Raw genomic sequence first — 114,827 nt, 5'->3', positions numbered from 1 at the left:
ATCGCCTTCCTTGAATTTGAGCGTGTCGGCCGCAGCGAGGTCGCGATGGCCGCTCATCGCCCGAATCCAGCCACGTTCGGACAGGATGACGGTGATCGGCTCGCGCTCGATCATCGCCTCCAGCGGGATCTCACGGGCCGGAGCGGCCTCCTCCACCAAGGTCCGGCGGCGGCCCAGATCGGTTTCTGGGCCATAGCGTTTGCGCAGGGCCGCCAGGTCCTTCTTGAGGCGGGTGCGCTGGCGGGTCGGGCTTTCGACCAGCTTTTCCAGCTCGTCCTTTTCCTTGACCAGATCGGCATGTTCGCGCCGCAATTCCATTTCCTCCAGCTTGCGCAAGGAGCGGAGGCGCATGTTCAGAATGGCTTCGGCCTGACGATCGTTCAGGCTGAATTCGGCCATCATCACCTCTTTCGGCTCATCCTCCGTACGGATGATGGCGATCACCCGGTCGAGGTTGAGATAGGCGATGATATAGCCTTCGAGCAGGTCGAGGCGCGCGGCGATCTTTTCCAGCCGGTGCTGCGCCCGGCGGACCAGCACGTCGATCTGATGCTTGAGCCACTCGATCAGCAGCGGCTTCAAGCCGAGCACGCGCGGGGTGCGGCTGGCGTCGAGCACGTTGAGATTGAGCGGGAAGCGGTTTTCCAGATCGGTCAGACGGAACAGGCTGTCCATCAACATCTGCGGATCGACGGTACGCGCGCGCGGTTCGATGACGATGCGGATTTCGGTATCGGATTCGTCGCGCACATCGGCCAGGATCGGCAGCTTGCGATCGTTGATGAGCGCGGCGATCTGCTCGATCAGCTTCGATTTCTGCACCTGATAGGGAATATGGGTGACGACCGCGATCCAGGTTCCGCGCCCGCCCTCTTCCTTGTGCCATCGCGCACGGGTACGGAAAGCGCCGCGCCCGGTAGCATAGGCTTCGGATATGATCGCGGCATTATCGACCAGCACGCCACCGGTCGGGAAGTCCGGCCCGCGCACGATCTGCATCAGCGCGGCATGATCCGCATCGGGATCGTCGATCAGCAGGCCGGCGGCATCGATCAACTCGGTGACATTATGCGGCGGGATGCTGGTCGCCATGCCGACCGCGATCCCGCTGGCGCCATTGGCGAGCAGGTTGGGGAAGAGGCCGGGGAAAACCTCCGGCTCCTCATCCTCACCATTGTAGGTGGGACGGAAATCGACCGTGCCTTCGTCCAGGCCGGACATGAGGTCGGCGGCGGCCTGCGTCAGGCGCGCTTCGGTATAGCGCATCGCCGCAGCATTATCGCCGTCGATATTGCCGAAATTGCCCTGCCCGTCGACCAATGGGGTGCGCAGCGAAAAATCCTGCGCCAGCCGCACCATGGCGTCATAGACCGATGCGTCGCCATGGGGGTGATATTTACCGATGACGTCGCCGACGACGCGGGCGCACTTCTTGTAACCGGTGGTGTTGCGCGCAGGGTTGGCGACCAGCACATCCGGGCTCGCGCCGCCCGGCTCCATCCTGAGCAGCCGCATCGCCCAGAGCAGGCGCCGATGCACCGGCTTCAGCCCGTCGCGCAGATCCGGCAGCGACCGCGCCGTGATGGTCGATAGCGCATAGACGAGATAGCGCTGCTGGAGCGCATCGTCGAACGGGTGATCCTTGATGGCGTCGAACGGGTCGCGATAGTCGGTCATTGCGGACGGCTTAGCAGGACGGAAGGTGAACGGAAACGGATTTGGTCAATAGCCCGACATGAGCATGTCGAGAGCGTTGGAAATGTCATAATCCCGATCCCGCAGCGATAAAACGACATTACCCAACGATCGCGCAGCCACCGCACCGGAAAATTGCGTCATCATGACCAGTCGTTGCCCGTCCACATCAAATATCGGATTGAGCTTCGTCATCGGCGTGCCGACATGCTCGAGCGGAATCAGCGGCGCCACGAAACGCGATGTCAAATGATTCAGCAGGTCGGACTGGCAATCCAGAACATGGCCACCGTCAGGCAGGCGATGCACGCAAAAGCGTGCCATCAGAACATCCGATATTTTTCGAGCGGCAATCCATATTTTTCGACATAGGCGTTGGATGCCGCGATACCGGCGGCATTATCCTCTTGCCAGCGCCGACCCCGCTCCGCTGCGATTTCCTTGCGCAGCGCCTCTTCGCAGGCACGCGACAGGTTGATGCCCAACGCCTTGGCATCGGCCACAAGATCGACGTCAAGCGACAGGTTCGTCGCCTTGCGCGTGGCAATATGTTCGTGCCTGGTCATCATCGAATCCCGCACCGGATATGCGCATGAATATACGCATGACACATCATCGCGGCAAGTAGCGTCCGTCCGGATCGGCGGCAATCTCGGCCGCGAATTCCGCGCAGATCCAGTCGCGAAACGCCTTCACCTTGGGCGTGTTGCGGGCGTGGGGCGGATAGACGATCCAGTAGCTCGCCTTGTCGCGCACATAGGATGGCACCGCCTCGACCAGCAGACCCGCCTCCACCTCGGCGCGCCAGAAGAGATGGGTCAGGATGGCGATGCCCTGCCCCGCGATGGCCGCCCGCCCCTCCATCACCTGACTGTCGAGCGCGATGGCGGGCGGCCCGTGCCGATCGCTCGCCTCCACGCCCATCGCCGTCAGCCAGTCATGCCACCAGCTATCCTCGGGCGAGAGGCGCGGCAATGCCAGTAAGGCGGCGGCGTCCGCGATCGGGCTATGGCTTGCGAGCCAGCCGGGACTGCACATGGGCACGAGGCGGCTGTGCGTCAGCAGCTTTGCCTCCAGACCCGGCCATTCCCCCTTGCCACCCCGAATGGCCAGGTCCACGCCGTCGCGGGCCAGATCGACCAGAGCGTCATTCGCCTGGATGCGCACGGCCAGATTTGGATGCCGCATCTGGAACGCGCCGATCCGGGGCGCCAGCCACAAATGGGCGAAGCTGTTGGTGCAGCTTATCGTCAGCACCGCCGAGTGATCCTGCGTCAGGGCAGCAAAGCCGGCGCGCATCTGGTCGAAGGCGCGGGTCAGGATCGGCGCGATCTCCCGCCCCTTTTCGGTCAGCGCCACTTGCGCCCAACGCGCTGGAACAGGCTGAGGCCCAGCCGTTCTTCCAATAGCTTCACCTGATAGCTGACCGCCGCCTGGGTCATGCCCAGTTCCTGCGCCGCGACGGTGAAATTCTCCAGCCGCGCGGCGGCTTCGAACACGCGGATGGCGGACAGGGGCGGCAGGTTTGACATAGGCTCATTCAATAAGCTGAGCTTATCTACAGCGTCCAGCCTTTTGTTGGCGAGCCCGGACCCGATCCGGCAAAAGCCAGAGGGCGGACACGATGTTCAACGTCTGCCCTGCTTCGGAAAGGATGGCATCATGCGTGACGAATATGACGACCGGCTATGGAATGACGGCCGCGAACATGCCAACCGCGGCATCGATCAACTGATCGCCGCTATCATGCAGGCGTTCCGGGCGCTGCACCGCGTACGATGGACCTCCCCCTGGAATGAGAGCAGCCCCAGCAACCGTACTTGCCGGTCCTAGCGATTTGCTGCGATTGCGAGAAGAGGGGTTGCGGTTTCGTCCGGACACGCCACTCTTAAAGGCGTGACCGATACGCTTCTTTCCACCACCGCCCTTCCCGCGCCTTCAACCGCGCTGCTGCACGGCGCAGCATTGTTCCTCGATTTCGACGGAACATTGGTGCCGTTGGCCGATACGCCCGACGCCGTCCATGTCGACGATGACCTGCTGGTCATGCTGACGCGATTGCGCGACCGGCTGGACGGCAGGCTGGCGATCGTAAGCGGGCGGTCGATCGCCACGCTGCGCGACCTGGGCTTTGGCGATTTCCTGATGTCGGGTACCCATGGACTGGAATTTGCGCATCCCGGCGAGCATGTGAAAGCCCCGCCCCGCCTGCCCGCGATCGACGCGGTGGAGGCCGCCTTCAACGCCTTCGTTGCCGACAAGCCGGGTCTGCTGGTCGAACGCAAGTCGATCAGCGTGGGCCTGCATTTTCGAGGCGCGCCGATATGGGGCGAGGCAGCGGGGGCGCTGGCCGACCTGCTGGCGCGCGATCATGGGCTGGCGCTGCAACATGGCAAGATGCTCTACGAATTGCGTCCCGGCGGCGCGGACAAGGGCAGCGCGCTGACCGCCTTGATGCGGGAAACACCGATGGCAGGCGGCATACCGGTCTTCATCGGCGATGATGTCACGGATGAGGAAGGCTTTGCCGCAGCGGCGCATTTGGGCGGCGCGGGCATATTGGTCGGAACGCCGCGCCCCACATTGGCGTCATTCTCTTTGGAACAGGTTGCCGCCGTCAGGCATTATCTGTCCGAGGGGGCCGCCGGATAGATTTCCGGAGCCCCATCGTCGTGACCAACAAATTGGGGGCAGACCGATCCAAGCAGCAACAGAATCCATCCTGGCCGGATCGGAGCGTACGCTCGACCTCTGGCCCATCGGCAATTGCCAGGCATCCGCGCTGATCGACCGCATGGGCCGCATGGTCTGGGCCTGCGTCCCGCGCGTGGACGGCGACCCGGTCTTTTCCGCCCTGCTGGACGACAAGCCATGGGACGATGCGCAATCGCGCGGTTTTTGGGCCATAGAGCTGGAAAATTGCGTCGCGGTCGAACAACATTATATCCGAAACACGCCCATATTGGTCACGCGCCAGAGCGATGCGCAGGGCAATGCGATCGAGATTCTGGATTTCTGCCCTCGCCACCGGCACAAGGGCCGCATGTACCGGCCGGTCGCCTTCATCCGCATCGTGCGGCCGGTGGCAGGCTCCCCGCGTATCCGCGTGAAATTCCGCCCGACCACCAGCTGGAATGGCGAGACGGTGCCGATCAGCTATGGCTCCAATCATATCCGCGTCGTGCTGTCCTATATGGCGATGCGCGTATCCACCAACGCACCGATTGGCCTGATCAGCCAGGAAAGCTGGTTCCGGCTGGAGCAGGACGCCCATTTCTTCATGGGGCCGGACGAAGGCTTTTCCGACGCGCTGCGCCCCGCGATCGAGCGGATGCTGGACGACACGATTCATGAGTGGCAGCTATGGGTCCGGAGCCTGGCAATTCCCGCCGAATGGCAGGAAGCCGTCATCCGATCCGCCATCACGCTGAAACTATGCCAGCATGAGGAAACCGGCGCGATCGTCGCCGCGCTCACCACTTCCATCCCCGAACATGCCGACAGCGGGCGGAACTGGGACTATCGCTACTGCTGGGTGCGCGACGCCTATTATACGGTGGAGGCGCTCAATCGGTTGGGCGCGCTGGATGTGCTGGAATCCTATCTCGTCTATCTGCGCAACATCGTCGATGGTGCCAAGGGCGGGCATATCCAGCCGCTCTACGACGTGCGCGGCAATGCGACGCTGACCGAATGGGAGGCGCAAAGCCTGCCCGGCTATCGCGGCATGGGTCCGGTGCGCGTGGGCAATGCAGCCTATGAACAGATACAGCATGACGCCTATGGCCAGATCGTGCTGTCGTCCGTGCAGGGCTTCATCGACCAGCGGTTGCTGCGCATGGCCGGCCATGCCGATTTCGAGGCGCTGGAGGCGGTCGGCGAACGCGCATGGGCGGTCTATGACCAACCGGACGCAGGCCTGTGGGAACTGCGCACCCGTGCCCATGTCCACAGCTATAGCGCGGTGATGTGCTGGGCGGCGTGCGATCGCCTGGCCCATGCCGCCGTTGCGCTCGACCTGCCGCTGCGCGCCGCCCATTGGGAAAATCGCGCCGAGACGATGAAGACGCGCATCCTGGAGGCATCATGGCGGGAGGACAGCCAGGCCATCTCCGCCAATTTCGAGGATGACGCGCGCGACGCATCGCTGCTTCAATTGCTCGACCTGCGCTTCCTGACCGCCGACGATCCGAAGTTCATCGGCACCTTGGCTGCGCTGGAGACCGATCTGCGCCGGGGCAACGACATGCTCCGCTACAGCGCGCCGGACGATTTCGGCGAGCCGGTGACGGCGTTCAACGTCTGTACCTTCTGGCTGATCGAGGCGCTGCATCGCAGCGGCCGGCGCGAGGAAGCGCGCGACCTGTTCGAGGAAATGCTGTCCCGCCGCACCGCGGCCGGGCTGCTTTCCGAAGATATCGACCCTGTCAGCGGGGAATTATGGGGGAACTATCCCCAGACCTACTCATTGGTCGGCATCATCAACTGCGCCGTCTTGCTGAGCAAACCGTGGAGCGCAATGCGTTGAGCCGTCTGATCGTCATATCCAACCGGGTCAGTAGGCCCAGCAAGACCGGCAACCAGGGCGGCCTGGCCGTCGCCTTGTCCCAGGCCCTGCGCGAAAGCCGGGGCATCTGGGTCGGCTGGTCGGGCGAAGTGACCGACAATTTCACCGGCCATATCGGCTTTGCCGAGGATGAAGGCGTCAAGACCGCGACGATCGACCTGGAAGAGCAGGATGTCGACGAATATTACAACGGCTATGCCAACAAGACGCTGTGGCCGCTCTTCCATTTCCGCATCGACCTGGCCGAATATGCCCGCGATTTCGAGGGGGGCTATAATCGCGTCAACAAGCGCTTTGCAGAGACGGCCAGCCCGCTGATCGAGCCGGAAGACGTCATCTGGGTCCATGACTACCACATGATCCCGCTGGGCCAGATGTTGCGGGACAAGGGGTTGAAGAACCGCATGGGCTTCTTCCTTCACATCCCCTGGCCGCCCACCCGCCTGCTCGTGTCGCTGCCCCATCACAGCAAGCTGGTGAGCACCCTCTTCGCCTATGACGTCATCGGCTTCCATACCGAAGAATGGCTGGAATCCTTCCGCCATTATGTGGAGCGGGAAATGGGCGGCACGGTGAATGGCGATTTCGTCACCGTGGGCGATCGCACCATTCAGGCGGTTGCCTGCCCGATCGGCATCAATGCGCAGGAATTTGCGGAGGCCGCCACCAGCGACGCGGCAAACGAGATGAGCCGGCTGGTCCGCGCCTCGCTTCAGGACCGCACCATGATCGTGGGAGTCGATCGCCTGGATTATAGCAAGGGACTGGAAGAGCGGTTTGGCGGCTATTCCCGTTTCCTGAAGGACCATCCCGAACATCATCGCGATGTGGTGCTAACCCAGATCGCACCGCCTTCGCGCGGCGAAGTGGAAAGCTATCAGCAGATCCGCGCAACGCTGGATTCGCTCGCCGGGCGCATCAATGGCGAATATAGCGATGTGGACTGGACGCCGATCCGTTACGTCAATCAGGGCTATCCGCGCGACAAGCTGGCGGGCATCTATCGCGGCGCGAAGATCGGGCTGGTGACGCCGCTACGCGACGGCATGAACCTGGTCGCGAAGGAATATGTTGCGGCGCAGGACCCCGAAGATCCTGGCGTTCTGATCCTGTCGCGCTTCGCTGGCGCGGCGATGCAGCTCAAGGACGCGCTGCTCATCAATCCCTACAGCCCGGAGGAAATGTCCGACGCGATATTGCGCGCCTTGGCCATGCCGCTGGACGAGCGAAAGCGGCGTTGGCGGGCGATGATGGATAGCGTGGAGCAGCAGGATATCAGCTGGTGGCGGCAATGCTTCACCGGCCGGCTGATGGCGGTCGGGCGTGAGGACGAACCAGCGGAGGTCGAAGAAACCGCCGGTTGAGTGTTGCCACCGCTCCGTATAGGCAACCGCAATGCACAGAGATGATGAAGACGAACCGCGCGGACTGTGGCCCGCCATCCGCGCCCGGTCCGGGATCATATTGGGCGTGGTCGGCCTGATCGGCTGGTGCGCGATGATCTGGTTCATGTTCGGGGACGTACTGTAGGGCCGCGCACAATTGCACCCCCGCTTACTTTGCTCTATGGGCCGGCCAAGCAGCCCCGGCACCCGCTGATCCTTTCCGATTCGCGTTTGCCGGGGCGTAATGTTTTCTAAGATAAGACAGGAACGCGCATGGCCCGTCGCCGCCAGATCTACGAAGGCAAGGCAAAGATCCTTTATGAAGGCCCTGAGCCCGGCACGATCATCCAATATTTCAAGGATGACGCCACCGCCTTCAACGCCCAGAAAAAGGGTACGATTTCCGGCAAGGGCGTGCTGAACAACCGGATTTCCGAGCATATCTTCACCCTGCTCGGTCAGATCGGCGTGCCGACCCACTTCATCCGCCGCCTCAACATGCGCGAACAGCTGGTTCGTCAGGTCGAGATCGTGCCGATCGAGGTCGTGGTGCGCAACGTAGCCGCCGGATCGCTCAGCAAGAAGCTGGGCATCGAGGAAGGTACGCAGCTGCCCCGCACGCTGATCGAATATTGCTACAAGGACGATGCGCTGGGCGACCCGCTGATCTCCGAAGAGCATATCGCCTGCTTCGGTTGGGCCACGCAGGAAGAGATGCACGACATTGCCGACATGGCGATCCGCATCAACGACTTCATGTGCGGCCTGTTCGCCGGCATCGGCATCCGCCTGGTCGATTTCAAGCTGGAATTCGGCCGCCTCTATGACGGCGATTACAGCCGCGTCATCCTGGCCGACGAAATCAGCCCCGATGGTTGCCGCCTGTGGGACATGGCGACCAACGAGAAGCTCGACAAGGACCGCTTCCGCCGCGATCTGGGCGGCGAAGTCGAGGCTTATCAGGAAGTTGCACGCCGCCTGGGCCTGCTCCCCGAAGGGCTGGACACCACCGTCCTCGACCTCGACACGCATCGCAAGAAACGCGAGAAGGACTAAGGGAAAAGGGCCGGCCGCAAGCGCCGGCCTTTTTTTATATCTCGCAACCTCCGTTCATTTCGAGCGTGTCGAGAAACGCGGGCATAGCGCTATCCCCTTCTCGACTAAGCTCGAAGCGAACGGACGTGGGTTGACTATGACCTACGCCATCAGCGCGTCGACGATCAGCTTGAGCCCCAGCAGCACCATCAGCACATAGATAAGCGTGTAGAAGCGCGCCGCGTCCACCCGGCGGACCAGCGCCACGCCGGCAAAGGTCGCGCCGATCGCCACGGGCGCCAGCATCGCCGTCGCCATCAGGTTGCGCGTGGTGAACTGCCCCAGCGCGGCATAAGCCGGCACCTTCATCCAGTTCATGGCCGCGAAGGCGACCGCCGTGGTCCCGACCAGCATGTCGCGCGGCAACCGCTTGGGCAGCACCCACATCTGGAAGGGCGGCGACCCGGCATGGGCGATCTGGCTGGTAAAGCCGCTGCCGATGCCGAAGAGGAAGCCGGCCCAGTCCGGCGAGCTGGACGGCAATATGATCGCCCCGCCCCGTTCGACCCAGAGCCTTTGCAATCCGAACAGCATGGATATCGCGCCGAGCGCGCCCAGCACGCTGCTTTCGGACACCTGCGCGGCAAAGACATAGCCAAGGCCTACGCCCGCCGCCATGCCGGGCAGCATGACCGCCAATATATGGCCGTCCCAGCTTTTGCGAAACGCCCAGACGCTGACCACATCCTGAAGGATCAGGATCGGCAGCAGGATCGCTGCGCCGCGCACCGGATCGACACCCAGCGCCATGATCGGCATCGCCAGCGCGCCCGCCCCGGCAAAGCCCCCCTTGGCGAGGCCGGATATGACGACGGCGACGATCGCGCACATATAATAGAGCAGGTCCGGGTTCATCCGGCCCGTCTAGGGGATAGGCAGGCGCGTGGGAATGGCGGCGGCATGGGCGCGGCGATGAGCATGATGATGGGCGGCGGCGACAAGCCGATGTACGAACTTGTCCTGTGCCTCGGCTCCACCCGCGCGCCCGCCGGCGGCGCCCCGGCGGCCGATCATTTCATGCCCGCCGGCGCAGCCCTTGGCGCCTCCATCCCGCTCGTGATCCCGCGAATCCCACAGAACGAAGATCAGGCCATGTCAGGCGAGCGCCCCAAGGGCCGGCTGCTCATCTATTGGGGCTGCGGCGCCTCCATCCCGCATGAATGGCAGGTCCGCGTCACCAACAGCAAGACCTATGGCGACTGGCCCAATGCGTAGACGCGCAAGACCGTCTCCGCCAATTGCATGCCCGCCATCACCGGCTTCGCGCGAAAGATCGCAGGCGGCGCCACGATCCTCAGTTGGAACGGCCTGCCCCAAGCGACCGGCTATTATGCCTGGACCTTCGGCGCGCAGGGCAATGGCGACATGGTCTGGTGGGCCTCCTCCGCCACACAGGCGTTCGGCGGCCCGGTCTGGGACTGGATGTCGCCCGCCGCCGTGCAAAAGATGAATTTCAGAAAATCGTCCTGCCGCCAAGCCAGACCAGTTGCACCATCCCCGCCGCCGTCACCCAGGCGGGCGGAGAGATGCTGATGGGCAACCTCTATGCCTATGGCCCGGAAGCGAACTTCGCCTATCCACCCCGCCCCGCCGGTCCGAAAATCGCTTAGAAAACCGAATGGATCGCCCGCGTCCGCTATCGCGCCAATACCATGTGGATGCTGAACGGCCCGGACATGGCCAATGGCAGGGACGGCATGATGAACGACGCGGATGTCGATCGTGATGACGATCCGGCCCAGCAGCAGCAGCAGAAAAAGAAGAAAGGCGGCGGCGGCCTTGGCAGCATGTTGGGCAGCGCCATGGGCGTCGGCTGCTAGAAAGCCTCTCCCGTTCGTCCTGAGCGGCCGCCGAGCGACGTCGAAGCGGCGATCGATGGGGGCGGGCGATTGCACGCAGTTCCTTTGCAGGACGAACCAAGAACGCATATCCCGATCCAGAAACAGGCTGGCGCATGCCCTTCGCATGCGCCACCTTCCCCGCCTCTATTCAGGAGAGAGAAGCCATGCCCTCTGACCTCATTTTCTACACCAACCCCATGTCGCGCGGGCAAATCGCCCGGTGGATGCTGGAAGAAGTCGGCGCTCCCTATGAGACGGTGATCCTCGCCTATGGCGACGACGGCATGAAGGGCGCCGACTATCGCGCGATCAACCCGATGGGCAAGGTGCCGGCCATCGTCCATAACGGCCGCATCGTCACCGAATGTGCCGCCATCTGCGCCTATCTGGCCGATGCCTTCCCTGACGCCAGCCTCGCCCCGCCGCCAGCCGAGCGCCATGCCTATTATCGCTGGCTCTTCTTTGCTGCCGGGCCGGTCGAAGCCGCCGTCACCAATCGGGCGATGGGCTTTGTCGTCCCGGACGGCAAGGAGCGCAGCGCCGGCTATGGCACGTTCGAAGACACCGTCGCCGCCCTGGAAACCGCCGTCGCGGGCGACGCCTGGATCTGCGGCGACGCATTCACCGCTGCCGACGTCTATGTCGGGTCGCAGATCGACTGGGGTTTGAGCTTCAAATCCATCCCCGCCAGTCCAGTGCTGGAAGCCTATGCCGCCCGACTGCGGGCGCGCCCCGCCTACCAGCGGCAAAAGGACATCGATGGCGCCCTGATCGCGCAAATGCAGAAGCAGGGTTGAACCGGCTTCCCCCCTCCCTCCCAGGGAGGCAACAGGGGGGCAGGTAGCGAGCGGAGCGGGCCTCCAACGAAAAAGGCCCGGCGGATCGCTCCACCGGGCCTTTCCCATATCATATCAGCGATGCGATCAGCGGCGATCGCCGAACAGGCGCAGCAGGAACAGGAACATGTTGATGAAGTCGAGATAGAGGTTCAGCGCCCCCATCACCACCGACTTGCCCATCATGTCCGTGCCTGCGACATGAGCATAGATGCTTTTGATCTTCTGCGTGTCATAAGCGGTCAGACCCGCGAACAGCAGCACGCCGACGCCGCTGATGACCAGGCTCATCGCGTTCGACTTCATGAAGATGTTGATCAGGCTTGCCACGAGCAGGCCGACCACGCCCATGATCAGGAAAGTGCCGAAACCCGACAGATCCTTCTTGGTGGTGTAACCCCACAGGCTCAGCCCCGCAAAAGCGGCGGCCGTCGCAAAGAAGGTCTGCGCGATCGACGTGCCGGTATAGGCCAGGAAGATGTAGGAGAGCGACACGCCCATCACCGCCGCATAGGCCCAGTAAAGCGCCTGCGCCGCGCCGGTCGAGAGGCGATTGATGCCGAAACTCAGCACCATGACGAACGCCAGCGGAGCGAACATCACGACATATTTCAGGATGCCGGGGCCGACGAACACGCTGTAGGCCATGCCGCTATTGGCGAACAGCAACGCCACGATGCCGGTCAGCAGCACGCCGCTCGCCATATAATTATAGACCGAAAGCATATATTTGCGCAGCCCGGCGTCATACGCCGCACCCCGCGCCGCCGTCGCGCCGCCAAAGCCCGCCATGCCGGCAGGGCTGTCGGAACGGGGATCGGACCAGTTGGCCATGAAAATAGTCTCCTTTGCCGGCATCGTGCCGGTACACACCTATTATCGGCCCATCTGCCCCCGACTTCAAGCCAAACCCGCACGAATGACGCCATCGTCATCTTACCGACAGCAAATGTCACGGGCCGGGGTGCGGCAGGCCGGCAAGGATTGTCGGAACGGGTAGAAAGGGAATGTCCGATCTCAGCTTTGACGCTCAAAATACCGTCATCCCGGCGAAGGCGATGATGTAGATTTGCTTTGGAAGTGCAACATCTCGGCGCGTTCGGCTGCGCCTTGTACAACGCGGTGCAACAAAGCCATCCATATGGTGACATCACGCCACCCCGCCTGCCTTCGCGCCGCCACTGACGAAGCAGATCCAGCAGATGCGGTGAGAGCATGGCGTTGCGATCCCTGCGTCCCTTGCTTTGCTCGGCCGGGATAAGCATCCAGGTGCTGTCGATGTCATCGACCATGAGGTCGCGCAGGTGCGCCCGTGTGGCATGGGCGGCGCGGTTCGTCTTGTTTTAGGCAGTTTTCTGTCACCCGTGACGGTGTGAACTTTGCCACGCCTTGCGATTGTGCCCCTGACCTTGAAGCGGCGGCTCAGCCATATATGCAGATCGGCCGGCTGCCTCACCGCTGCGCGCGATAGCCGATCAACAACCCGAAGGCGAAGGAGGCGAGCAGGGCCAGCCGCACCTTCCCATCGGGGTCTTCATAGCCCACCGCCTGCTCTCCCCATGCGAACAGCCCGACAAACATCGCCAGCGCCAGCCCGGACATCCTGCCAGTTTCCTTTTTCGAACCTGTCCGTCATCATATCGAGATGGTGGCTAAGAAAGTCATAATGGCTTGCCTCCCGGCGGCCACGCGCCTAGGGGGTGCGGCAAAGTTTGGCCGTGCGCAATCGCGCGGTACCAGTCGATTCCAAGGAGTCCGCGTCTCATGAAAGCCCGCATCTTCGTCACCCTCAAGGGCGGTGTGCTCGATCCGCAGGGTCGTGCGATCCAGCATGCGCTGAGCGGCCTGGGCTTTGACGGCGTCAACGACGTGCGCGCCGGCAAGCTCATTGAACTGGACCTGGCCGATGGCACCAGCGACGAGGATATCGACGCCATGTGCCGCAAGCTGCTCGCCAACACGGTGATTGAAAACTACCGCATCGAAAAGGTCGCCTGAGCCATGAAGAGCGCCGTCATCGTCTTTCCGGGCAGCAATTGCGACCGCGACCTGGCGGTGGCGTTCGAGGCTGCGACCGGAAGCAAGCCGGAGATGATCTGGCATCGTGACACCGACCTGCCCGACGACATCGACCTGATCGGCGTGCCTGGCGGTTTTTCCTATGGCGACTATCTGCGTTCCGGCGCGATGGCCGCGCGATCGCCGGTGATGCAGGCCGTGGCCAAAGCCGCCGATCGTGGCGCCTTCGTCCTGGGCATCTGCAACGGTTTTCAGGTGCTGACCGAAAGCGGCCTGCTCCCCGGCGCGCTGCTGCGCAATGCCGGAGGGCATTTCGTCTGCCGCGACGTGGCCCTGACGGTCGAGAACGCCCAGAGCGCCTTCACCAGCCTCTATGATGCGGGCGAAGCGATCACCTATCCGGTGGCGCATCATGACGGCAATTATTTCGCCGACGACGCGACGCTCGACCGGCTGGAAGGCGAAGGCCGCGTGGCGCTGCGCTATGCGGAAAGCGTCAACGGATCGGCCCGCAACATTGCCGGCATCCTGAACGACGCGGGCAATGTGTTGGGCATGATGCCCCACCCCGAACGTGTGATCGAAGCGGCCCATGGCAAGACCGACGGCCAGCGCCTGTTCAAGGGAATCGTCGAAGGGCTGCTGGCACGCGCCTGATCCGACCGTACTGATCGAAAAAAAGAGCGCCTCCTTCGGGATGGCGCTCTTTTTTTACGTCCTGCGATCGCCGTTGGCAGCCTGTCAGCCGCCACGATGATAATCATAGTCGACCGCACGGCCCTGCTGCTTGGTCAGGATCGCGCCGATGATCGCGCCTCCGCTGCGCCGCAGGCGCTCCACGGCGGCGCGCAAACCGCCATGATGGTTGCGGCCCCACTCGACCACCAGCAGGCTGCTCTGCGCCTTGGCCGCCAGCAACAAGGCTTCGCCGGTGCCAAGCAGCGGCGGCGCATCGATCAGCACCGTGTCATAGCCGTCGCGGACCGAGGCCAGCAGATCGTCAAGCGCCGGGGTGGCCAGAAGCTCGGAAGGATTGGGTGGCAATGTGCCGCAAGGCAGCAGCGCCACGCCCGTAACGCCGGTCGGCACGATCACATCCCGCGCGATGGCCTGCCCCGTGAGCACTTCGCTGATCCCGCGCGCTGACGACAGGCGGAACAGGCGATGCTGCGCCGGACGCCGCATGTCGCCATCGACCACCAGCACGGACTTGCCCAGCCCCGCCAGTGCCAGTGCCAGCGCATGCAGGGTCAACGACTTGCCTTCCCCTTCCTGCGCGCTGGTGAGGAGGATCGAGCGCGGCAGACCATCGGCCGACGCCAGCAACAGCGACGATGCGATAGGGGTGAAGATGTCCGGCGGTTGCGGGTTATCGCCGGTGACCGGCACCGCACCCAGCAGAGGCAGGCCGACCCGCTCGGCCAGCGTGTCGGCGGACGTCACGGCATCGTCGAACATATGGCGTGCCGCGACCAGCAACAGGCCCAGCGCCATGCCGCCCAGCGAGGCGAGCAGCAGGATGCGACCGATGCGCGGGGAGAAAGGCTTGGTCGGCACGGCCGCGCGATCGAGCGGCTGGATACGACCGGCCTGGAAACCCGCCTGCGACGCCATGTCGCGATAACGCTGCAACAGGCTGTCATGCAGCATGCGATAGGTGTCCACCGATCGTTCCATGATGCCCATCTGAACATCGCGGCCCTGCTCCACCTGCGCTTGCTGTTCGAGTTGCGCGATTTCCCTGCCGATCTGATCCTCGCCGCGCCGGGCGACGTCATATTGCTCGCGCAATGACGCACGGATGCTGTTGGCCATGCTATCGGCCTGTTCGTCGAGCGCCACCAGCCTGGCGCGGGCCTCGCGCATTTCGGGGTGCGCATCCTTGCGAAACTGCCGTTCCTCGGCAATTACGGCGCGGGCTTGCGCCCGTTCGGCGATGATCTGCTGCATGGCGCCATTGCCCAAAACTTCGGGCAATGTGTCTGCGCTGGACTGGCGCGCGCTTTCCCAGCGCTTTTGCGCAGCGATCCGATCGGCCACGGCCTGCGCGCGGTATCCATTTAGCTGCGCCAGGCGTGTCGCAACCGATCCGTCGGGCATCGGCGTTGCGGATGCCCTGGTGTCTTCGTCGTCATCCCCCCCCTTTTTATCCAAGGGCAGTGGCGCGCCATTGCGGGCGACATAGACGGCAAGATCGCGCTCAGCCCGCGACAGGTCGTTGCGGGCGCCATCCAGCTCGCCAAGCAGGAAGCGACGCGCCTGAACCCCGGATTCGAAGCCGCGCTTCAAATCCGCGCGGATCAGGCTGTCGGCATAGCTGTTGGCGATCCGGGCGGACAGGACCGGATCGGAGCTCACGAAGCTGATGCGCAAAACCCGCGACTTGCCGGGCAGTTGCACCTCCAGATTGTCGCGCAGCAGGCGCACGACCATGTCCTGCTCCACCTGCCGTTGCGACAGGGTGCCCACGCCCTGGGTCGGGCGGTCGCGGTCCATCCCCCTGAAGAAGGTCGGCGTGCCGACCAGCGCAAGCGATCGCGAAACCTCTTCGGCCAGGGCACGGCTGCGCAGCACCTCCAATTCGGTCTGCATAAGGCTTTCGGTGTCGTTGGCCGCGCCGGCGCGCTGTGCTGCCGGGGACCCTGCGGCACCGGCAGGCACATCTTCCACCTCGACGGACGCGGTCGCGCGATAATCGGGAGTGGACGTCAGAATGACGATGGCGCCAGCCAGCAGGCTGAGCGCCATGGTGACGAACAGGATGACGCGGTGTCGCCGCAACACCAGCCAGCCGTAACGGATCGCGGCGGACAGGCGGGCGCTCAGGCCGGCAGCACCGTCGGCAGGCAAGGTAAGCGGCGCCATCATCGTCCTCCGTCCAACGCGATGAATCCGGTGGCGAGCGCCGGCACGGCCAGCAGCGCGCCGCCCAATATCGCCTTGGCACGCGACAGACCGACGATGACCCGGTCGCCCGGCAGGATTTCGGGATCGGGCGCCCTGCCCCTGCGAATGGCGGCAAGGTCGAACAGGGCCGCCTGCCGCTGGCCATCCAGTTGACGTACGACGACGACCTGGCTGAGGCCCGCGAGGCGGGTCGGTCCCTTGGCCAGCGCGACGGCCTGCAACAGGGTCAGCCGCCCTTCCACAGGATAGAGGCCGGGTTCGCGCACTTCGCCGTCCAGCGTGACGCGGCGGCCTACGGCCTTCTTCACAAACAGCGTGACCTGGGGCGATACGAGATAGCGCTGGCCGAGCCGCCCGGCAACCACGTCCGCCGCCTCACCCGATGTCAGGCCGGCAACCGATATGTCGCCCACCAGCGGCATGCGCACCATGCCCGTGGCGGTCACCTGCGCATCCTCCAGCGACAGGCCCGGCTCATGATAGACCTGGATACGCAGCACATCATCGGGGGCGATACGGTAATCCATGCCGACGGCCGGTGCAGGTGGGATGGCGGCATAGGCGGCGTCGCCCCGCGGCGCATCCTCGACGGTCGAGCAGGCGCCCAGCAGCCCAAGGACGGCAAGCGCGCTGATCGATCGATTGATGCTGTTTTTGCGCTTCATCCCGGCTTTTGCCCCGTCAAGACCCAGTTGAGGCCGGGGGTTAACGAGGCAGCGCGGGGATGGCAACCGCAGACGGGACGATCCGATCGCTCCGGCTCTGCGTCTGGCCACGCTTCAGAGCGCGAGGCGACCCGGCGTCGGCTGTGCCACGCGACGTGGCTGGTCGGGCCAGATACCCCTGGTGTCATAGACAGCCTTGCCGGCGCGTTCATCGACGGGGACAGATTTGAACATGTCATGATCCACAAGAATGACGAACACGCCACATTGTTCCAGAGCCGTATCGAGATCGATCAGTTCGGCGCCGGTTCCTGCAAATTCCATCGGCAGGTCGCGCGCATAGGGTTCGACCAGCTTGATCCGGCGACCATAGCGGCGGGCCAGACGCGCAGCGACCTTCACCGCCGGGCTTTCGCGAAAATCGTCGATATTCGCCTTGAAGGCGAGGCCGAGGCACGCAATGTCCTGATCGCCAAATTCGTCGATCAGGTCGGATGCCTTGGCCACGACATAATCGGTCTTGCCGTCATTCACTTCGCGCGCGGTGCGGATGATGCGGGCATTTTCCGGATCGCCGTGGACGATGAACCAGGGATCGACGGCGATGCAATGCCCGCCGACACCGGGGCCGGGCGACAGGATGTTGACGCGCGGATGCCGATTGGCGAGGCGGATCACCTCCCACACGTCGATGTCCATATTTTCGGCGATCACCGACAATTCGTTGGCGAAGGCGATGTTGACGTCGCGGAAGCTGTTTTCGACCAGCTTGACCATCTCGGCCGCGCGGGCGGTGGTGGTGATGCACGCCCCGCGCACGAACTGGCGATAGAAGCCCAAAGCCTTGCGCGCGCAGCGGGGCGTGATGCCGCCGATGCAGCGATCATTGTCGATCAGTTCGACCAGGATGCGGCCGGGCAAAACGCGCTCCGGGCAATAGGCGATGGCGATATCGCCAGCGACGCCGGTGCCGGGCATTTTGAGGTCCGGGCGGATCGTGCCGATCACATCGCGCATCGCTTCGGTCGTGCCGACGGGTGAGGTGGATTCCAGGATGACGGTATTGCCGGCCTTGAGCACCGGAGCGATAGTGCGCGCCGCCTTCAACACATAGCTGATGTCGGGTGCGCGATCCTCCGCCACGGGGGTCGGAACGGCGATGATGAAGACATCGCTTTCCTCGACCTCAAGGGATGCGCGCAGATTGCCACGCGCAACCACGCCCTGAACGAGGCCGTCCAGATCGACCTCTTCGATATGGACGCGGCCCGAATTGACCGTCTCCACCACATGGGCGCTGACGTCCACGCCCACCACCTGCGCGCCGCCACGGGCGATCAGGGCTGCGGTCGGCAGACCAATATAGCCCAGGCCAATGACGGAAACCTTCTGCTTGGCATCAACGGGCATAAGGCGGGCAATCCTTGTATCGGTGAATTTGCCCGCTTTTTTGCCCGATAATGCTGAAGATTTCGGTAACGCTTGGCGAAACCGGGCGATTATATCAACAAGCAATGATGGGACCCTATGGCTCAGCGTTCCCCGGCGGAGGCCGGGGTCCAGTTCAGAGCGCGGGACCGGACCCCGGCCTCCGCCGGGGAACGCTCTTTATGGGTCAGTCTCGGGGCTTCTTAATAATATGCGTCCTTAGCGATAACGCGGCGCAGGATGGCGGGCCATGTGCATGGGCGAGCGGACCACGGGCGTCGTGATGATCTTGGTCTTCATGAGGGTGCGGATGCGTTCCGCGCCATCGGGATTGAGCAGGACGACCCGCGTACCGCCCGACGTCAGGGGCTCGATGGTGGAAATCGCTACCGCATGCTTCTTGCACAGCGCGGTAACGTCATCCAGCGCCGCATTGAGGTTGATGGCGCGGCTCATGCGCAGAGGCCGATTGAACGCAGGGTGATCGAAATGGTCATGAGACAAGCTCCTTGCTTGGCAAGCGGGAGCGCGAATATGTCTCTCGGTCGGAGCGAATGCTTGCGGGCAGATTTCGCGGCGATGCCACCCCGTAGCAGATGGTCGCCGGACCGTCGCGGCTTTTATTCCGTCTGGCGCCCCGCCTCGATGATCGCCGCTATTCGCGCAGCGGCTTTCCCATCCCCGAACGGGTTATGCGCTCGCGCCATCGCCTGATAGGCGTCCTCATCGTCCAGCAAGGCCAGAACTTCGCGCACGATGAGCGCGCGATCGGTGCCGACCAGCTTGGCGGTTCCAGCCTCCACCCCTTCGGGCCGCTCCGTCGTCTCGCGCATCACCAGCACCGGCTTGCCGAGCGAGGGCGCCTCCTCCTGCACGCCACCGCTGTCGGTCAGCACCAGATGGCACAGGTCGAGCAGGCGCACGAAATGGGGATAATCGAGCGGTTCGATCATCGCGACATTGGGCAGGCCGCCCAGCACGGCGTCCATCACCGGGCGGACGTTGGGATTGGGATGGACCGGGAAGATCACCGCCACGTGCGGGCGTGCGGCGATGTCGGCGATGGATCGGGCGATCGCTTCCATCCCCCCGCCGAAATTCTCACGCCTGTGGCTGGTCACAGCCACGATCCGCTTGCCCGCGAAGCGCGCCGCCAGATCGTCCAGACCGCTGGCGAGCGTGGGTTCGGCCAGCACCCGGTCGCGGGTGGCGAGCAGCGCGTCGATGACCGTATTGCCGGTGATATGGATGCTCGCTGCGTCGCGGCTTTCCCTGAGCAGCGCATCGGCGGCCGCCTGCGTCGGGGCGAAATTCATGTCGGCGATGCAGGCGACGACGCGGCGATTGACTTCTTCGGGCCAGGGATGGTGAATGTCGCCGCTGCGCAGGCCGGCTTCGACATGGGCGACGGGAATCTTGCGATAATAAGCGGCGAGGCTGGCGACCATGGTGGTCAGCGTGTCGCCATGGACGACGATGCGATCGGGCTTTTCCGCGTCGAACGCCTTGCCCAGTTCCAAGATCAGCTTCGCCGTGAGCCCGTCCAGCGTCTGGTTGGGGACCATCACGTCCAGATCGATGTCCGGCACGATACCGGCAATCGCCAGCACCTGATCCAGCAGGCCGCGATGCTGCGCCGTCACGATGACGCGGGTGTCGATGCTGGGTTGCGCTCGCAGCGCATGCACCACGGGGAACATCTTGATCGCTTCGGGCCGTGTCCCGAATACCAGCGCTACCTTCACATGCGTTCCTTTGCCTGAACCCTCTATCCCGCCTGTGGCAGAAATTGGTGACCAGCCCCTAAACGATGTGGCAGGATAATGGGACGATGCACCGACGACCGGAAGGATGTATGAACCACGATATCGGCAAAGCCCGCCCTCGCCTGCATCACTGGCTGGTCGCGACGGCGATATTGTTCCTGATGGAGATCATCGTGCCGTTGTTCGCCGCCTTCCTTTGACCAGCAGGGATCAGGCCTTGATCTTCCACCCGCGCCGCAAGAGCGTGTAGCAAAGGCTACCCAGCACCAGGTTGAGCCCCAGCAGAACGCTGCTGCCCACCAGTACATTCACGTCAGCCGCCGCGACGAAGCCATAGCGGAAGCCGGAGATGATGTAGAAAAAGGGGTTGGCGTGGCTGATCGCCTGAAACAGCGGCGGCAGGCGGTCGATCGAATAGAATGTCCCGGACAGCAGGGCGAGCGGGCCGATCACGAAATTGGTGATTGCGGCACCATGATCGAATTTTTCCGCCCAGATGGAGGTCAGCACACCGAGAAAGGCGATGAAACTGGTGCCGAGCAGACCGAACCACAGCACCGCCCAAAGATGGGCCGGCGTCACATGCACGCCCGGCCACAACGCCATGGCGCCCCAGAGCGCAAAGCCCACGAACACAGCGCGCGTCACGGATGAGGCGACCAGCGCGAACAGAAGTTCGCCCACCGCAATAGGCGGCATCAGATAATCGACCAGCGTGCCTTGCACCTTGCCCACCATCAACGCGAAGCTGGCATTGGCGAAACAGGCGTTGATCATGCCCATGATGATGAGGCCAGGCGCGATGAAGTCGGCGAAGGGCACCGCTTCCCCACGCAGCGTCACCGTCCGCCCGCTGCCGCCCAGCGCGACGATGAAGATGATGAGGAACATCAGCGTCGTGATGGCAGGCGCCCAGACCGTCTGAAGCTGTACCTTCATGAAGCGGCGCACTTCCTTGGCATAGAGCGCCCAAGTGCCGGCCCAGTTGATATTGCGTATCTGCGGCACGCCAGGCTCGGCAAAGGGAGGCGGAACCGCGGGTGCGGCATGAATTTTGGGCTGGTCGTTCATGGTCGGATCGACTATCGGCTGGTCCGTTGTGCTGCAAGGGGAAAGGTCCAAGGATTTGAACCTGCGGCGCGTGCTTCCCATATAGGAAGCCAGACGAGATTTGTGAGGAGTTTTTCATTGTCCTGGACCGACGAGCGTATCGACCAGCTCAAGGGGATGTGGGAGCGCGGCCTGACCGCCAGCCAGATCGCCGACGAACTGGGCGGGGTCAGCCGTAACGCGGTGATCGGCAAGGCGCACCGCCTGGGCCTGCAATCCCGCCCTTCGCCTGTTAAGGCAAACGAGACGCCCAAGAAGACGGCCGCCCCTGCCGCGCGCAAGCCTGCGCCGGCACCGGAAGTCGAAGCGCCCCGTGCCGCCGCACCGGCCGCTGCACCAGCGCCGGCGGCTCCCGTTCGCGCGCCCGTTGCTGCGCCGGCTGCACCCGCCGCGCCGGCACCCGCACCGGTTGCGGCATCCGGCGACGAGGTGCCGACACCTGCGCCGCAGCCGCGTATCATTTCGGTCGGTCCCGGCGGCTTCCTGCGCCAGGGTCCGGGCGATCAGCAGGCGCCGATCCCGCCCGCGCCGCCGCGCCGCCTGGTGCCGGCCAAGCCGAGCGCCGAGATCGCCGACAAGACCAGCCTGCTCGATCTGACCGAGCGGATCTGCAAATGGCCTATGGGCCATCCGGGCGAGGCCGATTTCCATTTCTGCGGCGAAGCGGTGAACCCCGGTTTTCCCTATTGCGTGGAACATTGCGGCCGCGCCTATCAGGCGCAGCTGCCGCGCGGTACGCGCCGCCCGCCCCCGCCGCTGCCCTTTGGCGGTCCGCGGGTACGCTGATCGCTTCGAACAGATGGTAAAAAGGCCCGGCTTCCTGATGGAAACCGGGCCTTTATTTTTCATCGTGAAGATCAGAAGCGGAAACTGGTGGTGACCATCACGCTTTGCGTATCGAACTTGTCGCCGCGATTGATGCTGGCGCCGCCCGACGGGGTCAGGCGGAAAGGATTGGTCGCGGGCGCGCTGCCGGCCCCCACATCGACGCGATAGTCGCCCACATTGTAGCGGGTCCACAGATAGCGCGCGCCGATCGAGAAATTGTTCGAAACCTTGGCCTCTATACCGCCGCCCATGGTGTAGCCCCAGCCATCTTCCTTCCGGTCGACCTCGGTAAAGCTGTTGGCGCCGTTGCTGGTGCTGAAATTATTCTTCACCTTCGCATAGGCCAGACCGCCGGTGATATATGGCATGATGCCGCTATCGGTGGTGTAGCCGAGCCGCGCACGCAGGTTGGCATTGTAATCGATGCTACGGCGCATGGTGTAGAAGGCCGGGGTCGTCGAATATTCGGTGACCTTGTCGTCGATATAGGCCTGGCCCGCTTCGGCCACGACGCCCGCGACGATATTGCCGAACTGGCGATCATAGCCGACATGGCCCATCCACCCGATCGCATTCTTGTCGCCCTTACAGCCGCTGGCGGGGGTCGGTCCCCGCGCCGCGCCGCCGCACGTGCCCGGCGAGAACGCATTGGCGCCGGTCGAGGTCCGGATGACATCGTCATAATCGCCATCGGCGTCAGCGTCGAAACGCATATGTTCGCCGCCATCCTTCTTCTGCCAGTTGTAGCCGAAAGAGCCGCCGATATAGGGACCGGTCCAGTCGGCAGGTGCGTTGTCCTGCGCAACGGCCGGCATCGCGAGGGCGAGTGCGAGGGTGGCGCCAAGTGGCGCGATCAGGGTCAATTTCAAGAGTATATCTCCTCACCTGATGTGGAGAGATACGCTCCACATTCCCGGCGACAACGACCCATGTCTCCACTTTGTTGCAGCGCACTTTGTAACATATGATTGCGCCTGTGGCCCTTGTGCAACGCTTGCACCCGCCGCCGGTCCGCTTATAGCTTGAGGCATGTCCGAAGACCTGTTCGCTGCCAACACCCCCGCCCCGACGCAATATGACGCCTCGACCATCGAGGTGCTGGAAGGACTGGAGCCTGTCCGGCGCCGCCCCGGCATGTATATTGGCGGCACCGACGAGCGCGCGCTGCACCATCTGGCCAGCGAAGTGCTGGACAACAGCATGGACGAAGCGGTGGCGGGTCACGCCACGCGGATCGAGGTGACGCTGGAGGTCGGCAACAAGCTGACCATCACAGACAATGGCCGGGGCATTCCGGTCGATCCCCATCCCAAATTTCCCGGAAAATCGGCGCTGGAGGTGATCCTGACCACGCTCCATTCGGGCGGTAAGTTCGAAGGCAAGGCCTACGCCACATCAGGCGGCCTGCATGGCGTCGGCATTTCGGTGGTCAATGCGCTGTCCACAGACACGGTGGTCGAGGTGGCGCGGAACAAGGAATTGTTTCGCCAGAAATTCTCGCAAGGACTGCCGGTCACGGCGCTGGAGAAGGTCGGCGCGGCCCCCAACCGACGTGGCACTTTGGTCAGTTTCGTACCCGACACCGAGATTTTCGGAGAGCAGAAGTTCAAGCCTTCGCGCCTGCATCGCCTCGCCCGGTCTAAGGCCTATCTGTTCGCGGGCGTCGAGATACGCTGGAAATGCGCACCGGAACTGATCAGCGACGATACCCCGACGGAGGCCGTCTTCCAGTTTCCCGGCGGATTGGCCGATCATCTGAAGGAGCAGGTCGGCGATCGCGATTGCGCGACCAGCGTTTTCTTTTCAGGCAATCAGGATTTTCCAAGCGAAGCCGGGCGCGTAGAATGGGCGGTCGCATGGCCGCTCTGGTCGGACGGCAGCTATAGCTGGTATTGCAACACCATCCCGACGCCCGACGGCGGCACCCATGAAGCGGGCCTGCGCGCGGCGCTGGTGAAGGGCATCCGCGCCTTTGCCGATCTGGTAGGACAGAAAAAGGGCAAGGACATCACCGCCGACGACATCATGACGTCGTCGGAGATCATGCTGTCGGTCTTCATCCGCGATCCCCAGTTCCAGAGCCAGACCAAGGATCGGCTGACCAGCCCGGACGCTGCGCGGCTGGTGGAAAATGCGGTGCGCGACCATTTCGATCATTATCTGACCGACCATATGGATCGGGGCAAGGCACTGCTCGCCTATGTGCTGGATCGCATGGACGAGCGGCTGAAGCGCAAGCAGGAGAAGGAGGTCAAGCGCAAGACCGCGACCAACAGCCGCAAGCTGCGCCTGCCCGGCAAGCTGACAGATTGTTCGAACGATGACCCGGAAGGTGCTGAAATCTTTCTGGTGGAAGGGGATTCGGCCGGTGGTTCGGCCAAGCAGGCGCGCGATCGCAAAACGCAGGCGATCCTGCCCTTGCGCGGCAAGATCCTGAACGTGGCCTCAGCAAACACCGCCAAGATACTGGCCAATCAGGAAATTGCCGACATGATCCTGGCGCTGGGCTGCGGCACGCGCAAGGATTGCAACCCGGACCATCTGCGTTACGAACGCATCGTCATCATGACCGACGCCGACGTCGATGGCGCGCATATCGCCACGCTGCTGATGACCTTTTTCTTCCAGGAAATGCCGGAGCTGGTGCGGCGCGGGCATCTCTACCTCGCCCAGCCGCCGCTCTATCGGCTGGTCGCCGGCGGCAAAAGTTTGTACGCCAAGGACGACGGGCATCGCGAGGAACTGCTGCGCAAGGAGTTCAAGGGCAAGAAGGTCGACATAAGCCGCTTCAAGGGGCTGGGGGAAATGAACCCGATGCAATTGCGCGAAACGACCATGGACCCGAAGACGCGCATGCTGATCCGCATCACCCTGCCCGACGATGTCGAGGACCGGCAGCAGGTCCGCGATCTGGTCGATCGGCTGATGGGCACCAACCCGGCGCACCGTTTTGCCTTCATCCAGGAAAATGCCGCGGCGGTGGACGAGGAAGCGATCGACGCATGACGATCATAGGCGAACGGATGTAAATGTGCGCCTCTGGCCGATCCTGCTCAGCCTGATCCTGACGGCGTTTTCCAATCAGGCGTCCGCCGGCACCGCCCCATCCTATCAAAGCCGTGCCGACCAGTTGCTGCATATCCTTGCGGCGCCTGGAGGAGAGACGGATTTCTTCTCCACCCTGTTTCTGGACGCAGTGCCGGTGGATCGCTGGCGCGCCATTGCGGCGGACTTGCGCGCCGAGCATGGTGCGCCACTGAGCCTGGGCGCCGTGCGGACCGACAGCCCGACCACGGGGCAGGTGGAGATACGCTATGAGCGTGCCACAGTGGGCTTCACCATGGTGGTTGCGCCGCAAGCCCCCAATCTGGTCGTCGGCCTGCATATCGTCGGCGCACGCACCGCCGACGACAGTTTCGACAAGGTGATGGCGGAGATCTCGGCCCTGCCCGGAACCACGGCCTTTGCCGTTGCGCGCCTGGGTAACGGAGCGCCCAAATTATTGCACGCCCATCGGGCCGACTCGCAAATGGCGACCGGGTCCAGCTTCAAACTCTACATTCTTGCCGAGATCATGCGCGCGACGACGGCACGGGAACGGCGCTGGAGCGATGTCGTGCCGCTTGGCCCGAAAAGCTTTTCCGGGCGACTGATGGGATGGCCGGATCGGGCGCCGATGACGTTGCACAGCCTGGCCACGGCGATGATCGCCGAAAGCGATAATAGTGCCAGTGATACGCTACTCCTAGCGATGGGTCGGGCGAAGGTGGATGCGATGCTGGCGGCGGCTGGCCATACCGATGCGGATAAGGCGCTGCCGATCCTGACTACCGCCGAAGCCTTTGCATTGAAGATGCCGGCCAATACCGACCTGCGGCGGCGCTATGAAGAGGCGGATCCAGCCATGCGCCGGACACTGCTGCGCACGTCTGCGGCGCGGCTGACTGCCGACAAGGTCGATGTGGGCAGCGTCGCTGAAATGCCCACCGCGATCGACAGCATCGAATGGTTTGCCTCGCCACGGGACATGATCGACCTGCTCGACTGGTTGCGTCGCCATGGCGGCGATGCCTTGCCGATCCTGGCGGTCAATCCCGGCATCGCCCCGGCGGACGCCAAACGCTGGCGCTATCTGGGTTACAAGGGCGGGAGCGAGCCGGGCGTCATGGCGATGAACATGCTGGCGCAAGGCCGGAACGGCAGTTGGTATGCGGTCAGCGGCAGTTGGAACAACGGCGCCGCGCGGGTCGAGGAAAGCAGGTTCCTGGCATTGATGACGCGGGCGCTCAACCTGCTGGCGGAGGAACCGGCGCCTGCGGCAGGCTCAGCCACTCCAACGCCTCATCCATCCCCATAATCATGCGCACTCTGGGATGAACCAGCGTCCAAAGTCGACCTTGGAACATCAGATTTTCGAGAGGCAAATCTGTGAGAAGGCCATTGAACCGTCTGGTTGCCAAAGCGCCAGCCGTCTGTGTCGCCCTATGCCGTCAGCGCCTCTACCAACGCCTTGACCTTCTTCTGCCGCCATTGCGGCAGCGGCGCGATTAGCCAATAGGCAAGCAAGGTCGGAACCATATCCCCCACCTGTCGCACGCGGCCCGACGTCAGATCGGCCTGCGCCAGCAACAGCGGCACATGTGCGCGGCCAAAGCCATTCGCCGCCGCCTCGATCGCCAGACCGCCATCGGCGACGCGGATGATGGCGGGTTTGTCGCCCGACGGGCAGCCGGGCCAGTCGATGCGATGGTCCGGACCGCCAGCCGCAGCCTCGACCGTGACATAGGCCGCCTCACCGATCTTGATGCCTTCATGCTCGCCAGCGCCGTCACTCAAACGCAGGGCGATATCCAGATTGGCTTCGGTGAAATCCAGGGCTTCATCCGCCGCTATAAGCTGGAATGTCAGGTCCGACTGGCTGGCGGCATAGGCAGCCAGACGCGGCTGAAGCCATTTGGCGGTGATGTCGCGCGGCGCCGCGATGGTCAGCGCATTGCTGGACTGACCAGCCTGCATGGCGCGGACGGCTTCTTCGAATTCCAGGAAACCCGCGCGCAGGGCGTCCAGACCCGCTTCGGTTTCCGGCGTCAGTTCCAGCCCCTTGGGCGTGCGGCGGAACAGGACGACGCCCAGCATATCTTCCAGCGCGCGAATTTGCTGGCCCACGGCGGCCGGTGTCACCGCCAGTTCGTCCGCCGCGCGCGTGAAGGACAGGTGCCGGGCCGCAGCATCCAGCACACGTAGCCCGTTCAAGGGCAAATGGGTCCGTTTCATTCGGCCACCGCCGGCGGGGCGATGAGGGCGAAATGGGGAATGGTAACGTCGAACGTTTCGCCGCCTACGCCGATCATGCGATAACTGCCCTTCATCGAGCCGGTCGGCGTATTGAGGGGACAACCCGATACGTAGTCATAGCTTTTCCCCGGCTGCACCACCGGCTGTTCGCCAACCACGCCATCGCCATCCACCATATGCTGAGCGCCGCGCCCGTCGGTGATGATCCAGTGGCGGGTCAGGAGCTGAACCGGCTGGTCGCCCTGATTTTCGATGCGGATATGATAGGCCCAGAACCAGCGGCCCCGGTCCGGCTCCGACTGTTCGGGCAGGAAAGTTACCGCGACATGGACGGTAACGTCCCGCGTGGTCGCGTGAAAGGGAAAGAGCGCAAATACCGTCATGTCTCAGAAATGCGCCCTAACCGCCTCTTTCGTCAACGCCCTATCGTGCGCAGGGCCTGATCGAGGTCGGCGATAACGTCGTCCGCATCCTCCAGCCCCACATTGAGGCGCAACATATCCTCGGTAATGCCGACTTCCAGCCGTGCCTCTTCCGACATGCCAAAATGCGTGGTCGAGGCTGGATGGGTCATGAGCGAACGCGAATCGCCAATGTTATTGCTGATATCGACCAGCGCCAAGCCATTGAGCAGGCCATGCGCCTCTGCCCGGCCACCGCCGACATAGAGGGAGAAGATCGGTCCGGCCGCCTCCATCTGCTGCATCGCCAGCGCATGCTGGGGATGGCTCTCCAGGCCGGGATAATTGACCTTGGCCACGCGCCCTTCCAGGAATTGCGCGACCTTGAGCGCATTTTCGCTCTGGCGGCGGATGCGCAGGTCCAGCGTTTCCAGCCCCTTGAGCACGACCCAGGCGTTGAAGGCGCTGAGCGTCGGGCCGGTGTTGCGGTGGAAGGGCAGCAGGATATTGTCGATCCAGTCGCGCGTGCCGCAGATGGCGCCGGCGAGCACACGCCCCTGCCCGTCCATCATTTTGGTGGCGCTGTAGGCCACGACATCCGCACCGAACTCCATCGGGCGTTGCAGCGCGGGCGAGGCGAAGGCGTTATCGACGACGGTCGTGATGCCGCGCGCCTTTGCGATGGCACAGACCGCCGCCAGATCGACGATATCCATGGTCGGATTGGCCGGCGTTTCGAAGAAGAAAATCTTCGTATTCGGACGGACAGCCGCTTCCCAGGCAGCGGTATCGCGGCCGTCGATGGTCGTCGTTTCGATGCCGAAGCGCGGCAGCAGCGTGTCGGTCAGCCAGCGGCACGAGCCGAAAGCGGCCTTGGCACCGACGACATGGTCGCCGGCCGACAACTGGCACAGCAGGGCAGCGGTCATCGCGGCCATGCCGGTGGCAGTGGCGCGGCAGGCCTCCGCCCCTTCCAGCAGGGCGATGCGCTGTTCCAGCATTTCCACTGTCGGATTCTGGAGCCGCGAATAGGTCATGCCGACCTGATCGCCCGCGAAGCGCGCGGCGGCATCCTCCGCCCGATCATAGCTGTACCCGCTGGTCAGGAAGAGCGCTTCGGACGTTTCGCCATATTCGCTGCGGGCCGTACCGCCGCGAATGGCCAGCGTCGCCGGCTTCCAGTTCTTCGTGATTTCCGGGTTCTGACCGCTCTTACGCTTCATATCGCCTTCCGCAATTCTACGCGCGGCGTAGCGCCGCTCAATATCTCGGCCATCTGGCTCATATCGCCATTACCGCCCGACAGGATTACCGCAACCTTCTTGCCCTGCATTTGCGCCTTTTCCTGCATGCAGGCAGCCAATGCCACGGCGCCGGCCCCTTCGGCCAGATTATGCGTGTCCTGCCAGTAAATGCGGATCGCCTCCGCCACTTCATCGTCCGTCACGGCGACGAAGCGGTCGGCGCGCGGCCCGAAATAGTCGAGCGCGGCCTGAACCGGAGTGCAGACCGCCACACCGTCGGCAAAAGTATGGGCCGTGGGTGACGCGATGAGGCGCCCCGCTTCGAAGCTGCGCTTGGCCGCATCGACATGGGCCGAGACGACGCCGACTATCTTCGTCTTCAGGCCTAGCGCGTCGCGCGCCGCGATCGTGCCGCACAGGCCCGATCCGCAGCCGACCGGGACATAGACTGTATCGAGGTCCGGCACCGCGTCGAACAGTTCCAGGCCATAGCTGGCGACGCCGCGCACCAGTTCGTCATGATAGGCAGGGACCATGAACAGCCCCTGCTCCTGCGCCATGCGCATCGCTTCCGCCTTCGCGCCGTCGAAATCATGGCCATGTTCGATGAGGGTCGCGCCGAACGCGCGCATCGCGGCGTTCTTTTCCAGCGCATTGCCATGGGGGACGATGATGGTGGCGGAGAGGCCGGCAGCGGTGGCGGCGCGGACCTGCGCCTGGCCATGATTGCCGCGCGTGGCAGTGATGATGCCGGTGACGTCCGGATGGGTCCGGCGCAGCCAGTCGATATAGACGATGGCGCCGCGCACCTTGAAGGCGCCGGTGGGCGTGTGGTTCTCATGCTTCACCCACAGGTCGCAGCCGCTGCGCCGACCAAGCAGCGGCCAGGCATATTGCGGGGTCGGTGGCACCTGGGCATGGACCATGGCGGCGGCGGTGCGAAGCGAGGCGAGCGAGAAATCGGTCATGCTCTGCCCTTATCCGTCGGGCAGGCAGCAGGACAGGACCGATACCGGCAAATTGGACCGTTCAGGCGGCTCGCAGGCTGGGGCCCTCGAAGAGCGGATGAAGATATTTCTCCTCCCACTCCATCCGGTCGTAGAGGCCGTTCTGAAGGATCAGCACGGCGTCACGATAGCCCGGCCAGTCCCGACCGATCTGTGCCGGGGTCCAAAATTTGATATGGTCGCTATAGCGCAAGAACAGGGCGACCATGGCCCGGCTATGGTCGCGCAGGACCTTGTCCGCCTCAGCCGACATGGGACCGCGGCGCAGCGCCGTCACCATGGCGTCCTCCTGTCCCATATGTTCGCGGAACAATTGGGAGAAACGGGTACGACGACGCGCCACTTCCGGCATGTCATCGACCTTGGCCGACATCATCAGATGCGCGAAATCCCGCATCAACCGGCGCAAGTCGTCATGCCCCTGCGTCAATTCCATGTTCATTTTTGCGTCCCCATTTTCTTATTAGATCGGATTGGGGACGCAAAACTTAAATCTTTCCGTCGCTTATTCGACGAAGTGAGCCATCAGAGTAGCGCCAGAACGGCGTCGCCCATCTCCACCGTATTCATCGTACCGCCGAGGTCCGGCGAGCGCGCGCCGTTGGCCAGAGCCTTCGCCACGGCCGTTTCGATCCGGTCTGCCTGTTCGGGAAGGTTCAGCGAGTAGCGCAGCATCATCGCGGCGGACAGGATGGTCGCCAGCGGATTGGCCTTGCCGGTGCCGGCAATGTCGGGAGCAGACCCGTGGATCGGCTCGTAAAGACCCTGCCCGCTGCCATTCAGCGTGGCCGAGGCCAGCATACCGATGGAGCCGACGCACATGCTCGCCTGATCCGAGAGAATGTCTCCGAACAGGTTGCCGGTGACGATGACGTCGAATTGGCCGGGGTTGCGGACCAGCTGCATCGCGGCATTGTCGACATACATGTGGGTCAGGGCGACGTCAGGATAGTCGGCCGACACTTCGATCACCACGTCGCGCCACAACTGGCTGGTTTCCAGTACGTTGGCCTTGTCCACCGAGCAGAGCTTTCCGCGACGCGCTTGGGCGGCCTGAAAACCGGCATGGGCGATGCGGCGCACTTCGGCTTCGTTGTACGACATGATGTCATAGCCTTCGCGCAGACCCTCGGCGGTGGTGCGGAAGCCCTTTTCGCCGAAATAGACGTCGCCATTGGTTTCGCGCACGATCAGCAGGTCGATGGAGCCGGCAACTTCGGGCTTGAGGGCGCTTTCATGCGCCAGTTCCGGGAATACCTTGGCCGGGCGGAGGTTGGAGAAAAGCCCCAGTTCCTTGCGCAGACCCAGGATCGCCTGTTCCGGGCGCAGATGGCGTTCCAGCGAGTCGCAGTCGGGATCGCCGACCGCGCCGAACAGGATGGCGTCGGCGCGCTTTGCCGTGTCGAGCGTTTCGGGCGGCAGCGGATGGCCGACCGCCTTATAGGCTGCACCGCCGACCAAGCCGTCTTCATAGGTAAGGCCGGGTATCGCCAGCATATCCAGCACGCGCTTGGCCTGGGCGACGATTTCCGGGCCGATGCCGTCTCCGGGGAACAGGGCGATCAACATGGCGAGACTCCTTATATTGCGTGGCTGCCCCTTATGGAGACAGGAGGTTTCACGCAACCGCCCTTTTGAGACGATCGACCAGTCTTTCGCGGGCGGCGAGCATGTCGGCGCGCCGGTCGGTCAGAACGGACCGTTCCAGGAAAAAGCCGGTGAGGCGCAGACCGTCCAATATCTGCGTCCAGTCGCCCATTCCTCCCTTCAGCAGGAAGGGCGGTAAAGGGAGCAGGCGATTTTCATAGCCGGAAGCCCCGGCGCGGCTGACGGCGGCGGCGCTGCGGGGGCTGACATAAGCAAGGTCGGTCGCGTCACCCATCGCCGCACAACGGGTGAGGTCGAGGCCGAAGCCGAGTTCGGCGAGCAGCAGCAGTTCGTAGCGGACGAGGGCCACGGCCCAGCCCCGTGCCGCCGGGGCGGCCTCCACTGCGTCCAGCACTGCCTCCAGCGCCTGATGCAGCGCCGGATAGGGCGTGCCTTCGGGCAGAGCCGCAGCCGTCAGGGCGCAGCTCCAGTCGATCGCCACGGCGGGAAGGGGTTCGGCGAGCAGCGGCGCACGGCTGTGGGCCAGTTCGACGGTCAGGCCCGCCAGTTGATCCTCGGTTCGGGCGCGGAAATCGGCCTTCACGATGTTGCCGGGGAGCAGGATCGGCCGCATCGTTCGGGAACGCCCGCCGCGGACATAGCCCGGCAGCAGGCCATGATCCGGCGTCAACAGCCGCGCGATCGCGCCATGTTCGCCATGATGGCGGACGGCGCAGACGATCGCGGTGGTGGTGAGGCCGGGCATGGGCCATGTCTTTAGACGGATTTACGATAGATCACCCCGGTAAAATGACGAAGGGAGGTTTCATGCCCGATAGACGCTCTTCAAATTCATGAATTCGTGGAGGCCATAGGGACCAAGTTCGCGGCCGTGGCCGGAGCGCTTCACCCCGCCAAAGGGCGCTTCCGGCGCGGAGGAAAGCATCTGGTTCACAGCGGTCATGCCGGCCTGAACGTCGCGGATGAAGCGGGCTTCTTCGGCGGCGTCCTGCGTCCAGACCGAAGAGCCAAGGCCAAAGGGGATGGCGTTGGCTATCGCGATGGCGTCGTCGATATCGGCCGCCTTGAACAGCATGGCAATGGGTCCGAAAATCTCCTCCCCCATCAGCGCCGGGTCGGTCGGCACGTCGGTCAATATGCCGGCGTTGATATAGGCGCCTGCCCCCGGCAGCGTTTCGCCGCCGATCAGGGTCGCGCCGGCAGCCTTCATCTTCCAGATCTGTTCCTGCACGGTGCGGCGCTGCTCTTCGCTGGAAAGCGGCCCCATGTCGGTGGCGGGATCGAAGGGATCGCCGGTCTTCACCGCTGCCATCGCGGTCGCATAGCGATCGAGGAAGGCGTCGTAGATATCGGCATGGACGATCATCCGCTTGCCGCAGATGCAGGACTGGCCGGAATTCTGGATACGGGCAGTCACGGCCTGCTTGACCGCCGCGTCGAGATCGGCCGAGGGCATGACGATGAAGGGATCGGCCCCGCCCAGTTCCAGCACGACTTTCTTGAGCGCCCTGCCCGCCTGCTTCGCCACGGCGCGACCGGCATCCTCGCTGCCGGTCAGCGTGACCGCCGCGACGCGATCGTCGGCGATGATCGCGGCCACCGCGCCGGAGCGGATGGGGAGGTTCTGGAACAGGCCATCGGGTGCGCCGACCCGTTCCATCATCTCCTGCATCAATGCGCCGACGCCCTGCACATTGCTGGCATGTTTGAGCAGGCCGACATTGCCGGCGAGGATGCAGGGGGCGAGGAAGCGGGCGACCTGCCAATAGGGGAAATTCCACGGCATCACCGCCAGGACAGGACCGATGGGGAGCCAGACCAGATCGGCCTTCCCACCCGATGCCAGCGGGATGCTGCCGCCCTCCAGCATCGCCGGGCCTTGCGTGGCATAATGGCGGAAGGCGGCGGCGCATTTATCGACTTCAGCCAGGGCCGATTTCAGCGTCTTGCCCATTTCCAGCACCGCCATGCGGGCAAGCCGGTCGCGATGGTCATGATAGGCGTCGGCCAGGTCGGACAGGAGCGTGGTCCGATCCGATATGTCTGTTTCGCGCCATGTTGCGAAGGTCGCGGTCGCCCGGTCGAGCGCGGCGTCGATCTGCGCTTCGGTCATTTCGGTATGGGTTGCGATCTCTTCTCCGGTGGCGGGGTTGATGCTTTTCATGGTCGGCTCCGGATGAGGTGATTCGGGATATGAAGGCATATGGGGATGCCTTTCGAAGGTCACAACGAAGCGACAGACCCGAAGTTCACACCGTCAATCGCCGTGCAGACGGACGAATTTCCAGGCAATCGCATCACCCACGCGCCAGTTACGCGCCAGCAGCGCGCCACTGGCGCGACAATGACGCGACAACGAGAATACAGGGATGCGCCCGTCTGGCGTCGACGGATTTCGAGACGGGGTTGGTCGGCGCGCGATGGGACATGGGTCATCACGCACGATAGATCAGGGATTATCCTACATTGACAGGAAAAGCCGCGAAGGCCTCCGCACGCTCCCGCCGCAAGGCGGATCAGCCCGGCTTTTTCCTGCCCGCGATATGGCGCGACAGTTCCAGCCCAAATTCCTCAGCCAGTTTTTCACGGACGCCGCCGCCACGGATCAACATGCCGCCCCAACCGCCGTGCGTATTCTTCACTTCCACGCGAAAGCTGCCAAGGCTGGCGCCCGATGTGGCGTCTATAACATCCACCGTGCCTTCCAGCATGTCGGAACTCCAGGCGATCAGGATCGCCATGGCGGCGTCGGCGGTCTTGAGCAGATCCAGCGTGATGCGCAGCTTGACCGGCGTGCCGTCATTCAGTTTCCATTCCCGCGCGACATCGCGGATCACCAGTGGAAACATCTGCTTGAAAGGCATGGTGGCGTAGGCCGCGCCGTCTTGCGGGCCGGTGGGATAGCTGTTCGGATCGAGCGGCGGCAGGCCGGCCTCGGCCCGCTTGCGCGCAGCCTTGGCATCGCTTTCGGCCAGCGCCTCCAAAATGCCGGGCGCGAAATCCAGATCCATGCCGGTAATCTTTACCGGCTGACCGGCGGCCAGCATGAGCGGCTGGGTTTCCTTGACCTGCCGCGCCTGTGCCGTTGGCGTCAGCAGCAAAAGCGACACCATAAACGCGAGCGGACGACGCATGATGATTCCCCTTCAAGACCCCGCCGGGACGCTGACGGAAAGACTTGAAGTTCTGATTAACGCGGGTCCGCGATGGGCCTTGTCGAAATGAAGCATTTGGCAGGGAGGCGCTTGGCTCCCAGCGAAAGTGCAGTCCCATGCGCTGAGCTGGACCCCGGCCTGCGCCGGGGAACAGAGAGCTTGGGTTCACGTCACCGCCTATCAGAATAAGGCGAGCGTTCTTCAGCCATGGAAATAATCATAGACCTGTTGCGCCACCGCCTTCGATACGCCGGGCGCTTTTGCCAAGTCGTCCAGCGCGGCGTCGCGCACCGCCCGCGCCGTGCCGAAGTGCATCAGCAGCGCCTTCTTGCGCGCGGGGCCGATGCCGGGCACTTCGTCCAGCGACGATACGGTGATCGCCTTGCTGCGCTTGGCGCGGTGGGCGCCGATCGCGAAGCGGTGGGCTTCGTCGCGAAGCCGTTGCAAATAGAAGAGGACCGGATGGTTGATCGGGAAACTGATTTCGCGTCCATCGAGCATGTGGAAGACTTCCCGCCCGTCGCGGCCATGATGCGGCCCCTTGGCGACGCCGATCATGGTCACATCCTCTATGCCCATCTCCTCCAAAATCGTGCGTGCGGCCGATAGCTGGCCCTTGCCACCGTCGATCAGCACCAGGTCGGGCCATTCGCCGCTGTCGCGATCCGGATCTTCCTTTTGCGCGCGCCCGAAGCGACGCTCGAACATTTCGCGCATCATCGCGAAATCGTCATTGCTGATCGCCGGGTCTTTCATGTTGAATTTGCGATAGGCGTTCTTGCGGAAACCCTCCGGCCCCGCGACGACCATCGCGCCCAGCGCATGCGCGCCCTGAATATGGCTGTTGTCGTAGATTTCGATGCGGTCGGGCACGCCCTCCAGCCCGAACGCCTCCACCATATCGTCCATGATCCGGCCCTGGCTGGTGGTTTCGGCGAGGCGGCGGTCGAGCGCTTCCACTGCGTTGCGCTGCGCCTGTTTGATGAGGCGGGTACGATCACCGCGCTGAGGGACTTCGATGCGGACCTTGCCCCCGGCCCGCTCGGCCAGCGCCAGCGCCATCAGCTCACATTCGGCCGGTTCGCGATCGGTGAGGATGAGGCGGGGCGGCGGCACCTCCTCGTAAAATTGCACCATGAAGCTTTCCAGCACCTCCTCCGTCGCGACGTCGGCGGTATGGACGGGGAAGAAGCTGCGATGGCCCCAATTCTGGCCGCCGCGGATGAAGAAGGCCTGGATGCACATCGCCCCGCCCTTTTCTGCCAGCGCGAAAATGTCCGCGTCGCCCAAGCCTTCGGCATTGATCGCCTGGCTGCCCTGAATGAAGGTCAGCGCCTTCAACCGGTCGCGGATGACGGCAGCCTGCTCGAAATCCATCGCGTCCGACGCCGCCTGCATGGACGCGCCCAGCTTCTTCTGCACGGCGGTCGATTTGCCGCCGAGGAAATCCTGCGCGTCCTTCACCAGTTCGGCATAGCCGTCCGTGTCGATGCGATCGACGCAGGGGGCCGAGCAGCGCTTGATTTGATAGAGCAGGCAGGGGCGCGAGCGGTTGGCAAAGAAGCTGTCGGTGCAGGAGCGCAGCAGGAACAGCTTTTGCAGCGCGTTGATGGTGCGCGTGACCGATCCGGCGCTGGCGAAGGGGCCATAATAGCGCCCCTGATATTTGCGCGCGCCGCGATGCTTCTGCACGCGGGGGAAAGCATGATCGTCGCGCAGCAGGATGAAGGGGAAGCTTTTGTCGTCGCGTAGCAGGACGTTATAAGGCGGGCGGTAGCGCTTGATCAATTGCGCTTCCAGCAGCAGCGCTTCGGCTTCGCTGTTGGTGGTGACGATGGTCATGCTGCGGGTCTGGGCGACCATGCGCTGGAGCCGGCGCGGCAGGCGATCGACCTGGGTATAGTTGGCAACGCGGTTTTTCAGCGCCCGCGCCTTGCCCACATAGAGCACATCGCCGCGTGCATCATGCATGCGATAGACGCCGGGACGGATGGGAAGCGTCTTGAGCGTGGTGCGGATCGCCTCCACGCCCATGTCGATATCCGGCTGGCTGCCGGTGATGGTGAAGCTTGCCTTGTCTTCGTTGAAACGATCGGGAGATTGCGGGCCGGACATGGGGGCAGAGATAGCGTGTGCGCCATCTTTCGCAATGGCCGGGGTTGATGGAAACGGGTTGCCACCTATCTATGTCGCACCGCACAAAAATTGCGGCCTTTCTATAATTCATGACCCACCAGCATCAGAGGGATCACCCAATGAGCGTAAAAGCCTATGGCGCTTATGCGGCCGACAAGCCGTTGGAAGCCATTGATATCGAACGCCGCGCCGTCGGCGCGCATGACGTACAGATCGCCATCGCCTATTGCGGCGTCTGCCATTCCGACCTGCATCAGGTCCGTTCCGAATGGGACGGCACGCAATATCCCTGCGTGCCCGGCCATGAGATCGTCGGCCATGTGACCGCCGTCGGCAACCATGTGAGCAAGTTCAAGGTTGGCGACACGGTCGGCGTGGGCTGCATGGTCGATAGCTGCCAGAGCTGCGCCTCCTGCGACGAAGGGTTGGAGCAATATTGCGAGACCGGCTTTGTCGGCACCTATAATGGCAAGACCGACGATGCGCCCGGCCATACGCTGGGCGGCTATTCGCAGAGCATCGTGGTGAAGGACGACTTCGTGCTGAAGGTCAGCCATGCGCCGGAACAGCTGGCGGCAGTCGCGCCCTTGCTGTGCGCGGGCATCACCACCTGGTCGCCGCTGCGCCACTGGCAGGCCGGCCCCGGCAAGAAGGTCGGCATCGTCGGCATCGGCGGCCTGGGCCATATGGGCGTGAAGCTGGCCCATGCGCTGGGCGCGCATGTGGTCGCGTTCACGACATCGGAGAGCAAGCGGCAGGATGCGCTGGCGCTGGGCGCGGACGAGGTGATCGTGTCGCGCAATGCGGACGAGATGGCGGCCCATGCCGGCAGCTTCGACTTCATCCTGAACACGGTGGCGGCAAGCCACGACCTGGACGCCTTTACCGCCCTGCTGAAGCGGGACGGGACGATGACGCTGGTGGGCGTGCCGGAACATGCGCACCCGGCGCCCAATGTCGCGGCCCTGATCTTCCAGCGGCGGTCGATCGCTGGGTCGCTGATCGGCGGCATCGCGGAAACGCAGGAGATGCTGGATTTCTGTGCCGAAAAGGGCATCGTCGCGGAGATCGAGATGATCGCGGCGCAGGAGATCGAAGACGCCTATGCGCGGATGCAGAAGAGCGACGTCAAATATCGCTTCGTGATCGACAACGCCACGCTGGCGGGTTGAGGTAATGAGCAGGCGGCTTGAACGGGCCGCCCGCTTTCTCAGTAGCTCAGATAAATTGGCAACCTGTTCCCCGGCCTTCGCCGGAGAACGACATTGAAGCCGTATGCCAAAACCGAAAAGGGCCGGTGCGAAGATCCGCACCGGCCCTTTTTCCGTTCAGGTCGAACCGATCAGTTGATCGTGCCGAGCCTTCCGATGGCGCTATCGACCAGCGCCTTGTCGGCCCTGGCGTCATGGCCCTGCGCGATCAGCGTGGCGGCCGCAGCGGTGGCCGCGTTCACGGCCTTGGCGCGGATGCCGGCGATAGCCGTGCGTTCGGCAGCACCGATCTTGTCTTCCGCCATCTTTTCGCGACGGGCGACCAGTGCTTCGGCGTTTACCTTGGCGTCGGCGATCAGCCCTTCGGCTTCATGCTCGGCCGCCTTGCGCATGGCGTCTGCTTCACCGGCCGCAGCAGCCAGCTTGGCTTCATATTCGCCCTTGAGCGCTTCGGCTTCGGCGCGCAGGCGAGAGGCTTCGGCAAGTTGTTCCTTGATCTGGGCGATCCGGCCGTCCAGCGCGCCGCCAATCAAGGCAGGCACTTTCTTGACCAGCAGAATGACGATGAACGCGGCCATCGCCAGGCTGACCCAGGCCGTGGCGTCCATGCCGACAGCCTTGGGATCGGTGTGGGGCGCGACGCCCTCGTGAGCGACGGTGCCCACCGGCTCCATGCCTTCACTGTGAATAGCCTGGTTCAAGTGGGGAACCTCCGCTGCACTATGGGATGCTGCCTCAGCCATGGGCCAATGCCGCCTTTACTGCGTTGCGGGCCGCGTCGTCCGACGCATCCACGCCGGAAATGCGAGCCACCATGTCACGGGCCGCATCGGCCGCGACAGTTTCGATTTCTGCCAGAGCGGCGTCGCTCGCACCCTTGATACGGGCTTCGGCGGCGGCGATCCGGTCTGCGACGACCGCGTCGGCAGCGGCGAGACGGACTTCGGAAGCCTTGGCGGCTTCGCTCTTGGCCTTGGCCAGCGTCGCCTGGGCGGCGGCGCGGTTGGCGGCGTCGCGGGTGCGATAATCCGCTTCCGCTTCGTCGGCGCGGGCGAAGGCGGCCTTGGCCGCGTCCAGATCACCGCTGATCTTCGCGTCGCGCGCATCCGCCGTGCCCTGCACCTTGGGCACCATGCCAAGGCCGATGACGAAGAAGACGAGGCCGAAAGTCAGCAGCAACCAGAAGATCTGGCTGGAGTAGGTATCGGCGATTTGCGCGATTTGAGGCATTTTACGGTCCGTCCGGTCAGAGGGCGGTCAATGAGGGAAGCGGGCAGGATATGGCACAAGGCCGCCCTGCCCGCTCCTAATTTCGTGTGTTAGGCCACGAACACCAGGATCATGGCGATGACGAACGCCAGAAGACCCAGAAGTTCCGCCGCGGCGAAACCGATGAACAGGCGACCCTGCTGGCCATCAGCGGCGCCCGGATTGCGCAGCGCGCCTTCGAGGAATGCGCTGAACACGTTGCCCACACCGAGGGCGGCGATGCCCGCACCGATGGCGGCCAGGCCAGCACCGAGCAGCTTTGCGGCTTCTGCGTCCATGTCGTAAACTCCCTTGTCAGATCAGATAAAAGTTGAGGAAAATCTCAGGTGAAAACTCAGTGCAGGTTCTCGGCATCGTTCAGATAGACCGAGGTCAGCAGCGCGAACACATAGGCTTGGATGACCGCGACCAGCATTTCCAGCGCGCTGATGCCGATCATCAGGATGAAGCTGGCAGTGCCGACGGTCAGACCCAGCGCCGGCGAGGCGTTGGCGCTGTTGATAACGAAACCCGCCAGCACCTTCAGCAGCACGTGGCCAGCGGTCATCGCAACGAACAGTCGCAGGCCAAGGCTGAACGGACGTACCATGAAGGAGACGAGTTCGATGAAGAAGAGCGGCACCACCATCGCAATCGGCGTGCCATGCGGCACGAACAACGAGAAGAAGTGGAAGCCATGCTTGTAGAAGCCGACGATCAGGACGATCGAGAAGCTCATGATCGCCAGCACGCCGGTGGCGGTGAAGTGGCTGGTGAAGGTGAAGGGGTGAAGCCCGACCAGACCCAGCGGCAGCAGACCCAGAAGGTTCGCGAGCAGGATGAACATGAAGAGCGAGAAGACGTAAGGAATATATTTCTTGCCGCCTTCACCCACGTTGGAAATCAGCAGGTTCTTGATGAAGCCGGTCATATATTCGACCGCCATCTGCCAGCGACCGGGGACCAGTTCGCGCTTCATGCCGCCGATCACGAAGACCCACAGCACCACAGCGGCAAGCACCATATAGAGCGCGCTGTTGGTGAAGGCGATATTGAAGCCGCCCAGCGACCAGTGATCCGTACCGAACAGGGGTTCGATAGCAAACTGGTGCATCGGATCGATCTTGCCGGATTCTGCCACGTTGACCCCTGTAACGTCTATGTAACGCTTAATGTCTTCGGACTAGGAGCAAAGCGCCTTATTGTTCGGGCGGCTTCGTCGTCGTCAATCTGATGATGTTCCTGAAGGCCGCCACGATCCCAAGACCGAGGAAAACCAGCAGAAGCCAGGGCGTCGTGTCGAACAGCCGGTCAAGAACCCAACCGATCAACGCACCACCGACAAGACCGCCGATCAGTTCCGCCAGCACCCGGTTGCCCAGCCGCGACCCATCGTCCGCAGCCTGTTCCGTGGCGCCTTGCCTGACCTTCTCGACATGCTCGGCCTTCGCGATCCGCTCCTCCAGAGAAGCGATCCGCGAGTCCTCGCCCGCCTGGTCCTGTCCGGGTGTATCCGCTGCCATACATCGTCTCCATCAGGCTTTACAGCCCGTGGCGTTCGGCATGGCGCTTGCGGCTGCACCCGTCAAGGCGACGCCCCTCTAGGAAGGCACGGATCAAGTGTCAACCCCGACAAAAGCGGCTAAAATCGGCCTTTCGGACAATAGGGGGTCGCGATGCGTCTGGGGAGTTGCGTTAAGCGATTTTCCTATTTAGCTAAATAGGAATGGATAAGATCTTCAAGGCGCTGGCATCCGAACCGCGCCGCCGCATCCTGGAATATCTGGCGGTCGAACCGATGACCGTGGGCGAGATCGCCGACAATTTCGAGATGGCGATGCCGTCCATTTCCAAGCATCTGGCGGTGCTGAAAGAGGCCGGGGTCGTGCGCGAACAGAAGCGCGGGCAATATGTGATTTACGCGCTGGTGGCGGAGGCGCTGACAGGGCAGTTATACGCCTATATGGCGCCTTATTGCGGGGAAGCGCAGCGAATTTTGGACGCGCGGCCGAAGCGGCGGGGGCGAGATTGAAGGGATGAGCCATTTGCTGTCTTCGTCATGCCGGGCCTTTCCACGGGGTCGGGACAGGCTTTACCCGGCATCCTGCTGTTTAGAAAAATAAGCGGGATCCCGGCGCAAGGCCGGGAAGAGGTTGGGGTGGATGGTCGCGTTGGGTGGATTTGGAACAGCGGGCTTTTGAGCCGACATTTTGAAAAACCGTCATGCCAGCGAAGGCTGGCATCTCAGGCAGGCGAACGCTGCGTAAACGGATAGCGCCAGAAGGCTTGCGATGTTCTTCCGCCGCTTGAGATCCCAGCCTTCGCTGGGATGACGTTGTCGGGCAGGTCAAATCGGCTATCCGCGTCCATAAATGGTCGTTCGCAGCGATTATTACTCCCATTTGAAAAGAGAGCGTCTGTTGCACCAAAAAAGGCGCGATAGCCGAGCCATCGCGCCTTTTCTTTATTCCCTGCAACCCGCGTCGTTCAGCCGGCGGTCGCGCAATATCCCGGCAGGGCGATCGCACCTGCGCCCTTGGTTTCCCAGGCGCCGGCACCGATGCGGTACACCTGCCCCTGCTTCACCCGGCTGCTGAGCGTCTGGCAGCCGGTGGCGGCGGCGACATCCTGCACCGTCACGCCGCGCTGGCCGGCCAGTTGCGTATAGGCGGCGCGGCGCTTGATGTTGATCGCTTCCACTTCCGACCGCACATCGGCGCCGACCGTACCGGCGATGCCGAGATAGCCGTCGGCCTGTTCGCCGACCGTGCCGGCCGACATGGCAGCGGCAACGCCGCCGGCCTGGGCGCGTGCGGGCGCGGCCATGATGAAACCGCCGGCCAGCGCAACTGCGGCGCCGGCGGCGAGCCAACTCAGCCTTGGCATGAGCAATTTGCGTGTCATTGCGGGAACAACTCCGGATTATTCTGGATAAGATCCTGCGCGTCGCGTTGCAGCTTCACAACCACTTCCTGCTGGACCTTGACGTTCAGGTTGATTTCGATGGGCTTGTCAGGAGCCTTCACCTGGATGCAGCCGTTGAGGGCCAGCCCGGCGAAACCCGCCATCATGATCGTTCGCTTGTTCATTTCGGCTCCCCGTTTGGCACCTTGTCGCTTTCCAAAGGCTGAACCGCAAGCCCCTGAACCGGCTTCGATCGCATCTTTTCCTGCGCTTCCTCACCAATCTTGTCACGGATTGTCTGGGTAGGGTCGATGAAGGACTGGGCCGTGCCCAGCAGACCGCGGAAAGGCGCCTGCACGCGCACGTTGAAAATGAAGGGGAGGCCGATGAAACTGCGGCTGATGCCCGACGGCGCGTCACCCAATTTGCCCCGGTTCACGCCGTTGAAGACGACGTTGGTGACCATTTCACCGTCCAGCGCGCCGTCCATCAGGATCGTGAGGCATTTATATTGCAGATCCTTGAGCGCATCGAAGGCCATTTTGCCCATGACGCCAACCTGTTCGTTGGAGACGGGGCCGACATAGGACAGCACGCCCGACTGGCGCGTGGGATCGCAGGGGATGGCCGGCAGTACGCCTTCGGGCATGATGAGCGGGGCCATGCCCTGTTGCCGCGCGACCAGGACGCCGCCCGCGACGCGCCCGCCCTTGGCATTGAAGATCAGCGGCATGATACCGTCGAACGTGCCGGTGGCGGAGACGTTATCCAGCGCCATCGCCTGGATGAAGGCCCCCGCGTCCAGCCCGATCACGCGGAAGGTCAGGTAACGATCGACATCCTCGCCGAAATTCATCGTCGTGGGAAGCAGGTCCAGCTTGCCGCCGGAGAAAGGCCAGCCCCCCCCTTCGATGCGGACTTTCTGCCCGGCCTCCAGATGATAGCGGACCACGCCGTCATTCACCTCGACACCCGGATTGACCTTTGCGATGCGGACTTCCTGCCCAGGTGCGGTAATGAGGCCGATGAGGTCGGTGAAATGGATTTCGCCCGACAGCCCCTCGACCGGGCCGAAGGCGGCGGCGAGATTGGCATTGTCGGTGCGGAAGGTGCCGGTGCTGGTGACGGTGGAGCCGGTCCAGTCGATCCGGCCCTGCCCCGTCACCTTCGCGTTCACATTGGCGACGACGCCCAGCGCGATCGGGGTGATGTCTTCGGGCTGGAGGGTGGGGCCGAAATTAAGGTCCGGGACGGTCAGGTCGGCATGCCCCTTCGCGCTCGACAGGTCGTGGACGATGGCGGTGCGCGCGACCAGCGCGCCGCCGCGCGGGGCGGTGAGCGATCCGCTGGCGGTGATGCGACCATCCTTCATCGCCAGCGCGAAGTCGGGCGAGAGTAAGGGCACGAAACGGGCCGGCGATTGCGAATCGCGGACGGTGACGGCCGCGCGGAAGGCGAGCGCGCCTTTGGCGAAGTTCCAGTCGCCCGCACCCTGCTCCAGGATGAGCGGGACGGCGCCGATCTGGCCCCCTGCCCCATTCACCTTGCCGACGAAACCGTCCTTCGTCGCCATACCGTCCAGTTTGGCGGCAGCGAGGCGGACCGCAGGCGCGTCCTGCGGCCCGATAGTCAGCGCGGGATTGGCAAGCGCGAAGCCGGTGCGGCCAAGGACCATGCGCGCATGATCGGCGGTGAGGCGCATGGGGTTGTCGCCATTACGCCCAGTGAGGGCCAGATCGCGGATTTCCGCGCCGCCGCTGGTGCCGGCCGGACCGGTGGCGAACATCGCGTCACCAACCGGGCATAATGTCTGGCGGGTCTGGCCGAGTGCGAAGGCGCCATAGCGGGCCTCCACCAGCGAGACGGGGACGCAGGACGGATTGATAGATAGCGCGCCATTGGCGGCCATGCGACCTGCAACCGGCAAGCTGAGGCCACGCAGGCGCCCGTCGGGCAGCGGGCCGTCCAGCCGCAACGCAGTGGAGAAGCGCGTAGCGCCGTTCGAGTCGGCGGTGAAACGGACCCGGTCGAGCGCCAGTCGCGCGTCGCCGGCGGCATAGGGATCGACGAACAATTCGCCGCCGAAGCCGCCGCTGGAGCGCCGCGCCAGCCGCAAGGCCGCGTTGGGCAGGCCGCCGCCTCCGGTCCTGAGCGCACCGTCGAGCGACCAGTCCAGACCTCCTTTCCTGCCCGGCCAGGCGAGCGTGACGAGGCTGTCCTGCGCGAGGCCTACGCGGGCGCCGCTGCGCGCGTCGAGCGCGGCGTCGGTCACAACCACGCTGCCGCCGGATGGTTTCTGGACCAGCGCGAAACGGGTGCGCAGCCGGTTGGCCCTGCCCGCCCTCTTGACGGCGTCGGCCAATTGCGTAGCGAGCGGTCCGACCGGCGTGCCTGCCGCCGCCGCGCGCAGGCCGGCGAGCGGATCGCGGTTGCCCATGTGAAGATCATCGCCCGACAATGCGCCCTTGAGGCTGTTGCCCTGCGCGTTCAGCGCGAAGTCGCCCGACAGGCTGGCGTTTCGCAGCAACGCGCCCTGCGCCGTCAGGGCCTTTGCGACCATGCGCAAATTGCCGTCAGTGCGATCGGCCGTGCCATCGAATGCGATGCGACCCGACGGCGCGGCCAGGACGAACCCATTGCCCTTGAGCGCATCGCCCGACAGGTCGACATGCCCCTTCCAGCGATCGAGCGTCTGACTGAGATTGAGGTCGATGATGGCGGCGGGCCGGGCAATGGCCGCGCCGGCATCGCGGCAGGCGAGCGCGTCGGCGCGGACCGGGCCGGAAAAATAGGGCTGCCCCTGCCGCATGGCGATATCCACCGTCGCGATAGGGCGTGTCAGCCCGCAGCCGGCCAGCGACGCGCGTGGCATGGCTGCGGCCAGGCGACCGTGGAAGCCCGATTGCAGGTTGCCGGCGCCATCCAGTTGCATGCCGATCCGGCCCGCATCGGTATCGAGCGTCAATCGGGCGTCGGCGATGGACACAAGAATGTCGGGCAGGCTGAAGGGTGCGGTGGAATCGGGATCGCGGAACTTGTCGAGTTCGCCCAGGCGCAATATGCCGTCCTGCATGGACCCGCGCATGCGTACGCCGCCTGCGCGAACCGCCGCGACCTGCGGCGTCAGGCCCGCAAAGGCGATATCGACCTCTACCCAGCGCGCCGTCAGATCGGGCCGGGCCGGGTTGCCGAGCACGATATTTTCGATCCGCTGGGTGCGGAACCCGATATCGACCAGGTCGTAATTGGCCTGCACCCCGCGCCGGTTAAGTTCGCGGCTGACGAAGTTTTCCGCAATGGGCGTGCGTTGCGTCCAGAGCGCGACCAGCACCAGCGCGAGCGACCCGGAGCCGACGCCCAACCAACGCAACCATGCCCGGCGAACCGTTTCTTCGCCGTTCTGTTCTTCCATGCTGATGGCCAACCCCGGCTTATTTCGATGCAGACGTCCGTAACGGACGCATAACGTCCTAGCGTCCTTAAATATCCTTGCCCGACATTTCCGCAACGCATAGCGTCGTCAGGGCTGATGAAGGGGGCGATATTTGGCCGATCAGGATGACAGGAGCGCCCATGACGGTGCCGGCCATCGCGCGCGGTTGCGGCAGAAGCTGGCTGACAGCGGCGGCGAGGCACTGCACGATCATGAACTGATCGAATATCTGCTCGCGCTGGCCATTCCCCGACGCGACACCAAGCCGCTGGCCAAGGCGTTATTGCGCGAATTTGGCGGGATCGGCGGGCTGATGACGGCCGACTGGAGAGCGATCGCGCGGGTACCCGGCATGGGCGATACCAGCGTCGCAGCGATCAAGATCGTACAGGCTACGGCATTGCGGATGCTGCGCACCGATGTGGCGGCGCGGCCGGTGCTGGCCAGTTGGCAGGCGCTGCTGGACTATCTGCGCGCGGACATGGCTTATCTTAGCGTAGAGCGGGTGCGCGTGTTGCACCTGAACAGCCGAAACATGCTGATCCGTGACGATCATATGGGCGACGGGTCGATCGATCAGGCGGCGATCTATGTGCGGGAGGTGATCAAGCGTGCGATGGAACTGGGATCGGCGGCGCTGATATTGGTCCACAACCACCCGTCGGGCGATCCATCCCCCAGCCGGCAGGATATCGACATCACCCGACAAATCGTGGAGGCCGGCAAGCGGTTGGGCATCGCCGTCCATGACCATATCATCATGGCCGCGAGCGGGCATACGAGCCTGCGGGCGCAGGGGTTGCTGTAGGATTATCAGCGCTTAACTTCACGCATTTCCCGCCGATCACGACATTTTATTACGGAAGGGCGATCCTATCAGAAAGCCTTTGGCGAGTGCGTGCAGCGAGAAGCGCAGCATGACAGAAAATGGGCGGATAGGACATATATCCCGATCCGCCCATTTTGATCATGTCAGTTATTGAAGCCGAAGTTCAAAAATTCCGGCATCGGACCATTCCAGCCATCGTCCGGACCATCATCGACCGGATCGTGGCGGCGGCGCGGCGGCGGCGCAGTTGCGGCACGGTCGGGACGCGAATCGCGTGGCTGGCTATCGCGGGGGCGATCGTCACGCGCGCGGTTGTCGCGCGGTCGCTCTTCACGGGGCCGGTCGTCACGGGGGCGTTCTTCCCGTGCGCGCTCTTCGCGTGGACGCTCTTCACGGGGCCTGGCTTCGCGCGGCTTGCGCTCCGGCCGGGCCGCCCTGCCCTCTTCGCGCTTTTCTTCACGCGCCGGTTCGGCACGATCCTCGCGCGCGGGTGCGCTGATATATTCGATCTTCGTGCCGATCAGCTTCTGGATATTGTCGATCGCCTCGGCATCTTCGGCCGTGACGAACGTATAGGCCGTGCCGGTCGCGCCAGCGCGGCCGGTGCGACCGATGCGGTGGACATAATCGTCCGGATGCCAGGGCGCGTCGAAGTTGAAGACGTGGGACACGCCCTTGATATCCAGCCCGCGAGCCGCGACGTCCGACGCGACAAGGATGTTCACCTTGCCCTCACGAAAGCGCTCCAGCTCGGCGATGCGCGACGACTGGTCGATGTCGCCGTGGATTTCGCCCGATTTGAAACCGTGGCGTTGCAGGCTCTTGTTGAGATCCCGCACCGTGGTCTTGCGGTTGCAGAAAATGACCGCGCTGGTGACGTTTTCCGCCTCCAGCATGTCGCGCAGCGCATCGCGCTTCTTGCGCGAATCGACCTTCACCAGTCGCTGGGTGATATTGGTGGAGGCCGTCGCGGGACGCGCCACTTCGATCGACTTGGGGTTGGACAGGAACTTGTCCGCCAGCTTCTTGATGACCGGCGGCATGGTCGCGGAAAAAAGCAGGGTCTGCCGCTGCGTCGGCAGCTTGGTGCAGATTTCCTCGATATCCGGGATGAAGCCCATGTCGAGCATGCGGTCGGCTTCGTCGATGACCAGCATCGAACAGCCGTTGAGCAAAATCTTGCCGCGACCAAACAGGTCCATCAGGCGGCCCGGCGTCGCGATCAGCACGTCGACGCCCTTTTCCAGCGCCTTGAGCTGATCGCCCATCTGCACGCCGCCGATCAGCAGCGCCATGTTGAGCTTGTGATATTTGCCGTATTTCTCGAAATTCTCCGCCACCTGCGCGGCGAGTTCGCGGGTCGGCTCCAGGATCAGGCTTCGCGGCATCAGCGCCCGGGCGCGGCCATGCGCCAGAATATCGATCATCGGCAGCACGAAGCTGGCCGTCTTGCCCGTGCCCGTCTGGGCGATGCCGATAATGTCCCGCATCATGAGGACGGACGGAATAGCTTGCGCCTGGATCGGCGTCGGCGTGTCATAACCGGATTCGGTTACGGCCTTGAGCAATTCGTCGGAAAGGCCGAGATCGGCAAAAGTCATTCAATGGTCCGGGACAGGAGGCTTACCCGTCCTGCGCGGATGCGAGACGGAAATCCGCCGCGCATTGCGAAAATATCTGCCTCTTGTCAAGAAAATCGCGCCAATGAAGGGCTATGGCGCGCGATCAGTCATCCGCATCCGCAGGGATGAGGCGGCGGAAACTGTCGATTGCGCAATTAAGGCCGCTGCGCGCCTGCAATTCGTCTCGCCCGGAACATAGTGAACCGTCGGCATCCGGCTCGACATAGAAGCCCGAATAGAAGCCGGTCGAGTCGCAGCCTCTTTCGAGCCGCGCGCGATAGCGGTGGTCGTCAGCGAGAATCAGATCGACGCCGTTGTCCACTACGATGCTGGCACCGCGTATGGAGCGCAACGCGACGCAGCGCGGCCCCTTTTTCTCTTCCCAGTCATTGCGCGCATCGGGCGCGATTCGTGCGGGCGCGCGCCCTTTCTTCACCATCGGCACGCGGATGATCACGCGCTGCTGGATCGATAATTGCGCCCATTGGACCGGGTCGCCGGTCGATGCGGAAATCAGCAACAATATGGAATGAACCAAGACGGACCCCTTTATGGGACGAACACGCTATCGGCCGATGGTTGAACCGTCGATGAATTCCGAGGCATAAGCCCGTCCCATGATAGGACAAGACATGATCGACCGCTTCGTCGCCCTGCTCGGCCCAAAGGGGGTCGTGACCGAGCCCGACGACATCGCCCCATGGGTCAGCGACTGGCGTGGGCGCTATCATGGCGCGGCCGTCGCCATAATAGCGCCAGCCTCGACGGGGGAGGTCGCAGCGGCGGTGGCGCTGGCGGCCGAGTTGGGCGTTGCGCTGGTGCCACAGGGGGGCAATACGTCGATGGTCGGCGGCGCGACCCCGCCGGCGGACGGATCAGCGCTGATCCTGTCGCTGCGGCGGATGAACCGCATCCGCAGCCTGTCGCCGGACGACGATCTGGCCGTATGCGAGGCCGGGGTGATATTGAGCGTGCTGCATGACGCGGCCGAAGCAGCCGGGCGGCGCTTCCCGCTCAGCCTGGGGGCCAAGGGGTCGGCCACCATCGGCGGGCTCGTGTCCACCAATGCAGGCGGGACGCAGGTGCTGCGCCACGGCACCATGCGCGCGCTGGTCGAGGGGGTCGAGGCGGTGCTGCCCGACGGCAGCATCTTCGACGGGCTGGACGCGCTCAAGAAGGACAATCGCGGTTACGATATCAAGCAGTTGCTGATCGGCGCGGAAGGAACGCTGGGCGTCGTCACCGCCGCGTCGCTGCGGCTGGCGCCTGCCATTGCGGCGCGGGCGGTAGGCTGGGTCGGTGTGCAGACGCCGGCCGACGCGCTGGCGCTGCTGCGGATTGCCGAAACCATGTTGGGCGACAGTGTCGAAGGGTTCGAGGTGATTGCGGACGAGACGCTGGGCTTTGTTCTGGGGCATATTCCCGGCACACGGTCGCCGATCGAGACGCGGACGCCATGGCATGTGCTGATCGAGGTGGACCATGCAGACCTGTCCGAACCCGGCCCGTCCGAGCGGCTGGAGGCGGCGCTGGCCGAAGCCTTCGACCGCGGCATCGCCATAGACGCGGCCATCGCGGCCAATGAAGCCCAAGCAGAAGCCTTTTGGCGCATCCGCGAATCCCTGTCGGAATCGGAAAAGGCGCAAGGGCCGGCGCTGCAATATGACATCAGCGTGCCGGTGGCGAAAATGCCCGCCTTCATGATCGAGGCAGCGCAGGCAGCCGAGCGCGCCTTTCCCGGAACCACCGCATCCTCCTTCGGCCACCTGGGCGATGGCAACGTCCATTTCCATGTCCGCGCGCCCAAGGGGACCAGCGACGGACCCGCCTGGATCGCGGCGCAAGGACAGGCGATCAATGCCTTCGTCCATGATGCGGTGGTCGCGGCGGGCGGCTCCATTTCCGCTGAACATGGCATCGGCCAGATGAAGCGCGCGGAACTGGGGCGTCTGGCCAGCCCGGCGCGGATCGGCGCGCTGCGTGCGATCAAGGCGGCTTTCGACCCCAAGGGGCTGTTCAATCCGGGCAAGCTGATCCCGCTGCCCGAAGAGGGTTGAGCATGTGTTCGATGCGGCACCCGCCCGCGCCAAGGCGCATTTACGAGCGCCCGATGAGGGCGCGTCGCCTACAAACAGATTGCCTCCGTCGGGCAAGGCCATTATCGCCCTGCCCCAATATCAAGCCCGCGATCCGCACGAAAAAGGCGGTTCGCACGTAACAGGATGACCCGAAATGGCCAGCGCGCCCGCGAATAACCTGCCGATTTTCTACAATGACTTGCAGCCGCTCAGCAGCGTGGACCATGTTGATTATCGCACCCGCCCGGCCGATTCGGCGCCGTTCCTCACCACGCAGCATGCCATTCCGCTGACCGTCGACGAATTCGTCCCGGCCCAGCGTTTCGCACCGATCATCTTTTCGGCCGGCGACGATAGCGTGCCGTTGCTGCTGATGGGCCTGAATGAAGGCGTCAACGTTTTCGTCGATGATGAAGGCAAGCTGCGCGGTCCGGCCTATGTGCCGGCCTATGTCCGCCGCTATCCCTGGATGCTGGCCAAGCTGCGTCAGGACAGCGACGACCTCTCGCTCTGCTTCGACCCCACCACGCCCACGATCGGCGCGTTCGAGGACGGCCAGCCGCTGTTCGAAGATGGCAAGCCCAGCGAACTGACCCAGGGCGTGATGAAATTCTGCGAAGATTTCGAACAGGCCGCTGCGCGTACCGGCCAGTTCGTCCGCGATCTTCAGGAGATGGACCTGTTGATGGACGGCGAGGTCGCGATCCAGACTCCGCTGGCGGAACAGCCCTTCATCTATCGCGGTTTCCGCATGATCAATGAGGAAAAGCTGCGCGACCTGCGCGGTGATCAACTGCGCAAGATCAACCAGAACGGCATGCTGCCGCTGATCTACGCTCACCTCTTCTCGCTGCAACTGATGCGCGAAGTGTTTGAGGGTCAGGTTGCCCAGGGCAAGGGGCCGATCGCAGCCCCGGCCGCCGTCGAAGCGGCGCCGGAAGCGGCCAACGCCTGAATGAGAAATTAACCCGAAAGGGTTTGAAAAATTGATGGAAAGGGCGTCGCATCTCCCTTGAAAGGCGATGCGACCTGCCCTATCTATCAATCATGCGATGCACCTGCCCCCCTTTCGGGTGTGTCGTATGGGCGCCTCCCCCTTTGGAGGCGTCTCCTCCCTGAACCTTGGCCACCCCATGCTTGCATGGGGTGGTTTTTTATGGGCTGCATCCCGTTGATGCAGTGGAACGGTCACGGCTTTCGCTTGACGCAAGCGCGGGCCGTGCCTAAAGGCCACCCCCTGCCGATCGCCCGGAGCGATCCAAGGCCCCTTCGTCTAGCGGTTAGGACGCGGCCCTCTCACGGCTGAAACACGGGTTCGATTCCCGTAGGGGTCACCAATAATCTCGATGACTAAATGCGTGCCCTACCGTTGTCCTCGGCGGCGGGTTCAGTCGGGAAAAACGACGGTGACGCACATTTTCCAATATTGTAACGATATCTCATTACCAATATGGCTTTGTCGGCTTTTCAACATCGTGTCAGCTTTTGATCGCGCCTGAAAACGCCATTGCGGGGATGATCGTCCTGGATCGTCTCAGTCACATATTTGGGGGAATATTTCGATGCCAAGCCGTCGTGATCTACTGAGTGCCGCTGCCCTGACGCCCGCGCTGACCCTTGGGGCTGCCATGCTGCCCCGCGCGGACGCGGCGACACCCGACCTGCCGGCGAGCCTGAGTTTCGAGGGTTTCCAGGAAAAACTGTCCGGCCTGTATGATGTCGATCGGAGCATCGTGAATTTCGACGCGGCCTATTATGGCGCGATGACCAGGCCGGTGCAGGCCGCCTATGTCGAAAAAACTGCGTGGATGAACCGCCATAATTCCACATTCCTGCGCAGCGCGGTTCCCGGCGCCCCGCGCGACCCGGAACTGGACAAGTCCCGCAACGCCGTGGCGCGGATGATCGGTGCGCAACCCGACGAGATTGCACTGGCTGGCGGCGGCACGGAAGCGCTGTACGCCCTCATCGCAAATTATGGGCTGCTCAAGGACGGCGAAGCCGTCCTCTATTGCGACGTCGATTATGACGAGATGCAATGTGCCATGGATTATCTCCAGCAAAGCCGTGGCGCGAAAGTCGTGCGCTTCTCCCTTCCCGAGCCGCATACGCGCGCCAACATCCTGGCCGCCTATGAGAAGATTTTGAAGGAGACGCCGCGCGCGAAACTTCTGCTGTTGACCCATGTGTCCAACCGCAACGGGTTGATCCCCCCGGTGAAAGAGATTGTCGCCATGGCGAAGGCACGCGGCGTCGATGTCATATTGGACAGCGCGCAGGCCGTGGGACAAATGCCCTTCGACGTTGCGGACATCGGCGCCGATTTCATCGGCTTTTCGCTGCATAAATGGGTGGCGGCGCCACTGGGAACCGGCGGCATCTACATCGCCAAGGATCGGCAGAAGGATATTCTCCCCTGGCTCGGCAACCGCATCCATGCGCCCGAAGACATAAGATCGCGCATCCCCACCGGCACGGTCGATTTCGCCGCGCGCCTGACCATTCCGACCGCCATCGCCATGCAGGACCAGATTGGGATAGAGCGCAAATTCGCGCATCTGCGTGCCTTGCGCGACCATTGGTACTTGCGCGCTGGCGATATCAAGGGCGTGCAACTGATGCTGCCGCACGAGAAGGGCAATTATGGGGCCATCAGCGCCTTTCGCCTTCCCGGCATGAAAAGCGGCGATGATGCCCGGCGGGCACAGGCGCTGTTTATAGAGAAGCACAAACTGCTGGTGGTGGCAAAGGCTGGCCTGGCGTCAGGGCCGTTACTGCGCGTCACCCCGGCGCTGTTCAACACCAGCCAGGAGCTGGATCGGCTGGTGGCGGCGATCCAGACGGAACGGCATTTCTTCGCATAAGACGGATTGCAAGCCGCACCATGGCGGGCCGGCGACTGGCTCAGACCGCAAGGGCCTGAGCCAGCGCAGCATCAAAATGCCGCCGTCAAGGATATGACGATCGTCCCGCCGGCAATGGAACCAGCGCCATCCTGCCCTTTACTGAAGTTGGGCTGGAGCGGTGCTGCATCGCTGCGCGAGATATCGGTATCGACATAAGAGACATTGAAGGTGAGATTGTTCCAGGTCGCGTCCATACCCAGCGACCAATCCCAATATTCCCCCGTTGGCGCGACGCTGGTGCCGTTCGGACCCAAACCGGGGTTGCCGCTCGAATGGCCGATATGGGCTTTCGCCGTCAATGGCGTACCCGCAAAAGCCGCGGCGCCATCCCCCCACAGATAGAGATTATCATGCTTCTGCCCACGGCTATCGGGATGGTTGGAGACGTTGGCGAGCGCATATTGTTTGGGCGCATAGGCGGCGCCGGCTGTGAGCGTCAGCGGACCTGTCGTTCCGCTCAGCTTGACATAAGGCTCGGCAAAATCCGTGTCGTCTGCGCCGCTGGGATACATATACCATATCAAGCCGACATCCAGGGCAGCATCGTCGGCCAGCGGCATCTTATATCCCGCGATCAGGTCCAGTTCCATGTTGGCGCCGCCGAACGTGCCCCAGCCGGCGAGATTGGAGCCCCACGCCCCGGCATAAAGACCGCTTTCAAGCGAGACCGTGACGCCGCCCTGAACCGCCATCGCCTTGTCCGATTGCGACACGCCGCGGAAACGATAATCGGACGTGAGCGCGACGGATCCCGACACGGTGACCGGCGAGCCTGCCTCTTCCTGAGCCAAGGCGGCCTTCGGGACCAAGCCCAGCATGATCATCGGCGCGACAAATAGTAATTTCATGATGCCCTCTTGCAGATATCCGGACCGCTCGGCGCGGCCCGGCGAGGAGGAGCAATTAGGGCAGGTCGGCATTTGATATCGAGAGGAGGTCAAGGTCGAACAGATTGTATTTTCTTTATATTGTTCTCCTCGTGCGCTGTCGTCGAAAGCCTTGCCGCTGCCGGATCGCCTGCGACAGGAGTCGGTATGCTGGTGGCCCACCGATCCGACACCGCCACCGGTTTCCACAAGCCTGCTCCGACGAATGTCAGCAACAGGCCTGCACTCGCGCTTGCGAACATGAGGGCTGCCAGCACTATCTGGGCACCGGATGCGTCAGCGTGCGGATTGGCCACGAACATATTCTGCAATCCCACGCCTTCGAACCAGGCCGACGCCAGAAACGCCATGCCGGCGATCCGCAGGCCAATCCTGACAAATAGCTTTTCGTGCCACGCAATCATGACGAACACCTCTCGAAGGAGGCGCTCCAGATACGCATCGGCGCATAGGAACACGAGAGGAGGAAGTGGCGCTTATCATTGAGATTGCGTATGAATCCGCGTCATTCGTCGCATCCCTGGCGAAATCATATGCGATTCATATGCGGATCACAAAAAGCGCATATGGAAACCCAATGCCGCTTCGTGCGATGAAGCCCCTTCAACAAGGCGAGCATAGAGATTGATTAGCCAAGAACCGAGCGAAGCTCCGGGCCACGGAGACGGCTCGCACGGAAAGCTGCCAGTGCTTGCCCTGGGTGCGCTGGGCGTCGTGTTCGGCGATATCGGGACATCCCCGCTTTACGCCCTGAAGGAAAGCTTCGTCGGCCATCATCCGCTGGCGGTGGACCCCGACCATATCTTCGGGGTGCTGTCGCTCATTTTCTGGACGATGACGCTGCTCGTCACTTTGAAATATGTGTTCATCGTCATGCGCGCCGACAATAAGGGCGAAGGCGGCAGCATGGCGCTGCTGGCCCTGATCCAGCGCAAATTGCCCAAAACCAGATGGACGCCCGCCATCACCATGCTGGGCGTGCTGGCGACGGCGCTTTTCTATGGCGATGCGATCATCACGCCCGCCATGTCGGTTCTGTCCGCTGTCGAAGGACTGGCGATCGTCAACAGCAGCTTTCAATCCTACGTCCTGCCGATCGCGACGGCCATCCTGATCGGCCTATTCCTGATCCAGAAGCATGGTACCGCCCGGGTCGGCGCGCTTTTCGGCCCGATCATGGTCGTCTATTTCCTCGTCCTCGCGGCACTGGGCCTCATCAACCTGATTGAACATCCCTCGATCATCGGGATCGTCAATCCTTATTGGGCCGTCCATTTCTTCCTGATCGACCCCAGTCTTGCCTTTCTGGCGCTGGGTTCTGTCGTGCTGGCGGTGACCGGTGCGGAAGCGCTGTATGCCGACATGGGGCATTTCGGCCGAAAGGCGATCAGCCTCTCCTGGCTCTATGCCGCCTTCCCCTGCCTGTTGCTCAATTATATGGGCCAGGGGGCGCTCCTGCTCGACAATCCGGCCGCTGCGGCCAATCCCTTCTTCCTGCTCGCACCGGAATGGGCGCGCCTGCCGCTGGTGATCCTGGCGACCATGGCGACTGTGATCGCCAGCCAGGCCGTCATTTCCGGCGCTTTCTCCGTCACGCAGCAGGCCGTGCAATTGGGATTCCTGCCGCGGTTGCGGATCGAACATACCAGCGCATCGTCGGCCGGGCAGATTTATGTTCCGCTGGTCAACTGGGCCCTGCTGATCCTGGTCCTGCTGTTGGTGATAGGCTTCAGATCGTCCAGCAATCTGGCGGCGGCCTATGGCATCGCCGTCACCGGAACGATGGTCATCACCGCCTGCATGATGGGCGTACTCACCTTTTCCGTCTGGCGCTGGAACCCGTGGCTCGCGGGGGCGACGACCGGGCTTTTCCTGGTGATCGATGGAGCCTATTTCGCGTCGAACGCGACCAAGATACCCGATGGCGGCTGGTTTCCGCTGCTTGTGGCGGCTGTCACCTTCATCGCGCTGACGACCTGGTCGAAAGGGCGCGAGATCATGCGCCATTATATGAACGAAGGCGCCATGGAGGTGCCCCTGTTCATCCAGTCCGTGTCTCGTTCGCTCAAGCGCGTGCCTGGAACGGCCATCTTCCTGTCGTCCCGCGTGGAAGGCGTGCCGCCCGCGCTGCTGCACAATGTCAAGCATAACAAAATATTGCATGAGCGGGTGATCATCCTGACCGTGCAGACGGAAGGCATGCCGCATCTGCCGCTAACCGGTCGGGAAGAAGTCACGAATTGGGGGGAAGGCTTCTATCGCGTCGTGTGGCGTCATGGCTTCATGGAAGATGTCGACGTGCCTGCCGCGATGAAGACCGTGAACGGATGCGGCGGCCCCATCAACATCAGCGACACCAGCTATTTCCTGAGCCGCCAGACGCTTATCCCGTCCGACAAACCGGGCATGGCGATCTGGCGCGAGAAATTCTTCGCCTGGATGATCCGCAATGCGGAAACGCCGATGGCGTTTTTCAAACTGCCGACCAATCGCGTGGTAGAATTGGGATCGCAGGTGGAAATCTGATCCCTTTCGCAGCCTCGATATGGAGAAATCAGGGTGCGAACTCCTCCGTTTCGCCTTCGACGTTGAAGCGAAGGCGATAGCCGATCCCCAGTTCGTTGCCGATGATGCGGGGACGCTGGGGGTCGGTTTCCAGCTTCTGTCGCAGCGTGCGCACCAGCACGCGCAGATATTCGACATGATGCGACTTTTCGTTGGGCCAGACATGCGCCATGATCTGGTCATGGGTGATAACCCGGCCGGGAAACTTCGCCAGTTGCGCCAGCACGGCATATTCCTTGGGCGTCAGATGCACTTCCCTGCCTGCTTTCATCACGATGCGCGCCATCAGGTCGATCTCCACATCGCCAGCGCGTACGGTTGATACGCCGCCATCCTTGGTCATGCGATTGCGCAGCGCCACGCGCACCCGTGCCAGCAATTCGTCGGTATCGAACGGTTTGGTCAGATAATCGTCTGCGCCCAGATCCAGCGCTGCGACTTTCTGATCGGTCGCATCGCGCGCCGACACGATGATGAGGGTGGTGTCACTATGCTGTTTGAACAATGGCACCAGTTCAAGGCCGTCGCGATCGGGCAGGCCAAGGTCGAGGAGGCTGATTTCGGGCCGCTCTTCCTTCAGCTTTTCCAACGCTTCGCGCGCATTTTCCGCTTCGACCGTCGCATAGTCGGCGCGAGTCAGGGCGGCCAGGATGAGCTTTCGAATGGCAGGTTCGTCATCGACGATCAGAACCTTGTGGCGCAACTTCATACTATGTCCTCGTCGGGCAGTTCGGTGATGATCAGTGCTTGCGGAATGGTGATCGTAAAGCAGGCGCCGAACGGTTCGAGGTTGTTCGATGCCGATACGGCAAGGCCCATGGCTTCGGCAAATCCCTTGACGATGGCAAGGCCCAGGCCCGTGCCATGCTTGACGCGGTCGGACCCTTCCAGTCGGGTAAAGGTGTCGAACACGCGCGCCTCCGCCCCGGCTGGAATACCGGGCCCTTCGTCGAGAACCGACAAGGTTATCGCATCGGGCAAACGTCGCCCCTTGACCCTGACCGGCGTGCCGGGATCGGCGTAGCGCCCGGCATTGTCGAACAGGTTGATGAGGCAGTGATGCAGCAAGGTCGGGTCCAGGCGGACAAGCGGTATGTCGGGCAGGATATCGACCTTGACCTCATGCCCCATCAGAGACTGCCGCGTATCATGCACGGCGCCGGCCACCGCGTCGAAAAGATCGGTAGGCTCGACTTTCAGCGGGAGCGCGCCGGCTTCCACCCGCGCCATATCGAGCAGGTTGGCGACGAAGCGATTCAGTCGCTGCGCTTCTGCCGCCACGGAATCCAGCAGGTCCGACGGTTGCTGACGCTTCAATTCGTGCATGCCCGAGATAATCGTGGTGAGCGGCGTGCGCAAATCATGGCTGACCGAGGATAGCAGCGCGGATCGCAACCGGTCCCGCTCGCCTATCTGCCGCGCATCGAGCATTTCTTCTTCCAGTGCCATGCGATCGAAGGCGATGGAGGCCTGATCGAGCAGGCTCATGAGCAGAGGCACCTGGTCCGAACGTAGCGGTGGCCCCGCATCCTCGCGCGCCAGTCCCAACACCCCCAGAACGCCGCGCGTGGTCCGCAGGGGATGGAACAGCCAGTCGGACGCCGTGAGCGTAGATGATCCACGTCCGGCCGGCTGTTCATTGTCCATGGCCCATTGCGCCGCGGCCTTCTCAATCTGTTCCAGCCTGTCTTCAGGCGGAAAAGCGGCCTTTAGCTGAGGACCATCGCGCGACGGCAGCAGCAGGACGGTTCGGACGGAAAGCAGGCGCGATACTTCCGCGCAGATGGCCTGCATCAAATCTTCCTGGCTCGCGGACGCGGTCAGTTGCCGCGAAAAGCCGGCCAGCGCAGCATTTTGCCGCGCGCTGGATTGCGCCAGATCCGCCTGCGCCCGCACCCGCGCCGCGAACTGGCTGGTCACGATCGCAACGCCAAGCAGCACCAATATGCTGATGACATTTTCCGGGTTGCTGACCGTCAACGTCCCCGTGGGCGGCAGGAAGAAGAAATTATAGGCAAGGCTGGACAGCAAGCCGGCGAACAGGCCCGCCCGCAGACCGAAGGTCGCCGCTGCAAACATCACCGGCACCAGATAGAGCAGCGCGATGTTGCTGAGGTCGATCACCTCTATCAGCAACCGCCCCAGGACCGTCATCATGACGATCATGAGCGCCGACCAGACATAGTCCAGCGTGCTCCCCCATCCCTGCCCCAGGCTTCTTTCGCTCAGTCGGGGTTGCCGCATCCCGTCTTCGCCCGGCAGAACATGAACGGCGACATCGCCGATATCGCGTACGAGCCTGTCCACCACAGAGCCATGACGCAGCTCAAACCACCAGGGACGCACCGATTTGCCGATGACGATCTGCGTCGCGCGGGCGTCGTGTACATAATGTCGAAGCCCCTCGACCACGGACGCCGCCGGGATGGTGGCGGTTGCCGCGCCCAGGCGGGAAGCAAGCGCCATCGTGTCGGCGAGTTGCTCACGCTCCTGCGCCGTAAAAGCAAGGCTGCGCTGCGTTTCGATATGAACGGCGGACCAGGGCGCCTTGAGCGCATCCGCCAGCCGCTTGGCCGCGCGGACAAGCCCTTGCGCGCCCGGCACTTCGCTGATCGCCACGAGGATACGTTCGCCCGCGGCAAAACTGCCCGCCAGCGCATGGGCGCGGACATAATCCAGCATCTGCGCATCGACCGCCTGTGCGGCGCGGCGCAACGCCAATTCACGCAAAGCGGTCAGGTTGGACTTGGAGAAGAAATGGCTGAGCGCCCGTGTCGCTTCCTGCGGGATATAGACTTTCCCGTCCTTCAGCCGCTCAATCAGTTCGTCGGGCGGGATATCCACCACTTCGATTTCGGCCATCTCCAGAATGGAATCCGGCACCGTTTCGCGAACCCGAACCCGCGTGAAGGAGGCAACGACGTCATTGAGGCTTTCGATATGCTGGATATTGACGGTCGAATAGACGTCGATCCCGGCGTCCAGCAGTTCCTCAATATCTTGATAGCGTTTTGGATGACGGCTGCCCGTGGCATTGCTGTGGGCGAGTTCGTCCACCAGCACCAGCGCAGGCCGACGCTCCAATATGGCGTCTATGTCCATTTCGCCGAACCGATGGCCCCGGTGATCGACGTCGCGCCTGGGGATCACTTCATAGCCGGCAAGAAGGGCTTCTGTCTCCTTGCGACCATGGGTTTCGACCACCCCTACGACCACATCGATCCCAGCCCTGGACCGCTGCATGCCGTCGGTCAGCATCTCATAGGTCTTGCCGACCCCAGGCGCCGCACCCAGGAAGATTTTAAGACGGCCACGACCTTCCTGCGCTGCCTGGCGCAGGAAGGCTTCGGGGTCGCGACGGTCGGGATCGGTCATTTGGACTGGATAGCGCCGATCTGATCCAGCCGTCGATTGATTTCCAGCACATTGACGCGCGGCTCACCCAGGAAACCCAGCAGAGGCGTCTCCACGCTCCGGTCGACCAGCGCCTTAACCCTGGCCGCATCCATCGACCGGGATTTTGCGATACGATCGACCTGATAATAGGCGGCCTGCGGCGTGATGTCGGGGTCGAGACCCGACGCGGACGCAGTGGCGAGGTCTGCCGGTATCGGCTTGCCGGGATTGGCCTGGCTCAGCTTCTCGCTATCCGCCTTTACGCGATCGACAAGCGGCTGGCTGGTCGGGCCAAGGTTCGAACCGGAGGATGCAAGGGCGTCATATCCCTTGCCAGCGGCGGAGGGACGCGAATGGAAGTAGCGATCGCTCACGAAGCCCTGACCGATCAGCGCCGAACCGATGCGCTTTCCATCCTGTTCGATCAGGCTGCCATTGGCCTGCGACGGGAAGATCAGCTGGCCGATGCCGGTCAGGGCCAGCGGATAGGCAAGCCCCAGCAGGAGCGCGAAAAGAAGCGTCATGACCAGTGCAGGACGCAGCGAAGAGAGGATATCCTTGTTCATGATGATGCCTTTCAGGCGAGGCCGAGGCCGTTGACCGCCAGATCGATCAATTTGATGCCGACGAACGGCGCGATCAGGCCGCCAAGCCCGTAGATGGCCAGGTTGCGCGCCAGCAGCGGTCCTGCGCCGATGGGTCGATAGGTCACCCCCTTCAGCGCCAGCGGGACCAGGAACGGGATGATGAGCGCGTTGAAGATGATAGCCGACAGGATAGCGCTCTGCGGCGTGGCGAGCCCCATGACGTTGAGAACGCCCAATCCCGGATAGAGCACGACGAACATCGCCGGGATGATGGCGAAATATTTGGCGACGTCGTTCGCGACCGAAAATGTGGTGAGCGCGCCGCGCGTCATCAGCAATTGCTTGCCCAGGCCCACAACCTCGATCAACTTGGTCGGATCGCTGTCGAGATCGACCATGTTGCCCGCCTCGCGCGCCGCCTGCGTGCCCGTGTTCATGGCGACGCCGACATCGGCTTGCGCCAGCGCGGGCGCATCGTTGGTCCCGTCACCGCACATGGCGACGAGACGACCGCCCTCCTGTTCCTTGCGGATCAGGGCCAGCTTGTCCTCCGGTGTCGCCTGGGCCAGGAAATCGTCCACGCCCGCTTCCGCAGCGATGGAGGCGGCGGTCAGCGGATTGTCGCCGGTAATCATCACGGTGCGTATGCCCATGGTCCGCAATTCGCCGAACCGCTCACGGATGCCCGCCTTGACGATATCCTTGAGGAAGATCGCCCCCAGCAGCTTGCCGTCCTTTGCCACCGCCAATGGGGTGCCGCCGGCTCGCGCGATCTCGTCGGTGATGCGGCGCAACTCGTTGGCGACCGGGGTGGAGCCCAGGCCGGGATTGGCCTTCAGCACCGAATCCACCGCGCCCTTCTGGACCGTCGATCCGTCGAGAATGACGCCGGAAATGCGGGTCTGGGCGGTGAAGGGAATGATCTCCGCATGGGCTGGCAATGCTTCCATCGACTGGCTGAAGCCTTCGCGCGCCAGCAGCACGATGGAGCGTCCTTCGGGCGTCTCGTCCGCCAGGCTGGCGAGCAGCGCGGCTTCGGCGAGCTGGGCGGGCGTAGCGCCACCGACAGGACGGAACTCGGTCGCCTGACGATCGCCCACGGTTATGGTGCCCGTCTTGTCCAGCAGCAGTACGTCGATATCGCCCGCCGCCTCGACCGCGCGGCCGGATTTGGCGAGCACGTTGAACCGCACCAGCCGATCCATGCCGGCGATGCCGATCGCCGACAGCAACGCTGCGATAGTGGTCGGGATCAGCGTGATGAGTAGCGCCGCCAGGATCGACACGGGGATCGACCCGCCCGCATAGCTGGCAAAGCCGGGGATCGTGCCAACCGCGATCAGGAAGATGATGGTAAGGCCGACCAGCAGCAGCGTCAGCGCGATTTCGTTCGGCGTCTTCTGGCGTTCCGCCCCTTCGACCAGTGCGATCATGCGATCGAGGAAGCCCTGCCCCGGATTGACGGTCACGCGCACCCGGATTTCGTCCGAAATCACGCGGGTGCCGGCCGTCACCGCCGAACGATCACCGCCCGCTTCACGGATCACCGGTGCGGATTCGCCGGTGATGGCGGCTTCGTTGACGGATGCGACACCTGCCACGACTTCGCCGTCCGACGGGATGAGATCGCCCGTCTCGACCAGGACGACATCACCCATTTTCAGGGCGCTGGCGGGAACATTGTCATGCTCTTTGCCGTCCCCTTTCAGACGTTTGGCAGTCAATTCCGCCTTGGTGGCGCGCAGCGAGGCGGCCTGCGCCTTGCCGCGTCCTTCTGCCAGGGCCTCGGCAAAGGTGCCAAACAGAACCGTCAGCCAGAGCCAGATGACAAGCTGTAGCTTGAAACCCACCGTCAGCCCGTCCTGACCGACGACCAGCAGGACCGTAAGCAGGACCGCCACGACGGCAGTGGTGAACATCACCGGATTGCGGATCAGTTCCCTGGGGTTGAGTTTGCGAAATGCATCGCCGATCGCCGGAACGATCAGGTCAGCGGTGAAGAGCGATTTGGACGCCGTGCGTGCCATGGATATGCTCCGATTCTTAGAAAGTCTGGCCGCTGATCATCGCGATATGATCGGCGATGGGACCAAGGGCGAGGCTGGGCAGGAAAGTAAGGCCACCCACGATCAGGACGATACCCACCAGCAGCCCCGTCCAGAGCGGCCCCGTCGTCGGGAAGCTGCCGGCGGTTTCGGGCGTATATTTCTTTGCAGCCAGGCCACCGGCGATCGCCAGCATCGGCACGATGACGAAGAAACGGCCGATCCACATCGCGACGCCCAGCATCCCGTTATAATAAGGCGTGTTGGCGCTCACCCCGGCAAAGGCCGAGCCGTTATTGGCGACGGCGCTGGTGAAGGTGTAGAGGATTTCGGAGAAGCCGTGCGGCCCCCTGTTGAGCGACAGGGCCAGGCCCGCGTCCAGTACGGAGCTGATTGCGGTAAAGCCCAGAATGATGAGCGGCAGCACGGCGATCGCCAGCACCGCCAGCTTCACCTCGCGGCTCTCGATCTTCTTGCCGACATATTCAGGCGTACGTCCCACCATCAGGCCAGCGACGAAGACCGCAAGGATCGCGAACAGCAGGAAGCCGTAGATACCCGCTCCAACTCCGCCGACGACGACTTCGCCCAGTTGCATGTTGAACAGCGGGATCATGCCGCCAAGTGCCGTGAAGCTGTCATGCATGGCGTTGACCGCGCCGCAGCTGGCCGCGGTGGTCACGACCGCGAACAGCGAGGAGGCCGCGATGCCGAAGCGCACTTCCTTGCCCTCCATATTGCCGCCGGCGATGCCAAGGTTGTGCAGCACCGGATTACCGGCCGCTTCCTGCCAATAGGTCACGGTCACGCCAGCCAGGAAGATCAGCAGCATCGCTGCCAATATGGCCCAGCCTTGCCGGACATTGCCGACGGCCTTGCCAAACGTGTAGGTCAGGCCGACGCCGATCAGGAAGATCGACAACATTTGCACGAAATTGGTGAGGGCCGTCGGGTTCTCGAACGGATGCGCGCTGTTGGTGTTGAAAAAGCCGCCACCGTTGGTGCCGAGCATCTTGATCGCTTCCTGGCTCGCCACCGGTCCCATCGCGATGGTCTGCCGCGCGCCTTCCAGCGTGGTGACATCGACCGATCCGGCCAATGTCTGCGGCACGCCGCTTGCGATGAGGAAAAGCGCATAGACGATGCAGAGCGGCAGCAGCAGATAGAGCGTCACGCGGGTCATATCGGCCCAGAAATTTCCGATACCCGTCGCGCTCCGCCGCGCGAACCCGCGAAACAGGGCGAAGGCCAGCGCAATCCCGGTCGCGGACGAGAGGAAATTATGGATGGTCAGGCCCAGCATCTGGCTGAGGTTCGACATGGTCGATTCCCCGGCATAGCTTTGCCAGTTTGTGTTGGTCGTGAAGCTGATCGCGGTGTTGAACGCCAGATGCTCGCTCGTCCCCGCATAACCCAGCGGATTGAGTGGCAAGACGCCCTGCAAACGCAGGATCGCATAGGTGAGCAACAGAAGCGCCGCGTTGAAGATCAGCATATGTACCGCATAACGGCGCCATCCCTGATCCTCGGTCGGATCGATGCCGGACAGTTTGTAAAAGCCGCGCTCGACGGGCCCAAGCACCACATGCAGCGGCGTAGGGCGGCCTTCATAAAGCGCGAAAAGCCACAGGCCCACGGGCTTGGCCAACGCCAGCAATATGCCGACGAAGGCGAGGATCAATATCCATCCCTGGAATGTCATAAAATTCGCCCCCTGATCAGAAGCGTTCGGGGCGTGCGAGCACGGCCACGAGATAGAAAAGAAGGCCAAGCGCGGTCAGCGCGGCGAGCCAAAGATCGATGGTCATATATTCGCCCCCCCTATGCATTGTCGCACAGGGCCGCGTAGCCGAGCGTCGCCGCCAGCAAGCCCAGAGTGAGGGCGATCCAGAGGATGTCCTGCATGTGAAATCTCCCGCACGACATCGCCAGGCCGCAGGAGGTGCGGCAATCGAGTCGTGTGCAGCGCCTCAACTAGGGCAGAGCCGCATTTGAATTCGAGAGAAGGGAATTGGGATAGGCATAGTATTTGCGTATGATTGGCATATTTTCACAGGGGAGCATCGCTAAAAAAGCAGCGATCTGGCCTGATTGGAAGAGCCATCGGCCCTTGGCACGTCTGGAAAACGCCGGCAGACTGTCCTCACGGACCGCGGCGAAAGACCCTAATCATGCTCGTTTTCAGCCGCTTCGCTATCGCCGCGCATCTGGCCATGGGCCAGAACCGCAAACAGCCCCGTTCCGCCAATGATGTTGCCCAGCAATGCCGGGACCACAAAGCCCAATAGCATGTCCGCAAACCTCATCGAGCCACTCAGCCAGAGGAAGGCGGTCTGAGAAAAGCCGGTCACGACATGGCTGAACCCGCCCAACGCGATGACATAGGTCAACAGCGAGATCACCCAGAATTCGCTGCCTTTTGCATTGGGTAGCAGCCAGGCGATGGATGCCATGAGAAAGCCGGCCGGTATCCCAAGGGTCAACGTCTTTCCTGCATCCTGCGCGGGCAGCTTTTGAAGAATGTCGACCGCTATTTGATGCTGTTCATGCGTGATGATGACCTCGCCCGCCATCAGCGCGACAACGACCAGCACACCGATCAGATTGGCCGACAGAACGATGCCCCAAAGCCTGCCGAGCCGCGCAAGGCCGCCAATGCCAGGGCGCGCGGCCACCGGCAACACGGCGGTCACCGTGCTTTCGGTAAACAACTGCAATCGCCCCATGATGACGATGACATAGCCCACGGGGTAGCCGAGCAGATAGACAAGCTCGGCCCAGCGCTCGTCGGGCAGACGCATGCGCAGATAAAGTTCGGCGAGCAACGATATGGTTATGGCAAGCCCGGCGGCGATACCGGACAGGAAAAGCGCCACCGCCGGTCGGGCCAGTTCCTCTTCGCCCTGAAGGCGCACGGCCTCATGCACGACCATGTGGGAACTGGCCTGCCGACGGCGAACGTCGCGCGCTTCCTCCGTCGACAGGGCATCGTCAGGGGCTTCAGGATCGTCGATCGAAGTCAGGTCGCGCCCCGCATTCATAGGTTGTTACAACGATCCGACTTGGGCGGCTGCAAACCCGCCCCCTTTTTTGCGACGATCGCGCTCAGGCGGCCAGGGCGATCAGTCCCGGCAAGGCTGGTCGCGCACCCTGACGAGCCTGTATCCGGTCAAGGCAGGCGAAAATACTGACGACGGCATTTTCGTCATGATCGAAATCGCTACGGTGGTTTTCCAGCACCCCGCCGTCCATCAACAGTTCCAACGCCGCGCGCGCCCTGGCAACGCGGCTCTTGATGGTGCCGATCGCGACCCCGATGATTTCAGCCGCCTCTTCGTAGGATATGCCGCCTGCCCCCACCAGCATCAGCGCCTCCCGCTGGGGTTCGGGCAATTGCATCAGGGCACGCATCATGTCGCGCAGTTCGACACTGCTGTCCTGAGATGCCGGTGCGGCAAGGATACGATCGGCGACCAGATCGTCCCAATCTCCCGTAAAACGATGGCGGCGGGTCAGGCTGAAATAATGATTGCGCAGGATCGTAAACGACCAGGCACGAAAATTCGTGTCCGCGACATAGCGCGCGCGCGCCGCCCATGCCTTGAGCATCGTTTCCTGCACAAGATCGTCGGCGAGGTCGGGATTGCCACACAGGCTGCGGGCGAAGGCGCGCAATTGGGGAATGACCCTTGCCAGCTCGCCCTTGAAAGCGACGTCGGACAGTCGAGCAGGCTCAGCCTGTGCAGTGATGGCGTCCGACATGAGATCCCCTTCGATTGTGATTAGACAACAAGAACATTTCGATAGGGTATCGGTTCCGTCCGGCTGGTCGATCAGCCGCTCACAACGAATTTAACTCTGAACAGTATGCTAGAGCTGCCGCGTTCGATACGGATTCGAATCGAATGGCGTTCGCCGCAGCATCATCGCGATTTGGCGATGTTGGGGGGGGTATCGATCCCGGTGGACGGTCAGAATGGCTGGTGTCGAGCGCCGATTATACGCGAACCTGACACATATCGGGTCGATGCGGCCGCCAGCCTTATCGGCGATCGTAAAAAACGGTCAGAATCCCAATCATTCTGAAACAATCGCGACAATTAATATTGCATTTACCACGTAATCAGGCCTTATTTCTCTTCAGGGAGGGGGAAGCCCGAAAAGCCACGAAACCAGCTGGGGTCGCACCAGGCGGATTTTGGGGTTATTTCAGTGTATCTCTTAAACAGATTTACCAGAATAGCAGCGGAGGTCACGCTGCCGCTTCCACAGGCCAAGCGAGATATTCGCTTGCGCCTTTATGTGAAGTTGCTGATCCTGGACTGTACCATCATTGGTGCGGTATTTCTGACCGTGGCCGCCTTATTCGGTCCCGAATGGATGGCGCTGGATAAAATCAACCTCATGGCGATGGTCATCCCCATCTATGTTGGCGTAGCCACAAAGGGGAACGCCTATTCGCTACAATCCCTTGAAAAGCCTTTTGCCGCAGCGGTTCAGGCGATACTCAATCTTACTTTCTCGATGCTTGTCATCCAATGCGTTCTCTATTTCGCACATGTCAGCGATGCTATCTCCCGTTTGTCCTTCGGCATTGCCCTGGCCGCCAGCGCAGCGCTCCTGGCCGCTATACGCCAGCCATTTGCGCGTTACGCGCTGCTCCGCACAGGCGGGCAACTGACCGACGATCTGATAGTCGCGGACGGCGTGGCGATCAGCCAGACGACCGACAGCCATCTGGCTGATGCCGACCTGCACAATCTTCGCCCCGATCTTGAAGATCCGCAGATGCTTAACCGCCTTGGCCGATGGATGCGCAGTTTCGATCGTGTCGTCATCGCCTGCCCGCCCGAACGCCGCCCGGCCTGGGCGATCGTATTGCAGGGCGCGGCCGTACAGGGCGAGATCATGCTGACCGACGGGCTCGAATCCGGCGCGATTGGCCTGGGCCGCTGCATGGGCCACGATACGCATATCGTGTCCAAAGGGCCGCTCAGCATGTCGAGCCGCGTACAAAAGCGTGTTTTCGACCTGGCCATCACTGTGCCGGCCATCATTGCCCTGGGTCCATTGCTGATACTGGTGGCGATCGCAATCAAGCTGGAAAGTCGCGGACCGGTGCTGTTCATGCAGGAACGGGTCGGCCTAGGCAATCGGTTGTTCAAAATCGCCAAGTTCCGCAGCATGCGAATAGAATCGGCCGACAGTGTCGGCAGCCGATCAGCCAGTCGGGACGATGATCGCATCACACGCATTGGGCGGATCATCCGCAAGACCAGCATCGACGAACTCCCGCAACTGTTTAACGTGTTGATAGGAGACATGTCGATTGTCGGGCCGCGCCCTCACGCACTCGGATCGAAGGCGGCGAGCAAATTATTCTGGGAAGTCAGCCAGGATTATTGGCGGCGCCATGCGCTCAAGCCCGGCATGACCGGGTTGGCGCAGGTGCGGGGTTTCAGGGGAGCAACCGACAAGGAAGAAGATCTGGAGAACAGGCTGACGGCAGATCTCGAATATCTCAAGGACTGGTCATTATTGGGAGAATTGGCGATTATCCTCCAGACCTTCCGCGTGCTGGTGCATCGGAACGCATTTTGAAACGCGGACCTTCAAAGAAGATAGGCTATCGTCGCGCCCACCGCTGCGACCAAGGTCAACACTCCCACCACACGCGAGACAAGATGCACGATGTCGTGCGACGGAGCAGCCGCCTCTTCATAAGCCGTCCATTCCGGCAAGGTGGAAATGAGCAAGCTTGCTGCGATACCTTCATGGATATTCGCGATCGGGCCACCGGCGACATAGCTGACATCGCCATACATGTCAGGGGCATTCCGCACAGGTCGGGCAAAATCAGGACGAACCATATGTCTTTTTCCTTTCGATGCCCGGCAAGTCTAGCGCGCACGGCTTAGGAAAGAGTTAACCTTGAACGCCCTGGTCAAGTTCCATTTTCTATCAAACAGTCTGCCCTCTATTGACAGAGAGCCATCGCTGCGGATTGTCCATCGCCTGAATACTGATCCAGCTATACCCGGTCTTGTGCCAAGCAGAAATATAGGGCGTCGCGCTATCCAGCACCATATCCCCCTTGTCCGTGCGCGCCACCAATATGGTATGCAGGCCAAGGCGTCTGTCATAGACGACAGCATAAGCCAGTCGTTCAGCGGGAAAACCCTCTGCAACCAATTGCAGTCGCTTTTCAATCGCCAGGTCTTCGCAGTCGCCAACCGCATCGCGTCCTGTCCCGCTCCGCCGCCACAATTCTCCCTGCCCAAAAATCACCGTATCGCGACGCTGGGCGACGCGGCCGTTCACCTTGCGGTTGATCATTTGCAGCATCGCCAGATCTGGAGAAACGGACCTGTCATGCTTTATGCTTCGGCTCGCTTGTACCGACAGTTCGATGCCGCCCGTCGCTGCGCCACTGGACAGGCGCGCGTCCGAGTTTGCCGCGACCAGTTCAGCGCCGATACTTGCCGCGCCGCGATAAAGTCCGATATCAAAAGAGTGCAGCGCAACATTCACACCCAGCAAAAGAGGAGCGAGGTCAGGCAATCCATGCGCCTGCATACGCACCATGCCTGTGCTGCCAAGCCATGCCCTGCCCTCTTCCGGGTCGGATCGCAACAACGAAGAACCGCCGGTTTGCGCCAAAGGATTTGTGTCCAGCTTGACGCGGAAATCCATGGGCCCGGACGGCCCGGCCACGCTCTGTCGATAAATGTCCGTCAGATCGGGAACCGTGTCGAACGACGCATAGGTGACCGGTGGGAACGGAGCATCTTGGGCGCCATTCGATAGCGCCTCTGCCCCCTGCCCCGTTCCGCACCATTCAGGGTGGCTTGCGCACATTTCCTGATAGCCCCGTGGCGCCTGGATCTGGCTACCCATGGGAACGAAAGGCAGGGGAACCGCACGTGCCTTCGCCGCAGCCGGAGTAGCTACAGCGGTGAGACAAGACGCTAACAACAGCAGGAATCGGGCCTGCATGACGAACTCCCTTTGACAGTGAGAGCGCTATGCAGGGAGACCTTTTGCAGTCCGGTTCCGAAGGAAGGTTTACGCCGCGTTTGCCATATTTGGGAGCGGAGCGATTTCTATCTACTTTCGCGGTCGTTTTAATGCGTCACAAGCAACAAATTGCTTTGTGAAATATCCAATTTCATTTATGCTGCGCTGCAAGATCATAAGTCGGCTATAGCGGAATATCGGTGATGAAGTTTGCCTTGCGTTTTTCAGGCGGAATGCTTCTGTTGTTGTTGAACGCCTGCGCTGCCCCGTCCGCGGTGACGTCGGATGTTGGCGAAATTCAGGCGCAGCGTCAGGTCGAAGAATATAAGCTTGGCACTGGAGACAAGGTTCGCATACTTGTTTTCAACGAGCCAACTTTATCCGGTGAATTTACGGTCAATAGTGGCGGGGCATTGTCTTTGCCGCTGATCGGAGATGTCTCTGCCGCTGGAAAAACAACGAGTATGTTGCAGAGCCAGATAGAGACCGGACTGGGCAACGGATATTTGCGCGAGCCGAAAGTCAGTATAGATGTTTTGAGCTTCAGGCCATTTTATATATTAGGCGAAGTGAGCAAGCCCGGAGAATACCCTTTCTCCAGTGGGCTCACAATTCTTAACGCGGTTGCAACAGCGGAAGGATTTACGTACCGAGCGGAGAAGCGCGTGATTTACATTCGGCGGGAAGGTGGCAGCGAAGAACGCGCCTATCGTGCATCGCCGGATCTTCGTGTGCAGCCGGGAGATACGATTCGCGTTGGGGAGCGCTATTTTTGATAGCCAACCGAATAGTCGAATAGAATTTTCGGTGGGGGTTAAAGAGGGGTTGAGCATGAAGAAAGATCATATAGCCGCTTTGGCCGCGAGCGTGGCTGGACTTGCCTTTGTCGGTTCGGCGGCCAATGTCGCCGTCGCCGCTCTTGCACAAGATAGCCAGCCAGTTGCCAGCGGAGGCGCCGCAGTGCCCGTGGCAGATCCCGTCGCCGTCACTGCTTTGATGGACCAGATCAACGCGCGTCTGGCCGAGTTGCCGGCCGACGCCAAAGCGGCCGATATTGAGGCGCAGATCCTATTTGTCATCGACCAGGCCCAGGCGCCCGCCGAGGTTGTGGCTGCCGCATTGGCGCAACTGAGCGCGGACAATCCGAATAGTGCCGTTCTTGCCGCACTTCAAAATGTGAAGTCGCTGCAAGGTCGAATCGCCAGTGGCACCGGTGGTACCGGCGGTCTTGGGGATACCGGCGATCTCAGCTTCGGGCCGAGCATAAACGGGTCCGGTGGCGGTAGTACCGACTATACGCCTGCGGCCTGACGTCGCCAGGCATCAGTATTTTCGCTATCGGGTGAAGACTTCCGGGGGGACAAGTCATGCGCACGCCTTTATTGGCTGTTACTATCGTCATGCTTGGCGCAGTTCCGGCTCCGGCCAGCGCTCAATCCTCCTCTCCCATGCTTCAGGGCGAGATTCCCTTCGACTATAGTCGGGGACGCAATATCAGCGTCAGCGAGAGGCCACGCCCTGAATATGAGGCGCTGGGCATCCCAGTGGGCGGCTTCACGCTTTCGCCAACGCTGGACGTGACGACCGCCTACACGGACAATGTCTATGCTATACAGAACAAGACCGGTGATGGCCGGGTTGATCTGAATCCGGAACTGGCTATCCGGTCCAATTGGTCGCGCAACCGGGTGTCTCTAACCGGAGGCGGCAATTTTCGCCGCTATTTCAATGAGACGTTACGCAACGAAGATGGATGGTATCTTCGCGGTGGCGGCCGTTACGAAATCGGTCTTAACGGATCGATCGAAGCAACCGCACGGGCCGAAAAACTGTATGAATCGCGCTTCTCGCCTTCGACCACGATCGATGTGCTGTCTTCCGTGCCCTATCGCTTCAATCAGTTACGCCTGCTTGGAGAGACGTCGCGAGGGCGTTTTCGCTTTGCCGCATCGGGTGGCTATGAGGATTATGATTTCAGTGCCGTCGTCGTCCCGGGTGGTGGCAGCCTGACGCAGGATAACCGCGACCGCCACAGCTGGACCGGCGCTGCACTCGCCGAATATGCCGTGTCGCCCGACATGGCGATCTTCACGCAGTTGACCTATGAAGATATCGGCTATGCCACTGAACTGTCGGCATCCGTCCCCAATCGCGATTCCAACACATTCCGCATTATCGGCGGTGTCAGCCTGGATTTTACAGCCTTGCTACGTGGCCGCGTCGGGCTTGGCTATATGAAGCGCCGCTATGATGCCGGCATTTACCGGGACATAGGCGGGCTTTCAGGCGAGGCCGTCCTGGAATATTTTCCCAGTCAACTCACGACTGTGGGCTTGACTGTGCGGCGGCGCATCGATGACGCTTCCGTGACCAATTCGAGCGGCTTTATCAGTACGTCGGGTTCACTGCGCGTGGATCATGAACTGTTGCGCAATCTCATCCTCAATGCACAAGTAAGTTATGAACTTGGGAAATATCGAGGGATCGATAGCGAGACCAAGGTTTTCCGCGTCAATGGTGGCGGGCGTTACTTGGTCAATCGCACAATCTCCCTCGGTTTCGACGTCGGCTATGGCAAAAGAAAAAATGTCGGCGTTCCTACCGGGCCTGAGTTCAACGAAACACGTGGTCAGTTGACGGTTACGTTCAGAAAGTAAGCAAGGTGGCTAGGGGGAATATGCTGACGAGAAGCCCTATAGAGGACATGGACGCATCGCCCAAGGCGGCGGCGGAGCCTGAACTTTCCTCTGCGGCGCGTGCGATCGCGGCAGCATTCCGACGCCGGATCAGAATGTTCCTGGCTGTCACCATAGTCTTGTTCGCGCTTGTCGTGATTGGAACCTTGCTGTTACGGCCGGAATATCAGGCCATCGCCCGCATAAAGATCGACCCGGCGCGCAGTGCGGCGACCGGTTTGCAGGCCGAGCGCGCACCTAGCTCGCTCGACTCTACCGTGGTCGAAACCGAAGTGGCAGTCATCAAGTCGCGCGACCTGGCCCGCATCGTCGTTAGAGATATGCGACTGTTCGCGAATGAGACGATGACATTGGGCCTGCCTTTGACAGCGGGGCAATTCAGCGGTCCCGGACTTGCCGAGCGGATCGACAAGGTTTCGGACCGGCTTTCGAGTAAATTGTCGGCCGATCGCGAAGGCAATACCTATGTGGTGGGCATTGCGTACCGCTCTCCCGATCCCAGGCTGGCGGCTGAAGTCGCCAATGCCATTGCCGAACATTATATCAACAACAGTGTGGGCGTTCGGACCGGTACCGCTTCGCAACAAACCCGCATGCTTCAACAACGTCTGGACTCGCTGGGCTCACAGATACGCGGTCTTGATGCACAAATCGCCCAAGGGCGCGCGGCGGCCGGCATCGTGGAAGGTGGAGCGCAGGGCACGATTACCGATCAGCAGGTCGGCCCGCTGGCCACGCAGCTGGCTACGGCAGAATCGGCCGCCGCTGCGGCCCGGTCCGCCTTGGCTGCCGCGCAGGCGCAGATACGATCCGGCAGCATGGAAAATGTCGCTGGCGTGCTCAATTCGAATGTCATTGCGGACTTACGCCGACAAAGGGCGGAGGTTCTTCGCAACCGAGACGAAATTCAGACCCGCTACGGCCCCAAACATCCTGACTATGTGCGCGTGACGCAGCAGCTGGATTCCATCAATGGCCAGATTTCCGAAGAAGCGGTCCGTATCACCAAGTCGCTCGATAGCGAGGCGTCCGCCGCCGATGCCCGCGCTGCCAGCCTGCGCGCGACGCTGTCTCAATTGAAATCCGAGCAGGCGGGCAATACCCGCGCCTCTGTTGCGGTTCAAAGCCTGGAGCAGGAAGCCGAAACCAAACGCGCCGCCTATAACCAGCTTGCCGCCAGCGTGCAGCAGGCAGATCAGATCAAGAATAACCAGATGGCGCAGGCATCCTTCGTCGAAGCAGCGACCCCGCCGACCAAGCCCGCCTTTCCCAAAAAGGGCATGCTGATGGGCGCTGGCCTGATCCTGTCCCTTATCGTGGCGGCCGCGACTATCAGTGTTCAGGAACTGCTCAACCCTGGCCTGACCACGGCGATTGATGTCGAGCAACGGCTGGGCCTGCCGATGCTGGCGGCGGTTCCGCGCCTCACCAAGCGCGACCTCAAGGACTTGTCCGATCGCAAGCGCACCGCAGACATATTGCTGGCCAAGCCGGCAAGTTTCTATGCCGAAGCATTCCGCACGATCCGGAATGCCGTGCTGACGCAGGGCAATCCCAAGACCATTACGGTCGTGTCCACCCTGCCCGGTGAAGGCAAGACGACGTCTGCCATATCCCTGGCTCGTGTGCTGGCGATGGCCGGCGATCGAGTGTTGCTCGTCGATGGCGACCTGCGTCGTGGCAGTGTGAGAGACTATGTCGAAACGCCGGCGAATATAGGCTTTGGCGAAATTCTGTCAGGCAATGACGATTACAAGACCGCTCTGGTTTCGGACGCGGTCGATGGGCTCGACATTCTTACCGTCACCAAGGCATTGTTCACGACCGCCGATTTGCTGGGTGGTGAACGAATGCAGGACGTGCTGGCGCTTTGGCGGCGGGACTATGACCGGATCGTGATCGACACCCCGCCGCTCCTTGGCATTGCCGACGCCCGAACATTGGCCAAATTGGGTGATACCGTGCTGCTGATCATTCGCTGGAACAGCACGGCTGGCAACGCGGTCAGTTCGGCATTGTCGATGATGCAGATGGATGATGCGCCCGTTGCCGGCGCCATATTCGAAATGGTGGATCGCTCGTCAGAAGCCATTGGCGGTTATTATTATTCTCGCAAATATGGCGCCTATTACGAAGCATAGAAAACCGCGTCTGCGCATGAGCGAGGCGGCCGGCTGGCAACGACGCTATATGGTCATATCCATGGCCTGCCTGACCGCCATGCTCATTGTCGGACTATACGCGCTGCGTAACGAACGGCGCGTGATGCAGATCGTTCAAGCGCAGGCGGATCAGTCTGCCGGGCGGTCATCCGCCGAATTGGCGGCCCAGCTTGCAAAGGATGCCCCCGCGGCGTCGATGCTTACCGGACGCGCAGCCATGGCAAGGGGGATCATCCGGTTGCGGGCAGCGGCACGCACTGTCGATCCCGCGCGCAGACGGCAACTCATAGCCTATGGTTTCAGCGACGCGGCCTGGGCCTATGCCGCAATGCCTCACTCTGGTGGCGCTGCGCTGACGCTGGCTTATGCGCATGTCATGCGTGATGGCTCTGCTTCGCCCATGGCCTTGCGATACTTCGCCAGCAGCTATGCCATCCATCCTTATCTACAGGATGCGGTCGAATGGCGCTTACGCTATGCCGTTGAGAATTGGGCGAGACTGGATCCCGCCTTGCGCGCTGCCGTAGTCAATGAAGGACGCTGGTTCAGCGGGCTGCGCGCAACCAATCGTCTTCACGTCTATGTCCTGACCGGAGGTTCCCCCGTCTGGCCCGCTATTGCGGGACAAGGGGCGGCACCGGATCGTTCGCTTTTCGATCACTTCTGATCCGGATCGCTCGTCCCCACAGCAGCCCTGCCAACACAGCACAAAGCGATATGACAGCGGGAACGCTAAGCGCGATATCAGTCATGCCGCAACCGAGGGCAAAGGCCAATGCGACCATCATCGCACGGTGGATCGGCGCGTCCAGGATGACCTTTCGTTCGCAATATATCCTGTAAGAAACGAAACCGAACGTAATCATCAATAACAAGAGATAGGGCCAACCGCCCTCGATCAGAATGCGCAGAAACAGATTATGGGCATCATTGATATACCAGAACATCGCGGCTTCATTGACATCACCCAAAAAATGAAGGTTCACGTCCGAAAAAGAGCCCAAGCCGAAGCCGTATATCGGAGCGTGACAAATCACGGACCAATAATGGCGCCAGATTGCCCAGCGACTGACCGCATCGCCATCCAGGTTCAGAAATCGCTGAAGAACGATTTCGCCCGCCAGATAGAAAATTGTCACCCCGACGGCACTTGAAAGGGCAACGAGAGTCAGTGTTCGGCTCGAATATCTCATTCGCGCTGGACGCACTACCTGCAGCAGACCGCCGACAACGAGCAAAGTTATGGCCGTGCGTGATCCAGTCGCCACACATGCCCCTATATTGGCGAACAGCATTAGCGCTGCGAATATTTTGCTGACGGGCATGTCGACGCGCGCACGGCCCGCCGCCTGAACCTGCCCCAGAGCCAAAAGGGCATAAATACCAAATAGGCAGGCCGCGACGTTAGCGTTTAGCAACGTGCCGGAGAACCGGTCTCCCCCCACAGGGCGTGCAATGCCCCAGATTTCGTTCGGGTTGCTCTCCCGCAACAATAGTCCGATCAACAGATTTACAAAGCTCAATGCCAATGTGTAATTAACGACATAATTAATTGTTTTTCGTCGAAATCCCAAAAAGGAAGCCATTAAAAACAAAACAATAATGGCGAAGACATCAACGAGCTGAGGCGAAACTATTCTAAAATATTCTCGGTATGAATTGGTTATACCGTACTCACCATCAAAATATTTTGCGGCAACCGGCCAGAATATCGCCAGCATATAGAATATGACCGGACACATGATTTCCCTTATGAAAACCGAATTCGGCTTCGTGAAAATCACAAACAAAAACGCCGATGCTATGATCATTAACGAAAAGGATAAAGACAAAATATCTTTATTACCGCCAACAATGGCGACTTCCAATGAAATGACGACAGAAATCAATAATGATAACAGCTTCTTGCTGATTTCTCTAGAATACCACATTTCCAATCATTTTCTTTGCCTGGGCGGTATAGATTTTATGGATTTGAAATATCGTGATATTTCCATCTTTCCGGTACCGACATAAAATAGGCCAACCAATATCTTTCGCACATAGGCTAACCGAGCGGCTCCGGATAAATGACGATTTTTTGCGATGGCTTGGAGCGATCCTGAATAATAGCGCTGCTTGATCGTCGGTGGATTATCCCGATGTCCGACAAGCTGCTCCGATACAAATAGCGTCCGTCGGGCCAGATGCCATGCCTGGATCGCATAATCGGTGTCCTCGCCGGCACCCGCAGGGGTACCCAACCCCAACTTCTCATCGAACCCGGCTATCCGGTGCGCAATCGAAGCACGCAACACGATGGTATTGGACGTCGCAAAGGATAATGTATCCTGTAAACTTGCATCCCGCATCTTCAAGGATGCCCCTGGAGACCGGGCCAAAGATCCGCAATCGCAGAAAACCAAGTCCACTTGAGCATCGTCATCGATCAATCCGCATAAGGCTTCCAGTGCGTCATCGGGATACCAAGCATCGTCATCAGGAAAAGCAATGAGGGCCGCCGCGCTTGTCGCGCTCAGGTCAATCCGGGAAAGCAATCTGTTACGCGCGGCACTGAGAGAAATACGCTCGTCACATTGATCGACTTCGACCCAATCCGGCATGGAAGGCGGCGCATGGATCGCGACATTTTGGAACAATAGCAACATATGGACATCATGGTGCTGCATCGCCTCTCGAAAGCGCGCTACTGAAGTCATCATCCGCCGTAATTCGGCCTCTCGGCCGGACGCCAAATCGGTAGTCGTGATCAGGAAAATCTTGTCTCGCATCAGCACGCTTCCTCCAGCGGTGAAATAGCCCGCGATTTTCTTTTCAGGACACCGTAGGAATCGGTCATGATCTCGCTTGCGATGATCCTGGCGGGATTACCTGCAACAATAGACCCCGACGGAACGTCTCGCGTCACGATGGATCCCGCGGCGACAATGCAATTGTCCCCTATCGTAATGCCTGGCAAAATTATACTTCTCGCACCGACAAAGCATCGCGCGCCGATATAGGTATCAGTCATGATTGCGCGGACCATATCGTGGCTCAGTATCGCCGCATCGAATGCGACATAAGTTTCCGCGCCAATATGAATACCTTTGGGATGCGTCTTGTCGAGCTTCACCGACATGGACAGTCGAGCGGTAGGATGGATATCCATGCCCCAAAAATCATTATATATTTTAATACGCATACGAATAACAGCGCGTTGCAGCTGTATCAGCTTATACAAGCTAGGCATGATGCTCCCGCTCAATAGACAGGCCGTCAGATCAGATGGCGTTGATAAAATCCGATACTGCGCTCAGCAATTTCACATTTTCGCTGCCGTTATCGCGGACAAATGCGACGAGATGATCGTGCATGATCGTCTTTTCCAGTTCTTCGACATTGGTGGCGACGTAAATGCCTTGGCGCGAACGAAACATTTGTGCTGTTGCCAACTGATGCTCATTACGATGCTCTCCCAAAGCTGCAATGCGGGGAAATAATATGATCGGCTTCCCATGCTGAGCCGCTGAAAGAACGGACCCCGTCCCCGCATGCGCCACGATCGCCGTGGACCTGGCTGCCAGTCTGTCAAACTCTTCCGGCGGCAGCGATTTATGCTGTTCCAGACGGCGCAAGCCCGGCACGATTTCAGCCGACTGAGCGACGATCTCGATTCCGCGTCGCTCTGCGATATCGTCGAGAGCCTTTATCATTCGAGGAAACGGCAATTGCGTTCCTACGGTCGCGAAGATCATAAGACGGCACCCCGATAGTGAACATTGCTCGCTTTTGCGACGTCAGGCCATTGAGAAAAGCATTCGTCGGCCCAGCGCCGTGCTATCTGCCCGGACATGGACATTTCCTCTGCATTGGCCACGCTGTCGATCCACAAGGATCGAATACCGAACAGCTTGCCAACCATGATCGCCACCAATCCAGGCAATGCACCGGTCGTGACGATGACTTGTGGTCGTTCCCGCATCATGATGACCAATAGCGCCAATGCGCAGCGGAATATTGACCATTTCGTATCGCGATTGCAGTCGGGGACCAATGTCGTTTCGACACCGCTGCGTGCGCCAAGACCCGACATGGTCGTGACATAGGTAACGCGATGATGAACGAATGCGTCCCGAACGCAGATCAGTTCGTCCCAATGGCCTCCGCCCGATGCCACAGCCATGACATGCCTGATGTCCGACGTCATTTTTCGCCCATGCGGCTAAATTCGGCAAAGATTACGGAATACATGGCTCACCCCCTGCAATGTATAGAGTAAAATATAGTGTACGAAGACGTATGATCTGCCCTAACTTATGGCCTCGACCACCATCGCAACCCGCTTACCTGCTTCACCTTTACTGAACAATCCAATATAATCGTCGATACGCGATGATAACTGCTGCGCTGCATCTGTATCATTTAGGAGGTGCGCGACATGGGCGGCAAATTCCTCTGGCTGTGACGTGACGATGAATGGTCGCGGGCGTTCGTCAGGGAAGCCTTCCGCTCCGACATCGGTTGCCACGCACGGCAGGCCAAGCGCGAAATAATCGATCATCTTTATCTTCAATCCGCTGCCCATTTGCAGCGGGTTGATCGCGACACGACATTGCGCGGCGATGCTGGCGAGATCGTCGACCTTACCATGGACCAAAATATCGTCGCTGTGCTCGAAGCCATCGCCCACCGCACCCACGATATGCAAAATCGCATTTGGTGCCGATTTAACCACGTCTTTCCAGCAGTGGGTTAGGAACCAGGACATCGCATCGTGATTATGGGGCGTGTTGGCGCCGATGAAAATGACCCCCGGCGACGAGTTGGAGTCATGTTCCGACCGCATGACGTTCACGACGGGATAGATGCTATTATGAGAAATCAGAGGAACGTTATTTTCAACGAAAGCACCTTCAATCGCATTGATGGATATCAACCCATCATGTCGTCGCCATATCTGTTGCTCGTCATGCGCCTCGATCTTAGGGTGCACGCTAAAACCGTTATTTTCGAATGACCGGCACCGTTGATTGAATATGTCATGCAAAATGAGGATGTCGGGCGCCAGTTTCGCATTCTCCTCAACAGCCGCTACCGATCGAAAGATGGTATCTGTAAGAATGATATCCGGACGTTGATCGGCAATATGCAGTTGCACCGCCCGACGCTCCCGTCGTGACAGCCATCGGCCTATGGGCGCGACCTTGCCGCCAGCGACTTTCGCATTTTTGCGCCTGGGAAGCATAAATTTGATCCGTCGCGCGAGCGACGACCAGGTTCGCGGCACCAACCCGAACCTAGTCGGGAAGAAATGGAGCAATTTGATCGAGTTCCAATCACCCTCCGATCGAACATAGGAATCCCCTATCAGATCAAACCGCGGGCTTGTGATGATGATGTCGATTGCGAACCCGTTGTTCCGAAATGCGTCCACAATATCCGCATTATATTTTTCCTGCCCGCTGCGCCCATATCCGGGCACGAGTTCGGCGATCATCAATGCATGTTTCACGCGGCCGATCTCGCCTCATAAGCCCGAACCAGGGGTTGGACGTTGGCCCGCGCCAAATCCATGACAGCAGGCAAGCGTGCGTCGATCTGCTTTTTGATCTCCGGCAACATGTCCAGCATCGCCGTTACGGCAATTTTCAGATTTTCAGGATTTGCCGCATCCGAAGCGGTCAATAGCAGTTGCTCCGACAGGCCGAAATGACCGCAGAACAGGCCGTGGAACTTGCCCTGATATGTGATCCCCAGGACCGGCACCCCAGAACCGAGAGAGGCGATGGCAAGGTGCATTCGTCCACTCACGACGGCATTCAGCATGGAAGCAAGCTGCTTGATCTGCGGCGCTGTGAGCGGCGCATCTGGCAAGACCATATGCTCCGGGGCTTCACATTGGCTCGCCACCCTTCCAAGCATTTCAACGTCGCCATGCGGCGCAGCGCGATAGTCGTGCGGGATCAGAACGATCGCGGCGTTGCGATCGGCGATCAGGCCATTGCACAGTTCCACGAAGCTCTTTTCCAGACGTTCGGTTTCGGCCGCATCGCGTGAAGACACCAGCATCGGATGCACATTGATCCCGATCACTATCCGGCCTTCCTCCCGCTTCGCCGCGATGAATTGGGACAGGCCGGAACTGGCCAATATGGACCGGGGCTCCATCAAAAAACCGATATCCGCAGACAAGGCCGCGCTATCCTGACCGGCCGCTCTTCTATAACGATCCAGACTGACGGGATCTCTCAGGAAGATATTACTAGCTGGGCTACGCCTTGCGACATGCTTTACCACCGAAGATATTGGTCGCTCATTGAATGAGCAGCCGATGATCGAAGCTTTATCCATGCCTCGCACACGCTCGATCATTTCAGCCGCAAGGAATCGCAATATGGATGTCGGCGCTGAATAATATCCGTCCATTACATCGGCACCCAGCACCGCGATCATGCTATATTCCGAAACTCTCCGAAAATAATCGTTCAGATCCCATCGGCGAGAAAATATGTCATCTATTGCGAATTCAGAATATTCTTTTTCAATATGGGCATTTTCATTTACCCCGATGACGATTGGCATATCCGGCAGATTGCTATGCAAATATGCCGTCAGCCCACTCAGCAGCGCCTCATCCCCTTTGGACCCAAAAGGTTGATCCATATCCGCTGGGATAATCAGCAGGCGGCCATTACCTGGGTTCCCGCTCTTTCCGGCGATATGATTGAAGGCCAGATAAGCCTGCCGGTTGCGGATGGCCGCCCTGATACTTTCTCTGAACGTCTTTTTATACCCGTCGGTGATAGCCATTCATGTCCTCACTCAAAATGAGAATTTTTTCAGGATAGGGCGCACCGCGATCAATGGATCGCGCGAAAAAAGCAGCTTTTCAGTCAGGATATGAGCAGCGACAAACAGGATGACGAACAACCCTCCCTGAACCACCGTCATCATGATGGCGCTGGCCATCGTGCTAATGTGGCCGGTAGCTTGAACGGCATAGGCAGCAAGAAAGGCAATCGCTGCGCAACACCAGATGTCCAGAAATGTGCCACACAGACGCTTTAAGCCGACCCTGCTCGTCTTCTGCAGCCAGATTGCACGGATGGGAATGACCAGGGCAGGCATCAGACTTACCGCTGTCACCAGCGTAATCGGTGCCATGTTCCATCGCGGCAACAACACGGCCAGCACGATTATGGATTGCAATGCGGAGGTCGCCGTCACCGACGCCACATGTCCTCGCGCCTTCAATCCAATCGCAATATTGCCGCTGAGGAGATAGAGATTTCCACCAATTGCCGTCACGAGCAAATATGGCCAAGCTTCACGACCGATGTCACCAAATAGCATGATGCAAAATGGCTGTGCGATCGCCGCCAGACCCGTGAATATGAAGGCCGCAACAAGAGCGCCCATCCGCAACGTGCCAAACAGGGCGCGATCGAATGCCATATCGTCATGCTGGTGCCTGGCAAGATTGGACAGACCGACATCCAGGGCGACAGCCGTCACCATTTGTGACGCCACGAAGTAAAACCGACTGCCAATCACATAGATTGCCAACGCCGCCGCACCATAATGATAGGGCAAGGCGAGTTCGATGGCGCGCGTCGATGCATAGTTCATCAGGTTGCCGAGCAGGACAAAGCCGCCGAAAGCGAACATGGGACGCGCGCCCGCGAAATCTGGCCGAACGGTAAGGCGAGCGCTGCCGTGCATGTTCAGCAGGACGAAATTTATAACCGCGAACATCAACGCCTGCCCCGTCAAGGCCCATATTCCGGCCCCGAAAAGCGCGCCGCCAATACCGACCAGCGAACTAAGCAGTGTCGCGATCAGCCCGATCTTCGCCAATGGCCGAAACGCCATATCGCGTCTTAACTGAGCCATCGGGATATAGACGAAGGCATTGAGTAGAAGGACGGCGGTCAAGACCGAAAGGATATCGCCAAGCCCGGGCGTATGAAAAAAAGACTCTATCGCATCGCGGAACAGCAAAATGCCAACTGCCAGTACCAATGCCATGCCGATATTGGCGATATTGAGCGCCATAAGGCTCTCATCGGTATAATGGGGCGCCCGAACGACCGCCTCGCCCGCTCCATTTTCATTGAAGACTTCCGCCAGCGCCATGATGGCCAGAGCCGCGCTGAACAGACCGATCTCGTTCGCCGGCAGGATGCGCGCAAGTATGACAAAGGTCAGCGCCGATCCGAACCGCTGCCCCCATTGCCGCACCGCGGACCAGAAATAATTGTTCAGCACATCTGTTGCCCTGGCTGGTACGAGAGGGTCAAAGGCGTAATCCTTCGATCAAATAGGTCGCAGCATCCAACGTGACATGCCCATAGTCGAAATGCATCGGTCCGCCATCGGGTGAAGATGTCCGGCACGTTGCCGCATCACATTCGCGCCGATAGACAGAATAATAGGATACGCCTTCACGGATCGCGTCTTTCTCCATTTCGCTGTCAAGAATTTGACGATCCGCAACTCTGAAATCATCGATACGAAGATGCTCCGACGACAAGGATCGCGCGACGAGCATTGGGAAATTGCCGTCATATTCGGCAACCGGACCGACAATCACCACTTGCCTTCCCTTCTGCCGCAAAAAGGCGACCGCCTTGCGCAGCCCCTCGCGCGTGTCACCGCGCCAGCGCCCCATCAGGACGACCTTATCGATGCGCATATCCCGCCCCGCGAGTTGGAAAGCCTGCCGCATGACATCGGTGCATCGCTTCTCACCCTTGAATGGCAGTTCAGGCAGACAGCCCGACGCGCTTGCCTGCATGACGTGCATGCCGGGATGTTTCCTGCGGAGCGCTGTCACATATTGCGCGGAATGACTGTCGCCGATGACCAATATATTCCGTTCTTCCGGATCGACATTCAGGCATTTGTCCGCTGGAAAAACATCATTCCCGTTGGAAACGAAACACTGCTTGTCAAACTGGATTTTGGCATCTGCGGTCTGACCATAGCCCGAATAGGCTGCGCTACGTGCAGCCGCCGTCGATGCTGTGGGCGAAGGCATCAGGACACATAGCAGCGCCATTGTCGCAATGGCCCCTCCCCCAAAACCCAGACTATGGCTGGTCGGCATATTTCGAAGCCATTTTTGCGCAGGCCGTTCGACCAGGACATATGTCAGCGAAGCCAGCGCGATCGACAGGGCTATCAGGCTCGCAGCTTCAAGCCAGTCCAAATGAAATCCCGTTTGCCGGCGATAAAAGGCCATGACCGGCCAGTGCCATAGATAGAGCGAGAAGCTGATCCGCCCGATATAGCGCACGGGCGGTAATTTGAGGAAATAGGCAGTGACGCCCGTCTCGCCGTACGCGATCAGCAGTGCGGCTCCGATGCACGGCAACAAGGCCCAAGGCGCGGGAAAAGCGCTCCCCGATGTAATCAGGGCGAGCCCGGCCAGGATCAGCATCGCGCCCAGCATAGCCAAGGCCTGCTCCATCCAGGGCGCCCGCCAGCGTGGACAAATCCCCGCTGCCACCGATGCACCAATTCCCAATTCCCAGGCCCGCGACGGTATCTGGTAAAAAGCGATCGCTGTGGAATAGCGTCCGATCAGAAAGGATAGCGCCAGAGAAAAGACCGTAATACCCGCTATCAGGCCACGTTTGTTCATTCTGCTATATTTATGGGCTAAATAAATAAACGCGGGAAAGAATATATAGAATTGCTCCTCGATCGCCAACGACCACGTATGCAGTAGCGGCAATATTTCCGAATTTGACGAAAAATAATCCGTCGATCCGGAAAAATAGAAATTCGACACGAACAGCAGCGAATATAAGGCGCTTTGTTTCACATCGTTCAGTTCTGCCGGGATCGAAAAACTGATCTGAGACAATATCAAGACAGCGATCACAACGACAGCAAAGGCCGGCATGATCCGTGCGACCCGCCTACGATAGAATTCCGTCAGAGAAAAATGGTCGTCCTGCAATTCCCGCAGGATAATCGACGTAATCAGATATCCCGATATGACGAAGAATATATCGACGCCGATGAAACCAGCCCGCGCAAACCGGAATCCTGCATGAAAAAGCAGGATCGGCACGATTGCGAGAAACCTTAGCCCTTCGATGTCACGACGAAATTTCATCGCTAATTCCCACCATCTAAATTTTCCTAAAAACTAATCTTATTAGATATGAATTCTCTCAACGGATTTTCAAAATATCTTAAAGACAAATAAGAAACAGGAATTGTAACTAATATCAAAATCCCGCCCATTATAATCATTCCATGCATATCAAGATCCAATAATAATTTACCGAATGTCGTCAACATTATGAACATAAGAATAGGATGAATCATATACATCGAATAGGTCAAAGAGCCCATTTTCGATAAAATTCGGAAGGGTGGGCTTATTTTGTTTATATCCATTAAGGAAAATATGAAAACACATGACACTATCAATAAGTATATTGATACTTCTGAGAAATTGTAAATTATCGAGACGAATAATAATGACAAAATTAATAGGACGTGTTTTTCTGAGAAAGAAACATTTTCAAAATTATTTCTGATATTGAATATTATCATTCCGATAAAAAAAGAGGGGACAGCGCGGATAAATCCAAAATTATATGTATAGTGCATCCACATCGGGAAATAACAGAAAAGCAGAATCACCCATGCTATTGTAGAAAATATAAAAATTAACTTATTTTTTCTTATTAAAAAATCCATTACTGGAAATATAATGTAACATCCGATTTCCGCACTTATAGACCAACTTACAAAATTAAAACTGTCGTGATCGCACGTCGAAAACGAATTAATCATTAATATATTAGGTATTATACATCTGTAGTCGTATCTAGAAGGATCATTTAGATACAACCCGAATATATTAGAATATACCAAAATTAGAATGAAAAATACAAGAGTTGCCCAATGCAAAGGCACAATTCTAGCAATTCTTTTTGAGAAAAAATTTAGTATTTCTTTAATATTATTTAATTTTTTACTGTAGAAAAATGAAATTATGTACCCAGACATTACGAAAAATAAGTCGACAAATTTGATAAATTCAGAAATATGATTTTTATAAAATATAGAACTGATAGCGATATATCCGACTACATGATAGAAAACTATCGAGATAGAGCTTATAAATCTGACTAAATCTATAGCAATCAATGATGTATTGTGCGCACTTTTCATTTTACCACGCTCAATTTTGATTGTAGAAGAATATTATTTTTACCAGTATTCATATAAATACCAGAACACATAGCAACACATAACAGCGGGAATTCCGCTGAACTTGCCAGTGAATTATCAGTATGCGATAATATCATGAAGCCAATAAAAGCTATGATAACTACAGGATTAAATTTTCCTGTATTACAACTCGCCCTAAGAGTTGCTAAGAATAGGAGAAAATAAAATATTAATACTCCTACATATCCAATTTCTACAGTCAATCTGAGATAATCATTATGGGCAGCCATCGTTCCCGTAACTATCGAAACTTCCTCTGGAGTATCCCAATATTGGTGCCCGAAACCTATTCCTGTCCAGGGATATTGCTCCACGCGCGCCCAAAGATAATCAGCCATGGCGATACGACCATTATCTCCACTCGTTGCTAACCGCTTGAATATATACTGAAATCCAATCGCACCGATTGCCGGTATCGATATGATAACAGCGATCAGCATGAACAGTTTATCCCGAATATGAATGAAACGGCTGAATATTATGAGGCCAGTAGAGACAAGAACAGTGACGGCAAAGGCGGCACGCCCACCTGCCATCATCAGAACGGCCACATTGCCGAAAGCAATAGGCAGATATACATGCCTGCGCCATTCTAGCCCCAAGATCAGCGAAGCAACCACAGCAGTCATCGAAATGCCTGACAAAAATGCAGAGGAACGCGCCCCACGTAAGCGTTCCGTACTAACGCCATATTCGCTGCCAAACATGCTGTACCCAGTCAACAGCATCCCAACAATGCCCGCCGCGACACAAATAAATGGCAACCAAGCTGATGCTTTGAGTATTATTTCTCGATCACGATTAGTTGGCGTAAAGCTTATCATCATATAAATGATAATGAACTGATTTAACGACAATATTAGTGTTATCCAACTAAATTTGGAATATTCTGTTATTGAACCTTCAACTAATACTAAACATATAGCTGAAATCATAAGGATTATATTTAAAATATCGATAGGGCGATATAGCAATATCGCTATCGATAAAAATATATATAGTCCTTTTTCGAAAGCATTGGCAAACGGCAAACCGATAATTTCGGCAAGGTTCATGACAAAAAAAACGCTAGCTATAAAATATAATCTACCGATCATTGCCGCGTCCTGGAATTATTGAAACTCGTGCTAGTATCAATTGCCAAATTTCTTGCATAGTCGTGACATCATACGTTCTGCAAAAAACGCCAATTTGATGATTATTGCAAAATCCTAAATCTATTTCTGGACCATTTTCCATAAAATAATTGGCATTTTTTAAGAGTATTACTGTCTTAAACGTCGTAATTGGTGCCAACACACCAAGACGCTCCGGCCAACTCCGCCAATCCTGAAGTTCAGAAATTAATCGCCCCATAACCCCCGACTTCCAAAGTGATATTTGGTCGCTACATTAGATACAGGTCATACCGGATATTATTGCCCCGCGCCCGCTCCCGATTGCATATGCTGCTCGCTCGCCGGCACGCTGAGCTGATCGCCCCCCAGCACCCAGCGCCGCTCCGCACTCACATATTTTTGCTGATCCGGTGCCGCGCCCACCCTGGCCGCGCGCTCGATGACGGGCCGATCCTCCAGTCCCGTCATCGCCACGCCGCCTGTCGCCCCTGAAAGGCTGACCTCGGCCTGTTCTGGCATATCTGCAAACTTACCTTTGCCCTGCCAGTCAGACGCCGGTTCTACCCCGACATAGTGAGACGTAAATGCCGCTGCCCGGCCCCATCCGCCATTCCAACGATAGAAAATATGCGCGCCGACCACTGCTGTTTTCAGCAACGTCGAAGCCCAGTAGGGCACAACCCAATCTGTGTGATAATGGGTCGCCCATCCGACGGGCGCATAGACATAACCACCCAAAGCCGCGCCAGCGACGCCTTGCGCCCTTGCCCAACCATGGCGTGAGGGAATCCGGCCAAGCGAACCGTCGCAGGTGAAGGTGAACTGGCATCCTGTTTGCCGTTCCGATCCCTGGAATACCACGCCGCATATCGTATGCGGGTAGGCCGGATGACGGACGCGGTTAAGGACCACCTGCGCTACGGCGCGTTGACCATCCACACTTTCGCTGGCCGCTTCGTAATAGACGGCGGCCGTGAGACATTCGAGCGAGCGTGCCCAACTGCCAACATCGGCCTGGCCGGTCATGAAACGGCTTGCCGCAGGGTTGTCGATGGTGGTCACCGGAATTGCTGCGTTGATCGCCATCGCGGCTATCTGGGATACGGGGCGCAAAGCGGCAGGATCGGAAGCAGGAACGACATCGTCCTGCAGATGCCATGACGCCTTCACCTTTTCCGGCGCAGGCTGAGCATCGGTTAGATAAGTCGAAAAGTCCGGCAGATTAACCGGCGTCGCGCCAGTCGCCGCAGCGACCATGACGAACACCAGAACAGCAAGTAGCAGTAGAGTCAGAGGCGCGGCCAGCGCGAGCGCCAGCGGCAACTGTCTTGATGTTCGCCCCCCGGCCATCTCGAACCCGCCACATAATATATATTGCGGTGCAACACATATATGAATGTTTTGGTGATGAAAACATGTTTCTTTTACATCTCTCGTTCCGCTCCGCGTTGAGCAATAATCCCGAACGGACTACAGAATGAGCTGGAGAATTTGGACATGCTTGGATTGACACTCTTGCTTCTCGCCCAGTCGGGAGCGCCCAACTATGGCGACACCAGTCTCGGCGTAGTCCGCGGTGCTGATGTGATAAATCGATGCGGCGAAGTGTCTTCGGACAGCGCGTCCTTTTGCTTCGCTTATATTGCAGGCGTTTTCGATAGCGTACGCGCTTATGAAACATGGCTTAATATTCGGGAATTTTGTATTCCAGCGGCAACGCCGCAGAGTGAACTCCGCGATGTTGTGGTGCAGCATATACAGGCCAATCCCAATGATCGTCTTGCGCAGGGGGCGTCGGTCGTCGTGCGTGCGCTCAAGATCAAATATCCCTGCGGCGCTGCCAAAGCCCTCTCTTCGCCTCCTGCCGCACCGGTATCACCTGTCAAACCCTGATCGCCCGACGGCGCGATCCACGCAAATGGAACCGCGCCTCTTGATTGCAGTAGGCAAGAGATCAGGTTGGAAAGGCATGCTCCATTGACCCTGGGCGATTGGAGCAGCAATGGAAGTATGTTGGACCGATTGCCATAAATGACGGTTTTGGGATGAAACCTATTAAGATTTGCGACATGCTACGCCTGAAACGAATAGCTTAAGATCTGGCATGCAGACAGTGATGATCATTCTATAGTGACAACGTGAAATGATATCATTGCCGGCGTTGGTGGTAGGCAAAAAGAAAAAGCCGCCGCGCCAACGAAGTTCAGGCCATCGCGACGTCGCCTGATAGTACGATCCAGCCTATAGTGATCGAACAGCTTGGGCTGTTCGGCGATGTCGTGCGAGAGCCATTCATGCGCGACGTGCTCAAGGAACTCTTCATGACCCGCCATGCCCTCGTTCACAAGATCGGGTACGGGAGCTCTTCCGGACGTTCGCTATGCGAAACCTGGTCCCCAGAGCGGGTGATGTGGCTCTGACAGAACGTTATCTCGACGATCCGGCGTCTTGAGACGACCATCACTGAGAATGCTCCATCGGACTTCCCTAAGCTCCTTACGCAGGACGGGTATCCCGTGGATGATCGCGAGCGGCTAAGACAGTCGATCGAGGCGCTTGAGGCGCGTATTGGAGCAGAGATCGCCGCCAGGTCGGCGCACGGTCAAGTGAACTGGTCTGATGCGTTGCGTGCTGCTCAGGCATCTGCCGAGGCCCATGAGATGCTGTTTTCTAACCGGGCGCTGTTCGAGCGCTTTGACTGGGCAATGACGGATTTGCTATCGCGAACCATGCTCGAGCAGCGGCTGGCGTTGCTCACAGAGATTGCGACAGCCCTGGGTCAATCGAGTGGCTCATGTCCTTCATAAAGGCGATGAAGTCCGTTGAGCGACGCATTACTTTACCTTAAGTAATTGGCCCTCGATCATTAGTTCCGAAGTTGAGCGCGGTTGCGGAGGAGGACGGACAGAAGTCCAACGCCCCCAGCGAACAGCAATAGGTCGACCAGTTGGCCCTGTCCGCTTGCCAATAGCGGAATGCCGTGGATCAGCGCGACGATCAGCAGGCCGGCGGCCAATGCCCATTTCAAGCCACGCGCGATACGCAGCCTTGGGAGTTGCTTCGCAATGCCCGCCGCCAACACCGACAGGACGGTCAGGCCCAGCCAGATCGGTGGCAAGGGCGCCTGTGGCAGGGCAAAGGTCACCATGGCGGTCAGTATGAGGATGACCGGCTGACCCCAGCATATCGCCGCCCAGATCCGCTCCCATTGCGGCGCTGGCCGGCCACGGTCGCGTCGCCGCGCCAGCCAGATCGTCACGCCGCTCGACGTGACGATGCTTAGCGCAATGCCGAGCAGGCCATAGGCGATCCGTACCGGCAACCCGCCAAACCAGCCGAAATGCAGCTGGCCGATACCGGTCAGCATCCGGGTGCCGACGACAAGATCCTGCGGGCGTTCCTGATGGAGAAGGTGCCCGCGGGCATCATATTGCACTTCATCCTGCTGGGTCAGCAATGTCGGCCGACCGCTATGGATGGATACGCGCATGTCTGCCCGGCCGGGCCGTTCGACCATGATATTGTCCGCGCTCGCTGCCGGTTCACGGAGACGGGCATCGGCGATCAGCTTCGCGATGTCGGGAATGGGCATAGCGCGCCTATCGACCTTCGGCGGCGGATCGAGGAACAGTTCATAAACCTTCCCCATGTCGCCGCGATAGAGCAGCATCGCCAACATCGCGACGATGATGGTGCTCAGCCCCAGCAGAGCCCCGGTCAGCGCCAGCGTGAAATGAAATGGCAAGGCCCAGATGCCGAGGCGATTGTGCAGGTCCGCTTCCTGCAACAGGCGCGATCCGCCCAGCCGCAGGTGAAAGGCGTCGCGCAGCACGCGGGGATGCGCCAATATACCCGACACCAGTGAAGATAGCAGTGCCACGCCGGTCAGCCCGACGATGAACTCCCCCCAACTGCGCGGCAAATGCAGATTGATATGGAGGTGGAGCAGGAATTCGGTCCAGACCGCTTCCAGATCGGACAGGCTGCCATCGGACGCTACGCCCCATTTATGTTCATAGCTGGCGCTGAAGGCGGTCAGGCTGGCGCCGCTCCGGCTGACCGTAGGCAGCGACAAATAGAGGGTCGTGTCGGCAGGTGCGCGCTTTGCCGCTACGGCGATGGCCCGTGCGGCGGCGGCATCCGACAGGCTCGCGACCATCGGTGTCGCCGGTACTTCCCAGCGCTCCAGATCGGGCGCGAACACGGCAACGGTGCCGGTCAGGCAGACAATGTAGATGATCGCGGCAAAGGCCAGCCCCAGCACCGAATGGCTGCTGAGCACCGATCGCACCGTTTCGGGCGACAAGGGCCAGCGCCATTTCCTGGCCCGGCCGTTATTCTGACTATGCAGATCGCTCACGCAGAGCCCCCCAATGCGGCAAGGCCGAAGCCGATGATGCTGGCGCCCACCAGCACGGTTGTCGCCCGCAACAGCCGGCGGTCCGCCAAAGTCCAGGTCATTGCCAGCCCCCACAGGATCGGCAGCAACACCCCGCCCAACACGATCCGGGTGCGGGGATCGCCGGGCAAATAGACGGTGATGCAGAAGGCCACGCCCATCGCCGCCGTCATGCCGAGCGGTCCTGCCAGCAACGCACGCAATACCCCGCGCCAGAAACGTCCCGGCTCCTCCAGAGGTTCGGGCGCGACATCGCCATCGCGCACCCGGGCGACCTTGCGACGCACGCGGCCTTCCCACACGACCAGCAATGCGCCGATGCCCTCCATCGCCAGTGCGACGGCCACCCCCTTGACCGGGCCGATCGCCCACACCGCCGCGAGCGCCAGCGCGATCAGGATCGCCCAGCCACTCACGACGAGCGCGAACACCGATCCGTTACGTTGCCGCCACGACCGGCGCAGGAGCAGCGCGCCGAGCGCGCCACCAGCGATCAATAGAAGACTGGCAAGGAGTATCACCAGTGTACGCTCGCGCCGATGCCGAAGGTCTGCGGATCACCCAGGATCGCCTGGTTGATCGCGCTATAGGCATATTGGGTATATTTCTCGCTCAGCAGATTGCGGGCGAAGGCAAACAACGACCAGTTTTCGGTCTCGTAGCCGAGCCGCGCGCCCACGACCGTGCGGCCACTGACCTTGAACTGCGCCTGATCCTGACCCACGCCGGTATAGACGGCGCTGCGATAATTGGCGTTAAGGTTGGCGGTGAAGCCGCCGCCGAAGGTAGCGTTCACGCCGCCCGACAGCGTCCAGCGCGGCGCATAGGGGAATTGCGTCCCTTTCAAGTCGATCTGGCTGGTGGCGCCCTGCGGCAGCGTGAAATCGTCGAACTTGGTCCGCGTGTGTCCAGCCGAGGCATAGAGGTCGATGCCGGGCGCGACCGTGGCATTTGCTTCCACCTCGAACCCGTAAAGATGCGATCCCGCCGCATTGACCGTATTATAGTCATAGGCGTTGTCGCTGAAATAGGCGGTGACCTGCTGGTCCTTCCATTCCATGTAGAATATATTGGCATTGAGCGTCAGGCGGCCATCCAACCATTTGGACCGAAGCGACCCTTCATAGTTCGAGCTATATTCCGGATCGTAGGGGACCAATTGCGCGCGCGCCGGGTTCTGGCTTGATCCGCCGGAACGGTAGGCGCGCTGCACCGTGAAGGCCGTCGTCAGGTCGGGCGTCCACGCCATGCTGATCCCCGCCTTGGGCAGGAAGGCGTTGAAGCTACGTGTGTTTGACGCCAGCGGCGAGGATGCGTCGGATACAAGGCCTAGGACGCCCTGGTTGATGAGAGTGATGATCGACGCATAGGGGGCGCCAAGGAAATTGACGTTGGGCAGGGTGCCGTTGAATGCGGCCACTGTTTCGGCAGCATAGCGGTTGCGTTCATGGTCGAAACGGAAGCCACCTATCAGTGTCAGGCGTTCGGTGACCTTAAACCGGGCGTCGCCGAACAGCGCCATGGTTTCTACCCGTTCGGGCTGCTCCGCCTGATACAGCACCGGGATCACCGGTAGTTGCGCGGCATAGGCGGCGCTGATGAACTGCGCCTGTGCGGCCGTCGCGCCATTGGCCTGCAAGAGACCGGCTATGGTCGATGTCGGCGTGGCGATGTTCAGGCGGTTGTTGGCGCTCAGGCTGCCGGTGCGCCGATAATACCAGGCGCCCAGCAGCCCGCTGAGCGACGGGCTATCATAGTTCAGGCGTACTTCCTGCGTCAGCGTGCGGGTGCGATAGCGATTGTCGATCGTCTGGATATCCTGCGCCGTGCCGTCGGTGTCGACCACCGAATGAACCTTCGACTTGTTCCAGGATGTGACGCTGGACAATTTCAGGTCGCTAGCCAGTGGATAGCTCATGTTGAAGACGGCGATGTCGCTGTCTATCTTGCCCCGGCTTGGCTGATCGCCGGCGCCTGTACGATGGTCGAAATAACCGGCAACGTCGGTCCGTGTATATTCATAGAGGTAGCCGCCGTCCCGCCGTACGCGGTTATAGCTGGCCACCGCCTCCAGGCCGGGGATTGCCTGCGGCGTCCATTTGATCTTGCCGCGCAGGTTGAGCGATTTCATTGCATCGTCATAGCCGCCGCGCGTCACGTTGCGGATGATGCCCCGGTCCGAGCGGCGCTCTGCGGACAGGCGCAAGCCCAACTCGTCGCGGATGATCGGCCCTCCGATCGCGGCGGACAGGGTGCGGTCATTATGCTCTGTCCACAGGATGCGCGCGTCGCCGGTCCAGCGGTCGAGCGAGGGATCCTTGCTGGTGATGACGATCCCGCCCGCCAGCGCGTTGAGGCCCTGAATGGTCGATTGCGGCCCGCGCAGCACTTCGACCTGCTGCACGTCCCACATGTCGGTCGGGCCGCCGTAGAGGGCCGAATTGGGGATCGGCGCGCCATCGACATAGACGGTCGCGGCGTCTGCCTGACCGCCAGCGCCCACACCTGTATTGCTGATGCCGCGAATGGTGAAGCCTGCCGATCCGTAGGTTTCGGACAGGTTGGCAGTGCGGTTATAGACGTCCTGAATGGAGATCAGCGCTTCCTTGCGAATCCGCTCCGCTGTGGTGACGGCAATGCTGGTCGGCGTGTCCTGCAAGCTGCGGGCGCTTTTTTCACCAGTGACGATGATCTCGGCGGGCGCGCCTTCTTCCACAACCTCGTCCGGCATCCGCTGGGCCAGCGCCGGGGTCGCGAGTGTGGCAACAGCCGCCCCATAAAACAAGAAAAACGACCGCATAATATGAACCCCCAATATTATTGAGGGCTCCATATTTGACAATGCTAACGCGAGTCAATGTCATTTCATCACGTGATCATAGGTGGCTTGTCGCGGAGTTAGGATCCAAGTTTGTTCGAGATTCTCCTGCCAGCGATACAGCTTTGGTCACACCAGACCCTTTGTCGCCGTTCAGCTGCCAATTTTTGGTCTTAGGTGCGGTCCGTCCGCTCACACACAGATCGCGACAAAATCGAGCCATTCACTGGTCGTAGCTTAGGCGACCGTTTATAGCCGAACTTGGTCTTCACGCTGCCTATCTGCGCCGCAGCCGCCGCACGCCAATCACCACACCGCTGATCGAAATAACGAGCCCCGCGCCAGATAGCATCCAGACGAGAAAATGGCGCATCGGCGGCCATAGGAGCAGCCATGGAAAGTCCAAGCTGTGAAGCGCGTTGAACAGCCAGCGATAGCTGCGCCCGCCTGATCCCATCTGCCCAAGTAGCGCGCCAGTCACCGGATCGACATGAAGCCAGGTCTGCGCCGGATCGTCGAATTTCAGCCGCAGCACGGGTAGCGGGCGGCTGTCATCGCGCGGGTCGCCGGTCGAATACCAGTAGCGATCGGGCCGTTCCACTGGCTCGATCCCGACAAGGTCCGCGTCCGGCATGGCGGCCCGCGCTGCGGCGATAATGCGGACACGCTCCATCACGACAGGCCGTGCAGTCGCCGCTTCGATCAGGCGCGGACCATCCCCGCCCCACATCGTGATAACCGGTTGCCCGCCCAGCCAAACGAACCGCACTTCCCGCGTGCCAGTTCCCACCTGCGCCAGCATTCGCATGTCCGTTGCCGCGAAGCCGGGCTTGGCTCCTGCATAGAGGCTGGCAGTCTCCTCCCGCCCCCGGTCGCGCAAGCCGCCCCAAGGGCTCATGGACAGCCAGCCGCTGAATATCCATGTGACCAAGAACAGGCCGCCGATCATCCCGACGATATGATGCCAGTGCATCCAGCCGCGATAGGGGCTGACCGATCCCGACTTGTAGCGGCGCCGCAACCTGATCCGCAGAAGGCCAACGCCCATGCCCGCCAGCGCACCCAGCATCCCGATGCCGGATGTCCACAGCACCGTCTGGCGCCATGGCTCCTGAAACACGCGCAGCACCTCGAAGTAGATCCAGTGCGGCACCGCGCCCAGCCAGTTCCAGAAGCGCTCCTTTCCGGTCGTGTTCTGCACCACTTCCCCGGTCCTCTGACTGACGTAGATGTCGGACGCGGCGGCATCGGCCGTGCGCACGCGCCAGAAAGGGGCCATCGCCTTATAGGCGCGGGTTACGACCCACTGGTCATGTTCGACCGGATCGACGGACACCACCGCCGCGCCGGTCAGTGCCGAAGCGATCGTCCCGGCCCCGCGTGCGTCGACAGCGCGGATTTCGGCACCTGTCCGGGCCGACACGGCCCGCCGCCCCTGCGTCGTGACGATGCGATAAACCGGCTCCCCACCCGTCATGCCCAGCCGCATTTCGGTTGGGGCGTCCACCTCGCCAAGACCGGACAGCGCCTGGTCCGGCCCCACATGCACCTGTCGCCAGTCGATCGGCTCCGCCGTCGCCACCCGCTCCACCGCACGGAAGGATGGGAAGGAGACATAAAGCATCACCAGCCCGGAAAAAAACCAGATGGCAAAGAGCAGGCACAGCCCTATGCCGGTCCAGCGGTGAAACACGTAAAGCCACCGCTTCGTCGCCTTCCACAGCGTCGCCGCAGCGGGAACCGATCGACCCCGCCGCGCCGCTACCATCCCATCAGAAGGCGACATGCAGCGTAGCCTCCACCGTCCGGGGATCGCCCAATACCCATTGCGTCTGGCCATAAGTCGCCCGGGAATAAGTCTCATTGAAGATGTTGCGCACGCGCAGCGCGGCGCTCGCCCCTACGATGAACTGCCAGCGGACACCTGCGTCGGTCAGCGTATGGGCCGGCACGATCCGGCTGTTCGCCGCGTCCTGATACCGTTTGCCGAGGTGACTGACGCCGCCGTCCAGCACCCAATTGTCGGCAAATTCCCAGCTGACAAAGGCATTGGCGCTTTTCGCCGCGACATTGCTGGGGCGATTGCCGGTCCGCTGGAACAGCATACCGCCTACCGACTCCGCAAAATCATCATAGCGAGCCCGCACCAGCGCACCGTTCAGGGTGATGTTTAGCCGATCGACCGGCTCCAGGAACAGCGATGCTTCCACCCCGCGCGAACTTTGCTCGCCCACCTGCACCTGGATGGTCGGAATCAACGGATCGGACGTCAGCAGCTTGCGCTTGACGATATCATAGACGGCCAGCGTCCACTGGCCGCGCGATCCCCAGAAGATATGCTTGATCCCCGCCTCATATTGGCGACCGGTCGACAGGTCGAAATCGCTCTGCGCGGCGCTGGTGGACACCAGCGCGCCGACCGGATCGGCGGCGGTCGCATATTGGCCATAGAGCGCAAGCGAGGGCACCGGATTATAGACCGCCCCCATGCGCCAGGTCACGGCATCGGGCGTCGCGGTGAAATTGTTGGCCGCGCTCACATAATCCGTCTTGGTGATTTCCGGCCGGTCGTAACGCAGCCCGCCGACCAGCGAAAATTGCTCGCTGAACTTCAAACGGTCTTCGGCAAAGACAGCATATTGGCGGATGCGGTTGGTGTAGCGCGGCCTGGTTGGCGCGCCGGGCTGATGGATGAACAGGCCCGGATCGGGATCGACCGCATCGACCAAGCGCGTCGCATTATTGCCGCTGTTGCTGACATTTTTGTAACTGATGCGATTGACGTCGAAGCCGACCACCAGAGTGTTGTCCAGTCCGCCTATGCCATGGTTCAGCGTGGCGGTGGTGCGGTTCCCGGTCTGCTTCTGGATGTGGTAGAGTTCCAAGAAACTGGATTGACGCACCTGCGCGGGATTGCTGTCCGTTGCTGGCACATAGGTGGCGCTTTCGGCGTTCTTCCAATATTTGTTAGCCCACAGGTGATAAAAGGTGCTGCGGATCGTCAGCGCATCCGACGGCGTCCATTCTACCTTCGCTTGGCTCCAGTTATCGCGGAAGCGCAGCCGGGCGTCGGCGACATTATAGTTGTTCCTGCGGATCGACCGGTCGAGCTTCCCGTTCACCAGCGGCACGCCGAACCATGTGCGCGGATTTTGCTCGCTATGATCATGGGACAGAGTGATGCTCATGTTCGCGGCAGGCTTCAGCCGAATCGCCCCGGCCAGCGCCACCGCATCGGCGTCGCCCCGCGCCATCCAGCCTTCGGACCGGCGGACGCTGGCATCCGCACGGAAAGCGATACCGTCCGTTACCGGGCCACCTGCACCGACCCCTATAGTGAAACTGTCATAGGAAGATATGCCCACGCGCCCGCTGACCTGCATGTCATCGGACGGCCGCTTGCGCACGACATTGACCGCGCCGCCAATCGCCCCCTCACCATATAGGACGGAGGCAGGGCCGCGCAGTATCTCCACGCTTTGCGCCATCCACGGGTCCGCCGGGAAGGTCAGCGTATTGTTATACATGCGCATCCCGTCATAGAGCGTCATGACCGAATTCTGCCCGGTGAAGCCGCGCGCAGACAGGCCGTACCCAAAGACGCCGGACGTGTTGACGATGCCCGTCGCCCGCGCTGCGGCATCCTGAATGGTCAGGTCGCCGCGCAGTCGGATGGCGTCGCCATCCAGCGTCTCGACACTGGACGGCATTTCCAGCGCGGTCAGGCCAAGGCGGCTGGCCCCCTCATTCTTCTGGTTGAGGCGCAGCGGATCGACCATGCCCGTCACGATGATCGCCGCATCGCCGCTATTCTCATCGGCGGGTTGGGCAAAGGCGCCGGGCGCAGCAAAAGAGAAGGCCGCAATCGCAGCCGGTGTGAACTTCAACATGATCTTCCCCCGTCGGCGTCGCACGACAATCGGGCGGGGGCGTGCCGTTCAAAAAACGGTCGGCAGCCGGCATCGGCCGGACGCCAGGGGCGACCGACACACAGCGTCCGATGCGGCCCCAGCCGCTCGTTCGTCGCTCAGACGGAGTATACCGTGCCGCGGCCATCCCCTGGACCAAGGCAAGAGCGACCAGACGCCGGCAGGTCTCCTGGCTCATGGGTCATCGCTTGATATACGGCCTTCCCAGGCCTCGCATGTTTCAGCGTCCGGCCCAGTGGCTGGCGGATCGGTCATGATGCCGTCCGCGCCTGTATATCGCGCTCGCCACTTACAGTTGCAGGGACAGCCTCGGATTTGGACGGCGCACGCCATCCGCACCGCGTTCCCATTTTAATCCCCGTCTCCGGGGAACCGACGCGATCTTTATCCTCCCAAATCCCAAAGGTTTCGAGCGGACGCGCTTGCTTATGATCTCAATTTTGCCAGGGCAAGCGATTTTGACATCTGCCCCACCAGAGGTGGATCGCCTCGAGCAGAATGATATTCCTACCTTACGCAAATAGACGGCAAGATTGCGCCTAGGAGTTTCTGGCTGCATCTTGGCAGTGGCTGGTTCTGGCTTTACCTGACAGCTAATGAAAAAGCCTGGAGCGACAACTTCGTCCCAACCCAAGGCGTTCGCTTTCGGTGAAACCGACCCTTCTTTGCCCTACAGGGGGCCATTTTCGATCCCCAGGTGCAGAAGAGAAGAGCATTCCGCGCTGCGACAAGGCCCATTAAAGGGTAGCGACCGAGCGTGAGAGATTTCTCTTTCACACCCACTCTGTATTTGAAGCGCCAGGTTTTGTCCCCAGCCTTCGATACATTCAGATATAAGCCATTGGGATCAGCCAGCTTGTAGTCGCTTCGACCGGCCTTGGCGTTCTTAACTTCAGTGATGGTAAGCGGCATGGGAATTTTACCCCCAAATCGGCGCGCTTTACCCCCAATTTTACCCCTAATTTCGCTAAACTGTCCTGATTCGTTATGAACTGTCCCGGTCTGTTATGGCCGAGTAACTCTTTGTATGTTAAGGAGTTATCCATACCATTTGACCCGATCTGGGTGCAATATGTGGTGGGCCCGGCAGGACTTGAACCCGCAACCTATCCGTTATGAGCGGACAGCTCTAACCAATTGAGCTACAGGCCCCACTTGCGCAGCCGATAGGCAGCATTAGGCCGCTTGGCAAGCCCGTGAATGCGCGGGAACCGCAGCAATGAATTGATCCAGGGTCGCAGCGGCCACATTCCGACGCGCCAGATGCGCCAACACCCCATCCCACCAGGCATAAAAGGCCGTTCGGTCGCTTTCGCTGCGAACATAGGGGGTATGCCCCGGTTCCAGTGTCGGCGAATGGAAGCTGAAGTTGAGAACCGGCACGCCCTCCTCGATCAGGGCGTCGATAGCGGCTATCGCCTCGTGAAGCGGCACCCCCTCCGGCGTCAGCGGAATGCGGCTGAGCATCCGTGCTCGCGACAGCGCACCTGCCAGCGGCCCCATTGCCTGCGCCGCACGATAAAGCCGCTCCCCGCCCCCGCGCAACAGGCCGGCAAAGGCGGTCGAGAGCGGCAGCTCGATCAGCGATCGGCTCGGCCCTGCCCAATAGGGCAGTTGCGGCAGGCCGTGGAAATCAGGCCCGTGCTGATGACTATAATCGAAGCGGCTACGCACCGAACTGTCCAGGCGGAACCCTGCTTCCTCCAGCAGGCGCGCGCTGTTGGGACCAACGCCGTACCGGCCCGCGCGATAGGCTATCGGGCGCCGACCGAAACGCTGCTCGATACGGACGCACAACGCCTCCAGCTTGGCGCGCTCCACGGCATCGGGCAGGAAACCGACATAGCTGTTGGCGGCATTCACCGCCTCCACATGCGGCGGGTTGACCCAGGGGTGAAGGTGCGCGCCGATGTCCGCCGCACCGTCGCTGGCCCACTGGCCCATCATCGCGGCGGCGGCGTCATCGTCGATCACCGGATAATCGGTGACATAGATGGGCTTCACCCCCGCAGCGGCGAAATAGGCCTGCCCACGCGCCATGCCGGCCAGCGCGGTCACGCCATGGCCGACGCGGCTGAACGGCGCGTCCCAGTCAAATTCCTCTTCGGTATCGACGAACAGCATGAAGCGCGTGCCGAAGGCCGGATCGAGCGTGATCATATCCTGCGCCAGCGGCGGCTGGAGTAGATTGCCATCATGATGGGGAACAGTCATGCCATACCCCTATCGTCCAATGGTTGCGATAGGGTTTCCCTGAGCGCCAATCAATCCCGGCAATCAGCCAAGATCGGCCATGCCGCCAGCCGCCGCGACGGCAGGGATGGTGAGCAGCAGGCGCCCCTGCTCGATCGCAAGGCCGCCTCCGCTGGTCGCTGCGAGTCCGCGAATGAGGCGCAGCGAAAAGCCCAGGCCCAGAAGCGGCCCGTCCACCCAGTCGCCGGTGCCGTCATAGCCCGGATCGAGCAACTGCGTTTCTTCCATCCCGATCAGGCTCGTTGGCCGATCGATGGCGATTGCCACCCGCCCTGCGCCACCATCCGGCTGGAACCAGCAGGCACCGGTGACGGTCTCGGACGGTGGCGTCACGGACAGGACGGTCCGCAACAGATGCTGCACCATGCGCTCGCCCTGTACCGGATCGATCCGTACCTGCGGCAGGCCGGGCGCGATGGCGATGTCGATGTCCGGCGCGCCCTGGTCGCGGAAGCGGGTCGCCACCTGCGTCACCAGCAATGCCGGGTCGATCAGTTGTGGCATGGTCGCCCCATCGCCGCGCGACACGCGCGCGGCCAGATCCAGATCGTCGAACGCCGCCAGCAGATGCCGGGCATCGACGGCAATCTTGCCGGCCATGTCGCGATAGGCGACGCCGGCCGCGCCGAACAATTCCTGCTCGATGATTTCGGCAAAGCCCAGAATCGCGTTCAGCGGCGTACGCAGTTCGTGCACCAACTGCCGCAGCGAATCCGCCGACAGGCCGGCGATCGCCATGGCGGCAGGCCGTGGTTCGCTCGCCACTTCATGCAGGAAGGGGCGGCGCGCCTGTCCCCTGTACCCCTGGAAGCGGCCCGATCGATTGTCGAAGAAGGGCGTGGCCGACAGGCGCCATTCGCCCGCCATGGCGCCACCGACGATCGTGAAGCGGCCATTCTGGAAAGCGCTGCGTCGTGCGAAGGCGCCGGCCACATGGGCGTCCGGACCGCTATCCCCGTCCAGCGCGACGTCGCCCAGATCCAGCCCGATCAACGCCGCGCGCGGCCCCTGGTCGATCCATAAAATCACGCCTTCCGCATCCGTCTCGAACGCGAAATGGCGCGGCGCCGGGGCGATATTTATATCGGAATTGGCGGCTTCGGGCGGCTTGCGATTGCTGGTGAAGCGGGCGATCCGATCGACCAGATTGCGGATCTGCCCCTCTTCACCCGACTGAGTTCGCAGCGGCGTGACATTGGCGGCGGCCGGGGTAGCGGCCCGCGACGCGGGGGGATCGAACGGTGCGGGCGCAGGTTCCGGCTGCGGATCGGCCCGCATCTCGACGCTCAGGATCATCTCCGGATCTCCGACCATGTCCCGCCGCTCGGTGGACAGCACCAGATCATGCGCGCCAAACGCTTCCAGCCCCTGCCGGGTGGCCGCGCCGATATCGCGACGGCCGCGCAGAACGCCCCGCGCCGTCGGCGTCAGATGCGACAGCAGGTCGATCCAGGCGGAATCCGGCAACTGCGCCCGCGCGGCGGCGGCGGCAGCGATCGACGGCCGGTCGTTGGCGAAAAACGCCATCAGGCTGGGCGACCGCAGTCGGCCTCCCAATTCCACGACCGTCGCGATTCGTTGCGTTTCGGTCAGTTGCGGGCGCAGGGCATTCAGACGGCCAAGCAAGGCGTCGCGTTCCGACGCATCCATCAGCACCCGGTCGGCCCGGTCGCGCTGCGCCAACAGATCGACGCATTGGCGCCACAACGTCACCGCGCTCAGCCCGCCGCGGTCATCCGCTGCCAGAACTGTCTGCAAGAGATCGTTGAAACGCACGAAATTCCCCAAATCAAACGGGTTATAAGCTGGCAGCGGGCCTTTTGCCGACGCTGCGCCAAATACCGATAGGCGCATAGGCGAAAAAGGAAAAGGCCCCGATCCCGCGAACGAAAGCGATCGTCGCATAGTGGGACAATTGCATTGCTCTGAAACATTATTATGATGGGGTGCATAAACAGGACAGGAAATAATCGAAATAATGGCCGGCCCCAATATCGACGACATCGACATGCAGATCCTGGGCGAGCTCCAACAGGACGGCAGGATGACCAATGTGGAATTGGCCCGCAAGGTCGGCCTGACCGCGCCCCCCTGCCTGCGCCGCGTCCGCGCGCTGGAGGAAGCCGGTGCGATCAAATCCTATCATGCCGTGGTCGACCCGGCGATGCTGGGCTATACGATCACCGTCTTCGCCATGGTCAGCCTGAAAAGCCAGGCGGAAGCCGATCTGAAGGCCTTCCAGGACCATGTCGCATCGCTGCCGGAAGTCCGCGAATGTCATATGCTGAACGGCGAAATCGACTTCATCCTGAAGGTGGTCGCGCCCGACCTGCAAAGCTTCCAGCAATTCCTGACATCGAAACTGACGCCTGCGCCCAACGTGGTCAGCGTCAAGACGTCGCTGACCATCCGCACGTCGAAGAACCTGCCCGGCGTCCCCCTGCCCGTGTAAATCATCCGGGCAGAGGGACCAGCTGCATCAGCCGGCCTTGCGATTCTGATGCTCGGCCCATAGCGTCCAGAAGCCCGCAATCGCGGTCCAGTTGCCGGTGACCTGCGCCAATGTCGTTTGCGCATTGGCCAGATCGCCCGACCGCGCCAGCGCCACCCCCAGACGGGCGTTGGTGCGGCCGGCATCGACACCGCCCTTGCTCAGCGCCAGCCGATATTGCTCGACCGCCTGCGGGAACTGGCTGAGCGAGAAATAGCTGTCCGCCACGGCCAGCGCATCCTTCCCATTGCTGGACGCCGCTGCCTTTTTCGCCTGCGCGGGGAGAGCGCCGATTTCCTTCACCGCCTTGGGCGTGACGCTCTTGAGCAACTGGCTGGTGACGCTCTGCGTCGATGTCAGCTTGCCCGCGCTGCGCCCGGCCTCGATGATCGCCTTGGCTTCGGCATAATAGCCCGACTTTTCAGCCGCCTGCGCATAATTCTGATAATCGCGCTCGCTCGCCATCGCGCCATTGGCCGCCTGCAAGCGATAGAGGTCCAGCTGCAATTGCGGCTCCAGTTCGGCCGCCGCCTGATAATTGACCAGCGCGGACCGCCACTGTTGATTGCCGTCCTGCTGGTTCAGCCGGTCGCGATACAGTTGGCCCACCTCGGTCCAGTCGCCCGCCTGATAGGCCATGGAGATTGCCCGATCGATCCATGCCAGCGGCACGGCCTGCCCACTTGCCTTCTGCTGGGCGATCGCCGCCTGCACGAAGGGACGTGCCTCCTTGGGCTTGTTGCGGCGCAGGGCGATATCGGCGCGCAACATCGTCGCATCGACGCCGTCATATCCCAACGTCTTGGCATAATCGAGCTGCGCGGTCGCATCCTCGTAATTGCCCACCATGTAGGACAGGTAGCCCGCGACATAGCGCAGCCGGGGGGCATCGGTTCGCGGCAGCGCACTGGTCTTGAACATATCGGTCAGCGCAATGCGCTTGGCCTGCACGTCGTTGCGCTGCGCCGCCAGCTGGAACCGCAGGCCGGCCACGATATAGGATTCGAAATCATTGGTCGGGCTGAGCGCGGAAATGCGCGGGCCGGCAGTCGCCACGTCGCGCGCCTTCAGCGCCGCTTCGGCGGCCTGAACATTGGCACGAAAACCATCGGACATGGTGATCGGCGGGCCGCTTACCACCGGTTGTTTTTTCGCCACGGCGGGGGTGGCGGCCATCATGGTCGCAGCCATCAACGCCGCCATCGGCAGGCGGGAAATCAATATGTCGTTACGCATGGCCGAACCGGCCTCCCCCAGAAAAATATATCAAATCGAAATAGAAAAGCGGAGGCGCCATGGCCGCACATGACCACGGCGCCCCCGCTCTGGAATAATCAGGCGCCCTTGGTGCTCAGATAGGCGAGCCAGAGATTGGCGACCTGCTTGCGCGACCCGGCCTGAACGGCCTCGAACGCAGCCTTTGCGCCGGCATTGTCACCGCTCAGCGTCTTGGCGATGCCCAGGCGGGTATTGACTTCGTCCGCATCGACGCCGCCCTTCTGCTTGGCCAGCTCGAACAGCGTGACCGCCTTGGCATAGTCGCCATAGCCCAGATAGGCGTCGGCCGTCGCCGCGGCGATCTTGCCATTGGCGCCCTTCTGAGAATCAGCCTCGGCCGAACCCAGCGATCCCTTGTCGCCCGCGATCTTGGACGCCGCGGCCTGATAGATGTCGCTGGCGGAGCTGGCGTTCAGCACCCCCTTCGACCGGCCCTTGTCGATCACCGACTTCACTTCGCCGTAGATACCGGTCTTCGACGCCATTTCGGCATATTCGGTATAGTCGGCCGCGATCACCAGTCCGTCCGAAGCGCCCAGAACGCGCAGCACGTCCAGATTCTCGCGATTCGAGATATTGGGGTTGGCACGCTGGAACAGACGCACGAGCGTACGCAGATTCTGGCCACTCGGCTCTGCCTGATAGGCCATGGTCGCCCATTCGGTGACTTCCGGCAGCTTTGCCGCTTCGGCACGGCTGACGCCGATCTGATACCATTGCGCCGGCACCGCCTGACCCGAAGCCTTGGACGCGGCAGCAGCAGCCTTCAGCGCGGCAAGGCCCTTCTGGTTGAAGCCACGCGCCGGCTCGACCGATCCGTTGCCCGTGCCGGCCTTGCCGAAATAGGCCTGGGCCAAGGTCGGCTGCACCGCTTCTGCCTTGTACCCCGCCGCCAGAGCCGCTTCGCCGCGCTGGATGGCAAGGTCGTAATTCTTGGCCTGCATCGCCTGGTCGGCTGCGATCGCGTTGAACTGGCCAGCCTGCTCAGGCGGGGTAAGACCGCTGTCGAGCATCTGGGTCAGCGCTTCGCCCTGCAATGCGGCGTCCTTCGACGCGATCGAAGCGTTCAGCTTGATCGCACCGATCTGATATTTGTCGTCGTTCGACGTCGCCTTGCTGTCGGCTTCGGCCAATGCCGCCTTGGCGCCGGCGAAATCCTGCGCTTCGGCAGCCTTCTGCGCGGTTTGCAGCGCCTTGATGACGTCGGGCGAAACATTCAGCTTCGGCCCGGCCTTCTTTTCTTCCTTCTTCGCGGCAAAAGCAGGCGCCGAAACGGCACCGCTCGTCATCGCCAAAGCCAGCGCGAGCGCCACCGGGGTAACAAAACGCATGATCCTCATCTCCTCTGCGCGCCTGATGGGGGACAACAGGCGACCTTTCGCAATTGAGCGCCGGTTTAGGGGACGGCGCGTGAACGGCCTTTGAACAAGCCTATATCGTCCGATTTTGCAACAGTTATGCGGCCCTTTCGTTCCGCCTGCGATCATATCCGCGCATCATGCCGTCCTGCATGCACATGCGGGCGCGCGCGCATGGATGCCGTCATGGCCAAGGGGTGACAGATTTGTTTCGCTCGGCTAGGGATCGGGCAACAGACTCCATCCTGAAAAAGAGAATCGCATTGACCGACGAGACTGTCCTCGCCGACCCTTCGGACATCAGCCCCATCTCCATCGTCGACGAGATGAAGGCCAGCTATCTCGATTATGCCATGTCCGTCATCGTCGCCCGCGCCCTGCCGGACGTGCGCGACGGATTGAAGCCGGTCCACCGCCGCATTCTCTTCTCCGCCCAGGAATCGGGCTTCGTTTACAACCGCCCCTATCGCAAATCCGCCCGTCTGGTCGGTGAGGTGATGGGTAAATATCACCCCCATGGCGACAGCTCGATCTACGATGCGTTGGCCCGCATGACCCAGGACTGGTCGATGCGCGTGCCGCTGATCGACGGTCAGGGCAATTTCGGATCGATGGACCCCGACCCGCCAGCCGCCATGCGCTATACCGAAGCGCGCCTTGCCAAGGTCGCCACGGCCCTGCTGGACGATCTCGACAAGGATACCGTCGATTTCACGCCCAACTATGATGCGTCGGAAAGCGAGCCGCAGGTTCTGCCCGCGCGCTTCCCCAACCTGCTGGTCAATGGCGCGGGCGGCATCGCGGTCGGCATGGCGACCAACATCCCGCCGCACAACCTTGGCGAAGTGCTGCGCGCCTGCCTTGCCTATATCGACAATCCCGAAATCACGACAGACGAGCTGATCGCGATCGTCCCCGGCCCCGATTTCCCGACCGCGCCGCTGATCCTGGGCCAGTCGGGCGCCCGTAGCGCCTATCACACCGGTCGCGGCTCCATCATGATGCGCTCGCGCCATGTGGTCGAGGAAGGACGCGGCGATCGCCAGTCGATCGTCCTGACCGCCATCCCCTATCAGGTCGGCAAGAATGGCCTGGTCGAAAAGATCGCCGAAGCCGCCAAGGACAAGCGGATCGAGGGCATCAGCGACATCCGGGACGAATCGAGCCGCGAAGGCGTGCGCATCGTCATGGACCTGAAACGCGACGCCACGCCGGACGTCGTCCTCAACCAGCTGTGGCGCAACACGCCCGCGCAATCGAGCTTCCCGGCGAACATGCTGGCGATCCGTGGCGGCCGCCCGGAATTGCTGGGCCTGCGCGAAATCATCGAGGCCTTCGTCAAGTTCCGCGAAGAGGTCATCACCCGCCGCACCAAGTTCGAGTTGAACAAGGCGCGCGACCGGGCGCATATCTTGCTCGGCCTCGTCGTCGCGGTCAGCAATCTCGACGAAATGGTCAAGATCATTCGCGGTTCGACCAGCCCGGCCGAAGCACGCGAAAAGCTGCTGGCGCGCGAATGGCCGATCGGAGAGATCGCACCCTATCTGCGCCTCGTCGAAGCGATCGAGACGGACGTCCATGGCGATGTGTACAAGCTGTCGGACATTCAGGTCCGCGCCATCCTCGACCTGCGCCTGCATCGTCTGACGGCGCTGGGCCGCGACGAAATCGGCAAGGAACTGGCCGAACTGGCCGAAGCCATCGCCGAATATCTCGCCATCCTGGGCGATCGCGTGAAGCTCTACGCCGTGATGCGCGAGGAGCTGGAAGCGGTCGAACGCGAATTTGCGACCCCTCGCCTCTCGGAAATCACCGCCGCTGCCGACGGCATCGAGGACGAAGACCTGATCGAGCGCGAGGAGATGGTCGTCACCGTCACCGTGCAGGGCTATATCAAGCGTACTCCGCTCGAAAGCTTCCGCGCCCAGGCGCGCGGCGGCAAGGGCCGTTCGGGCATGGCAACCAAGGATGAAGACGCCGTCACCGAAATGTTCGTGACGTCGACCCATACGCCGGTGCTGTTCTTCTCGACCGCCGGCAAGGTCTATCGCATGAAGGTGTGGCGCCTGCCAGAAGGTGGCCCCGCCACCCGTGGCCGGCCGATGATCAACCTGCTGCCGCTGGGGCCGGGCGAAACCATCCGCACCGTCCTGCCCCTGCCCGAAGATGAGGATAGCTGGAAGGATCTGCACGTCATGTTCGCGACCGCGAACGGCACCGTGCGCCGCAACAGCATGGACGCCTTCGCAAATATTCCCAGCAACGGGAAACTGGCCATGCGCTTCGACGAAGGCAGCGACGATCGCCTGATCGGCGTCGCCCTGCTGACCGAAGAAGACGACGTCTTGCTCGCCACCCGGCAGGGCAAGGCGATCCGCTTTGCCGCCACCGACGTCCGCGAATTCCAGAGCCGCACCTCGACCGGCGTGCGCGGCATGACGCTCAAGGCCGATGACGAGGTGATCTCGCTGTCGATTCTCAAGGGCTTCGATGCGACCCCGGACGAACGCGACGCCTATCTGCGCGCTGCGCCGTGGAAGGATAACGACGCCGAATCGACGCTGCCAGCCGAACGCGCGGCAGAGTTTGCGGCAGCGGAACAGTTCATCCTGACCGTCTGCACCAACGGCTATGGCAAGCTGTCGTCGGCCTATGACTATCGCCGCACCGGCCGTGGTGGTCAGGGCATCACCAATATCGACAATATCGCCCGCAACGGCCGCGTCGTCGCCAGCTTCTCCGCCACGCAGGCGAACCAGCTGATGCTCGTCACCGATCAGGCGAAGCTGATCCGCATGGGCCTCGACAGCCTGCGCGTCATCAGCCGCAATTCGGCCGGCGTCCGCCTGTTCGACGTTGCGAAGAACGAGCATGTAGTCAGTGCCGCCAAGATCGAGGAAAGCGACGAAGCCGGCGAAGCACCCCAAGCAGGTTCGGAAGCCACCGAAGCGTGAGCGACCTCTTCGCCTACAAGGTGCTGACGGCCGACCAATATGACCAGTTCAAGACCGACGGTGTGTTCAGGGGCGCACCGATCGATCTGACCGACGGCTATATCCACATGTCCACGCGCGCGCAGGCGGCCGAAACGGTCGCCAAGCATTTCGCGGGTCAGGATCGCCTCGTCATGCTGATGATCGACCTCGCCCCGTTCGGTGAGGCGATAAAGTGGGAAGTGTCGCGCGGTGGCGCGCTCTTCCCCCACCTCTATGGCGACCTGCCGATCAGCGCCGTCGCCGGTAAGGTCGTACTGCGCCTCGGCGACGACGGCGCACACCTGTTCCCGGCGGGGTTCTAAAACCTGCCTTTCGGCTCTGCTGTCCTACCAGGTCTGCTACTGCTATATTATTTGCGTTCCCAGGCCTGCGCCGGGGAACGCGCCGTACCTTACCGATAAGGAAGCGGGCAAAGCAGGTAGCGACGACATAAAATTTCCTATCCCCGCACCGGAATTTCAACATTAGCGGGAAATGTGCGAAGTTAAGCGCTGCGCCATGTCCACCACCTTGCCTTGCCTGACCCGATAATCCCAGCCGCCCCAGCGGATGCGACTGGACGTAGCGGCCTGCACCTGCCCTGCCAGATGCGCCCAACTCACCACGAACGGCGCGACCACATCCCACAGCAGGGATCGTATGACGCATCGCACCTGCGACGGTTCCAGCACTAATCGCGCTATCCGATGCCGCACCAGCGCCCGGCTCCACGCCGCGCCATAGCCGATCATGACGGCGCTCCACCCGCCCCAGCCGATCGCCCAGAGCCAGCCACCCGACTGGATCGCCACGCCTAACGTCGCGACCATCCACATGCCCGGACTATTGGTGACGATATGGCGATATTGCCGCACACCAAAGGCCCAGAGTGACGCCATATCCCCATCCAGCGGACTGGCCACCAGCAGGTCGCGCACCGGCCGCAACCGTAGCTTCGCGCGCCATCCGGCCAGGCCGATGCTCATATCATCGGACAATCGCCCCGCCATCGCCGCGTCCAGATCCAGCCGCTCAGCCACCGCCCGCGGCAACGCCATCGCGCCACCCCAGGGCATGGTCGCGTTGGCCGATCGTGGCAGGGTCGCCAACTGCATCTCCACCGCGCCGACCAGTCCTGCGATACCGCCGTGCGCCGGCAGCAGCATGCGATAACCGGTGGCGATATCCGCCTTGCCCCGCACCAGCGGAAAGAGAAGCCGCCCGACCAGCCGCGTCGGCGGCACGATGTCCGCGTCGATGAAGACCAGCCACATATCGCCCGGTCGCAACGCCCGCAACGCCGCGCGCAGCTTATGGACCTTCTGCCCCTCGTCGCGCGCGATTCCCGCCGCAACGACCTGAACCCAATCTCCCTCCCGCGCCGCTAGTGCATCCGCCGCCGGACATTGCCCCGATGTCGCGATCAGCAGGCGAAACGGGGCTTCCTGCGCCTTCAGCCCGGCGATCAGGCCCGGCCCGCCATCCCAATCGTCCCTTACGCTCAGAATGACGACGACGCCGCCGGGCGCTTCGGCTTGCCGGTCCTTAGGCAGGTTGCGCCAATAATTGACGACGCCCAGCACGGTCAGCGCCTGAAGGCCGATCCAAACCCAAAGCATCACCCCAAAGACCGTCACCTTCCTGTGCCCCTTTACCGCTGCATTGGCTGCTGTATGACGCTTGGACGATGCTCTCCAACCCCTTTCTCTTCTTCCTGATGCGCCACCTGCCCGCACCGGCCGCAAGCTGGCTCGGCGGATGGCTCTCCGCCACCATCGCGCGCCGTACCATGAAACTGCGCGACGCCCGCGCCCGCGCCAACCTCGCCATCCTGAGCCCCCAACTGCCGGAGGCGGAACGGGAGGCGATATTGACGCGGCGCTGGGTCAATATCGGCCGCACCATGGCGGAACTGGCCAATATCGACCGGCTGGTGAACGAGGCTCATGTGACGGTCGTGGACAAGGCCGCCTATCAGGCGGTGCTGGACGGCCCCGGCCCCATGGTCGCCTTCACCGCGCATCTGGGGAATTGGGATTTGCTCGCCGCCCATATCAAATGGTCGACCGACCGGCCTGGCCTGGGCGTCTATGAGGCCCCCGACGACCCGAAGATCGCCGCCCAGCTTAAGAAAGCCCGGTCCAGTTACATGGGCGAAGCGATCGGCGGCGAAGGCGCGGCGCGGGGCGTGCTGAAGCACCTAACGCAGAAGGATCGCGCCACCCTCTATATATTGGCGGACGAGCGGCGCGACCGGCAGGTCTGGTTCCCGACCTTCGGCCGCCCGATCGAACCGTCGGGCAACCTGTCGATCGCCCTGCGGCTCGCCCGCAAGGTCGGCGCCAAATTCCTGCCCTTCTATCTCGTGCGCACCCATGGCCCGCATTTCGCACTCCACTGGCACCCCCCGCTCGATCCCGCGACGATGACCGATGCAGACATCGTCGCCACGCTCGATCGTTTCCTGGGCGAAGCCTGCGTCACCCATGCCGATCAATGGCTCGCCCTGCACGACATGGACCTGACCCAGCCGGGCCACGAGCCCGGGAGCGTCCAGCCCGCCCGCTATGTGACTTCCCTGCCCTGACGGTCTAAAGCCCCCCTCATGTCCCGACTCGCGATCAAGATTTGCGGCCTGTCGACGCCCGAAACCGTCGGCGCCGCCGTACAAGGCGGGGCAAGCCATGTCGGCTTCGTCCATTTCGCCAAAAGCCCGCGCCATGTCGCGCCGGACCAGATCCGCGCGCTGTCGGCCGCCATCCCCGCGCATGTCCGGCGCGTCGCCGTTGTGGTCGATCCCACGGATGAGATACTGGCCGATCTGGTCGCCACCGGCGCGCTCAGCGCCCTCCAGCTGCATGGCAAGGAAACGCCCGAACGCGCCGCCGCCATCCGTGCGCGCTTCGGCCTGCCGGTTTGGAAGGCGATTTCGGTCAAGACCCGCGCCGATATCGACGCGGCCAATGCCTATGCCGGTGCCGCCGACCTGCTGCTGTTCGACGCCAAGACGCCCGAGGGCGCGGCACTGCCCGGCGGCATGGGCCTGCGCTTCGACTGGACCTTGTTGCACGGGGCGCCGATCGCCGCCCCGTGGGGCCTGTCCGGCGGCCTTGGCATCGACAATGTGGCAGAGGCCATCCGCATCACCGGCGCGCCTCTGGTCGATGTTTCGTCGGGCGTGGAAAGCGCGCCGGGCATCAAGAGTGTGGACAAGATCATGGCCTTCTGCAAAGCGGTTCAGCCATGTTGATGCTGAACATCCCTGCCATGCGCATCGAAGGACGATGGCGCTGATCGCTTGCCTGTTTGAAAGCGAACGCCCCATATTGTCCCTGGAAAGATAGTCATGACCGATACCGTAACCCTGCCCAACAGCCTGCGCAGCCAGCCTGACGCCAACGGCCATTTCGGTGCCTTTGGTGGCCGGTACGTCGCCGAAACGCTGATGCCGCTGATCCTGGAGCTGGAGAAGGTCTATAAGGAAGCGAAGGCAGACCCCGCCTTCGACGCCGAATATGCCGAACTGCTGCGCTCCTATGTCGGCCGCCCGAACCCGCTTTATTATGCACAGCGGTTGACCGAAGCGCTGCGCGCCAAGGCGTCCGCTGGCAAGGGTGCGAAAATCTACCTCAAGCGCGAGGAGCTGAACCACACCGGCGCGCACAAGATCAACAATTGCATCGGTCAGGCTTTGCTCGCCCGCCGCATGGGCAAGAAGAAGGTCATCGCCGAAACCGGCGCGGGCCAGCATGGCGTCGCAACCGCGACCGTCGCCGCCCTGTTCGGCATGGAATGCAAGATTTTCATGGGTGCCAAGGATGTCGAGCGGCAGAAGCCCAACGTCTTCCGCATGAAGCTGCTCGGCGCTGAAGTCATCCCGGTCCATTCGGGATCTTCGACGCTCAAGGATTCGATGAACGACGCGCTGCGCTACTGGGTGTCGAACGTCCACGACACTTTCTACATCATCGGCACCGCCGCGGGTCCGCACCCCTATCCCGAACTGGTCCGCGACTTCCAGTCGATCATCGGCAAGGAAACCCGCGCTCAGATGCTAGAAGCCGAAGGCCGCCTGCCCGACCTGCTGATCGCCCCCGTCGGTGGCGGTTCCAACGCTATCGGCCTGTTCCATCCCTTCCTGGACGATCCGGACGTCGCGATGATCGGCGTGGAAGCGGCCGGCGAAGGGCTGGACAAGAAGCATGCCGCCTCGCTTGCCGGCGGCAAGTCCGGCATCCTGCATGGCAACCGCACCTACCTGCTTCAGGACGAGGACGGCCAGATTACCGAAGCGCACAGCGTTTCCGCCGGCCTCGACTATCCCGGCATTGGCCCGGAACATAGCTGGCTGCATGAAATCGGCCGGGTAAAGTACATGCCGATCAGGGATGACGAGGCGCTGGAAAGCTTCCAGACCCTCTCGCGCCTGGAAGGCATCATTCCCGCGCTCGAATCCGCCCATGCCGTCGCCGCGGCCGAGCAGGTCGCGCCCACGCTGGACGCGGACAAGATCATCGTGATCAATCTGTCGGGTCGGGGGGACAAGGATATCTTCACCGTCGCCGACGCGCTGGGCGTGGAGATGTGAGCATGACCGACCGTCTCTCCACCCGCTTCGCCGCCTGCAAGGCACAGGGCCGCGCCGCGCTCATCACCTTCGTGACCGCTGGCGATCCTGACGTCGCATCGACGCCCGCCATCCTGGACGCACTGGTCGCGGGCGGCGCGGATATCATCGAACTGGGCATGCCCTTTACCGATCCGATGGCAGACGGCCCGGCAATCGAGCTGGCGAACCTGCGCAGCCTGGGTTCCGGCACGAAGACGAAGGACGTCTTCGCCCTGGCCGCCGATTTCCGCGCCCGCCACGCCGACACGCCGATCGTCCTGATGGGCTATGCCAATCCGATGCTGATCCGTGGCGCAGACTGGTTCGCCGACCAGTGCAAGGCGGCCGGCGTCGACGGCGTCATCTGCGTCGACATCCCGCCGGAGGAAGATGCCGAGATCGGTCCCGCCCTGCGCGCGGCCGGCGTCCACCTCGTCCGTCTCGCCACCCCGACCAGCGACGCGGCGCGCCTGCCCGCCGTGCTGAACGGCGCCAGCGGCTTTCTCTATTATGTTTCCGTCGCAGGCGTCACCGGCAAGCAGTCGGCAGCGCAGGCGTCTATCGAAATCGCCGTCGCCAAGCTGAAGGCCGCCACCGACCTGCCGGTCGCCGTCGGCTTTGGCGTGCGCGGGCCGGAACAGGCGGCCGCCATCGGTCGTATTGCCGATGGCGTCGTCGTCGGTTCCGCCATCGTCGATATCATCGGGTCGCATGGCGATGCCGCCGCCCCCTTCGTCCAGGACTTCGTCGCCACCCTGCGCGACGCCCTTTCTATTCGGGAGACCGCCGCATGAGCTGGATCAACCGCGTTCGTAACGCCTTGCCCTTCACCAAGAAGGAAACCACCGCCGAAACGCTGTGGCACAAATGCCCCTCCTGCAAGGAGATGATCTTCATCAAGGAGTGGGAGGAAAATCTCTCCGTCTGTCCGCGTTGCGACCATCATGGTCGTATCGGCCCATCGGAACGGTTCGAACAGATTTTGGACGCCGGCTTCATCCTGTTGCCGACGCCGCATGTGCAGGAAGATCCGCTCAAGTTCCGCGACTCCAAGCGCTATCCCGATCGCATCAAGGCCGCCCGCGCCGCGACCGGCGATCAGGATGCGCTGATCAATGCGCGCGGTGCGATCGACGATGTGCCGCTGGTCATGGGCGTGCAGAATTTCGCCTTCATGGGCGGCTCCATGGGCATGGGCGTGGGCGCGGCCTTCATTCAGGGCGTCAATGACGCGATCGCCCATAAATGCCCCTATGTCATCTTCACCGCAGCTGGCGGCGCCCGCATGCAGGAAGGCATCCTGTCCCTGATGCAGATGCCCCGCGCAACCGTGGCGATCCAGAAGCTGCACGCGGCGGGCCTGCCCTATATCGTCGTGCTGACCGATCCGACCACCGGCGGCGTCACGGCCAGCTATGCCATGCTGGGCGATATCCAGATTTCGGAACCCAATGCCCTGATCGGCTTTGCCGGCCAGCGCGTGATCGAAAGCACGATCCGCGAAAAGCTGCCCGAAGGATTCCAGCGCGCCGAATATCTGCTCGATCATGGCATGATCGACATGGTGGTACATCGCAGCGAATTGCGCGATGCACTGGCCCGCGTGATCGGCTATCTCAGCCCACGCGCCGCAGCCTGAAGCTGACATAATCGCGCGATAGGGGGAGCAGCGCGCCATGGCCGACCATGCCGTTTCGGACGATCCACAGGTGCAGGCGCAACTGGACCGGCTCTGGTCGCTTTCTCCGGGCGCGGATGTGCTAGGGCTGGAACGCATCACCCAGCTG

The 114,827-nt window shown here is 61.3% G+C and carries 109 protein-coding genes, 2 tRNA genes, 1 pseudogene and 1 riboswitch (2 of these 113 only partly in view); of the genes and pseudogenes, 41 read left to right on the top strand and 71 right to left on the bottom strand.

Going from position 1 to position 114,827, the window contains the following annotated elements:
- The 4 genes and pseudogenes from parC to AC07UX_RS03970 form a co-directional block, all read right to left on the bottom strand.
- Positions 1-1,677, bottom strand: the 5' portion of a protein-coding gene (gene parC / locus AC07UX_RS03985) for a DNA topoisomerase IV subunit A (protein ID WP_495190683.1). 612 nt of this gene lie to the left of the window's left edge; 1,677 of the gene's 2,289 nt are visible here — the first part of the coding sequence; it begins with the start codon at positions 1,675-1,677; its stop codon lies beyond the left edge, outside the window.
- A gap of 45 nt (positions 1,678-1,722) precedes the next feature.
- Complete coding sequence (locus tag AC07UX_RS03980; protein WP_495190682.1) at positions 1,723-2,019, bottom strand: CcdB family protein; 297 nt, start codon at positions 2,017-2,019, stop codon at positions 1,723-1,725.
- Positions 2,019-2,261, bottom strand: a complete 243-nt coding sequence (locus AC07UX_RS03975) for a type II toxin-antitoxin system CcdA family antitoxin (protein WP_495191783.1) — start codon at positions 2,259-2,261, stop codon at positions 2,019-2,021. Before AC07UX_RS03975 ends, AC07UX_RS03980 begins: the two co-directional genes overlap by 1 nt.
- A gap of 46 nt (positions 2,262-2,307) precedes the next feature.
- Positions 2,308-3,227, bottom strand: a pseudogene (locus AC07UX_RS03970) (LysR substrate-binding domain-containing protein).
- 130 nt (positions 3,228-3,357) lie between these two features.
- Here AC07UX_RS03970 and AC07UX_RS03965 point away from each other — a divergent pair.
- The 6 genes from AC07UX_RS03965 (at position 3,358) to purC (ending at position 8,703) form a co-directional block, all read left to right on the top strand.
- Positions 3,358-3,528, top strand: a complete 171-nt coding sequence (locus AC07UX_RS03965) for a hypothetical protein (RefSeq protein WP_495190681.1) — start codon at positions 3,358-3,360, stop codon at positions 3,526-3,528.
- Between the two features lie 63 nt (positions 3,529-3,591).
- The gene (gene otsB / locus AC07UX_RS03960; RefSeq protein WP_495190680.1) at positions 3,592-4,347 is read left to right on the top strand and encodes a trehalose-phosphatase; all 756 of its coding nucleotides are present in this window, start codon (positions 3,592-3,594) and stop codon (positions 4,345-4,347) included.
- Positions 4,348-4,453: 106 nt separating this feature from the next.
- Positions 4,454-6,223 (top strand): glycoside hydrolase family 15 protein, encoded by a 1,770-nt coding sequence (locus tag AC07UX_RS03955; RefSeq protein ID WP_495191782.1) that lies wholly within the window; start codon positions 4,454-4,456, stop codon positions 6,221-6,223.
- A complete protein-coding gene (gene otsA / locus AC07UX_RS03950; RefSeq protein ID WP_495190679.1) occupies positions 6,220-7,626 on the top strand; it encodes an alpha,alpha-trehalose-phosphate synthase (UDP-forming) in 1,407 nt (468 codons plus the stop codon). Before AC07UX_RS03955 ends, otsA begins: the two co-directional genes overlap by 4 nt.
- Before the next feature lie 31 nt (positions 7,627-7,657).
- Positions 7,658-7,792 (top strand): hypothetical protein, encoded by a 135-nt coding sequence (locus tag AC07UX_RS03945; RefSeq protein ID WP_495190678.1) that lies wholly within the window; start codon positions 7,658-7,660, stop codon positions 7,790-7,792.
- 128 nt (positions 7,793-7,920) lie between these two features.
- The gene (purC, locus tag AC07UX_RS03940; protein ID WP_120249950.1) at positions 7,921-8,703 is read left to right on the top strand and encodes a phosphoribosylaminoimidazolesuccinocarboxamide synthase; all 783 of its coding nucleotides are present in this window, start codon (positions 7,921-7,923) and stop codon (positions 8,701-8,703) included.
- A gap of 141 nt (positions 8,704-8,844) precedes the next feature.
- Here purC and AC07UX_RS03935 read toward each other — a convergent pair whose 3' ends face one another.
- Positions 8,845-9,597, bottom strand: a complete 753-nt coding sequence (locus tag AC07UX_RS03935; RefSeq protein ID WP_495190677.1) for a sulfite exporter TauE/SafE family protein — start codon at positions 9,595-9,597, stop codon at positions 8,845-8,847.
- Positions 9,598-9,654: 57 nt separating this feature from the next.
- Between AC07UX_RS03935 and AC07UX_RS03930 the strand changes: the two genes are divergently transcribed.
- From AC07UX_RS03930 to AC07UX_RS03915, 4 genes are all read left to right on the top strand, one after another.
- Positions 9,655-9,957 (top strand): hypothetical protein, encoded by a 303-nt coding sequence (locus AC07UX_RS03930; protein WP_495190676.1) that lies wholly within the window; start codon positions 9,655-9,657, stop codon positions 9,955-9,957.
- 27 nt (positions 9,958-9,984) lie between these two features.
- The gene (locus AC07UX_RS03925; protein WP_495190675.1) at positions 9,985-10,275 is read left to right on the top strand and encodes a hypothetical protein; all 291 of its coding nucleotides are present in this window, start codon (positions 9,985-9,987) and stop codon (positions 10,273-10,275) included.
- A gap of 119 nt (positions 10,276-10,394) precedes the next feature.
- Positions 10,395-10,562: a hypothetical protein gene (locus AC07UX_RS03920; RefSeq protein WP_495190674.1), complete on the top strand. Its 168-nt coding sequence runs from the start codon at positions 10,395-10,397 to the stop codon at positions 10,560-10,562.
- A 185-nt stretch (positions 10,563-10,747) separates the two neighbouring features.
- A complete protein-coding gene (locus tag AC07UX_RS03915) occupies positions 10,748-11,380 on the top strand; it encodes a glutathione S-transferase family protein (RefSeq protein ID WP_495190673.1) in 633 nt (210 codons plus the stop codon).
- Between the two features lie 126 nt (positions 11,381-11,506).
- On the opposite strand, the gene AC07UX_RS03910 is transcribed toward AC07UX_RS03915, so the two are convergent.
- Together AC07UX_RS03910 and AC07UX_RS03905 are read right to left on the bottom strand one after the other, a co-directional pair.
- Positions 11,507-12,253 carry a Bax inhibitor-1/YccA family protein gene (locus AC07UX_RS03910; RefSeq protein WP_495190672.1) on the bottom strand — a complete coding sequence of 249 codons (747 nt, stop codon included), beginning with the start codon at positions 12,251-12,253 and terminating at the stop codon, positions 11,507-11,509.
- Positions 12,254-12,871: 618 nt separating this feature from the next.
- A complete protein-coding gene (locus tag AC07UX_RS03905; protein WP_495190671.1) occupies positions 12,872-13,021 on the bottom strand; it encodes a hypothetical protein in 150 nt (49 codons plus the stop codon).
- A 162-nt stretch (positions 13,022-13,183) separates the two neighbouring features.
- Between AC07UX_RS03905 and purS the strand changes: the two genes are divergently transcribed.
- Together purS and purQ are read left to right on the top strand one after the other, a co-directional pair.
- The gene (gene purS / locus AC07UX_RS03900; protein ID WP_056694119.1) at positions 13,184-13,417 is read left to right on the top strand and encodes a phosphoribosylformylglycinamidine synthase subunit PurS; all 234 of its coding nucleotides are present in this window, start codon (positions 13,184-13,186) and stop codon (positions 13,415-13,417) included.
- A gap of 3 nt (positions 13,418-13,420) precedes the next feature.
- A complete protein-coding gene (gene purQ, locus AC07UX_RS03895; RefSeq protein WP_120249948.1) occupies positions 13,421-14,095 on the top strand; it encodes a phosphoribosylformylglycinamidine synthase subunit PurQ in 675 nt (224 codons plus the stop codon).
- 84 nt (positions 14,096-14,179) lie between these two features.
- Here the strand turns inward: purQ and AC07UX_RS03890 are convergent, their stop codons facing one another.
- The 6 genes from AC07UX_RS03890 to AC07UX_RS03865 all read right to left on the bottom strand — a co-directional run bounded on the left by AC07UX_RS03890 (position 14,180) and on the right by AC07UX_RS03865 (position 21,275).
- Positions 14,180-16,306 (bottom strand): GumC family protein, encoded by a 2,127-nt coding sequence (locus AC07UX_RS03890; protein ID WP_495190670.1) that lies wholly within the window; start codon positions 16,304-16,306, stop codon positions 14,180-14,182.
- A complete protein-coding gene (locus AC07UX_RS03885; RefSeq protein WP_495190669.1) occupies positions 16,303-17,010 on the bottom strand; it encodes a polysaccharide biosynthesis/export family protein in 708 nt (235 codons plus the stop codon). The genes AC07UX_RS03890 and AC07UX_RS03885 overlap by 4 nt, the downstream gene beginning before the upstream one ends.
- A gap of 114 nt (positions 17,011-17,124) precedes the next feature.
- Positions 17,125-18,420 carry a UDP-N-acetyl-D-mannosamine dehydrogenase gene (wecC, locus tag AC07UX_RS03880; RefSeq protein ID WP_495190668.1) on the bottom strand — a complete coding sequence of 432 codons (1,296 nt, stop codon included), beginning with the start codon at positions 18,418-18,420 and terminating at the stop codon, positions 17,125-17,127.
- 237 nt (positions 18,421-18,657) lie between these two features.
- Positions 18,658-18,894, bottom strand: a complete 237-nt coding sequence (locus AC07UX_RS03875) for a hypothetical protein (RefSeq protein WP_495190667.1) — start codon at positions 18,892-18,894, stop codon at positions 18,658-18,660.
- Positions 18,895-19,058: 164 nt separating this feature from the next.
- Positions 19,059-20,183 (bottom strand): non-hydrolyzing UDP-N-acetylglucosamine 2-epimerase, encoded by a 1,125-nt coding sequence (wecB, locus tag AC07UX_RS03870; RefSeq protein ID WP_495190666.1) that lies wholly within the window; start codon positions 20,181-20,183, stop codon positions 19,059-19,061.
- Positions 20,184-20,414: 231 nt separating this feature from the next.
- Positions 20,415-21,275, bottom strand: a complete 861-nt coding sequence (locus AC07UX_RS03865; protein ID WP_495190665.1) for an ABC transporter permease — start codon at positions 21,273-21,275, stop codon at positions 20,415-20,417.
- Positions 21,276-21,392: 117 nt separating this feature from the next.
- Between AC07UX_RS03865 and AC07UX_RS03860 the strand changes: the two genes are divergently transcribed.
- A complete protein-coding gene (locus AC07UX_RS03860) occupies positions 21,393-22,100 on the top strand; it encodes a GcrA family cell cycle regulator (protein ID WP_495190664.1) in 708 nt (235 codons plus the stop codon).
- Positions 22,101-22,171: 71 nt separating this feature from the next.
- Here AC07UX_RS03860 and AC07UX_RS03855 read toward each other — a convergent pair whose 3' ends face one another.
- Positions 22,172-23,011, bottom strand: a complete 840-nt coding sequence (locus tag AC07UX_RS03855) for an outer membrane protein (protein WP_495190663.1) — start codon at positions 23,009-23,011, stop codon at positions 22,172-22,174.
- A 160-nt stretch (positions 23,012-23,171) separates the two neighbouring features.
- On the opposite strand from AC07UX_RS03855, the gene parE reads away from it, so the two are divergent.
- On the top strand, positions 23,172-25,148 hold the full coding sequence (gene parE / locus AC07UX_RS03850) for a DNA topoisomerase IV subunit B (protein WP_495190662.1): 1,977 nt from the start codon (positions 23,172-23,174) through the stop codon (positions 25,146-25,148).
- Between the two features lie 25 nt (positions 25,149-25,173).
- Complete coding sequence (locus AC07UX_RS03845) at positions 25,174-26,499, top strand: serine hydrolase (RefSeq protein WP_495190661.1); 1,326 nt, start codon at positions 25,174-25,176, stop codon at positions 26,497-26,499.
- A gap of 125 nt (positions 26,500-26,624) precedes the next feature.
- Here AC07UX_RS03845 and AC07UX_RS03840 read toward each other — a convergent pair whose 3' ends face one another.
- The 10 genes from AC07UX_RS03840 to uvrC form a co-directional block, all read right to left on the bottom strand.
- Positions 26,625-27,416, bottom strand: a complete 792-nt coding sequence (locus tag AC07UX_RS03840) for a LysR family transcriptional regulator (RefSeq protein WP_495190660.1) — start codon at positions 27,414-27,416, stop codon at positions 26,625-26,627.
- Positions 27,413-27,820 carry a Co2+/Mg2+ efflux facilitator ApaG/CorD gene (gene apaG, locus AC07UX_RS03835; RefSeq protein WP_495190659.1) on the bottom strand — a complete coding sequence of 136 codons (408 nt, stop codon included), beginning with the start codon at positions 27,818-27,820 and terminating at the stop codon, positions 27,413-27,415. The genes AC07UX_RS03840 and apaG overlap by 4 nt, the downstream gene beginning before the upstream one ends.
- 32 nt (positions 27,821-27,852) lie before the next feature.
- Positions 27,853-29,061, bottom strand: a complete 1,209-nt coding sequence (locus AC07UX_RS03830) for a trans-sulfuration enzyme family protein (protein ID WP_495190658.1) — start codon at positions 29,059-29,061, stop codon at positions 27,853-27,855.
- A complete protein-coding gene (locus AC07UX_RS03825) occupies positions 29,058-30,050 on the bottom strand; it encodes a threonine dehydratase (RefSeq protein WP_495190657.1) in 993 nt (330 codons plus the stop codon). Before AC07UX_RS03825 ends, AC07UX_RS03830 begins: the two co-directional genes overlap by 4 nt.
- Positions 30,051-30,111: 61 nt before the next feature.
- Positions 30,112-30,531 (bottom strand): hypothetical protein, encoded by a 420-nt coding sequence (locus AC07UX_RS03820; protein ID WP_495190656.1) that lies wholly within the window; start codon positions 30,529-30,531, stop codon positions 30,112-30,114.
- Between the two features lie 83 nt (positions 30,532-30,614).
- Complete coding sequence (gene leuB / locus AC07UX_RS03815) at positions 30,615-31,658, bottom strand: 3-isopropylmalate dehydrogenase (RefSeq protein WP_495190655.1); 1,044 nt, start codon at positions 31,656-31,658, stop codon at positions 30,615-30,617.
- Between the two features lie 49 nt (positions 31,659-31,707).
- Positions 31,708-32,442, bottom strand: coding sequence for a DNA repair protein RecO (gene recO, locus AC07UX_RS03810; RefSeq protein ID WP_495190654.1), 735 nt, complete (start codon positions 32,440-32,442; stop codon positions 31,708-31,710).
- Between the two features lie 60 nt (positions 32,443-32,502).
- Positions 32,503-33,861: an NAD-dependent succinate-semialdehyde dehydrogenase gene (locus tag AC07UX_RS03805; protein ID WP_495190653.1), complete on the bottom strand. Its 1,359-nt coding sequence runs from the start codon at positions 33,859-33,861 to the stop codon at positions 32,503-32,505.
- A gap of 352 nt (positions 33,862-34,213) precedes the next feature.
- Entirely contained in the window at positions 34,214-34,831 is a 618-nt protein-coding gene (locus AC07UX_RS03800; protein WP_495190652.1) for a hypothetical protein, read from the bottom strand.
- A 222-nt stretch (positions 34,832-35,053) separates the two neighbouring features.
- Positions 35,054-36,967 (bottom strand): excinuclease ABC subunit UvrC, encoded by a 1,914-nt coding sequence (uvrC, locus tag AC07UX_RS03795; RefSeq protein WP_495190651.1) that lies wholly within the window; start codon positions 36,965-36,967, stop codon positions 35,054-35,056.
- Between the two features lie 140 nt (positions 36,968-37,107).
- Between uvrC and AC07UX_RS03790 the strand changes: the two genes are divergently transcribed.
- Positions 37,108-38,160: an NAD(P)-dependent alcohol dehydrogenase gene (locus AC07UX_RS03790; RefSeq protein WP_495190650.1), complete on the top strand. Its 1,053-nt coding sequence runs from the start codon at positions 37,108-37,110 to the stop codon at positions 38,158-38,160.
- A gap of 170 nt (positions 38,161-38,330) precedes the next feature.
- Here the strand turns inward: AC07UX_RS03790 and AC07UX_RS03785 are convergent, their stop codons facing one another.
- From AC07UX_RS03785 to AC07UX_RS03765, 5 genes are all read right to left on the bottom strand, one after another.
- On the bottom strand, positions 38,331-38,942 hold the full coding sequence (locus AC07UX_RS03785; RefSeq protein ID WP_495190649.1) for a F0F1 ATP synthase subunit B family protein: 612 nt from the start codon (positions 38,940-38,942) through the stop codon (positions 38,331-38,333).
- Entirely contained in the window at positions 38,935-39,429 is a 495-nt protein-coding gene (locus AC07UX_RS03780; RefSeq protein ID WP_495190648.1) for a F0F1 ATP synthase subunit B family protein, read from the bottom strand. The genes AC07UX_RS03785 and AC07UX_RS03780 overlap by 8 nt, the downstream gene beginning before the upstream one ends.
- 89 nt (positions 39,430-39,518) lie before the next feature.
- Complete coding sequence (locus AC07UX_RS03775) at positions 39,519-39,746, bottom strand: F0F1 ATP synthase subunit C (protein WP_006961951.1); 228 nt, start codon at positions 39,744-39,746, stop codon at positions 39,519-39,521.
- Positions 39,747-39,802: 56 nt separating this feature from the next.
- Positions 39,803-40,588: a F0F1 ATP synthase subunit A gene (locus tag AC07UX_RS03770; protein ID WP_495190647.1), complete on the bottom strand. Its 786-nt coding sequence runs from the start codon at positions 40,586-40,588 to the stop codon at positions 39,803-39,805.
- A gap of 58 nt (positions 40,589-40,646) precedes the next feature.
- Positions 40,647-40,970 (bottom strand): AtpZ/AtpI family protein, encoded by a 324-nt coding sequence (locus AC07UX_RS03765; RefSeq protein ID WP_056681709.1) that lies wholly within the window; start codon positions 40,968-40,970, stop codon positions 40,647-40,649.
- Between the two features lie 203 nt (positions 40,971-41,173).
- Here AC07UX_RS03765 and AC07UX_RS03760 point away from each other — a divergent pair, with 203 nt between their 5' ends.
- Entirely contained in the window at positions 41,174-41,479 is a 306-nt protein-coding gene (locus tag AC07UX_RS03760; RefSeq protein ID WP_495190646.1) for a metalloregulator ArsR/SmtB family transcription factor, read from the top strand.
- Between the two features lie 455 nt (positions 41,480-41,934).
- Here AC07UX_RS03760 and AC07UX_RS03755 read toward each other — a convergent pair whose 3' ends face one another.
- The 3 genes from AC07UX_RS03755 to AC07UX_RS03745 are packed head-to-tail and all read right to left on the bottom strand — an operon-like array spanning position 41,935 to position 45,763.
- The gene (locus AC07UX_RS03755) at positions 41,935-42,351 is read right to left on the bottom strand and encodes a YdbL family probable chaperone protein (protein ID WP_495190645.1); all 417 of its coding nucleotides are present in this window, start codon (positions 42,349-42,351) and stop codon (positions 41,935-41,937) included.
- Entirely contained in the window at positions 42,348-42,536 is a 189-nt protein-coding gene (locus AC07UX_RS03750; protein WP_495190644.1) for a YnbE family lipoprotein, read from the bottom strand. Before AC07UX_RS03750 ends, AC07UX_RS03755 begins: the two co-directional genes overlap by 4 nt.
- The gene (locus AC07UX_RS03745) at positions 42,533-45,763 is read right to left on the bottom strand and encodes an intermembrane phospholipid transport protein YdbH family protein (protein ID WP_495190643.1); all 3,231 of its coding nucleotides are present in this window, start codon (positions 45,761-45,763) and stop codon (positions 42,533-42,535) included. The genes AC07UX_RS03750 and AC07UX_RS03745 overlap by 4 nt, the downstream gene beginning before the upstream one ends.
- Positions 45,764-45,896: 133 nt before the next feature.
- Between AC07UX_RS03745 and radC the strand changes: the two genes are divergently transcribed.
- Positions 45,897-46,592 carry a RadC family protein gene (radC, locus tag AC07UX_RS03740; protein ID WP_495190642.1) on the top strand — a complete coding sequence of 232 codons (696 nt, stop codon included), beginning with the start codon at positions 45,897-45,899 and terminating at the stop codon, positions 46,590-46,592.
- A gap of 164 nt (positions 46,593-46,756) precedes the next feature.
- Here the strand turns inward: radC and AC07UX_RS03735 are convergent, their stop codons facing one another.
- Both AC07UX_RS03735 and AC07UX_RS03730 read right to left on the bottom strand, forming a co-directional pair.
- On the bottom strand, positions 46,757-48,214 hold the full coding sequence (locus tag AC07UX_RS03735; protein WP_495190641.1) for a DEAD/DEAH box helicase: 1,458 nt from the start codon (positions 48,212-48,214) through the stop codon (positions 46,757-46,759).
- A gap of 124 nt (positions 48,215-48,338) precedes the next feature.
- Positions 48,339-48,773: a hypothetical protein gene (locus AC07UX_RS03730; protein WP_495190640.1), complete on the bottom strand. Its 435-nt coding sequence runs from the start codon at positions 48,771-48,773 to the stop codon at positions 48,339-48,341.
- 79 nt (positions 48,774-48,852) lie between these two features.
- On the opposite strand from AC07UX_RS03730, the gene AC07UX_RS03725 reads away from it, so the two are divergent.
- The 4 genes from AC07UX_RS03725 to AC07UX_RS03710 all read left to right on the top strand — a co-directional run bounded on the left by AC07UX_RS03725 (position 48,853) and on the right by AC07UX_RS03710 (position 53,177).
- Positions 48,853-50,292: an FAD-binding oxidoreductase gene (locus tag AC07UX_RS03725; protein ID WP_495190639.1), complete on the top strand. Its 1,440-nt coding sequence runs from the start codon at positions 48,853-48,855 to the stop codon at positions 50,290-50,292.
- Between the two features lie 175 nt (positions 50,293-50,467).
- Complete coding sequence (locus tag AC07UX_RS03720) at positions 50,468-51,268, top strand: SapC family protein (RefSeq protein WP_495190638.1); 801 nt, start codon at positions 50,468-50,470, stop codon at positions 51,266-51,268.
- A 307-nt stretch (positions 51,269-51,575) separates the two neighbouring features.
- A tRNA-Glu gene (locus tag AC07UX_RS03715) sits at positions 51,576-51,650 on the top strand.
- A gap of 225 nt (positions 51,651-51,875) precedes the next feature.
- The gene (locus AC07UX_RS03710) at positions 51,876-53,177 is read left to right on the top strand and encodes an aminotransferase class V-fold PLP-dependent enzyme (protein WP_495190637.1); all 1,302 of its coding nucleotides are present in this window, start codon (positions 51,876-51,878) and stop codon (positions 53,175-53,177) included.
- A gap of 71 nt (positions 53,178-53,248) precedes the next feature.
- Here the strand turns inward: AC07UX_RS03710 and AC07UX_RS03705 are convergent, their stop codons facing one another.
- Both AC07UX_RS03705 and AC07UX_RS03700 read right to left on the bottom strand, forming a co-directional pair.
- The gene (locus AC07UX_RS03705) at positions 53,249-54,067 is read right to left on the bottom strand and encodes a TorF family putative porin (RefSeq protein WP_495190636.1); all 819 of its coding nucleotides are present in this window, start codon (positions 54,065-54,067) and stop codon (positions 53,249-53,251) included.
- An 89-nt stretch (positions 54,068-54,156) separates the two neighbouring features.
- A complete protein-coding gene (locus AC07UX_RS03700) occupies positions 54,157-54,510 on the bottom strand; it encodes a hypothetical protein (protein WP_495190635.1) in 354 nt (117 codons plus the stop codon).
- A gap of 223 nt (positions 54,511-54,733) precedes the next feature.
- On the opposite strand from AC07UX_RS03700, the gene AC07UX_RS03695 reads away from it, so the two are divergent.
- Entirely contained in the window at positions 54,734-56,632 is a 1,899-nt protein-coding gene (locus AC07UX_RS03695) for a potassium transporter Kup (protein WP_495191781.1), read from the top strand.
- Between the two features lie 28 nt (positions 56,633-56,660).
- On the opposite strand, the gene AC07UX_RS03690 is transcribed toward AC07UX_RS03695, so the two are convergent.
- The 9 genes from AC07UX_RS03690 to AC07UX_RS03650 all read right to left on the bottom strand — a co-directional run bounded on the left by AC07UX_RS03690 (position 56,661) and on the right by AC07UX_RS03650 (position 67,673).
- Complete coding sequence (locus tag AC07UX_RS03690) at positions 56,661-57,380, bottom strand: response regulator (protein ID WP_495190634.1); 720 nt, start codon at positions 57,378-57,380, stop codon at positions 56,661-56,663.
- A complete protein-coding gene (locus AC07UX_RS03685; RefSeq protein ID WP_495190633.1) occupies positions 57,377-60,046 on the bottom strand; it encodes a DUF4118 domain-containing protein in 2,670 nt (889 codons plus the stop codon). The genes AC07UX_RS03690 and AC07UX_RS03685 overlap by 4 nt, the downstream gene beginning before the upstream one ends.
- Positions 60,043-60,633, bottom strand: coding sequence for a potassium-transporting ATPase subunit KdpC (kdpC, locus tag AC07UX_RS03680; RefSeq protein ID WP_495190632.1), 591 nt, complete (start codon positions 60,631-60,633; stop codon positions 60,043-60,045). The genes AC07UX_RS03685 and kdpC overlap by 4 nt, the downstream gene beginning before the upstream one ends.
- An 11-nt stretch (positions 60,634-60,644) precedes the next feature.
- Entirely contained in the window at positions 60,645-62,681 is a 2,037-nt protein-coding gene (gene kdpB, locus AC07UX_RS03675; protein WP_495190631.1) for a potassium-transporting ATPase subunit KdpB, read from the bottom strand.
- A gap of 16 nt (positions 62,682-62,697) precedes the next feature.
- Positions 62,698-64,401: a potassium-transporting ATPase subunit KdpA gene (kdpA, locus tag AC07UX_RS03670; protein ID WP_495190630.1), complete on the bottom strand. Its 1,704-nt coding sequence runs from the start codon at positions 64,399-64,401 to the stop codon at positions 62,698-62,700.
- Between the two features lie 16 nt (positions 64,402-64,417).
- Positions 64,418-64,507, bottom strand: a complete 90-nt coding sequence (locus tag AC07UX_RS03665) for a potassium-transporting ATPase subunit F (RefSeq protein WP_313801787.1) — start codon at positions 64,505-64,507, stop codon at positions 64,418-64,420.
- Between the two features lie 357 nt (positions 64,508-64,864).
- Positions 64,865-65,740 carry a formate/nitrite transporter family protein gene (locus AC07UX_RS03660; protein WP_495190629.1) on the bottom strand — a complete coding sequence of 292 codons (876 nt, stop codon included), beginning with the start codon at positions 65,738-65,740 and terminating at the stop codon, positions 64,865-64,867.
- 64 nt (positions 65,741-65,804) lie between these two features.
- Positions 65,805-66,461, bottom strand: a complete 657-nt coding sequence (locus AC07UX_RS03655; protein ID WP_495190628.1) for a sigma-70 family RNA polymerase sigma factor — start codon at positions 66,459-66,461, stop codon at positions 65,805-65,807.
- 699 nt (positions 66,462-67,160) lie between these two features.
- On the bottom strand, positions 67,161-67,673 hold the full coding sequence (locus AC07UX_RS03650; protein ID WP_495190627.1) for a hypothetical protein: 513 nt from the start codon (positions 67,671-67,673) through the stop codon (positions 67,161-67,163).
- 3 nt (positions 67,674-67,676) lie between these two features.
- Here AC07UX_RS03650 and AC07UX_RS03645 point away from each other — a divergent pair, with 3 nt between their 5' ends.
- Positions 67,677-68,300, top strand: coding sequence for a sugar transferase (locus tag AC07UX_RS03645; protein WP_495190626.1), 624 nt, complete (start codon positions 67,677-67,679; stop codon positions 68,298-68,300).
- Positions 68,301-68,311: 11 nt separating this feature from the next.
- Here the strand turns inward: AC07UX_RS03645 and AC07UX_RS03640 are convergent, their stop codons facing one another.
- A complete protein-coding gene (locus tag AC07UX_RS03640) occupies positions 68,312-68,569 on the bottom strand; it encodes a hypothetical protein (protein WP_495190625.1) in 258 nt (85 codons plus the stop codon).
- Between the two features lie 91 nt (positions 68,570-68,660).
- The gene (locus tag AC07UX_RS03635) at positions 68,661-69,695 is read right to left on the bottom strand and encodes a transglutaminase-like cysteine peptidase (RefSeq protein WP_495190624.1); all 1,035 of its coding nucleotides are present in this window, start codon (positions 69,693-69,695) and stop codon (positions 68,661-68,663) included.
- Positions 69,696-69,919: 224 nt separating this feature from the next.
- Here AC07UX_RS03635 and AC07UX_RS03630 point away from each other — a divergent pair, with 224 nt between their 5' ends.
- The 5 genes from AC07UX_RS03630 to AC07UX_RS03610 all read left to right on the top strand — a co-directional run bounded on the left by AC07UX_RS03630 (position 69,920) and on the right by AC07UX_RS03610 (position 75,241).
- On the top strand, positions 69,920-70,492 hold the full coding sequence (locus tag AC07UX_RS03630) for a polysaccharide biosynthesis/export family protein (RefSeq protein WP_495191780.1): 573 nt from the start codon (positions 69,920-69,922) through the stop codon (positions 70,490-70,492).
- A gap of 55 nt (positions 70,493-70,547) precedes the next feature.
- Complete coding sequence (locus AC07UX_RS03625) at positions 70,548-71,027, top strand: hypothetical protein (RefSeq protein ID WP_495190623.1); 480 nt, start codon at positions 70,548-70,550, stop codon at positions 71,025-71,027.
- A 137-nt stretch (positions 71,028-71,164) separates the two neighbouring features.
- Positions 71,165-72,373, top strand: a complete 1,209-nt coding sequence (locus AC07UX_RS03620) for an outer membrane beta-barrel protein (RefSeq protein WP_495190622.1) — start codon at positions 71,165-71,167, stop codon at positions 72,371-72,373.
- A gap of 47 nt (positions 72,374-72,420) precedes the next feature.
- Positions 72,421-74,553 (top strand): GumC family protein, encoded by a 2,133-nt coding sequence (locus AC07UX_RS03615; RefSeq protein WP_495190621.1) that lies wholly within the window; start codon positions 72,421-72,423, stop codon positions 74,551-74,553.
- Positions 74,447-75,241, top strand: a complete 795-nt coding sequence (locus AC07UX_RS03610) for a hypothetical protein (protein ID WP_495190620.1) — start codon at positions 74,447-74,449, stop codon at positions 75,239-75,241. Before AC07UX_RS03615 ends, AC07UX_RS03610 begins: the two co-directional genes overlap by 107 nt.
- On the opposite strand, the gene AC07UX_RS03605 is transcribed toward AC07UX_RS03610, so the two are convergent.
- The 12 genes from AC07UX_RS03605 to AC07UX_RS03550 form a co-directional block, all read right to left on the bottom strand.
- Positions 75,189-76,505 carry an O-antigen ligase family protein gene (locus AC07UX_RS03605; protein WP_495191779.1) on the bottom strand — a complete coding sequence of 439 codons (1,317 nt, stop codon included), beginning with the start codon at positions 76,503-76,505 and terminating at the stop codon, positions 75,189-75,191. The genes AC07UX_RS03610 and AC07UX_RS03605 overlap by 53 nt on opposite strands.
- A 6-nt stretch (positions 76,506-76,511) precedes the next feature.
- Complete coding sequence (locus AC07UX_RS03600; protein WP_495190619.1) at positions 76,512-77,345, bottom strand: glycosyltransferase family 2 protein; 834 nt, start codon at positions 77,343-77,345, stop codon at positions 76,512-76,514.
- Positions 77,345-77,806, bottom strand: a complete 462-nt coding sequence (locus tag AC07UX_RS03595) for an acyltransferase (RefSeq protein WP_495190618.1) — start codon at positions 77,804-77,806, stop codon at positions 77,345-77,347. Before AC07UX_RS03595 ends, AC07UX_RS03600 begins: the two co-directional genes overlap by 1 nt.
- A gap of 31 nt (positions 77,807-77,837) precedes the next feature.
- Complete coding sequence (locus AC07UX_RS03590) at positions 77,838-78,311, bottom strand: glycosyltransferase (RefSeq protein WP_495190617.1); 474 nt, start codon at positions 78,309-78,311, stop codon at positions 77,838-77,840.
- Entirely contained in the window at positions 78,308-78,649 is a 342-nt protein-coding gene (locus AC07UX_RS03585) for a UDP-N-acetylglucosamine--LPS N-acetylglucosamine transferase (RefSeq protein ID WP_495190616.1), read from the bottom strand. Before AC07UX_RS03585 ends, AC07UX_RS03590 begins: the two co-directional genes overlap by 4 nt.
- 216 nt (positions 78,650-78,865) lie before the next feature.
- Positions 78,866-80,053 (bottom strand): glycosyltransferase, encoded by a 1,188-nt coding sequence (locus tag AC07UX_RS03580; protein WP_495190615.1) that lies wholly within the window; start codon positions 80,051-80,053, stop codon positions 78,866-78,868.
- An 11-nt stretch (positions 80,054-80,064) separates the two neighbouring features.
- A complete protein-coding gene (locus AC07UX_RS03575; RefSeq protein ID WP_495190614.1) occupies positions 80,065-81,366 on the bottom strand; it encodes a polysaccharide pyruvyl transferase family protein in 1,302 nt (433 codons plus the stop codon).
- Between the two features lie 12 nt (positions 81,367-81,378).
- Entirely contained in the window at positions 81,379-82,824 is a 1,446-nt protein-coding gene (locus AC07UX_RS03570; RefSeq protein ID WP_495190613.1) for an oligosaccharide flippase family protein, read from the bottom strand.
- Between the two features lie 28 nt (positions 82,825-82,852).
- Complete coding sequence (locus tag AC07UX_RS03565; RefSeq protein WP_495190612.1) at positions 82,853-84,682, bottom strand: acyltransferase family protein; 1,830 nt, start codon at positions 84,680-84,682, stop codon at positions 82,853-82,855.
- Between the two features lie 26 nt (positions 84,683-84,708).
- Positions 84,709-85,752, bottom strand: coding sequence for an acyltransferase family protein (locus tag AC07UX_RS03560; RefSeq protein WP_495190611.1), 1,044 nt, complete (start codon positions 85,750-85,752; stop codon positions 84,709-84,711).
- A complete protein-coding gene (locus AC07UX_RS03555) occupies positions 85,749-86,867 on the bottom strand; it encodes an O-antigen ligase family protein (protein WP_495190610.1) in 1,119 nt (372 codons plus the stop codon). Before AC07UX_RS03555 ends, AC07UX_RS03560 begins: the two co-directional genes overlap by 4 nt.
- A 360-nt stretch (positions 86,868-87,227) precedes the next feature.
- Positions 87,228-88,253 carry a cell wall hydrolase gene (locus AC07UX_RS03550; RefSeq protein WP_495190609.1) on the bottom strand — a complete coding sequence of 342 codons (1,026 nt, stop codon included), beginning with the start codon at positions 88,251-88,253 and terminating at the stop codon, positions 87,228-87,230.
- Between the two features lie 174 nt (positions 88,254-88,427).
- Here AC07UX_RS03550 and AC07UX_RS03545 point away from each other — a divergent pair, with 174 nt between their 5' ends.
- From AC07UX_RS03545 to AC07UX_RS03535, 3 genes are all read left to right on the top strand, one after another.
- Positions 88,428-88,823, top strand: a complete 396-nt coding sequence (locus tag AC07UX_RS03545) for a Rap1a/Tai family immunity protein (protein WP_495191778.1) — start codon at positions 88,428-88,430, stop codon at positions 88,821-88,823.
- A 353-nt stretch (positions 88,824-89,176) separates the two neighbouring features.
- Entirely contained in the window at positions 89,177-89,350 is a 174-nt protein-coding gene (locus AC07UX_RS03540) for a hypothetical protein (RefSeq protein WP_495190608.1), read from the top strand.
- A gap of 96 nt (positions 89,351-89,446) precedes the next feature.
- On the top strand, positions 89,447-89,737 hold the full coding sequence (locus AC07UX_RS03535; protein WP_495190607.1) for a hypothetical protein: 291 nt from the start codon (positions 89,447-89,449) through the stop codon (positions 89,735-89,737).
- A gap of 59 nt (positions 89,738-89,796) precedes the next feature.
- On the opposite strand, the gene AC07UX_RS03530 is transcribed toward AC07UX_RS03535, so the two are convergent.
- The 9 genes from AC07UX_RS03530 to AC07UX_RS03490 all read right to left on the bottom strand — a co-directional run bounded on the left by AC07UX_RS03530 (position 89,797) and on the right by AC07UX_RS03490 (position 102,105).
- Complete coding sequence (locus AC07UX_RS03530; protein WP_495190606.1) at positions 89,797-91,290, bottom strand: PepSY-associated TM helix domain-containing protein; 1,494 nt, start codon at positions 91,288-91,290, stop codon at positions 89,797-89,799.
- Positions 91,287-91,853: a hypothetical protein gene (locus AC07UX_RS03525; protein WP_495191777.1), complete on the bottom strand. Its 567-nt coding sequence runs from the start codon at positions 91,851-91,853 to the stop codon at positions 91,287-91,289. Before AC07UX_RS03525 ends, AC07UX_RS03530 begins: the two co-directional genes overlap by 4 nt.
- Entirely contained in the window at positions 91,847-94,129 is a 2,283-nt protein-coding gene (locus tag AC07UX_RS03520) for a TonB-dependent receptor (RefSeq protein ID WP_495190605.1), read from the bottom strand. The genes AC07UX_RS03525 and AC07UX_RS03520 overlap by 7 nt, the downstream gene beginning before the upstream one ends.
- A gap of 295 nt (positions 94,130-94,424) precedes the next feature.
- Positions 94,425-95,933 (bottom strand): PepSY domain-containing protein, encoded by a 1,509-nt coding sequence (locus AC07UX_RS03515; protein WP_495190604.1) that lies wholly within the window; start codon positions 95,931-95,933, stop codon positions 94,425-94,427.
- On the bottom strand, positions 95,920-98,037 hold the full coding sequence (locus tag AC07UX_RS03510; RefSeq protein ID WP_495190603.1) for a TonB-dependent receptor: 2,118 nt from the start codon (positions 98,035-98,037) through the stop codon (positions 95,920-95,922). The genes AC07UX_RS03515 and AC07UX_RS03510 overlap by 14 nt, the downstream gene beginning before the upstream one ends.
- A gap of 181 nt (positions 98,038-98,218) precedes the next feature.
- Positions 98,219-98,468, bottom strand: a riboswitch (cobalamin riboswitch).
- Between the two features lie 190 nt (positions 98,469-98,658).
- Complete coding sequence (locus AC07UX_RS03505) at positions 98,659-98,988, bottom strand: Arm DNA-binding domain-containing protein (RefSeq protein WP_495190602.1); 330 nt, start codon at positions 98,986-98,988, stop codon at positions 98,659-98,661.
- Positions 98,989-99,151: 163 nt separating this feature from the next.
- Positions 99,152-99,228 (bottom strand) — tRNA-Ile (locus tag AC07UX_RS03500).
- Between the two features lie 24 nt (positions 99,229-99,252).
- Positions 99,253-100,290, bottom strand: a complete 1,038-nt coding sequence (locus tag AC07UX_RS03495; RefSeq protein WP_495190601.1) for a polysaccharide deacetylase family protein — start codon at positions 100,288-100,290, stop codon at positions 99,253-99,255.
- Between the two features lie 63 nt (positions 100,291-100,353).
- A complete protein-coding gene (locus tag AC07UX_RS03490) occupies positions 100,354-102,105 on the bottom strand; it encodes a sensor histidine kinase (protein WP_495190600.1) in 1,752 nt (583 codons plus the stop codon).
- A 202-nt stretch (positions 102,106-102,307) separates the two neighbouring features.
- Between AC07UX_RS03490 and AC07UX_RS03485 the strand changes: the two genes are divergently transcribed.
- Positions 102,308-102,781, top strand: coding sequence for an Lrp/AsnC family transcriptional regulator (locus AC07UX_RS03485; protein ID WP_056681816.1), 474 nt, complete (start codon positions 102,308-102,310; stop codon positions 102,779-102,781).
- Positions 102,782-102,808: 27 nt separating this feature from the next.
- Here AC07UX_RS03485 and AC07UX_RS03480 read toward each other — a convergent pair whose 3' ends face one another.
- On the bottom strand, positions 102,809-104,056 hold the full coding sequence (locus AC07UX_RS03480) for a hypothetical protein (protein ID WP_495190599.1): 1,248 nt from the start codon (positions 104,054-104,056) through the stop codon (positions 102,809-102,811).
- Positions 104,057-104,154: 98 nt separating this feature from the next.
- Positions 104,155-105,429, bottom strand: a complete 1,275-nt coding sequence (locus tag AC07UX_RS03475; protein WP_495190598.1) for a hypothetical protein — start codon at positions 105,427-105,429, stop codon at positions 104,155-104,157.
- A 290-nt stretch (positions 105,430-105,719) separates the two neighbouring features.
- Here AC07UX_RS03475 and gyrA point away from each other — a divergent pair, with 290 nt between their 5' ends.
- Positions 105,720-108,410: a DNA gyrase subunit A gene (gene gyrA, locus AC07UX_RS03470; protein ID WP_495190597.1), complete on the top strand. Its 2,691-nt coding sequence runs from the start codon at positions 105,720-105,722 to the stop codon at positions 108,408-108,410.
- Complete coding sequence (locus AC07UX_RS03465; RefSeq protein WP_495190596.1) at positions 108,407-108,754, top strand: DUF952 domain-containing protein; 348 nt, start codon at positions 108,407-108,409, stop codon at positions 108,752-108,754. Before gyrA ends, AC07UX_RS03465 begins: the two co-directional genes overlap by 4 nt.
- A gap of 162 nt (positions 108,755-108,916) precedes the next feature.
- Here AC07UX_RS03465 and AC07UX_RS03460 read toward each other — a convergent pair whose 3' ends face one another.
- On the bottom strand, positions 108,917-110,050 hold the full coding sequence (locus AC07UX_RS03460; RefSeq protein WP_495191776.1) for a glycosyltransferase family 2 protein: 1,134 nt from the start codon (positions 110,048-110,050) through the stop codon (positions 108,917-108,919).
- A 68-nt stretch (positions 110,051-110,118) separates the two neighbouring features.
- Here AC07UX_RS03460 and AC07UX_RS03455 point away from each other — a divergent pair, with 68 nt between their 5' ends.
- From AC07UX_RS03455 to AC07UX_RS03430, 6 genes are all read left to right on the top strand, one after another.
- Positions 110,119-111,018, top strand: coding sequence for a lysophospholipid acyltransferase family protein (locus tag AC07UX_RS03455; protein WP_495190595.1), 900 nt, complete (start codon positions 110,119-110,121; stop codon positions 111,016-111,018).
- 18 nt (positions 111,019-111,036) lie between these two features.
- The gene (locus AC07UX_RS03450; protein WP_495190594.1) at positions 111,037-111,681 is read left to right on the top strand and encodes a phosphoribosylanthranilate isomerase; all 645 of its coding nucleotides are present in this window, start codon (positions 111,037-111,039) and stop codon (positions 111,679-111,681) included.
- A 96-nt stretch (positions 111,682-111,777) separates the two neighbouring features.
- Entirely contained in the window at positions 111,778-113,019 is a 1,242-nt protein-coding gene (trpB, locus tag AC07UX_RS03445; RefSeq protein WP_495190593.1) for a tryptophan synthase subunit beta, read from the top strand.
- 2 nt (positions 113,020-113,021) lie between these two features.
- Positions 113,022-113,834, top strand: coding sequence for a tryptophan synthase subunit alpha (gene trpA, locus AC07UX_RS03440; protein WP_495190592.1), 813 nt, complete (start codon positions 113,022-113,024; stop codon positions 113,832-113,834).
- Positions 113,831-114,679 carry an acetyl-CoA carboxylase, carboxyltransferase subunit beta gene (accD, locus tag AC07UX_RS03435; protein WP_495190591.1) on the top strand — a complete coding sequence of 283 codons (849 nt, stop codon included), beginning with the start codon at positions 113,831-113,833 and terminating at the stop codon, positions 114,677-114,679. The genes trpA and accD overlap by 4 nt, the downstream gene beginning before the upstream one ends.
- A gap of 37 nt (positions 114,680-114,716) precedes the next feature.
- Positions 114,717-114,827 carry the 5' portion of a bifunctional folylpolyglutamate synthase/dihydrofolate synthase gene (locus AC07UX_RS03430; RefSeq protein ID WP_495190590.1) on the top strand. The gene runs 1,224 nt beyond the window's last position, so the window shows 111 of its 1,335 coding nt (coding positions 1-111); the start codon lies at positions 114,717-114,719; its stop codon lies beyond the right edge, outside the window.

The organism is Sphingobium sp. GW821-FHT02B05, from assembly GCF_059421905.1.
Note: the sequence above shows the minus strand (reverse complement) of the source record. Positions and strands in the feature narration are given on the sequence as shown.

Excerpts from the sequence above, each read along its gene's own strand:
- AC07UX_RS03475 (WP_495190598.1), bottom strand. The coding sequence starts at position 105,429 with ATGCGTTTTGTTACCCCGGTGGCGCTCGCGCTGGCTTTGGCGATGACG.
- AC07UX_RS03545 (WP_495191778.1), top strand. The coding sequence starts at position 88,428 with ATGCTTGGATTGACACTCTTGCTTCTCGCCCAGTCGGGAGCGCCCAAC.
- AC07UX_RS03820 (WP_495190656.1), bottom strand. The coding sequence starts at position 30,531 with ATGAACATGGAATTGACGCAGGGGCATGACGACTTGCGCCGGTTGATG.
- AC07UX_RS03920 (WP_495190674.1), top strand. The coding sequence starts at position 10,395 with ATGTGGATGCTGAACGGCCCGGACATGGCCAATGGCAGGGACGGCATG.
- AC07UX_RS03930 (WP_495190676.1), top strand. The coding sequence starts at position 9,655 with ATGAGCATGATGATGGGCGGCGGCGACAAGCCGATGTACGAACTTGTC.
- AC07UX_RS03630 (WP_495191780.1), top strand. The coding sequence starts at position 69,920 with ATGAAGTTTGCCTTGCGTTTTTCAGGCGGAATGCTTCTGTTGTTGTTG.
- AC07UX_RS03735 (WP_495190641.1), bottom strand. The coding sequence starts at position 48,214 with ATGACTTTTGCCGATCTCGGCCTTTCCGACGAATTGCTCAAGGCCGTA.
- AC07UX_RS03595 (WP_495190618.1), bottom strand. The coding sequence starts at position 77,806 with ATGCCTAGCTTGTATAAGCTGATACAGCTGCAACGCGCTGTTATTCGT.
- AC07UX_RS03935 (WP_495190677.1), bottom strand. The coding sequence starts at position 9,597 with ATGAACCCGGACCTGCTCTATTATATGTGCGCGATCGTCGCCGTCGTC.
- AC07UX_RS03635 (WP_495190624.1), bottom strand. The coding sequence starts at position 69,695 with ATGCAGGCCCGATTCCTGCTGTTGTTAGCGTCTTGTCTCACCGCTGTA.
- AC07UX_RS03605 (WP_495191779.1), bottom strand. The coding sequence starts at position 76,505 with ATGTGGTATTCTAGAGAAATCAGCAAGAAGCTGTTATCATTATTGATT.
- uvrC (WP_495190651.1), bottom strand. The coding sequence starts at position 36,967 with ATGTCCGGCCCGCAATCTCCCGATCGTTTCAACGAAGACAAGGCAAGC.
- AC07UX_RS03700 (WP_495190635.1), bottom strand. The coding sequence starts at position 54,510 with ATGATTGCGTGGCACGAAAAGCTATTTGTCAGGATTGGCCTGCGGATC.
- AC07UX_RS03555 (WP_495190610.1), bottom strand. The coding sequence starts at position 86,867 with ATGAACCTTGCCGAAATTATCGGTTTGCCGTTTGCCAATGCTTTCGAA.
- AC07UX_RS03925 (WP_495190675.1), top strand. The coding sequence starts at position 9,985 with ATGCCCGCCATCACCGGCTTCGCGCGAAAGATCGCAGGCGGCGCCACG.
- AC07UX_RS03560 (WP_495190611.1), bottom strand. The coding sequence starts at position 85,752 with ATGAAAAGTGCGCACAATACATCATTGATTGCTATAGATTTAGTCAGA.
- AC07UX_RS03725 (WP_495190639.1), top strand. The coding sequence starts at position 48,853 with ATGATAGGACAAGACATGATCGACCGCTTCGTCGCCCTGCTCGGCCCA.
- AC07UX_RS03710 (WP_495190637.1), top strand. The coding sequence starts at position 51,876 with ATGCCAAGCCGTCGTGATCTACTGAGTGCCGCTGCCCTGACGCCCGCG.
- AC07UX_RS03575 (WP_495190614.1), bottom strand. The coding sequence starts at position 81,366 with ATGGCTATCACCGACGGGTATAAAAAGACGTTCAGAGAAAGTATCAGG.
- AC07UX_RS03480 (WP_495190599.1), bottom strand. The coding sequence starts at position 104,056 with ATGCGTAACGACATATTGATTTCCCGCCTGCCGATGGCGGCGTTGATG.
- AC07UX_RS03705 (WP_495190636.1), bottom strand. The coding sequence starts at position 54,067 with ATGAAATTACTATTTGTCGCGCCGATGATCATGCTGGGCTTGGTCCCG.
- AC07UX_RS03450 (WP_495190594.1), top strand. The coding sequence starts at position 111,037 with ATGTCCCGACTCGCGATCAAGATTTGCGGCCTGTCGACGCCCGAAACC.
- AC07UX_RS03720 (WP_495190638.1), top strand. The coding sequence starts at position 50,468 with ATGGCCAGCGCGCCCGCGAATAACCTGCCGATTTTCTACAATGACTTG.
- AC07UX_RS03840 (WP_495190660.1), bottom strand. The coding sequence starts at position 27,416 with ATGAAACGGACCCATTTGCCCTTGAACGGGCTACGTGTGCTGGATGCT.
- AC07UX_RS03685 (WP_495190633.1), bottom strand. The coding sequence starts at position 60,046 with ATGACCGATCCCGACCGTCGCGACCCCGAAGCCTTCCTGCGCCAGGCA.
- AC07UX_RS03780 (WP_495190648.1), bottom strand. The coding sequence starts at position 39,429 with ATGCCTCAAATCGCGCAAATCGCCGATACCTACTCCAGCCAGATCTTC.
- kdpC (WP_495190632.1), bottom strand. The coding sequence starts at position 60,633 with ATGAACAAGGATATCCTCTCTTCGCTGCGTCCTGCACTGGTCATGACG.
- AC07UX_RS03515 (WP_495190604.1), bottom strand. The coding sequence starts at position 95,933 with ATGTCGCCTTCTGATGGGATGGTAGCGGCGCGGCGGGGTCGATCGGTT.
- recO (WP_495190654.1), bottom strand. The coding sequence starts at position 32,442 with ATGCCCGGCCTCACCACCACCGCGATCGTCTGCGCCGTCCGCCATCAT.
- leuB (WP_495190655.1), bottom strand. The coding sequence starts at position 31,658 with ATGTTGATCGCCCTGTTCCCCGGAGACGGCATCGGCCCGGAAATCGTC.
- AC07UX_RS03785 (WP_495190649.1), bottom strand. The coding sequence starts at position 38,942 with ATGGCTGAGGCAGCATCCCATAGTGCAGCGGAGGTTCCCCACTTGAAC.
- AC07UX_RS03655 (WP_495190628.1), bottom strand. The coding sequence starts at position 66,461 with ATGTCGGACGCCATCACTGCACAGGCTGAGCCTGCTCGACTGTCCGAC.
- AC07UX_RS03750 (WP_495190644.1), bottom strand. The coding sequence starts at position 42,536 with ATGAACAAGCGAACGATCATGATGGCGGGTTTCGCCGGGCTGGCCCTC.
- AC07UX_RS03580 (WP_495190615.1), bottom strand. The coding sequence starts at position 80,053 with ATGATCGCCGAACTCGTGCCCGGATATGGGCGCAGCGGGCAGGAAAAA.
- AC07UX_RS03495 (WP_495190601.1), bottom strand. The coding sequence starts at position 100,290 with ATGACTGTTCCCCATCATGATGGCAATCTACTCCAGCCGCCGCTGGCG.
- AC07UX_RS03600 (WP_495190619.1), bottom strand. The coding sequence starts at position 77,345 with ATGCGAGACAAGATTTTCCTGATCACGACTACCGATTTGGCGTCCGGC.
- AC07UX_RS03945 (WP_495190678.1), top strand. The coding sequence starts at position 7,658 with ATGCACAGAGATGATGAAGACGAACCGCGCGGACTGTGGCCCGCCATC.
- wecC (WP_495190668.1), bottom strand. The coding sequence starts at position 18,420 with ATGCCCGTTGATGCCAAGCAGAAGGTTTCCGTCATTGGCCTGGGCTAT.
- AC07UX_RS03800 (WP_495190652.1), bottom strand. The coding sequence starts at position 34,831 with ATGCGTCGTCCGCTCGCGTTTATGGTGTCGCTTTTGCTGCTGACGCCA.
- AC07UX_RS03510 (WP_495190603.1), bottom strand. The coding sequence starts at position 98,037 with ATGTTGAAGTTCACACCGGCTGCGATTGCGGCCTTCTCTTTTGCTGCG.
- parE (WP_495190662.1), top strand. The coding sequence starts at position 23,172 with ATGTCCGAAGACCTGTTCGCTGCCAACACCCCCGCCCCGACGCAATAT.
- AC07UX_RS03825 (WP_495190657.1), bottom strand. The coding sequence starts at position 30,050 with ATGACCGATTTCTCGCTCGCCTCGCTTCGCACCGCCGCCGCCATGGTC.
- AC07UX_RS03975 (WP_495191783.1), bottom strand. The coding sequence starts at position 2,261 with ATGACCAGGCACGAACATATTGCCACGCGCAAGGCGACGAACCTGTCG.
- AC07UX_RS03615 (WP_495190621.1), top strand. The coding sequence starts at position 72,421 with ATGGACGCATCGCCCAAGGCGGCGGCGGAGCCTGAACTTTCCTCTGCG.
- AC07UX_RS03485 (WP_056681816.1), top strand. The coding sequence starts at position 102,308 with ATGGCCGGCCCCAATATCGACGACATCGACATGCAGATCCTGGGCGAG.
- AC07UX_RS03505 (WP_495190602.1), bottom strand. The coding sequence starts at position 98,988 with ATGCCGCTTACCATCACTGAAGTTAAGAACGCCAAGGCCGGTCGAAGC.
- AC07UX_RS03980 (WP_495190682.1), bottom strand. The coding sequence starts at position 2,019 with ATGGCACGCTTTTGCGTGCATCGCCTGCCTGACGGTGGCCATGTTCTG.
- AC07UX_RS03660 (WP_495190629.1), bottom strand. The coding sequence starts at position 65,740 with ATGAATGCGGGGCGCGACCTGACTTCGATCGACGATCCTGAAGCCCCT.
- AC07UX_RS03665 (WP_313801787.1), bottom strand. The coding sequence starts at position 64,507 with ATGACCATCGATCTTTGGCTCGCCGCGCTGACCGCGCTTGGCCTTCTT.
- AC07UX_RS03650 (WP_495190627.1), bottom strand. The coding sequence starts at position 67,673 with ATGCGTATCGTGGCCCATGCAGCGGCCCAGGCCAATCGCGCCGGATTC.
- AC07UX_RS03760 (WP_495190646.1), top strand. The coding sequence starts at position 41,174 with ATGGATAAGATCTTCAAGGCGCTGGCATCCGAACCGCGCCGCCGCATC.
- AC07UX_RS03790 (WP_495190650.1), top strand. The coding sequence starts at position 37,108 with ATGAGCGTAAAAGCCTATGGCGCTTATGCGGCCGACAAGCCGTTGGAA.
- trpB (WP_495190593.1), top strand. The coding sequence starts at position 111,778 with ATGACCGATACCGTAACCCTGCCCAACAGCCTGCGCAGCCAGCCTGAC.
- AC07UX_RS03755 (WP_495190645.1), bottom strand. The coding sequence starts at position 42,351 with ATGACACGCAAATTGCTCATGCCAAGGCTGAGTTGGCTCGCCGCCGGC.
- AC07UX_RS03765 (WP_056681709.1), bottom strand. The coding sequence starts at position 40,970 with ATGGCAGCGGATACACCCGGACAGGACCAGGCGGGCGAGGACTCGCGG.
- AC07UX_RS03965 (WP_495190681.1), top strand. The coding sequence starts at position 3,358 with ATGCGTGACGAATATGACGACCGGCTATGGAATGACGGCCGCGAACAT.
- AC07UX_RS03565 (WP_495190612.1), bottom strand. The coding sequence starts at position 84,682 with ATGAAATTTCGTCGTGACATCGAAGGGCTAAGGTTTCTCGCAATCGTG.
- AC07UX_RS03890 (WP_495190670.1), bottom strand. The coding sequence starts at position 16,306 with ATGATGGCGCCGCTTACCTTGCCTGCCGACGGTGCTGCCGGCCTGAGC.
- AC07UX_RS03745 (WP_495190643.1), bottom strand. The coding sequence starts at position 45,763 with ATGGAAGAACAGAACGGCGAAGAAACGGTTCGCCGGGCATGGTTGCGT.
- AC07UX_RS03775 (WP_006961951.1), bottom strand. The coding sequence starts at position 39,746 with ATGGACGCAGAAGCCGCAAAGCTGCTCGGTGCTGGCCTGGCCGCCATC.
- AC07UX_RS03625 (WP_495190623.1), top strand. The coding sequence starts at position 70,548 with ATGAAGAAAGATCATATAGCCGCTTTGGCCGCGAGCGTGGCTGGACTT.
- AC07UX_RS03875 (WP_495190667.1), bottom strand. The coding sequence starts at position 18,894 with ATGAGCCGCGCCATCAACCTCAATGCGGCGCTGGATGACGTTACCGCG.
- purS (WP_056694119.1), top strand. The coding sequence starts at position 13,184 with ATGAAAGCCCGCATCTTCGTCACCCTCAAGGGCGGTGTGCTCGATCCG.
- AC07UX_RS03585 (WP_495190616.1), bottom strand. The coding sequence starts at position 78,649 with ATGTCGGGTCTTGGCGCACGCAGCGGTGTCGAAACGACATTGGTCCCC.
- AC07UX_RS03915 (WP_495190673.1), top strand. The coding sequence starts at position 10,748 with ATGCCCTCTGACCTCATTTTCTACACCAACCCCATGTCGCGCGGGCAA.
- AC07UX_RS03520 (WP_495190605.1), bottom strand. The coding sequence starts at position 94,129 with ATGCGGTCGTTTTTCTTGTTTTATGGGGCGGCTGTTGCCACACTCGCG.
- AC07UX_RS03690 (WP_495190634.1), bottom strand. The coding sequence starts at position 57,380 with ATGAAGTTGCGCCACAAGGTTCTGATCGTCGATGACGAACCTGCCATT.
- AC07UX_RS03910 (WP_495190672.1), bottom strand. The coding sequence starts at position 12,253 with ATGGCCAACTGGTCCGATCCCCGTTCCGACAGCCCTGCCGGCATGGCG.
- accD (WP_495190591.1), top strand. The coding sequence starts at position 113,831 with ATGAGCTGGATCAACCGCGTTCGTAACGCCTTGCCCTTCACCAAGAAG.
- purC (WP_120249950.1), top strand. The coding sequence starts at position 7,921 with ATGGCCCGTCGCCGCCAGATCTACGAAGGCAAGGCAAAGATCCTTTAT.
- AC07UX_RS03830 (WP_495190658.1), bottom strand. The coding sequence starts at position 29,061 with ATGAAGCGTAAGAGCGGTCAGAACCCGGAAATCACGAAGAACTGGAAG.
- AC07UX_RS03905 (WP_495190671.1), bottom strand. The coding sequence starts at position 13,021 with ATGTCCGGGCTGGCGCTGGCGATGTTTGTCGGGCTGTTCGCATGGGGA.
- kdpA (WP_495190630.1), bottom strand. The coding sequence starts at position 64,401 with ATGACATTCCAGGGATGGATATTGATCCTCGCCTTCGTCGGCATATTG.
- AC07UX_RS03640 (WP_495190625.1), bottom strand. The coding sequence starts at position 68,569 with ATGGTTCGTCCTGATTTTGCCCGACCTGTGCGGAATGCCCCTGACATG.
- AC07UX_RS03460 (WP_495191776.1), bottom strand. The coding sequence starts at position 110,050 with ATGCTTTGGGTTTGGATCGGCCTTCAGGCGCTGACCGTGCTGGGCGTC.
- purQ (WP_120249948.1), top strand. The coding sequence starts at position 13,421 with ATGAAGAGCGCCGTCATCGTCTTTCCGGGCAGCAATTGCGACCGCGAC.
- AC07UX_RS03620 (WP_495190622.1), top strand. The coding sequence starts at position 71,165 with ATGCTTCAGGGCGAGATTCCCTTCGACTATAGTCGGGGACGCAATATC.
- AC07UX_RS03865 (WP_495190665.1), bottom strand. The coding sequence starts at position 21,275 with ATGAACGACCAGCCCAAAATTCATGCCGCACCCGCGGTTCCGCCTCCC.
- kdpB (WP_495190631.1), bottom strand. The coding sequence starts at position 62,681 with ATGGCACGCACGGCGTCCAAATCGCTCTTCACCGCTGACCTGATCGTT.
- trpA (WP_495190592.1), top strand. The coding sequence starts at position 113,022 with ATGACCGACCGTCTCTCCACCCGCTTCGCCGCCTGCAAGGCACAGGGC.
- AC07UX_RS03455 (WP_495190595.1), top strand. The coding sequence starts at position 110,119 with ATGCTCTCCAACCCCTTTCTCTTCTTCCTGATGCGCCACCTGCCCGCA.
- AC07UX_RS03610 (WP_495190620.1), top strand. The coding sequence starts at position 74,447 with ATGATGCGCCCGTTGCCGGCGCCATATTCGAAATGGTGGATCGCTCGT.
- AC07UX_RS03885 (WP_495190669.1), bottom strand. The coding sequence starts at position 17,010 with ATGAAGCGCAAAAACAGCATCAATCGATCGATCAGCGCGCTTGCCGTC.
- AC07UX_RS03805 (WP_495190653.1), bottom strand. The coding sequence starts at position 33,861 with ATGAAAAGCATCAACCCCGCCACCGGAGAAGAGATCGCAACCCATACC.
- AC07UX_RS03590 (WP_495190617.1), bottom strand. The coding sequence starts at position 78,311 with ATGATCTTCGCGACCGTAGGAACGCAATTGCCGTTTCCTCGAATGATA.
- apaG (WP_495190659.1), bottom strand. The coding sequence starts at position 27,820 with ATGACGGTATTTGCGCTCTTTCCCTTTCACGCGACCACGCGGGACGTT.